This window comes from Pseudomonas sp. S11P7 (assembly GCF_023195435.1).
In the GTDB taxonomy this organism is placed as follows: Bacteria; Pseudomonadota; Gammaproteobacteria; order Pseudomonadales; family Pseudomonadaceae; genus Aquipseudomonas; species Aquipseudomonas fluorescens_G.
This window is the reverse complement of the sequence record NZ_JALPKS020000002.1, coordinates 1,239,074-1,345,000: the sequence shown is the minus strand read 5'-3', so window position 1 is coordinate 1,345,000 and position 105,927 is coordinate 1,239,074. Positions and strand designations below refer to the sequence as shown.

Annotated in this window: 94 protein-coding genes and 2 pseudogenes (2 of these 96 only partly in view); 56 read left to right on the top strand and 40 right to left on the bottom strand. The window is 61.1% G+C overall.

Translation table 11 applies throughout. The features are described 5' to 3' along the window. Window positions 1–150, top strand: the 3' portion of a protein-coding gene (locus M0746_RS06235; protein ID WP_208940378.1) for a hypothetical protein. It extends 132 nt beyond the left edge of the window; the window shows 150 of its 282 coding nt (coding positions 133–282); its start codon lies beyond the left edge, outside the window; its stop codon occupies window positions 148–150. Window position 151: 1 nt separating this feature from the next. Here the strand turns inward: M0746_RS06235 and M0746_RS06230 are convergent, their stop codons facing one another. Continuing rightward, window positions 152–715 carry a TetR/AcrR family transcriptional regulator gene (locus M0746_RS06230; RefSeq protein ID WP_258448519.1) on the bottom strand — a complete coding sequence of 188 codons (564 nt, stop codon included), beginning with the start codon at window positions 713–715 and terminating at the stop codon, window positions 152–154. A 91-nt stretch (window positions 716–806) separates the two neighbouring features. Here M0746_RS06230 and M0746_RS06225 point away from each other — a divergent pair, with 91 nt between their 5' ends. Together M0746_RS06225 and M0746_RS06220 are read left to right on the top strand one after the other, a co-directional pair. Continuing rightward, window positions 807–1,535, top strand: a complete 729-nt coding sequence (locus M0746_RS06225; RefSeq protein ID WP_258448518.1) for an SDR family oxidoreductase — start codon at window positions 807–809, stop codon at window positions 1,533–1,535. A 35-nt stretch (window positions 1,536–1,570) separates the two neighbouring features. Next, window positions 1,571–2,167, top strand: a complete 597-nt coding sequence (locus M0746_RS06220; protein WP_258448517.1) for a 2-hydroxychromene-2-carboxylate isomerase — start codon at window positions 1,571–1,573, stop codon at window positions 2,165–2,167. A gap of 49 nt (window positions 2,168–2,216) precedes the next feature. On the opposite strand, the gene M0746_RS06215 is transcribed toward M0746_RS06220, so the two are convergent. The 5 genes from M0746_RS06215 to M0746_RS06195 form a co-directional block, all read right to left on the bottom strand. Next, a complete protein-coding gene (locus M0746_RS06215; RefSeq protein WP_258448516.1) occupies window positions 2,217–4,025 on the bottom strand; it encodes an aminopeptidase P family protein in 1,809 nt (602 codons plus the stop codon). Window positions 4,026–4,081: 56 nt separating this feature from the next. Next, a complete protein-coding gene (locus M0746_RS06210) occupies window positions 4,082–5,248 on the bottom strand; it encodes an aminotransferase class V-fold PLP-dependent enzyme (protein ID WP_258448515.1) in 1,167 nt (388 codons plus the stop codon). 205 nt (window positions 5,249–5,453) lie between these two features. After that, a complete protein-coding gene (locus M0746_RS06205) occupies window positions 5,454–6,068 on the bottom strand; it encodes a LysE family translocator (protein ID WP_208940372.1) in 615 nt (204 codons plus the stop codon). Window positions 6,069–6,169: 101 nt separating this feature from the next. Continuing rightward, window positions 6,170–6,439: a hypothetical protein gene (locus M0746_RS06200; RefSeq protein ID WP_090284800.1), complete on the bottom strand. Its 270-nt coding sequence runs from the start codon at window positions 6,437–6,439 to the stop codon at window positions 6,170–6,172. Window positions 6,440–6,569: 130 nt separating this feature from the next. After that, a complete protein-coding gene (locus tag M0746_RS06195) occupies window positions 6,570–6,935 on the bottom strand; it encodes an antibiotic biosynthesis monooxygenase (protein WP_258448514.1) in 366 nt (121 codons plus the stop codon). 90 nt (window positions 6,936–7,025) lie between these two features. Here M0746_RS06195 and soxR point away from each other — a divergent pair, with 90 nt between their 5' ends. From soxR to M0746_RS06175, 4 genes are all read left to right on the top strand, one after another. Beyond that, the gene (soxR, locus tag M0746_RS06190; protein ID WP_258448513.1) at window positions 7,026–7,478 is read left to right on the top strand and encodes a redox-sensitive transcriptional activator SoxR; all 453 of its coding nucleotides are present in this window, start codon (window positions 7,026–7,028) and stop codon (window positions 7,476–7,478) included. Between the two features lie 103 nt (window positions 7,479–7,581). Continuing rightward, window positions 7,582–8,040 carry a VOC family protein gene (locus M0746_RS06185; protein WP_258448512.1) on the top strand — a complete coding sequence of 153 codons (459 nt, stop codon included), beginning with the start codon at window positions 7,582–7,584 and terminating at the stop codon, window positions 8,038–8,040. Window positions 8,041–8,263: 223 nt separating this feature from the next. After that, window positions 8,264–9,139 carry an alpha/beta fold hydrolase gene (locus M0746_RS06180; RefSeq protein WP_258448511.1) on the top strand — a complete coding sequence of 292 codons (876 nt, stop codon included), beginning with the start codon at window positions 8,264–8,266 and terminating at the stop codon, window positions 9,137–9,139. 24 nt (window positions 9,140–9,163) lie between these two features. Then, entirely contained in the window at window positions 9,164–10,114 is a 951-nt protein-coding gene (locus M0746_RS06175; protein WP_258448510.1) for a LysR substrate-binding domain-containing protein, read from the top strand. Between the two features lie 126 nt (window positions 10,115–10,240). Here the strand turns inward: M0746_RS06175 and leuD are convergent, their stop codons facing one another. Both leuD and leuC read right to left on the bottom strand, forming a co-directional pair. After that, on the bottom strand, window positions 10,241–10,855 hold the full coding sequence (leuD, locus tag M0746_RS06170) for a 3-isopropylmalate dehydratase small subunit (protein ID WP_258448509.1): 615 nt from the start codon (window positions 10,853–10,855) through the stop codon (window positions 10,241–10,243). Further along, on the bottom strand, window positions 10,852–12,270 hold the full coding sequence (gene leuC / locus M0746_RS06165) for a 3-isopropylmalate dehydratase large subunit (protein WP_258448508.1): 1,419 nt from the start codon (window positions 12,268–12,270) through the stop codon (window positions 10,852–10,854). The genes leuD and leuC overlap by 4 nt, the downstream gene beginning before the upstream one ends. Before the next feature lie 411 nt (window positions 12,271–12,681). Here leuC and M0746_RS06160 point away from each other — a divergent pair, with 411 nt between their 5' ends. From M0746_RS06160 to M0746_RS06125, 8 genes are read left to right on the top strand one after another with little or no spacing between them, the layout of a single operon-like run. After that, entirely contained in the window at window positions 12,682–13,881 is a 1,200-nt protein-coding gene (locus tag M0746_RS06160) for a PepSY-associated TM helix domain-containing protein (RefSeq protein WP_258448507.1), read from the top strand. Beyond that, window positions 13,878–14,420, top strand: coding sequence for a thiamine pyrophosphate-binding protein (locus tag M0746_RS06155; RefSeq protein ID WP_258448506.1), 543 nt, complete (start codon window positions 13,878–13,880; stop codon window positions 14,418–14,420). Before M0746_RS06160 ends, M0746_RS06155 begins: the two co-directional genes overlap by 4 nt. After that, complete coding sequence (locus M0746_RS06150; protein WP_208940363.1) at window positions 14,417–14,758, top strand: hypothetical protein; 342 nt, start codon at window positions 14,417–14,419, stop codon at window positions 14,756–14,758. Before M0746_RS06155 ends, M0746_RS06150 begins: the two co-directional genes overlap by 4 nt. Then, window positions 14,755–15,330, top strand: coding sequence for a DUF6162 family protein (locus M0746_RS06145; RefSeq protein ID WP_258448505.1), 576 nt, complete (start codon window positions 14,755–14,757; stop codon window positions 15,328–15,330). The genes M0746_RS06150 and M0746_RS06145 overlap by 4 nt, the downstream gene beginning before the upstream one ends. Continuing rightward, on the top strand, window positions 15,330–16,295 hold the full coding sequence (locus tag M0746_RS06140; RefSeq protein WP_408003537.1) for a metal ABC transporter substrate-binding protein: 966 nt from the start codon (window positions 15,330–15,332) through the stop codon (window positions 16,293–16,295). The genes M0746_RS06145 and M0746_RS06140 overlap by 1 nt, the downstream gene beginning before the upstream one ends. After that, window positions 16,292–17,140 (top strand): metal ABC transporter ATP-binding protein, encoded by an 849-nt coding sequence (locus M0746_RS06135; RefSeq protein ID WP_258448504.1) that lies wholly within the window; start codon window positions 16,292–16,294, stop codon window positions 17,138–17,140. Before M0746_RS06140 ends, M0746_RS06135 begins: the two co-directional genes overlap by 4 nt. Beyond that, entirely contained in the window at window positions 17,140–18,039 is a 900-nt protein-coding gene (locus M0746_RS06130; RefSeq protein ID WP_258448503.1) for a metal ABC transporter permease, read from the top strand. The genes M0746_RS06135 and M0746_RS06130 overlap by 1 nt, the downstream gene beginning before the upstream one ends. Beyond that, on the top strand, window positions 18,040–18,945 hold the full coding sequence (locus M0746_RS06125; protein WP_258448502.1) for a metal ABC transporter substrate-binding protein: 906 nt from the start codon (window positions 18,040–18,042) through the stop codon (window positions 18,943–18,945). Between the two features lie 178 nt (window positions 18,946–19,123). Here M0746_RS06125 and M0746_RS06120 read toward each other — a convergent pair whose 3' ends face one another. From M0746_RS06120 to M0746_RS06100, 5 genes are all read right to left on the bottom strand, one after another. Beyond that, on the bottom strand, window positions 19,124–19,348 hold the full coding sequence (locus M0746_RS06120) for an MbtH family protein (protein WP_258448501.1): 225 nt from the start codon (window positions 19,346–19,348) through the stop codon (window positions 19,124–19,126). An 83-nt stretch (window positions 19,349–19,431) separates the two neighbouring features. Next, window positions 19,432–20,844, bottom strand: a complete 1,413-nt coding sequence (locus tag M0746_RS06115; protein WP_258448500.1) for an aspartate aminotransferase family protein — start codon at window positions 20,842–20,844, stop codon at window positions 19,432–19,434. 107 nt (window positions 20,845–20,951) lie between these two features. Continuing rightward, on the bottom strand, window positions 20,952–21,473 hold the full coding sequence (locus tag M0746_RS06110) for a GNAT family N-acetyltransferase (RefSeq protein WP_258448499.1): 522 nt from the start codon (window positions 21,471–21,473) through the stop codon (window positions 20,952–20,954). A 202-nt stretch (window positions 21,474–21,675) separates the two neighbouring features. Then, window positions 21,676–22,998, bottom strand: a complete 1,323-nt coding sequence (locus M0746_RS06105) for an ATP-binding protein (RefSeq protein ID WP_258448498.1) — start codon at window positions 22,996–22,998, stop codon at window positions 21,676–21,678. Further along, a complete protein-coding gene (locus tag M0746_RS06100; RefSeq protein ID WP_203418838.1) occupies window positions 22,998–23,678 on the bottom strand; it encodes a response regulator in 681 nt (226 codons plus the stop codon). The genes M0746_RS06105 and M0746_RS06100 overlap by 1 nt, the downstream gene beginning before the upstream one ends. Window positions 23,679–23,904: 226 nt before the next feature. On the opposite strand from M0746_RS06100, the gene M0746_RS06095 reads away from it, so the two are divergent. The 4 genes from M0746_RS06095 (at window position 23,905) to dsbG (ending at window position 28,056) form a co-directional block, all read left to right on the top strand. After that, window positions 23,905–24,597, top strand: a complete 693-nt coding sequence (locus M0746_RS06095) for a hypothetical protein (RefSeq protein WP_208940355.1) — start codon at window positions 23,905–23,907, stop codon at window positions 24,595–24,597. 98 nt (window positions 24,598–24,695) lie between these two features. Beyond that, a complete protein-coding gene (dsbD, locus tag M0746_RS06090; RefSeq protein WP_258448497.1) occupies window positions 24,696–26,429 on the top strand; it encodes a protein-disulfide reductase DsbD in 1,734 nt (577 codons plus the stop codon). Then, complete coding sequence (locus tag M0746_RS06085) at window positions 26,429–27,310, top strand: TlpA disulfide reductase family protein (protein WP_258448496.1); 882 nt, start codon at window positions 26,429–26,431, stop codon at window positions 27,308–27,310. Before dsbD ends, M0746_RS06085 begins: the two co-directional genes overlap by 1 nt. Further along, entirely contained in the window at window positions 27,286–28,056 is a 771-nt protein-coding gene (gene dsbG, locus M0746_RS06080; protein ID WP_258448495.1) for a thiol:disulfide interchange protein DsbG, read from the top strand. Before M0746_RS06085 ends, dsbG begins: the two co-directional genes overlap by 25 nt. A 136-nt stretch (window positions 28,057–28,192) precedes the next feature. Here the strand turns inward: dsbG and M0746_RS06075 are convergent, their stop codons facing one another. Continuing rightward, the gene (locus M0746_RS06075; protein WP_258448494.1) at window positions 28,193–29,008 is read right to left on the bottom strand and encodes an alpha/beta fold hydrolase; all 816 of its coding nucleotides are present in this window, start codon (window positions 29,006–29,008) and stop codon (window positions 28,193–28,195) included. Window positions 29,009–29,238: 230 nt separating this feature from the next. Beyond that, window positions 29,239–42,243, bottom strand: coding sequence for a non-ribosomal peptide synthetase (locus tag M0746_RS06070; RefSeq protein WP_258448493.1), 13,005 nt, complete (start codon window positions 42,241–42,243; stop codon window positions 29,239–29,241). A gap of 371 nt (window positions 42,244–42,614) precedes the next feature. On the opposite strand from M0746_RS06070, the gene M0746_RS06065 reads away from it, so the two are divergent. Then, window positions 42,615–43,169: an RNA polymerase factor sigma-70 gene (locus tag M0746_RS06065; protein ID WP_208940347.1), complete on the top strand. Its 555-nt coding sequence runs from the start codon at window positions 42,615–42,617 to the stop codon at window positions 43,167–43,169. A 133-nt stretch (window positions 43,170–43,302) separates the two neighbouring features. Here the strand turns inward: M0746_RS06065 and M0746_RS06060 are convergent, their stop codons facing one another. The 3 genes from M0746_RS06060 to M0746_RS06050 form a co-directional block, all read right to left on the bottom strand. After that, window positions 43,303–44,316 (bottom strand): GNAT family N-acetyltransferase, encoded by a 1,014-nt coding sequence (locus tag M0746_RS06060; RefSeq protein ID WP_258448492.1) that lies wholly within the window; start codon window positions 44,314–44,316, stop codon window positions 43,303–43,305. Between the two features lie 85 nt (window positions 44,317–44,401). Continuing rightward, window positions 44,402–45,199, bottom strand: coding sequence for a substrate-binding periplasmic protein (locus M0746_RS06055; protein WP_258448491.1), 798 nt, complete (start codon window positions 45,197–45,199; stop codon window positions 44,402–44,404). A gap of 92 nt (window positions 45,200–45,291) precedes the next feature. Then, complete coding sequence (locus M0746_RS06050) at window positions 45,292–45,915, bottom strand: TetR/AcrR family transcriptional regulator (protein ID WP_258448490.1); 624 nt, start codon at window positions 45,913–45,915, stop codon at window positions 45,292–45,294. A 184-nt stretch (window positions 45,916–46,099) separates the two neighbouring features. On the opposite strand from M0746_RS06050, the gene M0746_RS06045 reads away from it, so the two are divergent. The 8 genes from M0746_RS06045 to ppnP all read left to right on the top strand — a co-directional run bounded on the left by M0746_RS06045 (window position 46,100) and on the right by ppnP (window position 55,415). Continuing rightward, window positions 46,100–47,884: an acyclic terpene utilization AtuA family protein gene (locus M0746_RS06045; protein ID WP_258448489.1), complete on the top strand. Its 1,785-nt coding sequence runs from the start codon at window positions 46,100–46,102 to the stop codon at window positions 47,882–47,884. A 12-nt stretch (window positions 47,885–47,896) separates the two neighbouring features. Continuing rightward, window positions 47,897–48,766 carry an SDR family oxidoreductase gene (locus M0746_RS06040; protein WP_258448488.1) on the top strand — a complete coding sequence of 290 codons (870 nt, stop codon included), beginning with the start codon at window positions 47,897–47,899 and terminating at the stop codon, window positions 48,764–48,766. 3 nt (window positions 48,767–48,769) lie between these two features. Continuing rightward, window positions 48,770–50,386, top strand: a complete 1,617-nt coding sequence (gene atuC, locus M0746_RS06035) for a geranyl-CoA carboxylase subunit beta (protein ID WP_258448487.1) — start codon at window positions 48,770–48,772, stop codon at window positions 50,384–50,386. Window positions 50,387–50,416: 30 nt separating this feature from the next. Further along, the gene (atuD, locus tag M0746_RS06030) at window positions 50,417–51,574 is read left to right on the top strand and encodes a citronellyl-CoA dehydrogenase (protein ID WP_258448486.1); all 1,158 of its coding nucleotides are present in this window, start codon (window positions 50,417–50,419) and stop codon (window positions 51,572–51,574) included. Continuing rightward, entirely contained in the window at window positions 51,571–52,368 is a 798-nt protein-coding gene (locus tag M0746_RS06025; RefSeq protein ID WP_258448485.1) for an enoyl-CoA hydratase/isomerase family protein, read from the top strand. The genes atuD and M0746_RS06025 overlap by 4 nt, the downstream gene beginning before the upstream one ends. Window positions 52,369–52,485: 117 nt before the next feature. After that, window positions 52,486–54,447 (top strand): acetyl/propionyl/methylcrotonyl-CoA carboxylase subunit alpha, encoded by a 1,962-nt coding sequence (locus M0746_RS06020; protein ID WP_258448484.1) that lies wholly within the window; start codon window positions 52,486–52,488, stop codon window positions 54,445–54,447. A gap of 70 nt (window positions 54,448–54,517) precedes the next feature. Continuing rightward, on the top strand, window positions 54,518–55,060 hold the full coding sequence (locus tag M0746_RS06015; RefSeq protein ID WP_208940337.1) for an exonuclease domain-containing protein: 543 nt from the start codon (window positions 54,518–54,520) through the stop codon (window positions 55,058–55,060). A gap of 70 nt (window positions 55,061–55,130) precedes the next feature. Beyond that, entirely contained in the window at window positions 55,131–55,415 is a 285-nt protein-coding gene (gene ppnP / locus M0746_RS06010) for a pyrimidine/purine nucleoside phosphorylase (RefSeq protein WP_007940055.1), read from the top strand. Window positions 55,416–55,485: 70 nt separating this feature from the next. Here ppnP and M0746_RS06005 read toward each other — a convergent pair whose 3' ends face one another. Next, on the bottom strand, window positions 55,486–56,292 hold the full coding sequence (locus M0746_RS06005) for an MOSC domain-containing protein (RefSeq protein WP_258448483.1): 807 nt from the start codon (window positions 56,290–56,292) through the stop codon (window positions 55,486–55,488). Window positions 56,293–56,398: 106 nt separating this feature from the next. Continuing rightward, entirely contained in the window at window positions 56,399–57,334 is a 936-nt protein-coding gene (locus M0746_RS06000) for a chemotaxis protein CheV (protein WP_090284879.1), read from the bottom strand. 455 nt (window positions 57,335–57,789) lie between these two features. Between M0746_RS06000 and M0746_RS05995 the strand changes: the two genes are divergently transcribed. The 3 genes from M0746_RS05995 to M0746_RS05985 all read left to right on the top strand — a co-directional run bounded on the left by M0746_RS05995 (window position 57,790) and on the right by M0746_RS05985 (window position 60,296). Further along, complete coding sequence (locus tag M0746_RS05995) at window positions 57,790–58,257, top strand: hypothetical protein (RefSeq protein ID WP_258448482.1); 468 nt, start codon at window positions 57,790–57,792, stop codon at window positions 58,255–58,257. A 489-nt stretch (window positions 58,258–58,746) separates the two neighbouring features. Further along, the gene (locus M0746_RS05990; protein WP_258451443.1) at window positions 58,747–59,640 is read left to right on the top strand and encodes a sensor histidine kinase; all 894 of its coding nucleotides are present in this window, start codon (window positions 58,747–58,749) and stop codon (window positions 59,638–59,640) included. Continuing rightward, on the top strand, window positions 59,637–60,296 hold the full coding sequence (locus tag M0746_RS05985; RefSeq protein WP_208940334.1) for a response regulator: 660 nt from the start codon (window positions 59,637–59,639) through the stop codon (window positions 60,294–60,296). The genes M0746_RS05990 and M0746_RS05985 overlap by 4 nt, the downstream gene beginning before the upstream one ends. Here the strand turns inward: M0746_RS05985 and yegS are convergent. Continuing rightward, window positions 60,280–61,197: a lipid kinase YegS gene (gene yegS / locus M0746_RS05980; protein WP_208940333.1), complete on the bottom strand. Its 918-nt coding sequence runs from the start codon at window positions 61,195–61,197 to the stop codon at window positions 60,280–60,282. The two genes, M0746_RS05985 and yegS, sit on opposite strands and share 17 nt — an antisense overlap. A 316-nt stretch (window positions 61,198–61,513) precedes the next feature. On the opposite strand from yegS, the gene M0746_RS05975 reads away from it, so the two are divergent. Further along, on the top strand, window positions 61,514–61,822 hold the full coding sequence (locus tag M0746_RS05975; RefSeq protein ID WP_208941066.1) for a hypothetical protein: 309 nt from the start codon (window positions 61,514–61,516) through the stop codon (window positions 61,820–61,822). Window positions 61,823–61,883: 61 nt separating this feature from the next. Here M0746_RS05975 and M0746_RS05970 read toward each other — a convergent pair whose 3' ends face one another. Then, entirely contained in the window at window positions 61,884–63,110 is a 1,227-nt protein-coding gene (locus tag M0746_RS05970) for a molybdopterin molybdotransferase MoeA (protein ID WP_258448481.1), read from the bottom strand. After that, window positions 63,094–63,633 carry a molybdenum cofactor biosynthesis protein B gene (gene moaB, locus M0746_RS05965; RefSeq protein ID WP_090284891.1) on the bottom strand — a complete coding sequence of 180 codons (540 nt, stop codon included), beginning with the start codon at window positions 63,631–63,633 and terminating at the stop codon, window positions 63,094–63,096. The genes M0746_RS05970 and moaB overlap by 17 nt, the downstream gene beginning before the upstream one ends. Before the next feature lie 81 nt (window positions 63,634–63,714). Here moaB and mobA point away from each other — a divergent pair, with 81 nt between their 5' ends. Both mobA and M0746_RS05955 read left to right on the top strand, forming a co-directional pair. Further along, window positions 63,715–64,317, top strand: a complete 603-nt coding sequence (gene mobA, locus M0746_RS05960) for a molybdenum cofactor guanylyltransferase MobA (protein ID WP_208940330.1) — start codon at window positions 63,715–63,717, stop codon at window positions 64,315–64,317. A gap of 78 nt (window positions 64,318–64,395) precedes the next feature. Further along, on the top strand, window positions 64,396–64,617 hold the full coding sequence (locus M0746_RS05955; protein ID WP_016770600.1) for a YgdI/YgdR family lipoprotein: 222 nt from the start codon (window positions 64,396–64,398) through the stop codon (window positions 64,615–64,617). A gap of 75 nt (window positions 64,618–64,692) precedes the next feature. On the opposite strand, the gene M0746_RS05950 is transcribed toward M0746_RS05955, so the two are convergent. The 3 genes from M0746_RS05950 to M0746_RS05940 form a co-directional block, all read right to left on the bottom strand. Next, window positions 64,693–65,583 carry a pseudouridine synthase gene (locus M0746_RS05950; protein ID WP_258448480.1) on the bottom strand — a complete coding sequence of 297 codons (891 nt, stop codon included), beginning with the start codon at window positions 65,581–65,583 and terminating at the stop codon, window positions 64,693–64,695. Between the two features lie 71 nt (window positions 65,584–65,654). Beyond that, on the bottom strand, window positions 65,655–65,972 hold the full coding sequence (locus M0746_RS05945; RefSeq protein ID WP_003226726.1) for a transcriptional regulator: 318 nt from the start codon (window positions 65,970–65,972) through the stop codon (window positions 65,655–65,657). Between the two features lie 111 nt (window positions 65,973–66,083). Beyond that, window positions 66,084–66,320, bottom strand: coding sequence for a glutaredoxin family protein (locus tag M0746_RS05940; protein ID WP_208940328.1), 237 nt, complete (start codon window positions 66,318–66,320; stop codon window positions 66,084–66,086). Between the two features lie 210 nt (window positions 66,321–66,530). Here M0746_RS05940 and M0746_RS05935 point away from each other — a divergent pair, with 210 nt between their 5' ends. Further along, window positions 66,531–68,243, top strand: a complete 1,713-nt coding sequence (locus M0746_RS05935; RefSeq protein ID WP_258448479.1) for a cation:proton antiporter — start codon at window positions 66,531–66,533, stop codon at window positions 68,241–68,243. On the opposite strand, the gene M0746_RS05930 is transcribed toward M0746_RS05935, so the two are convergent. Further along, window positions 68,240–69,448 carry an ammonium transporter gene (locus tag M0746_RS05930; protein ID WP_208940326.1) on the bottom strand — a complete coding sequence of 403 codons (1,209 nt, stop codon included), beginning with the start codon at window positions 69,446–69,448 and terminating at the stop codon, window positions 68,240–68,242. The two genes, M0746_RS05935 and M0746_RS05930, sit on opposite strands and share 4 nt — an antisense overlap. A 305-nt stretch (window positions 69,449–69,753) precedes the next feature. On the opposite strand from M0746_RS05930, the gene M0746_RS05925 reads away from it, so the two are divergent. The 8 genes from M0746_RS05925 (at window position 69,754) to M0746_RS05890 (ending at window position 81,556) form a co-directional block, all read left to right on the top strand. Continuing rightward, a complete protein-coding gene (locus tag M0746_RS05925; protein WP_090284903.1) occupies window positions 69,754–70,068 on the top strand; it encodes a DUF883 family protein in 315 nt (104 codons plus the stop codon). Between the two features lie 2 nt (window positions 70,069–70,070). Then, window positions 70,071–70,457 carry a phage holin family protein gene (locus M0746_RS05920; protein ID WP_016985474.1) on the top strand — a complete coding sequence of 129 codons (387 nt, stop codon included), beginning with the start codon at window positions 70,071–70,073 and terminating at the stop codon, window positions 70,455–70,457. After that, window positions 70,454–70,792: a hypothetical protein gene (locus M0746_RS05915; protein WP_090284907.1), complete on the top strand. Its 339-nt coding sequence runs from the start codon at window positions 70,454–70,456 to the stop codon at window positions 70,790–70,792. The genes M0746_RS05920 and M0746_RS05915 overlap by 4 nt, the downstream gene beginning before the upstream one ends. 119 nt (window positions 70,793–70,911) lie before the next feature. Next, window positions 70,912–72,075: an EAL domain-containing protein gene (locus tag M0746_RS05910; protein WP_208940324.1), complete on the top strand. Its 1,164-nt coding sequence runs from the start codon at window positions 70,912–70,914 to the stop codon at window positions 72,073–72,075. A 76-nt stretch (window positions 72,076–72,151) separates the two neighbouring features. Beyond that, window positions 72,152–73,480: a deoxyguanosinetriphosphate triphosphohydrolase gene (locus tag M0746_RS05905; protein ID WP_208940323.1), complete on the top strand. Its 1,329-nt coding sequence runs from the start codon at window positions 72,152–72,154 to the stop codon at window positions 73,478–73,480. Window positions 73,481–74,284: 804 nt separating this feature from the next. Continuing rightward, entirely contained in the window at window positions 74,285–74,911 is a 627-nt protein-coding gene (locus M0746_RS05900; protein WP_208941065.1) for a response regulator transcription factor, read from the top strand. Between the two features lie 7 nt (window positions 74,912–74,918). Further along, on the top strand, window positions 74,919–78,563 hold the full coding sequence (locus tag M0746_RS05895) for a transporter substrate-binding domain-containing protein (protein WP_258448478.1): 3,645 nt from the start codon (window positions 74,919–74,921) through the stop codon (window positions 78,561–78,563). Between the two features lie 47 nt (window positions 78,564–78,610). Continuing rightward, window positions 78,611–81,556, top strand: a complete 2,946-nt coding sequence (locus M0746_RS05890) for an HD domain-containing phosphohydrolase (RefSeq protein ID WP_258448477.1) — start codon at window positions 78,611–78,613, stop codon at window positions 81,554–81,556. On the opposite strand, the gene M0746_RS05885 is transcribed toward M0746_RS05890, so the two are convergent. Continuing rightward, window positions 81,557–82,039 (bottom strand): GAF domain-containing protein, encoded by a 483-nt coding sequence (locus tag M0746_RS05885; protein WP_208940319.1) that lies wholly within the window; start codon window positions 82,037–82,039, stop codon window positions 81,557–81,559. It abuts the gene before it with no gap. Next, the gene (locus M0746_RS05880; RefSeq protein ID WP_208940318.1) at window positions 82,036–82,926 is read right to left on the bottom strand and encodes an ATP-binding protein; all 891 of its coding nucleotides are present in this window, start codon (window positions 82,924–82,926) and stop codon (window positions 82,036–82,038) included. Before M0746_RS05880 ends, M0746_RS05885 begins: the two co-directional genes overlap by 4 nt. Window positions 82,927–83,092: 166 nt before the next feature. On the opposite strand from M0746_RS05880, the pseudogene M0746_RS05875 reads away from it, so the two are divergent. Next, a pseudogene (locus tag M0746_RS05875) lies at window positions 83,093–85,415 on the top strand (response regulator). Here M0746_RS05875 and M0746_RS05870 read toward each other — a convergent pair. From M0746_RS05870 to msrB, 3 genes are all read right to left on the bottom strand, one after another. Beyond that, on the bottom strand, window positions 85,399–85,860 hold the full coding sequence (locus M0746_RS05870) for a MarR family winged helix-turn-helix transcriptional regulator (RefSeq protein WP_258448476.1): 462 nt from the start codon (window positions 85,858–85,860) through the stop codon (window positions 85,399–85,401). The pseudogene M0746_RS05875 and the gene M0746_RS05870 sit on opposite strands and share 17 nt — an antisense overlap. Continuing rightward, window positions 85,857–86,342 carry a glutathione peroxidase gene (locus tag M0746_RS05865; protein ID WP_093099714.1) on the bottom strand — a complete coding sequence of 162 codons (486 nt, stop codon included), beginning with the start codon at window positions 86,340–86,342 and terminating at the stop codon, window positions 85,857–85,859. The genes M0746_RS05870 and M0746_RS05865 overlap by 4 nt, the downstream gene beginning before the upstream one ends. A 109-nt stretch (window positions 86,343–86,451) precedes the next feature. Beyond that, window positions 86,452–86,847, bottom strand: a complete 396-nt coding sequence (gene msrB / locus M0746_RS05860; RefSeq protein ID WP_258448475.1) for a peptide-methionine (R)-S-oxide reductase MsrB — start codon at window positions 86,845–86,847, stop codon at window positions 86,452–86,454. A gap of 224 nt (window positions 86,848–87,071) precedes the next feature. Between msrB and M0746_RS05855 the strand changes: the two genes are divergently transcribed. Together M0746_RS05855 and htpX are read left to right on the top strand one after the other, a co-directional pair. Next, complete coding sequence (locus tag M0746_RS05855; RefSeq protein WP_090284931.1) at window positions 87,072–88,283, top strand: pyridoxal phosphate-dependent aminotransferase; 1,212 nt, start codon at window positions 87,072–87,074, stop codon at window positions 88,281–88,283. Window positions 88,284–88,586: 303 nt separating this feature from the next. Beyond that, window positions 88,587–89,474, top strand: coding sequence for a protease HtpX (gene htpX / locus M0746_RS05850; RefSeq protein WP_007908619.1), 888 nt, complete (start codon window positions 88,587–88,589; stop codon window positions 89,472–89,474). A 196-nt stretch (window positions 89,475–89,670) separates the two neighbouring features. On the opposite strand, the gene M0746_RS05845 is transcribed toward htpX, so the two are convergent. After that, on the bottom strand, window positions 89,671–90,327 hold the full coding sequence (locus tag M0746_RS05845; protein WP_258448474.1) for a thiopurine S-methyltransferase: 657 nt from the start codon (window positions 90,325–90,327) through the stop codon (window positions 89,671–89,673). Between the two features lie 102 nt (window positions 90,328–90,429). On the opposite strand from M0746_RS05845, the gene M0746_RS05840 reads away from it, so the two are divergent. Next, entirely contained in the window at window positions 90,430–91,197 is a 768-nt protein-coding gene (locus M0746_RS05840; protein ID WP_258448473.1) for a DODA-type extradiol aromatic ring-opening family dioxygenase, read from the top strand. A 116-nt stretch (window positions 91,198–91,313) separates the two neighbouring features. Here the strand turns inward: M0746_RS05840 and M0746_RS05835 are convergent, their stop codons facing one another. After that, entirely contained in the window at window positions 91,314–92,987 is a 1,674-nt protein-coding gene (locus M0746_RS05835; protein WP_090284939.1) for a DEAD/DEAH box helicase, read from the bottom strand. Between the two features lie 420 nt (window positions 92,988–93,407). On the opposite strand from M0746_RS05835, the pseudogene M0746_RS05830 reads away from it, so the two are divergent. Then, a pseudogene (locus tag M0746_RS05830) lies at window positions 93,408–94,197 on the top strand (crotonase/enoyl-CoA hydratase family protein). Window positions 94,198–94,302: 105 nt separating this feature from the next. Here M0746_RS05830 and M0746_RS05825 read toward each other — a convergent pair. Continuing rightward, the gene (locus tag M0746_RS05825) at window positions 94,303–95,058 is read right to left on the bottom strand and encodes a spermidine synthase (RefSeq protein WP_258448472.1); all 756 of its coding nucleotides are present in this window, start codon (window positions 95,056–95,058) and stop codon (window positions 94,303–94,305) included. Window positions 95,059–95,210: 152 nt separating this feature from the next. On the opposite strand from M0746_RS05825, the gene M0746_RS05820 reads away from it, so the two are divergent. Beyond that, window positions 95,211–96,557, top strand: a complete 1,347-nt coding sequence (locus M0746_RS05820; protein WP_258448471.1) for a class II 3-deoxy-7-phosphoheptulonate synthase — start codon at window positions 95,211–95,213, stop codon at window positions 96,555–96,557. A 96-nt stretch (window positions 96,558–96,653) separates the two neighbouring features. On the opposite strand, the gene M0746_RS05815 is transcribed toward M0746_RS05820, so the two are convergent. Next, on the bottom strand, window positions 96,654–97,880 hold the full coding sequence (locus tag M0746_RS05815; RefSeq protein WP_258448470.1) for a winged helix-turn-helix domain-containing protein: 1,227 nt from the start codon (window positions 97,878–97,880) through the stop codon (window positions 96,654–96,656). 64 nt (window positions 97,881–97,944) lie between these two features. Then, window positions 97,945–98,166 carry a DUF1127 domain-containing protein gene (locus M0746_RS05810; RefSeq protein ID WP_258448469.1) on the bottom strand — a complete coding sequence of 74 codons (222 nt, stop codon included), beginning with the start codon at window positions 98,164–98,166 and terminating at the stop codon, window positions 97,945–97,947. Window positions 98,167–98,263: 97 nt separating this feature from the next. On the opposite strand from M0746_RS05810, the gene M0746_RS05805 reads away from it, so the two are divergent. Then, complete coding sequence (locus tag M0746_RS05805; protein WP_208941064.1) at window positions 98,264–99,118, top strand: LysR substrate-binding domain-containing protein; 855 nt, start codon at window positions 98,264–98,266, stop codon at window positions 99,116–99,118. On the opposite strand, the gene M0746_RS05800 is transcribed toward M0746_RS05805, so the two are convergent. Then, the gene (locus tag M0746_RS05800) at window positions 99,108–99,857 is read right to left on the bottom strand and encodes a sulfite exporter TauE/SafE family protein (RefSeq protein WP_208940308.1); all 750 of its coding nucleotides are present in this window, start codon (window positions 99,855–99,857) and stop codon (window positions 99,108–99,110) included. The two genes, M0746_RS05805 and M0746_RS05800, sit on opposite strands and share 11 nt — an antisense overlap. A gap of 107 nt (window positions 99,858–99,964) precedes the next feature. On the opposite strand from M0746_RS05800, the gene M0746_RS05795 reads away from it, so the two are divergent. The 4 genes from M0746_RS05795 to M0746_RS05780 all read left to right on the top strand — a co-directional run bounded on the left by M0746_RS05795 (window position 99,965) and on the right by M0746_RS05780 (window position 103,250). Continuing rightward, window positions 99,965–100,921 carry a LysR family transcriptional regulator gene (locus M0746_RS05795; protein WP_258448468.1) on the top strand — a complete coding sequence of 319 codons (957 nt, stop codon included), beginning with the start codon at window positions 99,965–99,967 and terminating at the stop codon, window positions 100,919–100,921. Window positions 100,922–101,002: 81 nt separating this feature from the next. Beyond that, on the top strand, window positions 101,003–101,458 hold the full coding sequence (locus M0746_RS05790; RefSeq protein ID WP_208940306.1) for a MarR family winged helix-turn-helix transcriptional regulator: 456 nt from the start codon (window positions 101,003–101,005) through the stop codon (window positions 101,456–101,458). A 327-nt stretch (window positions 101,459–101,785) separates the two neighbouring features. Continuing rightward, window positions 101,786–102,205, top strand: a complete 420-nt coding sequence (locus tag M0746_RS05785; protein WP_027613448.1) for an organic hydroperoxide resistance protein — start codon at window positions 101,786–101,788, stop codon at window positions 102,203–102,205. A gap of 34 nt (window positions 102,206–102,239) precedes the next feature. Then, the gene (locus M0746_RS05780) at window positions 102,240–103,250 is read left to right on the top strand and encodes an alpha/beta hydrolase (protein ID WP_258448467.1); all 1,011 of its coding nucleotides are present in this window, start codon (window positions 102,240–102,242) and stop codon (window positions 103,248–103,250) included. 177 nt (window positions 103,251–103,427) lie between these two features. Here M0746_RS05780 and M0746_RS05775 read toward each other — a convergent pair whose 3' ends face one another. Further along, window positions 103,428–103,997 carry an elongation factor P gene (locus tag M0746_RS05775; protein ID WP_208940303.1) on the bottom strand — a complete coding sequence of 190 codons (570 nt, stop codon included), beginning with the start codon at window positions 103,995–103,997 and terminating at the stop codon, window positions 103,428–103,430. Between the two features lie 48 nt (window positions 103,998–104,045). Continuing rightward, window positions 104,046–105,188 carry an elongation factor P maturation arginine rhamnosyltransferase EarP gene (gene earP, locus M0746_RS05770; protein WP_258448466.1) on the bottom strand — a complete coding sequence of 381 codons (1,143 nt, stop codon included), beginning with the start codon at window positions 105,186–105,188 and terminating at the stop codon, window positions 104,046–104,048. Between the two features lie 124 nt (window positions 105,189–105,312). On the opposite strand from earP, the gene M0746_RS05765 reads away from it, so the two are divergent. Then, entirely contained in the window at window positions 105,313–105,729 is a 417-nt protein-coding gene (locus tag M0746_RS05765; protein WP_258448465.1) for a hypothetical protein, read from the top strand. A 2-nt stretch (window positions 105,730–105,731) separates the two neighbouring features. After that, on the top strand, window positions 105,732–105,927 hold the start of the coding sequence (locus tag M0746_RS05760; protein ID WP_258448464.1) for a GreA/GreB family elongation factor. The gene runs 287 nt beyond the window's last position; 196 of the gene's 483 nt are visible here — the first part of the coding sequence; the start codon lies at window positions 105,732–105,734; the stop codon falls past the right edge of the window.

The window sequence follows — 105,927 nt, the reverse complement described above, 5'->3', positions numbered from 1 at the left end:
TGCTACACCAGCGCCGCCAATGCCTGCTTGCCGAAAGGCTACAAGGTGATTGCCAAATCCGGTGACGCCGTCGAAGAGCCCGGCGATTATCCGTTCGGTCTCAATCCTGCTGGCTACACCAGCCGCAGCATGATCGTCATCTGCAAATAGCTCAGCGTGGCTCGGCCATCTGACGGCCGATCTCGTCATGGCTGGACTTCAGCACCGCTTGCTGAATGTCCGGCGTGACCAGCATGCGCGCCACCACCAGTGCGCCGACGCATTGCGACAGAACCGACCATGCCAGGCTGTCGCTTTCCAATACCTGAGCCCAGCGTTCATGCAACCGACAGATCCACAATTGCGCTTGCTCGCGCACTTGTACATCCGAGCGGGCAATTTCCGCGCCCAGCGCCGGCAACGCGCAGCCAACTTCAGGCTGCTCGACGTGAGACATGCTCAGATAGTGTTTGAGGCAGCGCTGCAATCGTTCGCGATCCTGCTTACCCTCCCCGCCCAAGCGCTCAAGGCTTTGACTCAGCTCGCGCTCGACAATCGTCGTAAATAACTGATCCTTAGACGAAAAATGGCTGTAGAACGCCGCCCCACTCAAGCCGATCGCTTTCATCAACGCATCGACGCCGACGGTGGAAAACCCGGAGCGTTTTGCCGACAGCGCACTGCTCTGCAGTAACTTTTCTCGGGTTTCCAGCTTGTGACTGGCGGAATAGCGCATGGGATTACCCTCGAATCGACGACCTTGACGTTGCCGTGATCCTAGCATAACGTTCGTTCACTTAACGATCGTTTAATAAAGGGATTCGCCCATGAATAACAAGAAGGTCGTATTGGTGGTTGGCGCTGGAGACTCAACGGGCGGAGCGATTGCCAAGCGCTTCGCCCGTGAGGGATTCGTCGCTTGCGTTACCCGGCGTAGCGCCGACAAACTGCAACCGCTGGTTGACGCAATCAACGCTGAAGGCGGCGAAGCCCACGGTTTCGCCTGCGACGCGCGTAAAGAAGATGACGTAATCGCGCTGATAGAAGACATCGAAACCCGCCTCGGTCCGATCGAAGCCTTCGTCTTCAATATTGGCGCCAACGTGCCCTGCAGCATTCTTGAAGAAACCGCGCGCAAATATTTCAAGATTTGGGAAATGGCCTGCTTCTCGGGCTTCCTCAATGCCCGCGAAGTGGCAAAACGCATGGTCACCCGCCAGCGCGGCACGATCCTGTTCACCGGTGCGACCGCCGGGCTGCGTGGCGCTGCCGGTTTCGCTGCGTTCGCAGGCGCCAAACACGGTATTCGCGCACTTGCGCAAAGCATGGCACGGGAATTGGGGCCGATGAACATCCACGTCGCCCATATCGTGGTCGACGGTGCCATCGACACCGATTTCATCCGCACCAGCTTCCCGGATAAATACGCGACGAAAGATCAGGACGGCATTCTCGATCCCGAGCACATAGCGGAGAACTATTGGTACCTGCACAGTCAGCCAAGGGACGCATGGACCTTCGAACTGGATCTGCGCCCATGGAATGAACGCTGGTAAACCTTCGCCATAACAATAAGCAGAGAGACGCGATAATGAGTAAAACCGTGGAGTTCTATTTCGACCTCGGCAGCCCGGCTACCTATCTGGCCTACACCCAGTTACCGAAGATCTGCGCCGAAACCGGCAGTGAATTACGCTACATTCCGATGCTGCTTGGCGGCGTGTTCAAGGCGACCGGCAATGCCTCACCGGCGATGATTCCGGCGAAGGGTCGCTATATGTTTCAGGATCTGGACCGCTATGCGAAACGCTACGCAGTGCCGCTGAAATTCAATCCGCACTTTCCGATCAATACGCTGATGCTGATGCGCGCGGTGACGGGCATTCAGCTACATCAACCCGAACGCTTTCAGGCGTTTATAGATTGTCTATTCAAAGCACTTTGGGTTGAAGGACGCAGCTTGAATGAGCCAGAAACCGTAGCGGCCGTATTGAGTGAACACGGTTTCGACCCGCAGACAGTGATGGCGTTGGTCAACGACGAAACAGTCAAAGCAGCCCTCAAGGACAATACCGAAACCGCGGTTAAACGCGGTGTTTTCGGCGCACCGAGCATGTTTGTAGGCAACCAGTTGTTCTTCGGACAGGATCGATTGGATTTTGTCGAAGCGGCGTTGCGCCAGCTCTAAAGCAAAGCAAACACTCGGGCGCTGGCAGCAGCGCCCGGGTGTCAATCGCTTAAATGGCTGCGGTCCGCGTGTTCAGCCATTCCAATGCAGCGCCTTCCAGCAATGGGCTTAAACGTTCACGTACCTCGGCGTGATAGCCGTTGAACCACTGTTTCTCATCTTGTGTAAGCAGAGCAGGCAACAAGCAACGCGTGTCGATCGGGCACAGCGTCAGGGTTTCGAACTCGAGGAACTCACCGAACTCGCTGCTGCCCGCCTCGCGGTTCATCGCCAGGTTTTCAATGCGCACACCCCAACGCCCCGGACGATAAGTGCCCGGTTCGATCGAAGTGATCATCCCCGGCTGCATGGCCGTTTGCGGCGTAGCCGCGGCCTGATAGGCAATGACTTGTGGACCTTCATGGACATTGAGGAAATAACCAACACCATGGCCGGTACCATGACCGTAATCGACATTGTCCGCCCAGATCGGCGCACGCGCGATGGCGTCCAGCAGCGGTGAGAGAATGCCTTTCGGAAAGCGTGCCCGCGACAGGGCAATCACGCCTTTCAACACCCGTGTGCAATCGCGCTTCTGTTCTTCGGTCGGCGTACCGACGGGCACCATCCGCGTGATATCGGTGGTGCCGCCCAGGTATTGCCCGCCGGAGTCGATCAGCAGCAAGCCATCGCCTTCAATGACCGCATGCTCCTCTTCGGTGGCGTGATAGTGGGGCATGGCGCCGTTGGCATTGAACGCGGCGATGGTGTTGAAACTCAGCGTGACGTAATCCGGACGCCGCTCGCGTGCGGCGGTGAGCTTCTCGTCGATGGTCAATTCGGTAATGCGTTCGCGTCCCCACGCCGATTCCAGCCAGGCAAAAAACTCGCACAGCGCCGCACCGTCCTGCTCCATTGCCCGTCGAATGTGCTGCGCATCCGCTTCACTTTTCTGTGATTTGGCGAGCGTGGTCGGGTTCAAGCCTTCGACCAGTGTTACCTCGCTGTCGAGGTTGTCCAGCAGACCGGTGGTCACTCGCGCCGGATCAACCAGCAGGCTTGCGCCCGCCGGAATGTCACGCAGCGCGGCCGCCACTTCGCTGTAGTCGCGCAGCGTCACGCCCTCCTGTTCCAGCACTGCGCGCAAATCCGCGTCGACTTTGCTCAGCGCGACGAACAGCGTCGCTTGCTGTTGATTGATCAAGGCAAACGAAACAAACACCGGGTTGAACGACACGTCGCCGCCACGCAGGTTGAACAGCCAGGCGATGTCATCAAGGGTGGCGATGAAATACCAGTCCGCCCCACGCTCCTGCAAGGTTTCGCGCAGTCTGGCGAGTTTTTCGCCACGGCTGACCGTCGCCTGTGGTGGCAGATGCTGATAGATCGGGGCATTCGGCAGGCTCGGGCGGTCGCTCCAGACTTGCTGCAGCAGGTCGATATCCGTGCGCAGACGCGCGCCCCGCGCTTCGAGCTTGCTGCTCAAGGTACGCGCCGATGCCACGGCCATTACCGCACCGTCAACCGCGACCACACCACCTTGCGGTGTCTGCTCGGCCAGCCAGTCCAGCGGGCTCGGCTGCCCCGGTTGCAACTTGACCAGTTCGATGCCGCTGCCCTTGAGTTCCTTGGTTGCCTGTTCCCAGTAACGGCTGTCGGCCCAGACCCCGGCGAAATCAGCGGTGACGATCAGCGTGCCGACCGAACCATGGAAACCCGACAACCATTGCCGACCCTGCCAGTAGCCCGGCAGGTATTCCGACAGATGCGGGTCGGCGGACGGCACCAGCAACGCATGGATACCTTCGCGGCGCATCAGTTCGCGGGTCTGCGCCAGGCGCTGGGGCACCAATCCTTCGGTCGAGGTCTGGGTACTCATCATGTCTCCTGCTAATCACTTGTTCGTTATTGTTCGTAGCCGTTTATCCGGCTCGTTTAAAGTCCTGTCGCCCAGAATGCCGGGGCACTGGCGCAAGCGCTCTTGATCAGTTCAACGGCCTTGTCGACATCCTCGGCGGTGGTGAAACGACCAAGGCTCAAGCGAATCGTGCGGCCGGCCAGATGCGCGTCATGCCCCAACGCCAGCAGCACGTGAGACGGCGCATTACTTGCCGAATTGCAGGCCGACGTCGCGGAAAAGGCGATCGAGTGGCTCAACGCCGCGCTGTTGAATTCACCTTCGCTGAAGGTCAGGCTCAAAGTGTGCGGAATGCGCTGGGTGGTGCAACCGTTCAGGCGCACGCCCGGCAGGCTCAGCAGTTGATTGAGCAAGCGCTCGCGCAGCGCGACAATGGTTGTTTTCTCGGCATCGAAGGCTTCAGCGGCCAAGGCAAACGCGGCGCCCATTCCGGCAATCTGATGGGTCGCCAGTGTCCCGGAGCGCAGACCGCCTTCATGACCGCCGCCGTGAATCTGCGCCTGCAAACGCTGCTGCGCCCGCGGGCCGACGTACAACGCGCCGATGCCTTTGGGGCCGTAGAGCTTGTGTGCGGAAAACGACATCAGATCCACCGGCCATTGCCGCAGATCAATGGCGACTTTGCCGGCACCCTGCGCGGCATCCACATGAAACAAAGCGCCGCGGGCCCGCACGACTTCGCCAATCGCTTGAACATCATTGACGGTGCCCAATTCGTTGTTGACCAGCATCAGCGACACCAGAAAAGTGTCGTCGCGCAGCGCTTCGCTGACCGCTTGCGCGGTGATCAAACCATTGGCGTCGGGGACCAGATACGTCACGGCGACGCCGCTGTCCTGCAACTGGCGGGCGGTATCGAGGATGGCTTTGTGTTCGATCTGGCTGGTGATGATGTGACCGCCAGGCACACCGCGCGCCTGCGCCACGCCCTTGAGGGCAAGGTTGTTGGATTCGGTGGCGCCGGAGGTCCAGACAATCTGCCCGGCCTCGGCGCCGACCAGTCCGGCGACTTGCCGGCGCGCCTGCTCGACCGTGTGCCGGGCCTGCTGGCCGAAGGCATGGGAGCTGGAGGCCGGGTTACCGAAATTGCCGTGAAAACCCAGACACTCGATCATCACCTGGATGACCCGCTCGTCCACCGGGGTGGTGGCGGCGTAATCGAAATACAACGGACGTGTGTTCATAAAAGACTCGCAGAGCGTGTTCCGGGATCAGGAGGCTCGTGTCTGCAAACGGCACAGCGCAGCCTTGTGAGCTGCGCGTCGGTTCGAGAGCGTCATCAATACCTGATCGGATGCCGTTAAAGAAGGACAACTTCATTTAAAAGTGCGTAGGAACGCTCCTGAAGCCGAGCTTAACAGGCATCCGGCCTGCGGTTGAAGCAATGCGTCAGCTAAAGCTTTCGAGAAGTAACGGGTACAGGGAAATCACCAGCAGCGCGGCCATGCCCCAGTTGAACACGCGCAACCAGCGCGGCTCCTTCAGTACATTGCGCAGCAACGTTCCGCAGGCGGCCCAGACACCGACGCTGGGCAGGTTGATGATGGCGAATACCGCAGCGATCACCACGACGTTGGTGAAATAGCCCTGCATCGGCGTATAGGTGCTGATCGCGCCAATGGCCATGATCCACGCTTTCGGGTTGACCCATTGAAACGCCGCAGCGCCAAGATAGCTGATCGGCCTGGCCTCGCCTTCGACACTGTCGCCGACCGGCCCCGAGTGGGCGATTTTCCACGCCAGATACAACAGATACGCCGCGCCGACATAGCGCAGGATCGTGTAAAGGATCGGATAGTTCTGGAACACCGCGCCCAGACCAAAGCCCACCGCCACCACCAGAACGAAGAAGCCGCAGGTGATGCCGAGCATGTGCGGAATGGTGCGGTTGAAGCCGAAGTTCACCCCCGATGCCAACAACATGGTGTTGTTCGGCCCCGGCGTTATCGAGGTGACAAGGGCAAACAGGGCAAAGCCCAACAACAGATCAAGCGAGAGGGTCATGGCGGGCAGTCCATCAGGGTCATTCAGATGTAGACCCTATCCCACTGCGCCCGCCCGGCCCACGGACAGTTGCAGAAAACTTGCAGCAGTACAGTTGCTTTTCAGCTTGGGCGACCGTGCAGCTGTACGGCACGCTCAGCGCTCATCTCGCCTTGCTGATCAAAACCGTAGGATTTCTGTGGCTGACCCAGCAGCGCAGCTTTTTTCGCGTGGTATTCGTCGAAGGACAGGCCGCTGCGGTTCAGCGCTTCGAGCGCCAGTTCGCGGGATTCTTCGGCGGTGTAAGGGCGCAATTCCGGCGCAACGTGGCCGGCACATCCGGCGAGTACGGAAACAGCGAGCAGCAGCGAAACAGTCAGTAAACGATTCATGGGAGCGTCCTGGCGAGCAGTGTTGGTCGATGTAGAAAGGCTACGCCGCGGCACGCTCGCGCAGAAATCAACGCTCTCAATAGTGGCTATCAGTAATTCGCCACGACCGGTGATCCATCGCCCAGTCAGCCTAACCGAGCAACCGGCAATGCAGCGCGTCGTCGCGGCTGCGGGCGATGCTGCTGAGCACCTGGAATGAATTGAAGGTGATGGTTTTGGCCCGATGACGGCGGATCAGTTGCCAGAAATCCTGCTCACCGGTCTCGAAACTGCGAAACGCCGCCTCCCCCGCCTCGCGGGTCTGCCATTGCAGAAACCCCAGCACGCGTCGGCCATCGTCGCTGGCTTGCACGCTGGCGCTGACGAACCCGGCATAACGCTGGGCCAGGCGTTCGGTTTGTAGCGCCAGCTCCGCCACCAGGGCTGGCTGCTGCACCGGTTCGATTTCGAATTCGATCAACTGCGTGAAGCTGCGGTTTTGCGCGAATGCTTGCATGGTGTCCCCACTTATCGTCAGGCGAATCTTGCGACTCGAAGGCCAGCAGGGTAAAACCTCCAGTTAAGTCAAGGTCAAGAGCTGTTTTCCATGATCACTAAAGAACAGGTGCGTAAACCGTTGACCGTCGGTGAAGTGGCGGCGCGCAGCGGTGTCGCGGTCACCGCGCTGCACTTTTACGAAACCAAAGGCTTGATCAAGAGCCAGCGCAACGCGGGCAATCAGCGCCGCTATGGGCGAGAGGTGTTGCGTCGGGTGGCGCTGATCAAAGTGGCGCAGCGCCTGGGCATCCCACTGGCGCAGATTGGCGACGCACTGCAAATGCTCCCGGACGATCGCGCGCCCACGGCAGCCGACTGGAAGATTCTCTCCGAGCGCTGGCGCAAGGAGCTGGATGAGCGTATCGAACAATTGCTGTTACTGCGCGACCGCCTCGACGGTTGTATCGGTTGCGGTTGTTTGTCGATGGAAGCCTGCCCGCTGCGCAACCATGCCGACGTGCTCGGCGAACAGGGGCCGGGGCCGCATTTCCCCCAGGATTGACGGCTCGTCGGGCCAACCTCTGCACCGCGCCGAGCGTTCTATAGTGGTTTCTCCACCCATCCGGTGGGAGCCATTTCGTAGAACAAAAAGCAGGGAGAACGTCATGAACGTCAAACCCATTCCCGAGGGGTATCACAGCATTACCCCGTACCTGGGTATTCACAAAGCGGCCGAGGCCATCGATTTCTATATAAAGGCCTTCGACGCCACCGAGGTCATGCGCCTGGCCATGCCCGACGGCTCCATCGGGCACGCCGAGCTGCGCATTGGCGACAGCGCGATCATGCTCGGTTCGCCGTGTGATCAGGGGCCGTTGAGCAATCCGGATCATGCGGTTTCGGTCGGGTTGCATTTGTACGTGGTCGATGTCGATCAATCGTTTCAACGCGCGCTGGATGCCGGGGCGACGGTGGTGTCGGAGGTCAAGGATCAGTTTTACGGCGATCGCAGCGGGACGCTGAAGGATCCCTATGGGCATCTGTGGTTTCTGGCTACGCGCAAGGAGGATTTGACTGAAGAGCAGATCAAGCAGCGGGCGATGGAGATGTTTCAGCAGAGTTGAGCGTTCGGTGTCTGCACCGGCGCTATCGCGAGCAGGCTCACTCCTACACTTGGAATGCATTCCAACTGTGGGAGCGAGCCTGCTCGCGATAGCGCCGGCAAAGGCAACTCAAAACTCCCTGAACACAGTTCATGAATCTGCTCACCACGCTTTAGCCCTTGCCACACACTCTGGACGATTTCAGGATGCATCCAACAAGAACCCTGAAAGAAGGACCAGCCCGATGTTTGCCGGATTTTGCAAAGACCAGCGTCACGTCAACGGCGTCGACATTGCTTACCGCATCGGTGGCAGCGGCCCGGGATTGTTGCTGTTGCATGGCCACCCGCAGACCCATGTGATCTGGTACAAGATCGCCGAATCCCTGGCCGAGCATTTCACCGTGGTCGCCGCCGACTTGCGCGGGTACGGCGACAGCGGCCGTCCGCCTGCGGATGACGCGCACAGCAATTATTCGAAACGGCAAATGGCTCGCGACAATGTCGAGTTGATGCAGTCGCTGGGTTTTGCGCAGTTCTCGATCCTCGCTCACGACCGTGGCGCACGGGTCGCGCATCGTCTGGCGCTCGACCACGCCGAGGCCGTGCAACGCATGATGCTGGTGGACATCGCGCCGACTCTGTCGATGTATGCGCAAACCAACGAAGCCTTCGCCCGCGCGTATTGGCACTGGTTCTTCCTGATCCGCCCGGCACCGCTGCCGGAAACCCTGATCGACGCCGATCCTGAAGGCTATCTGCGCAGTGTCATGGGCAGTCGCAGCGCCGGGTTCAAGCCGTTCACCGATGAGGCGTTTGGCGAATACCTGCGCTGCCTGCGACAACCGGGCAGTGCGCGCGGCCTCTGCGAGGATTACCGCGCCAGCGCCAGCATCGATCTGGAGCATGATCGCGCCGACATTGCCGCCGGGCATCGGCTGAATCTGCCATTGCGCGTGCTGTGGGGCGCGGAAGGCACCGTCGGGAATTGCTTCGATCCGCTCAAGGAATGGCAAGAAGTAGCCGCCAATGTCAGCGGTAAAGCCTTGCCCGCCGGCCATTACATCGCCGAAGAAGTCCCCGAATTGCTGCTGGCCGAAGCGCTGGCGTTTCTGCGCTGAGCCGCGCCTGCACAGCACGGTGCTATGCTGGCGGCTCGTCCCGCCAGTGCCCGTTCAGACATGTCCCGGAATAACGACGCCTTGCCCCTTCCCGAAGACCTGCGTGTGTTGCTCACGGTGATTCGCAAGAACGGCTTCGCTGCCGCGGCGGATGAATTGGGGCTGTCGCCGGCCTATGTCAGCAAACGCATCCAGATTCTCGAAAGCACTCTCGGCACGCGTCTGCTGCACCGCACCAGCCGTCGCGTGTCCCTGACCGAGGACGGCGAGCGCGTGCAACGTTGGGCGCTGCGCATTCTCGATGACTTTCAGCAATTGCACGACGAATTGTCCGACGCCCACGCCAGTCCGCGTGGGCGTCTGCATATCTGCAGCAGCTTCGGCTTCGGCCGCAATCACGTGGCGCCAGCGGTGTCGCTCTTGGCGGAACGCTATTCGCAGCTGGAGATTCGTCTCGACCTGTTTGACCGGGTGGTGGATATCATCGACGAAGGCTTCGATCTGGAGATTCGGGTGGGCGATGACCTTCCCGGCCAGCACATCGGCCGCAGTCTGGTCAGTAATCGCCGCGTGCTGTGCGCCGCCCCCGCGTACCTGCAACGCCGCGGAACACCGCAGACCCTCGAAGACCTGCAAGCCCATGACTGCCTGGTGATCAAGGAACGCGACAACGCTTTCGGCATCTGGAATCTGGAGGGCGACAATGGTGTGAAAGACGTGCGGGTCAGCGGACCGTTGTCCTCGAACAACGGCGAGATCGTCCTGCAATGGGCGCTGGACGGCCGCGGGATCCTGCTGCGCTCACTGTGGGACGTGAAACCGCTGCTGGAGCAAGGCCGCCTGGTGCAGGTGCTCGATGCTTACAGCCAGAGCGCCAACGTCTGGGCGTTGTACCCGACACGGCTGGCGCACTCGGGGAAATTGCGCGCGTGTGTAGAGTTCTTGCAAGAGCATTTCAAAAGCTTGTCGCTGTAGGTCGAATCAACACAACCCCGTGTAGGCGTGAGCCTGCTCGCGATAGCGGTGTGTCAGACACAGCAACGCTGACTGATCAACCGCTATCGCGAGCAGGCTCACTCCTACACGGGGATTAGTGGTGGGTCAGGAAAGCCACGGGTTGTTGGCCAGATGTTCGCGTTCGAACGCCTTGATCTGCTCGCGCCGCTGCAAGGTGCTGCCGATCGCATCGAGGCCCAGCAGCAACGCACTTTTGCGCAGGGTGTCGATCTGAAAATCCAGCACCGAGTCATCGGCCAGGCGGATCTGCTGCGCCTCAAGGTCAATGCTGATCCGCGCCGTTTCCGGCTGCCCGACGAGCCGGCCTATCCGCTGCACCTGCGCCTCTTCCAGGGTGATCAGCAACACGCCATTGCGCTGACAATTGTCATAGAAGATCCCGGCAAAACTGCTGCCGATCAGTGCGCGGATGCCCATTTGCTGCAACCCCCACACCGCATGTTCACGGCTGGAGCCGCAGCCAAAATTCGGCCCGACCACAAGAAAACTCGCGCCCTGCCACGCCGGTTGGTTGAGCACAAAATCGGGGTCGGGACGGCCGTCGCGCAGAAAGCGCAGATCGAAAAACAACCCGCGATCCAGGCCCTGGCGATCGATGCCCTTTAGAAATTGCTTGGGCATGATCACGTCGGTGTCGACATTGGCCGCCAGCAACGGCGCGGCCTGGCCGCTGACTTGCGTGAAGGCTTGCAGGCTCATGGGCGTTCTCCAAAATCGCGGACATCGGTGAGTCGGCCGCTGATCGCGGCGGCGGCGACCATCGCCGGGCTCATCAGGTGGGTGCGCGCGCCGGCGCCCTGACGACCTTCGAAATTGCGGTTGGTGCTGGAGGCGCAGCGGTCGCCGGGCGCGAGCACATCGTCGTTCATTGCCAGGCACATCGAGCAACCGGACTGGCGCCACTCGAAACCGGCGTCGATAAAGATCTGCGCCAGCCCCTCCGCCTCCGCCTGGGCGCGGACTTCACTGGAGCCGGGCACGATCATCGCCCGCACGTGCCCGGCCACTTGCCGGCCGTCGACGATTCGGGCGGCGTCACGCAAATCTTCGATGCGCGCATTGGTGCACGAGCCGATAAAGGCGTGGCTGATGGCGATCTCGCTGAGCGCCATGCCCGGTTCGAGGCCCATGTAGTTCAGGGCGCGACGCATGTCCTGACGCAGGATCGGATCGCTGATCGCTTGCGGGTCCGGTACATGCGCACCAATGGCTGCCGCCTGATCCGGGCTGGTGCCCCAGGTGACCATCGGCTCGAGGACGCTGGCATCGAGATGAATTTCGCGATCAAACACCGCGCCCGGATCACTGCGCAATTCGCGCCACGTCTCCACGCCCTGCTCCCACAACGCCCCCTTAGGTGCACGCGGCTTGCACTTGAGGTAGGCGAACACCTTTTCATCCGGCGCCATGAACGCTCCGCGCGCGCCGGCCTCGACCGCCATGTTGCAGATAGTCATGCGCGCCTCGACGCTCAAGGCATCGATGGTCGAGCCGCAGAATTCGATCGCGTAACCGCTGGCCCCGGAAGCGCCGATCCGGCCAATGAGCGCCATGATCACGTCTTTGGAGGTCAGCCCCGGCGGCAGTGCGCCATCGATGGTCACGCGCAGGGTTTTCAGGCGTTTGTAGATCAAGGTCTGCGACGCCAACAGGTGTTCGATCTCGGAGGTGCCAATGCCAAAACCAAACGCACCGAGCGCGCCGTAGGTGGTGGTATGGCTGTCGCCAGCGGCAATCACCATGCCCGGCAGAATGAAGCCCTGCTCCGGGGCGATCACATGTTCGATGCCCTGGCGCTTGTCGAGGATGTCGAGCAATTCGATGCCGAAGTCCCGGCAGTTTTCCGCCAGATACGACACTTGCCGGGCGCCCCCGGCGTCGGGCATGGCGGCAACGCGCAGCGGTGCGGTCGGATTGACGTGATCGACCACTGCCAGCGCCGTGCCCGGCCGCCACACCTTGCGCCCGGCAGCGCGCAAACCACTGAAGGCCTGCGGGCTGGTGTATTCGTTGATCACCTGGCGATCGATATACAGCAGGACATGGCCCTGATCGTCGAGGTCGCACACCGTGTGCGAATCGATGTGTTTGGCGTAGAGGGTTCTGGCGGTCATCACGGGGCGCTCATTGAGGAATCCGGTGATGCCCATCATAGGGAGCAAGCTCGGGCCATCAATCGGCAGAGGGTGATGGCGTCGTTCATAAATCGTGTTCGATCCCGGCACACATAATCCCCCTGTAGGAGTGAGCCTGCTCGCGAAAGCGGTGGGTCAGGCACAAATGCATTGTCTGATCCGGCGCCTTCGCGAGCAGGCTCGCTCCCACAAAGGATTTTTCATGCATCAGGCGAAACGCGAAACGCGAAACATTTTCTTTCATATCGTTTATCGGGATTTGCCGCGCTCATCCGTCTTATATAGATGCGGGCCGGCCGCGTAGGCAAAAGCCACGGCCGGACCTTCCAGGGAAACAGCGCTGCGAAGCCCGTAGTCATGTCCCTTTCACCGAAAACAAGACGCACAACCATGTCGAAGAAATCCCGTTCCAAACTGTGGTTCCTGGTGCATAGCTGGCTGGCCTTGCCGATCTGGTTCTTTGTCCTGATCGTCTGCGTCACCGGCACGCTGGCGGTGGTCAGCCAGGAAATCGTCTGGCTGGCCAACCCGCAGATGCGCGCCAGCCAGCCGGCGGACGATGCGCCACGGCTCAGCTACGATCAGGTCCTCGCCGCGATCAAGCAAGCCGAACCGCAAACCGTGGTGCAGCGCATCAGTCGGCCCGACGAGTCGCATTTTGCCCTCGACGTCGATGTCAGCTACCCCGACGGGCGTTCGCAGACCGTTTACGTCAACCCCTACACCGGAGTCATTCAGGGCAGCGCGCCGGACTTCAACTTCAAGGCTTTCACCCGTGCGCTGCATGGCTGGTGGCTGGTGCCGTTCACCAACGGCTACAGCTGGGGCTGGTATCTGGTGTCGTTCCTCGGTCTGCCGCTGCTGGCTTCGCTGATCACCGGGCTGGTGGTCTATAAACGCTTCTGGAAAGGCTTCTTCAGCCCGACCCTGCGTATTCGCCACGGTGCGCGAATCTTCTGGGGCGACTTCCACCGCCTCAGCGGCATCTGGTCGATCTGGTTCATCGCGGTGATCTCGATCACCGGCATCTGGTTCCTGATCGAAGCGCTGCTGTTCGACAACCATATTTCCATTTCCAGCGAGCCGATCATTCCGGCGATGGCCCGCGAAGCGGTGCCGCTCTCTGCCGATGGCACACCGCCGCCGCGCATCAGCCTGGACCGCGCGATTGAAGTCGCGCAGCAGAAAATCCCCGGCCTGGAAGTCAGCTTCGTCAGCCTGCCGGGCAATGCCTACAGCCACATGAACCTCGGTGGCCGTGGCTGGTATCCGCTGATGTTCCAGTCCGCCACGCTGAACCCTTTCAACGGTGATCTGGCCGCTTCGCGACTGTTGTCCGATCGCACTGCGCTGGAGTTCGTCACCGAATCCATGCGCCCTCTGCACACCGGCGACTTCGGCGGTTTGTGGATCAAGCTGATCTGGTTCTTCTTCGGTCTGGTGCTGAGCATGATGGTGCTCAGCGGCCTGTTGATCTGGACCAAACGCACCGCACTGGCCACCGCCAACGCACTGAAGCGTGAATCGAAGAAAACCCGCGTGACGGCGCAACCGGCCATCGCTCGTGAACCTGCGGAGGTCAACCCGTGAGCAAGTCCATTGCGGCACCGCAACCTTCGCGCCTGAGCCGGCTCTGGCATAAATGGCGCTTCCACATCAACGTTCTGCTGTTGCTGATTCCGCTGGGTTTCATGCCCAAATACTTTGCCGACGCCGCGCTGTTTCGCGGCGATATCGGTCTGGGTGAGCGCGAAGTCGGCGAAATCGCCGTCGGCCCGTGGAGTCTGCGCCTGGCCGAACTGCGCAACGAAGCGCCACGCCTGGAAGGCCCGGCCGGCTACATGAAAGGTTTCAACGCTGCGCTCTGCGATGCCTGCATCGACCAGGTCAAGGCGACCTACCTGCGGATCGGCAAACCGCGCAGCCTGCGCGCAGCCGGCGCGCTGTTTTTCGGCACGCCGTACCGTATGGGCGCGCAATTGCCGGTGCCGGAAAAAACCAAAGCCGATGCAGAACTGTGGATCACCATGGAAGGCTGGGACGGCAGCATGCACCAGGCCTCTATTCCCCTGAGCCAGGCCTCGCCCGCCACCCTCGCCTGGCTGAACAAACAAGGAGCCCGACCATGACTCGTATTCAACGTGCTTCGCGCCTGCACTTCAGCGCCGCGGTGCTGGTACTGAGCGCCGCTTTCAGCAGCAGTGCGCTGGCGCATAACCCGATGTGCGAATGCAAAGCCATCGACGCCGAACAGATCAAATGCACGGGCGGTTTTTCCGACGGCAGCGGCGCCCCGGGGGTGACCCTCGATGTGGTCGGTTACGACGAAACGATCCTGGTGCCGGGCAAGCTCGGCGCCGACTCGACCCTGACCTTCAAAAAGCCCGGCGCCGAATTCTACGTACTGTTCGACGCCGGTCCCGGCCATGTGGTCGAAATCGATCAAGCGGATATCGAGGCCCCATGAGTACGCCAACCACGCAAGTCGTACGCCCGGCCGGCGCCGGCCACGAAACCTTCAATGTCCTGCTGCTGTGCCTGTTGATTCTGGCGGTCGCCGCTTCCGTGGTGGCCTGGCGTGGGGTGTCCCATGAGCCGGAGCCGGTGGCCAGCAATCAGTTGGACGCGCGCCGCGACCTCACCGCGTCCGAACAAGGCATCTATGCCGATCTGCGCGTGACCCTCGATGAAATCCGTCTGCTGCGTGAAGAACAGCAAGCGCTGCCGACGCCGCAACATCTGGCCGACGAAGGGTTTGCGCCGTTTGCCCGCGATGCCAGTTCGATCAGCCGTGGCGGGCATGCCTGGCAACTGCTCGGCGACACCGCCTACTTCGGTCACAGCCAGTCGAGCAGCGTCGCCGGTTCATTCCTGATGCGCCTGAGCAGCGATGACCAGGCGGCGCCAGACATCTGGCTCAACCGTGGCGCTGCGCTGCAAACGCCGACCGAATTGTCCGACGCGGCCCTCGCCGCTGCTGGCTGGAAACAGATTGTCGCGCAATACGATGCCGGGGTAACCCGCGAACATCGCCATTGATGCCTCGCCCATTTTCGAGAGAAGACTGCTTGCCCATGTCCATTTCATTACCTCGCCGTCCGTTGCTGCGCTCGTTTCTGCTCGGCCTCTGCGCCTGCCTGCTCAGCCCGCTGGTCAGTGCCGATCAGGCCAAGCGTCTGCGCATCGGCATCACCCTGCACCCGTATTACAGCTATGTGGCGAACATCGTCGGCGACAAGGCCGAAGTGGTGCCGCTGATTCCCGCCGGTTTCAACCCGCACGCCTACGAGCCGCGCGCCGAGGACATCAAGCGCATCAGCGGGCTGGACGTGATCGTGCTCAACGGCGTCGGCCATGACGATTTTGCCGACCGCATGATCGCCGCCAGCGAAACGCCGAACATCAAGACCATTGAAGCCAACGAAAACGTACCGCTGCTGGCGGCCACCGGGGTGGCCGCGCGCGGCGCCGGCAAAGTGGTCAATCCGCACACGTTCCTGTCGATCAGCGCGTCCATCGCCCAGGTCAACAACATCGCCCGCGAACTGGGCAAACTCGACCCGGACAACGCCAAGACCTACACGCAGAACGCCCGCGCCTATGGCAAGCGCCTGCGGCAGATGCGCGCCGACGCCCTGGCGAAACTGACCCAGGCGCCCAACGCCGAACTGCGCGTCGCCACGGTGCACGCGGCGTATGACTACCTGCTGCGCGAATTCGGCCTGGAAGTGACCGCAGTGGTCGAACCGGCCCACGGCATCGAGCCAAGCCCGAGTCAGCTGAAAAAGACCATCGACCAACTGCGCGAGCTGGACGTGAAGGTGATCTTCTCGGAGATGGATTTCCCGTCCACTTACGTCGACACCATTCAGCGTGAGTCCGGGGTGAAGCTGTATCCGCTGTCACACATTTCCTACGGCGAATACACCGCCGACAAATACGAAAAGGAAATGACCGGCAACCTCAACACCGTGGTGCGGGCGATTCAGGAGTCTGGCGCATGACTTCAAGGGAAACCCTCTCTTCAGAAAACACCAAATCCCCTGTAGGAGTGAGCCTGCTCGCGATGGCGCCGGATCAGCCGACACCCTTGTTGAATGACAAACCGCTATCGCGAGCAGGCTCGCTCCTACAGGTTACGGGTCCGACTCTGGATTTTGTCGAGGTGAGTCTGACGCTGGGCCGCACAACCATTCTCGACAAGGTCACCTTTCAGGTGCAGCCCGGCAGCGTGCATGCACTGGTCGGTCCGAACGGCGGCGGCAAGAGTTCGCTGATCAAGACCTTGCTCGGGCAGATGCCCCATCAGGGTCAGCTCAGTCTGCAGTGGCCCGGCGCGCCCGGCACCATCGGTTACGTGCCGCAGGCGCTAGAGTTCGATCGCGGTTTGCCAATGACGGTCGATGATTTCATGGCGGCGATGTGTCAGCGCCGCCCGGCATTTCTCGGTTTGAGCAAGCGCTACGCCGCCGCCATCGGTGAGGCGCTGGAGCGAGTCGGCATGCAGGACAAGCGCAAGCGGCGCATGGGCGCATTGTCCGGTGGCGAACGCCAGCGTGTGCTGCTCGCGCAGGGGCTGATTCCGGCGCCGCAATTGCTGGTGCTGGATGAGCCGATGTCGGCCCTCGATGAGGCCGGGATCCAGGTGTTCGAACGCCTGCTCGGCGACTGGCGCGCGGCGGGAATCACGGTGCTGTGGATCGAGCACGATCTGGAAGCGGTTGGCCGCTTGGCTGATCGGGTTACCGGGCTCAACCGCCGCGTGCTGTTCGACGCCACGCCGCAACAGGCACTGACCCCGGAACGACTGCTCAGTCTGTTTTCCACCCATCCGCGGAGTGCTGCCTGATGAGTTACGAAGCCTTTCGTTTGATGGTGCAGGGCTGGGCCTCTTCCGGTTACCTGCCGGAAGCGCTGGCCTACGGATTCGTGGTCAATGCGCTGCTCGCCGGCTTGCTGATCGGCCCAGTCCTCGGCGGCCTCGGCACGCTGGTGGTGGTCAAGCGCTTCGCGTTTTTCTCCGAAGCCGTCGGCCACGCGGCGCTGACCGGTGTGGCCATCGGCATTCTGCTCGGTGAACCGTACACCGGCCCCTATGGCGCGCTGTTCGGCTACTGCCTGCTGTTCGGCATCCTGCTCAACTATTTGCGCAACCGCACCGGTCTGGCGCCGGACACGTTGATCGGCGTGTTCCTTTCGGTGTCGCTGGCATTGGGGGCGAGTTTGCTGCTGATACTCGCTGGCAAAATCAACGTGCACATTCTCGAGAACGTGCTGTTCGGTTCGGTACTGACGGTCAACGGCAACGACATTGCGGTGCTGGCGATCGTCGGCTCGCTGGTCATGGCCCTGGCCTTGCCGTTGTACAACCGCATCATGCTCGCCAGTTTCAACCCGCAACTGGCGGCGGTGCGCGGCGTCGCGGTGAAGACTCTCGACTATCTGTTCGTGATTCTGGTGACCCTGATCACCGTGGCGGCGGTGAAAGTCATCGGCGCGATTCTGGTCGGTGCCTTGCTGGTGATTCCGGCCGCTGCCGCCCGCTTGCTCAGCCAGTCGCTCAAGGGCTTTTTCTGGTGTTCGGTGCTGATCGCCACGGTCAGCACGCTGTGCGGGATTCTCGCGCCGATCGTGTTCGATCTGCCGATTCCGTCCGGCGCCGCGATCATTCTGGTCGCCGGCATCGCCTTCGCCCTCGCCGCCATTGCCCGCGGCGTTGTCCCCAGTCTGAAAGGGAATCTTGGATAAATGATCTTTTCGTTGCGAAAAATGACCTTGGCCCTGGCCCTGTGCGGCTTGGTCAGCACCCCATTGATGGCGGCCGAAAACGCCAAGCCGCTGCGGGTCCTGGCCTCGTTGCCGATTACCTATGGTCTGGGCGAGATTCTGCTCAACGGCACGGATGTCAGCCTTGAACGCGCGGCACCGGCGAACCTGCCGGGCAGCCGGCAGAGCGCCTACTTCACCGGGCGTGGCGCGCCGGCGCTGAGCAAGCTGGCCAGCGATGCCGATGCGGTGATCGGCGTGCGCTCGCTGTGGCCGGATGATCAGCTGTATCCGATCGCCCGGCGCAGCAATATCCGCATCGTCGAAGTCGACGCGGCGCGCCCGGTCGATGGCGCCCTGCCCGGCATCGCTGTGCAGCCGGAGCTCAAAGTCGACGGCCTCAACAGTCAGCCTTGGCTGGCCAGCAACAACATGGGGCGCATGGCCGATGTGATGGCGGCGGATCTGGTGCGCTTGGCACCTGAGGCCAAAGCGAAAATCGAAGCGAATCTGGCGGCGCTGAAGCAGCGTTTGCTCAAGCTCAGCGCCGACAGCGAGGCGCGCCTGGCCCGTGCCGACAACCTCAGCGTGATGAGTTTGAGCGATCACTTCGGTTATCTGATCGGCAGCCTCAATCTGGAGCTGATCGGTCAGGATGCGCGGCCTGACGCCGAATGGACGGCTGAGGATCTGAAGAAACTCACGGCGACCCTCAAGGACAACGACGTGGCCGTGGTACTGCACCATCGTCAGCCTTCAGAAGCGCTGGCAGCGGCGATTGCCGAGTCGGGCAGCCGCTTGCTGGTATTAAGCGCCGATGCGGTGGATCCGGTGGCGGAGCTGGAAGGCAATGTGGATGCGCTGATCAAAGGTCTGAGCGGAGCGTAACCCGGACCGCGTTATCGTTCATCGCCAGCAGGCTGGCTCCCACAGGGTTTGTGTTCACCGCTAATCCCCTGTGGGAGCTAGCCTGCTAGCGACGAGGCCAGGCCTGATTGCACAAAATCCAGCCATGAAAAAACCCGCTGCCCCTCAAAGGTTCAGCGGGTTTCTTTTGCCCGGAGGCTTATTGGGCAGTGGCTTGCGCATCCATCTTCTGGCGCAGGCTCAGCGGGCGCATGTCGGTCCAGACTTCCTCGATGTAGGCCAGGCATTCCTTCTTCAGGCCGCTCTTGCCCACGGTGCGCCAGCCTTCCGGCACGGCTTTGTAATCCGGCCAGATCGAGTATTGCTCTTCGTGGTTGACCACGACTTGAAAGAGGATGTCCTCGCGGTCGAATACTGACGTCATGCTGCTTCTCCATCGCTGTAAAGGTGGGCCGCACGCGCGGTGCAGCCGGGTATGTAGAAAGAACGTTCGGCGCGGCAAAAAATTTACAGCGCCGTCGTCGCCGCAGCCAAAGCCCGACCGAAGATCTCGGCGACACGGTCGATCTCAGCGGCAGTGATCACCAGTGGCGGCAGGAAGCGCACCACCGCGCCATGGCGGCCACCGAGTTCCAGAATCAGCCCACGCTTGAGGCATTCGCGCTGCACCAACGGCGCCAGACGGGCAAATGCCGGCGGATGGCCAAGGGCATCCACAGCGCCGTTCGGGTCGACCAGTTCGACGCCGAGCATCAGGCCACGCCCGCGGATATCGCCCAGTTGCGGGAAGTCGCGTTGCAGGATGTGCAGGTGCTCGCTGAGCCTTGCGCCCATGGCGGCGGCGTGCTCGCAGACTTTGTGTTCGAGCAGATAGCGCATCACCGCCGAACCGGCTGCCATCGCCATCTGATTGCCGCGAAAGGTGCCGGCGTGAGCGCCCGGCTGCCAGGTGTCGAGCCAGTCGCGATAGACCACCACCGCCAGCGGCAGGCTGCCGCCAATGGCTTTGGACAGCACCACCACATCCGGAATGATGCCGGCGTGCTCGAAGGCAAACATTTTGCCGGTGCGGGCGAAACCACTCTGGATCTCGTCAACGATCAACGCCACCCCAGCCTGCTCGGTGATCCGCCGCAGCCCGCGCAGCCATTCGACATCCGCCGGAATCACCCCGCCCTCGCCCTGCACCGCTTCAACGATGACTGCGGCGGGCAGTTGCACGCCGGCTTCGGGGTCGTTGAGCAGGTTTTCCAGATAACTCAGGTTGGCTTTGACTCCCGCCGCACCGCCGAGGCCAAACGGGCAACGGTAGTCATACGGGAATGGCATGAACTGCACGCCGGCACTGAGCAAGGCGCCCAGCGGTTTCTTCGGGCCCAGGCTGCCCATCAGGCTCAGCGCGCCCTGGCTCATGCCGTGATAACCGCCGGAAAATGACAGCACCGTGCTGCGTCCCGTGGCTGTTCGCACCAGTTTCAGCGCGGCTTCCACCGCGTCGGTGCCGGTCGGGCCGCAGAACTGGATTTTCGCTTCGGCGGCGAGAGTGGGCGGCAGCAGACCGAACAGGTCCTGCACGAATTGATCCTTGACTGGCGTGGTCAGGTCGAGGGTGTGCAATGGCAATTCATCAGCCAGCACCTGCTGGATCGCCTCGATCACCACCGGGTGATTGTGCCCCAGCGCCAGCGTACCGGCGCCGGCCAGACAGTCGATGAAGCGGCGCCCCTCGACGTCTTCGACATACAGGCCCTTGGCGCGCTTTAGCGCCAGCGGAATGCGCCGTGGATAACTGCGCGCATTCGACTCCTGTTGCGCCTGGCGCGCGAGCAGTGGCGATTCGTCGAACTGATACAACGTTTCGGCAGGCGCCGGGGCAACCCGCGCCGACGACTCTTCGATAAGGCTGGTGGCGACTGACATTTCTCGACCCCTTGATTGGCAATGCATAGCGACCCGAAACAGCACACCGGACAGGTGCGCATTCCGGTCACGGGGCGCACTGGCAGGTTTTCCTGTTCTGGAAACGCTTAAGGGCGTCGGGGATTTAGCCCTTGTTCAAGTCGCCAGACCGACGACACCAACGGTTTGCACATCGGCTGCACCTGCAAGCCGTGGCATTCGCGAGGTGCGGTGGCCACGCGATAGCCCAGATGACGATAGAACGCCTGACCTGTGCGCGTACTGTTGAGCTGGGCATGAAACACACCGTGAACTCGCAGCCAGCCTTCCAGATCCATCATCAACGCCCGTCCGACACCACGGCGAAAGGACTCCGGCTGGACGTGACACAGCACAATCTCGCCGCCACTGCCCGCCATGCCGACGCCAACCGGCTTGTCGCACAGCAATGCAATGCACAGGTAAAACTGCGGGTCGGCGAGTCGGGCACTGATGAAGTCGGTGGATTGCAGGCCGACCCAGCGGCTGACCAGTGACGCGTCGTTGCGGTGATCGAGCGCACAGCCATAGCGGATCGAACGTTCGATGATGCGGCTGATAATGCCGGCGTCGGCCAGTCTGGCCGGGCTGATGCAGATGGGCGCTTCCATGGCGCGGTTCCCTCAATCCATTGAGTCAAAGCTGCGATGACCTTACGCCCAGCCCGAGCGGATAGCGAACGCCGAGAAGTTACATTTGATGTGTCCCTGTGGGAGCGAGCCTGCTCGCGAAGACGGCACAACAGACAGCATCGATGTGGCTGTAAAACCGCTTTCGCGAGCAGGCTCGCGCCTACAGGGATTTGTGCAGGGTTCAGACGCGTTGCAACGGCATGGTCAGCTCAACGCGCAAACCATCGGCGCGGCTGTCGAAATGCAGCGCACAATCGCAGCGCTGGACAATCGCCTGCACGATCGCCAGACCGAGGCCGCAGCCGGTGCTCTGGCCGTTGCGCCAGAAGCGTTGGGTCAGGTGTTGCAGATCATCCGGGGCAATGCCCGGACCATGGTCGCGCACGACAAATCGCACACGGTTGCCGAGGGTCATCAGGCTCAGCTCGACCCTGCAGTCCTCAGCGGTATGGCGCAGAGCGTTGTCGAGCAGATTACGCAGCGCGGCAATTGCCAGCACGGCGGGCATCGACAGCGGTGCTGTCGACAGATCCTGCGGCAGTTGCAGCTCAATACGCGCGCGCTCACCGCCGGTGGCGTCCTGAATCGCCAGACGTGCGACTTGTTCGGCACTGCACTGCGAGCCATCGTCGAACGACAGGCTGCCCTCGACCCGCGCCAGCAACAACAATTGCTCAAGGGTGCGATGCAGACGATCGGCGCCCTCCTCGGCCCGCGCCAATGACTGATCGCGGGCGTTGCCGTCGGTCATCCGCGCCACTTGCAGGTGGGTCTTGATCGCGGTCAACGGGCTGCGCAGTTCATGGGCGGCGTCGCCGGTCAGGCGTCTTTCACGTTCAATGGTCTTGCCGATGCGCTGGAACAACTGGTTCTGGGTTTCCAGCAACGGTTTCAATTCGCTGGGAAACGTCTGGATCTGCAACGGCTCCAGCGAATCGGCGTTGCGCCGCATCAGCGCTTCACGCAGACGATTGAGCGGCGCCAGGCCCTGGCCGATACCCAGCCACAACAGGCACAGACAACCGAGCAGCGCCACGCCCACCGGCACCGACGCCGCCAGCAGGATCGACATGTTCAGCGCCTCGCGCTCGATCTGCCGATCCGCTGTGGTAATCCGCACATCGCCTCGTGCCAGGGTAAAGCTGCGCCACGGCGCGCCGTCGATCATCTGATCGTGAAAGCCCATTTTCTCGGCTTCCAGCGCCTGTTCGGGATTGTTATGACTGCGGGCGAGAATTTCCCGCGCGAGGGAACTGACCTGACAGGCCATGCCGCCGGGGATATTCAGCTGCTCGGCGCTGAAATGCGTGCCCTCGCCTTTGCTCGGCAGCGTCGGCAATTGCTCGAGCAGGCCGGCGACCATGCGCGCCGAAGCGACCAGACGCTGGTCGAGGGAAAACATCATCTGATTGCGCAGATCACTGAGCATCCACGCCGCCGCCAGCGCCCAGATCAACGCAAACGCAGCGCCCAGGGTCAGGCTCAGGCGCAATCGCAGACTCATCACTTGCCTTGCTCTCCACCGTCGGCCGGGCCGAGGCGATAGCCCAGACCGCGCACGGTTTCGACGATGCCCTTGCCCAGTTTGCTGCGCAAATGGTGGATGTGCACGTTCAGCGCATTGCTTTCCAGTTCATCGTTGAAACCGTAAACGCTGTCCTTCAATTGCTCGGTGGACAGCACCCGGCCACGATTGTGCAACAAGGCCTGTAACAGTGACTGCTCGCGCCGCGACAAGTCGACCGGCTGCCCGGCCAGGGTGGTTTCACGGCTGCTTGGGTCGTAGGTCAGCGCACCGTGTTCGATGAGATTGACGCTGCGCCCGGCAACCCGACGCAACAGGGTTTGCAAGCGCGCGAACAACTCACGCAGATCAAAGGGTTTGAGCAGGTAATCGTCGGCCCCGGCCTGCAGGCCGTCGACGCGGTCGGTCACCGAATCGCGCGCGGTCAGAATCAGCACCGGAATCTCCAGCCCGCCCTGACGCAATTGCTGGAGCAACTTGAGACCATCTTCGTCGGGCAGGCCGAGGTCGAGCACCATTACGTCGAACTCGGCGACCTTGAGCATCGCCCGCGCTTTCGATGCGGTGTTGACGTGCTCGACCGTCAAACCCTGAGCCGTGAGGCCGGCAACGATGCCGCTGGCAATCAGCTCATCGTCTTCGCATACCAGTACGTGCATGGGCGCTCCGAAAATAAAAAGGCGAGTGAAGCAGGCGAGGATTAAGCGGCAATTATGGCCGTCAGCAGCATTGACGGGAAGCCGAACCTGGGGAAAGGCAAATCGGGCCGGAAACTTTCTTAAATATGTACACCGATACGGAAACACTTTGCGCCTGTTTCGCCAAACAGCGCTGTTTTAGCCTTGCGTTGAAGTTACAACCCACTGTTAAAAGGACTTATTACACATGCCTCAACTTAAAAACTTCGTCGCCATCGACTGGCGCGCCGGCCCGGATCGCATTTATTTCTTTTTCAAAGACAGCGAGACCTATTCTCGCTTCGATCTGGGAAACAACAAGGTCCCCGATAATTACCCCACCTCTGCGGCTGGTAACTGGGATAAATTCGACCCGTTCATCAAAGACCTGCGCTTCGGTTTTACCACCACGTCAATCGGCTTCAACGCGCCGGGCGACGAAGACATCGCCTGGTTATTCCATTATCAGGGCTCGACGCCCATGGTCTGCAAATACGACCAGGATAACGATGCGGTTGCCAGTTTTCAGAAAGTCGCCGATTCGATCTGGAAACCGATCCTGCCGTACTTCGACCAGATCATTGCCGGCACCTGGTTCCAACTGACCGGGCAAGCGTTTCTGTTTCGCTTCATTCTCAATGACGGACATTATCTGTCGTTCAATTACCGAGCAAAAACCCTGACGCGCAAGCCGTTCGGCGAGTATCAACTCGGCGTGTTGAAACCCTACAAAGACCGAATCATCACCGCTGCGCAAAACGACCGGACGTTTGCCGACAGCTACTGGTACATCTTTCTGACCAATAACCAGTATCTGGTCTACAACATTCAGACTGATCGACTGGTGTCCGGCCCACACACGATCAACGACGGCAACTGGCCCGGACTGCTGCGCGGTTGATTGGCCGAGCAAGAGAGAGCCTTGTACGATACGGGTTAATTATCGGTTAATCGCCGCCGCCCATTCTGCGCTCACTTGCACAGGGACAAGGCTCCTCCATGCGTCATTTTTTTCTGTTGTTCGCTCTCTTGATCTCGGGCCTGGCCCAGGCAGGAAACAATCCATTCGATACGAAACCCGAGTTTCTGCCGGTCGACAAAGCCTTTGTGCTGACATCCGAACGTCTTGAGTCCGGGGAAACCCAGCTGTTCTGGCAAATCAGCGACGGCTATTACCTGTATCAGAAACGGTTGAAGTTCGATGGTCTCACCGCCGATCAGCAGCCGAAGCTGCCTGAAGGGGAATCGCACAGCGACGAGTTCTTCGGCGAGCAACCGGTCTACCGTCAGGGTCTGGAAGTGAAAATTCCGGCAGCGGCCAACGGCCAGATCAAGGTCAGCTATCAAGGCTGTGCCGATGCCGGTCTGTGTTATCCACCGCAAACCCGCGTGATTGATCTGGGCGGCAAGGCGGCCGTTGCGCCGGACGCGCAAGCACCGGATCAGGCCTTGGCCAGCAGCCTGCAACAACGGGCGTTGGGCTGGAGTCTATTGGTGTTCTTCGGCCTCGGTCTGCTGCTGGCCTTCACGCCGTGCACGTTGCCAATGTTGCCGATTCTGGCTGGCATGGTGGTCGGCAGCGGCGCCACGCCGCGTCGAGGCTTTGCTCTGGCCGGCAGTTATGTGATTTGCATGGCGCTGGTCTATGCCGCAATGGGTGTGATTGCCGCGCTGCTCGGTGCGAACCTGCAGGCGTGGTTGCAGAACCCTTGGTTGCTCGGCACGTTTGCGGCGATTTTCGTGATATTGGCCCTGCCGATGTTCGGCTTTTTCGAACTGCAACTGCCGGTGGCCCTGCGTGATCGCCTCGAACACGCCTCGCGCAGTCGCAGCGGTGGCAGCCTGATCGGCGCCGGGGTCCTTGGTGCGTTGTCCGGTCTGCTGGTCGGCCCATGCATGACCGCACCGCTGGCCGGCGCCCTGCTGTATATCGCGCAGACCGGCAATGCCTTGCACGGCGGCTTGATTCTGTTCTCGCTGGGCATCGGTATCGGTGTGCCTTTGTTGTTGCTGGTGACCGTGGGCAACCGTTTCCTGCCCAAACCCGGCGCGTGGATGAACCTGCTCAAAGGCGTGTTCGGCTTCCTTTTTCTGGCCACCGCGTTGCTGATGCTGCGCCCGGTCCTCAACGCCTCGTTGTGGCTGGGCCTGTGCGGTGCATTGCTGTTGATCGCCGCGTTCTGCGCCTGGAAACAGTCCGAAGGTTTCGGCCGCGTCGCGCAGGTGTTTGGTGCCACTTCGCTGCTGCTCGGGTTGTGGGGCAGCCTGCTGGTGATTGGCGCGGCCGGCGGCAGCGACGACCCGTATCAACCGTTGCAGGTCTACAGCGCTGGCCGTGCCGGTTCAGTAGCGCCAGCCGGGCATGAGGCGTTCACCACGATAAAGGACCCGGCGGCGCTGCAACGTGAACTCGACGCGGCCAAAGCGCAGGGCCAGTGGGTGTTGCTCGACTACTACGCCGACTGGTGCGTGTCGTGCAAGGTCATGGAGAAGCAGGTGTTCGGCAAGGCCAATGTCATGCAGGCGTTGGATGACGTGCGCCTGCTGCGCCTGGATGTCACCGCTGACAATGCCGCCAGCCGTGAATTGCTCAGCCGTTACAAAGTGCCGGGGCCACCGAGTTTCGTCTGGATCGGCAGCGACGGTGAAGAACGTCGCAGCCAGCGGATTACCGGCGAAGTCGATGCCGACACCTTCCTGCAACGCTGGAACGCCACCCGAGACGCCAATTAATGCTGACCTTCACCCTCGGCACCTTTGCCATCGCGCTCAACCATTTGCTGCTGATCAGTGCCCTGGCGCTGGCGACTTTTGTCGGCTGGCGGGTGGCCAAGCGCGGTGGCGATAATCCCGAGTCGGCATTGTTCAGCCTGTTTCTGCTGGGCATGCTCGCCGCGCGGGTGGCCTTTGTCGCGCTGTACTGGTCGCACTATCGCGCGGACCCGTGGCAGATCATCGACCTGCGTGACGGCGGTTTTCTCGCCTGGCCGGGGGTGATCGTGCTGTTGCTGGCGGCGCTGTATCGCGGCTGGCGCCGTCCCGGACTGCGGCGTCCGCTGGGTTTCGGCGTGGCCAGTGGTGTGGCGTTCTGGCTGCTGGCCACGCTGTCGCTGAATATCTACGAACAAGGCACTCGTCTGCCGGACATCACCCTGCGCAACGCGGCCGGGGAAACCATCCAGCTCAGCGATTATCAGGGCGGGCCGCTGGTGATCAATCTCTGGGCGACCTGGTGCCCACCGTGCAGGCGCGAGATGCCGGTGCTGGAAAACGCCCAGCAACAACGCCCGGACCTGACCTTCCTGTTCGTCAACCAGGCCGAAAGCATGCAAAGCGTGGCGACCTTCCTCGAAACCCAGGGCCTGAGTCTGAACAACGTATTGTTCGACCGCAGCGGTCGCCTCGGCCAGGCCGTGGGTTCGATGGCATTGCCGACTACGCTGTTCTATAGCCCCGACGGTCGCCTGCTGAGCAGCCACCTCGGTGAGTTGTCGAACGCCAGCCTGGCCCGTGCGCTGGAAAACTTCGACACGCCGATCCCCCATTCGAACCCGGCCACCGCACCGGCCACCTCTGCAAGGAAACTGCCATGCCCCGCCTCCGCCACCTGCTGACGCTGACCCTGAGCGGCGCCCTGCTGCACTTGCCGTCGGTGCAGGCTGCTGAAGAACTGCCCGCCGCGATCAAGCAGATCGAAGCCAAGGGCGCGAAGATCGTCGGCCAGTTCGAGGCTCCCGACGGCCTGCGCGGTTATGCGGCGCAGTACCAGAATCGCGGCATGGCGCTGTACCTGACGCCGGATGGCAAGCACGTGCTGCTGGGTAATCTGTACGACGCCGACGGCAAGGACTTGAGCAGCGAGCCCCTGCAGAAACTGGTCTACGCGCCGATGGCCAAGGAAGTCTGGGCCAGGTTCGAGGCCAGCAACTGGATTCAGGACGGCAACAAGGATGCACCGCGCACGGTGTACTTGTTCAGCGATCCGAACTGCCCGTACTGCAACATGTTCTGGGAGCAGGCGCGGCCGTGGGTGAAAGCCGGCAAGGTGCAATTGCGCCACATCATGGTCGGTATCATCCGCGAAGACAGCCCGGGCAAATCGGCGGCGCTGCTGGCGGCAAAAGACCCGGCCAAGGCACTGGAAGATCACGAAAAGGCTGGCAAGGGCAGCTCGCTCAAAGCCTTGAAGGAAATTCCGGTGGCGGTGCAGACCAAACTGGCGGCGAACATGCAGTTGATGGAAGACCTTGAGCTGCAGGCGACACCGGCGATCTTCTACATGGACGACAAGGGTGAGCTGCAACAGCAACAAGGGGCGCCGACGGCGGAGAAGCTGGTGAAGATTCTGGGGCCTAAATAACCTCAGATTCTTTGTCGTCTGAAACGGCCTCTTCGCGGGCAAGCCCGCTCCCACAATGACCGAGGTGATCACAAATTTCGTGTACGCCACCAAATTCTGTGGGAGCGGGCTTGCCCGCGATAAACGATGACTCGGTCTAAAGGTTGCGCTCGCTCAGGAAGCTCAACAACGCATCCGTCACAAACTGCGGATTCTCCAGATTGGAGATATGCCCCGCCTCCGGCACCAGCACGCATGGGCAGCCGATCAACTCAGCCATTTCCCGGGCTTCCGCCGGCGGCCGTGGCTTGTCCTGATCGCCGCACAGCACCAGCGTCGCTACGGCATCCAGCTCGCCCAGGCGTGGCAACAAGTCATTGCGACCAAAAGTGATGCGCCCCATCGGCACGATGCTGTCGCGCAGTCGATCGGCGGAATACGCCGCCAGTTTCGCGCGGAAATCCTGATACAGCGCCGACTGCGGATCGATGCCCGGTCGGAAGAAGATCGGCACGACGATATCCAGCAGTTGTCCGGAGATTTCGCCGCTGTCTTCGATCTGCTTGAACAGCGAGAAATAGTACTGGCGGGTCGGCTCGGGCTCGACACCGACATACGTGTCCATCAGCACCAGACCATTGAGTCGCTGCGGCGCCGAAAGCGCCAGGCGCACGCCCCACATGCCGCCGACCGACAGGCCCACCAGCGTGACGCGGTCGATCTGCAGATGGTCAAGCAAGGCTTGCGCCTGACGGGCGATGTCATCCAGTGACGAGGTACCTTGCGGCAACCGCCCCGACTCGCCATGGCCCCACAGGTCCAGCGCAATCACCCGATAATGCGGCGCCAGCGCAGCGATCTGCGGCGCCCACATGGCGTGATCCCACAAGTAACTGCCGGCCAGCAGCACCGCCGGGCCAGCGCCTTGATCGGTGTAATGCAGCGCTTGTCCGTCAATCGTGAAAAAAGGCATCGACCATCCCCCGCGAGAAAAAACAGAACCGGCAGACTGAGCTGCCGGTTGCTGATCGTCAAGGATCGAAATGTACAGTCACTTACCGGTTGATTTGTGTTGAATTGACCGACGCCATCGCTGGCAAGCCAGCTCCCACAGGGTTCAACGTCGTTCACAAGATTTGTGCACACCGCAAAAACTGTGGGAGCTGGCTTGCCAGCGAAGAGGCCGGCCCAGGCGCCGAAAAACTACAGCCCCTCCAGCTCCGCCATCAGATCATTCAACCGATCAACCTTCTCCTCAGTGATGTCACTCGCCGCCAGTCCATCGATGTAATCGGCCAGTTCCTCCACCGTGCTGCACTCGAACATCGCCCGCAACGGCACGTCGCGTTGCAGGGTTTTCTGCACCCGCGAGGCAATCTGCGTGGCCAGCAACGAATGCCCGCCCAGCTCGAAAAAGTTGTCGCGTACACCGACCGTGTCGACCTTCAGCACCTCGGCCCAGATATCCGCCAGGGTCTGCTCCAGCTCATTGCGTGGCGCCAGATAGTCGTGGCTGTGCAACTGGCCGATCTCCAGCGCCGGCAAGGCTTTGCGATCAAGCTTGCCGTTGGCGTTGAGCGGCAGTTGATCGAGCCACAACCAATGCAGCGGCACCATGTATTCCGGCAGTTCGGCGCGCAGGCGCTGTTTGATTCGCTCCAGGCGCTCTTGCGGATTCAGTGTGGAATCCGCTGCAACCAGATAACCCACCAGATGTTTGCCGTTAGCCCCCTCCTGCACACCGACCGCACCGTCGCGCACTTCCGGCTGTTCATGCAGGCGGGCTTCGATCTCGCCCAGTTCGATGCGGTAACCGCGAATTTTCACCTGATGATCAACGCGGCCGACGTATTCCAGCACGCCATCGGCGCGCCGCCGCGCCAGATCTCCGGTGCGATACAGGCGCTCGCCCGGCGCACCGAACGGATTCGGCACAAACACCGGCGCGGTGCGCAGCGGATCACTGACGTAACCGCGTCCGACGCCCGTCCCGGCGACGCACAATTCGCCCACCGCGCCCAGCGGCACCAACTCCAGCGCACCATCAAGCAGGTACAGCAGATTGTTGTCGGTCGGCGTACCGATCGGTAAATAACTGCCGCGCGTCGATGCCATGTCGACACGGAAGAACGCCACATCGTCCGAACACTCGGCCGGACCATAGGCGTTGACCAGACCGATGTCCGGGTAACGCAGCAGCCACTGGTGGGCCAGCTCCGGCGGCATTGCTTCACCGGTTGGCAGCATCCAGCGCAGGCCATCCAGGCTCAGCCGCTCGGAAGCAAGCATGCCCTGAATCAGCGACGGCACGCTTTCCAGCACAGTGATGCCCTGGGCTTGCACATGCATCAGCAAACCCTGCGGATCATGGGCGATGGCGTTCGGCACGATATCGACCCGCGCGCCGAACAACGGCGCAGCGAGGAACTGCCAGACCGAAATGTCGAAGCTTTGCGAAGCGGTCTGCGCGATCACATCGGCTTCGCTCAGTTGCAGATACGGCACCTTGCTCAACTGGTTGTTGAGCATGCCGCGCTGCTCGACCATTACTCCTTTCGGCTGCCCGGTGGAACCCGAGGTGTAAATCACGTAAGCGAGATTGTCCGGGGCGCTGTACAGGCCGGGATTGTCCGCCGAGGTCGCCGCCGCCTGGAGTTCTTCCCAGACCAGCAGCCGTGGGCGATGGGCGCAACCGCACTCATCGAGCAACGCTTGCGCCTGTTCGCGACAGGCCTGACTGCAGACCAGCACCGGCGTGCGGCTCAGCTCGACGATGCGCTGCAGGCGCTGGCCCGGCAGGCCCGGGTCCAGCGGCAGATAGCCGGCGCCGGCCTTGAAGCTGCCGATGATCATGCCGAGCAGATCGGGATTGCGTTCGCTCAGCAGCGCCACCGGTTGATCGAACGTCACCCCGGCGGCGATCAGTGCGTGACCGAGGCGGTTGGCGCGCTGGTTCAGTTCGGCATAGCTCAGCTGTTGATCCAGACAGCTGGCGGCGATGCGTTGTGGATGCGCGGCGACCTGCGCTTCGAACAGCGCGACGTAGCTCTGCTCCAGCGGATAATCCCGCGCACTCTGGTTGCAACCGTGCAGGAGGAAATCCCGCTCTTGCGCACCGAGCAGCGGCAGCTCGGCCATGTCGCCATGGAAACCCACGACCAGCGCCAGCAGCAAACGCTTGAACTCAGCGAGCATGCGTTCAACCGTTGACTCGTCGAAATAACGCTGGTCATACGACAGGTGCAGACCGAGGTCATCGCCCGGATAGCACACCGCCGTCAGCGGGAAATTGGTGTGGGTGCGGCCGGAATCCGAGGACGCGTTGAGGCTCTGCGCCCGATCCAGCACCGAGACTTCCACCGGGGCGTTTTCGAAGACGAACAGGCTGTCGAACAGCGGCTGGCCCTTGGGCAATTCGCTTTGTTCCTGGATGTTCACCAGCGGCAAATATTCGTACTCGCGCAACTGCATGTTGCGGTCGAGCAGCGCGCTCAGCCATTGCCGCACGCTGCAGCGCTCACCGTCCGCTGGCATCTGCACGCGCAGCGCGATGCTGTTGATGAACAGGCCCACCGTGCGTTGCATCTCTGGCATGTCCACCGGGCGCCCTGCCACGGTGACGCCAAACAGCACGTCGCGATCACCGCTGAGGCGACGCAAGACCAGCGCCCACGCCGCTTGCGCAAACGTGTTGATGGTCAGCTGATGCGCCTGCGCCAGTTCACGCAGCCGCGCACCGTCCTCGATATCGAGGCGGGTGTAGCAGTCGCCAACGATCATCCCACCGCTTTCGCCGGCATGTTCACGCAGGAACGGACGGTCACTCGGGATCGGTGTGGTGCGCTCGAACCCTTGCAGGTTCTGCTGCCACCACTGCCGCGCCTCGGCCAGGCTCTGGCGTTGCAGCCAGCCGATGTAATCGCGATAACGCGGCGGCGTGCTCAACTGCGCTTCGCGGCCTTCGCCGAGGGCGCTGTAGATCTCGAAGAAATCGTTCATCAGCAATGAGCGGCACCAGGCATCGATGAGGATGTGGTGGTTGCTCATCATGAACCAGTAACGCGCCGCGCCGACCTTGATCAGACGCAGATGAAACGGCGCTTGAGCAAGCAGATCGAAACCGGCCTCACGCTCGCGCTTCAGCAGCGCTTGCAGCTGCGGTTCCTGCTCGGCTTCGGCGATGGCGCTCCAGTCCAGGTAGTCGATCGGCGTGCGACCCGGCGTGTGGATCACTTGCAGCATGTCTGCGCCGACGTTCCAGCAGAACGAGGCACGCAACGCTTCATGGCGGGCGACCACCGCTTGCCACGCCTGGGCGAAACGCTCGGGGTCGAGTTCACTGTTGATGCGGTAGCGATCCTGCATGTAGTACAGACCAGTGCCCGGTTCGAGCAAGGTGTGCAGCAGCATGCCTTCCTGCATCGGCGTCAGCGGATAGACATCTTCGATGTGCGCGGCCGGCACCGGCAGCGCATCGAGTTGTGCCTGGGTCAGTTGCGCCAGCGGGAAGTCCGACGGCGTCAGGCCACCGGCCTCGTCTTGCAGGCAATGGGCAATCAGACTCTGCAGCTCAGCCAGGTAGGCATCGGCCAGATCAGCGATGGACTCTGCGTCATAACGCTCGGCGCTGAAGGTCCAGCGCAGCTGCAGTTCGCCGCCGTAGACCTGACTGTCGACACTCAACTCGTTCGGCAACGGCGCCTGCGGATCGTGGGCGGCACTGAGCGGCTCGTCGAGCGGACGGAACAGCGCATCGCTGGCGAAGCTCTGGTCGAACTGGCCGAGGTAGTTGAAGGTGATCGGCGCGATCGGCAGCGCGATCATGCTCGCACGGCTGGCGTCGTCGGCCAGATAACGCAGCACACCGTAGCCCAGACCTTTGTGCGGCACTGCACGCAATTGCTCTTTGATCGCTTTGATCGACGTGCCTTGCCCGGCGCTTTCTTCACTGGCGCACGGCGCCAGGCGCAGCGGGTAAGCGCTGGTGAACCAGCCGACCGTACGGGTCAGGTCGATCTCGTCGAACAGGGTTTCGCGGCCGTGGCCTTCCAGTTGAATCAGCGCCGACGCCTCGCCCGTCCAACGGCACAGCACACGGGCCAGCGCGGTCAGCAGCAAGTCGTTGACCTGCGTGCGGTAAGCGCTCGGCGCCTGTTGCAGCAGTTGCCGGGTCCGCTCGGCATCGAGGCGTACGCTGACGGTTTGCGCGTGACGATGCTGTCGCCCGCCCTGTGGATTCGCACAAGGCAGATCGGCGCTCGGCCCGGCCAGTTGGGCCTGCCACCAACCGAGTTCTTCGCGCAGGGATTCGCTGCCGGCGTAGGCCTGCAAACGCGCAGCCCAATCCTTGAACGCGCTGGTTTTCGCCGGCAGTTGCAGCGGCTGCTCGGCGTCGAGTTGGCGATAGACCGTTTGCACATCGTCGAGCAACACGCGCCACGAGACACCGTCGACCACCAAGTGATGAATCGCCATGAACAGACGTTGCTGGCCTTGCGGGCCATCGACCAGCACCGCCCGTACCAGCGGGCCTTGCGCCAGATCGAGGCTGCGCTGGGCCTCGGCGAACAGCGCTTCGCAAGCCTCCATCGACTCGACGCGGCGATGCCAGAAAAAATTCGCAGCGGACAGCGGTTCATGGGTCGCTTGCCACTGACCATTGACCTCGGCGAAACGCAGACGCAATGCATCGTGGTGCTCGATCACCGCCAGCAGCGCTTGCCCGAGAATCTGCGCTTGCAGCGCCACACTTGGCTCCAGCAACAACGCCTGGTTCCAGTGCTGTCGCTGGGGAATGTCGCTGTCGAAGAACCAGTGCTGAATCGGCGTCAGACGCGATTCACCGGTCACCAGCCCCTGCTCGGCCGTCACCCGCTCGGTGCGGCTGGCGACGGCGCCGAGGCTGTGCACGGTCTGATGCTGGAACAGATCCCGCGGGCTGAAATGAATACCCTGTTGACGCGCGCGGCTGACCACCTGAATCGACAGAATCGAGTCACCGCCGAGTTCGAAGAAGTTGTCGTTAAGGCCGACTCGTTTAACGTTGAGCACATCACACCAGATCTGCGCCAGGCTCTGCTCCAGTTCATTGCTCGGCGCCACATAGTCTTGACGGTTGAGTTCAGGGTCCGGCGCGGGCAAGGCGCGGCGGTCAAGTTTGCCGTTGGCGGTCAGCGGCATGCTCGCCAATAGAATCAGGTGGGTCGGCACCATGTAATCCGGCAGTTGTGTCTTGAGATGGGCCTTCAACGCTTCGCGCAGTTCGATCTGGCTGGCTTCGCTTTGCCCGGCGACTTCAGTGACCAGATAGCCGACCAGTTGCTTGCCGCTCGGCGCATCGAGTGCGAGCACTACCGCTTCGCGAATCGACTCGTGATCGAGCAGGCGGGTTTCGATTTCACCGAGTTCGATGCGGAAACCGCGAATCTTCACTTGATGATCGATACGTCCCAGATATTCCACCAGACCATCGGCACGCTGGCGCACCAGATCGCCGGTGCGGTACATGCGCCCGCCATCAGCGGCAAATGGATCAACGACAAAACGCTCGGCGCTGATCCCCGGACGATCGTGATAGGCCTGCGCCAGCCCGGCGCCACCGATGAACAGTTCACCGGTCGCACCTTGCGGCACCAACGCCAGATCGGCGTCGAGAATGTACGCCACACGCGCGCCGATCACGCTGCCGATCGGCACGCTGCCAGCGCCCTCCTCCAGCACCTCTGGCGCCAGACTGGCCAGCGGCATGACCACGGTTTCGGTCGGGCCATAGGCATTGAAGAACAGCGCCGGTTTGAACGCCGCCCGAATCCGTTGCAGGTGCTCACCGGTCAGCGCTTCGCCGCCGGTGATGATCATCCGCACCGGCAGGATTTGGTTTTGCGTGGCGAGGAACCGCGCCAACTGGCTGCCATAACTCGGGGTGAAACCGAGCACGTTGATTTGATGTGTGCGGATCAAACCGCAGATTTCTTCCGCGTCCCACTGACCTTGCGCACGCAGTACAACCTGCGCGCCGCTGAGCAACGGCACCAGCAGACGTTCGGTGGCGGCGTCGAAGTTGATCGAATAGAAGTGCAGTTCGCAGTCGTCGGGGCGCATGCCGAAACGCTCGATCACCGCTTGGCAGTGCATGGCGATTTCGCCATGGGAAACCACCACGCCTTTCGGTTTGCCGGTCGAACCCGAGGTGTAGATCAGGTACGCCTGATGCTGCGGCAGACTGATCAACGGCAGCTCGGTCACCGGGTAATCGGCCAGCGCCGCGCTGTCGTCTTCCAGGCACCAGCGTACGACGCCTTGAGGCAGCTCACCGAGCGCGGCGAACATTGCCCGATCGCTGAGCAGCAGACCAATGCGGCTGTCTTCGATCATGTAGTGCAGACGGTCGAGCGGGTATTCCGGGTCGAGCGGCACATACGCGCCGCCGGCCTTGAGAATCGCCAGCAGGCCGATGACCATTTCCAGCGAACGCTCCAGCGCCAGACCGACCCGCACTTGCGGGCCGACGCCGCGCTCGCGCAGGGCCCAGGCCAGACGATTGGCGCGGGCATCGAGTTCGGCGTAGCTCAGGGTTTGCCCGGCAAAGGTCAGCGCCGGCGCGTCCTGGCGCGCCAGTGCCTGTTCGGCGAACAGGTGATGGATGCACTGGTCGAGACGGTGCGTGCCCGGCTCGATGCCGAGGCTGTCGAGCACGTGTTGTTGCTCGGCTGGATCAAGTAACGGCAGTTCGCCGAGGCGTTGCTGCGGGTCGGCGATCAGTGCCTCAAGCAGGTTGCGCCAGTGCCTGGCCATGCGCGCAATGGTCGGTTCGTCGAACAGATCGGTGCTGTAGGTCAGGCAGCAACCGAGGCGCTGATCGAGGTCGGTGACCTCCAGGTTGAGATCGAATTTGGTCGCGCGGGCATCGTTGGCCAGGTACTCGACGGTCATCCCGGCCAGGCTGCGGCTTTGCTGAAATTCCCAGCGCTGCACGTTGCACATCACCTGGAACAACGGGTTATAGGCAGCGCTGCGCGGCGGCTGCAACGCCTCGACCAGATGATCGAACGGCAGGTCCTGATGCGACTGACCTTCGATCACCGTGTGGCGTACCTGTTCGAAGAGTTCGCCGACCGACATCATGCCGTCGAGCTGGCAACGCAACACCTGGGTGTTGAGGAACGCACCGATCAACCCTTCGCTTTCCGGGCGGATGCGGTTGGCCACCGGCGCGCCGATGCGCAGATCGGTCTGACCGCTGTAGCGGTACAGCAAGGTGGCGAGCGCCGCCGTCATGGTCATGAACAGGGTCAGGCCGTGTTGCGCATTGAATGCCCGCACCCGCGCGGCGAGGTCGTCGCTCAGGTCGAAACGAAACAGTTCGCCCTGATGACTTTGTACTGGCGGACGGGGGCGGTCGCCCGGCAGTTCCAGCAATGGATGTTCGCGGCCCAGTTGCGCGGTCCAGTAGTCGAGCTGACGCTGACGCTCGCCGGATTCCAGCCAGTGGCGCTGCCAGACGCTGTAGTCCAGATACTGCACCGGCAGCGGCTCCAGCGGCGATTCACGCTCATCGACAAAGGCTTCGTACAACGCGCTGAGTTCGCGGGCGAAAATGTCCATCGCCCAGCCTTCGGTGACGATGTGGTGCAAGGTCAGGACAAAGTAATGCTCGTGCTCGGCGGTTTTCACCAGACAGGCGCGCAGCAGCGGGCCGGTTTCCAGATCGAACGGCCGATGCGCTTCTTCGTCAGCCAGTTGCTGGACCTTTTGCTCGCGCAGGTCAGCAGCAGAGCCGGTGAAATCCTTCCAGCCCATGCGCACACCCGTTTCGCCATGCACCTGCTGGCGGGCGACGCCGTCGATGCTGGGGAATGTGGTACGCAAGGTTTCGTGACGCAGGATCAGTGCTTGCAGGGCCGCTTCAAAATGTTCGACATGCAACACGCCGCGCAGCCGCGCCATGCCGCCGACGTTGTACGCCGGGCTGTCCGGTTCCATCTGCCAGAGGAACCACATGCGCTGTTGCGAATAGGACAACGGCACCGCTTGGCTGCGATCGACTTTGGCGATCGGCGGCTGTTCGTTGGTGTGCCCGCTGAGCTGAATCTGCCGAACCTGCTCGGCGAAATCAGCGAGTTCGCTATGCTCGAACAAGGCACGCAGCGGCAACTCGACGTCACAGGCCTGACGGGTGCGCGAGATGATTTGCGTGGCCAGCAGCGAGTGCCCGCCAAGGGCGAAGAAGTCGTCGCGCAGGCCGACCCGGGTCAGGCCCAGCACTTCGCACCAGATCGCGGCGATCTGCTGTTGCAGCTCGGTCACCGGTTCGACGTGCTCGCGCAGCTGCCATTGCGGCTCGGGCAAGGCACGGCGGTCGAGTTTGCCGCTGGGGCTCAACGGCATGGCGTCGAGGCGCAGCAGTTGCGCCGGGACCATGTACTCCGGCAGCTCGGCGGCCAGTGCGGTTTTCAGACGGGTAATTTGCTCGTCCTGGTTTTCGCGAGGATCGGTTGCGGTGAAGTAGCCAATCAGTTGCGCGCCGGCAGCGGTTTCACGCACCAGCACCACGGCTTGAGCGACGCCTTCCTGCGCAAGCAGACGCGCTTCGATTTCTTCCGGCTCGACGCGGAAGCCGCGCAGTTTGACCTGTTGATCGAGACGGCCGAGGTATTCGATCACGCCATCGGCGGTCCAGCGCGCACGGTCACCGGTGCGATACAAACGTGCGCCCGGCTCGCCCAGCGGATCGACGACAAAGCGTTCGGCAGTCAACGACGGACGCCCCAGGTAACCGCGAGCCAGACCGATGCCGCTGATGCACAACTCACCCGGCACACCGGCCGGCAGCGGATTCAGATCGGCATCGAGCACACGGCAGATCACGTTGCCCAGTGGACGACCAATCGGCGAGCGCGCGCCATCGGCACTGGTGCAATGCCAGTGGGTGACGTTGATCGCGGTTTCGGTCGGGCCATAACGGTTGTGCAGTTGCACCGCCGGCAGTTGCGCCAGCACGCGGTTACGCAGTTCGGCAGGCAATGCTTCACCGCCAGAAAAGACCCGGCGCAGGCTGGTGCATTCGATGCTCAGCGGTTCGTCGATGAACAGCGCCAGCAGCGGCGGCACGAAGTGCAGCGTGGTCACGCCAAACTGCTGCACGAGCCGGGCGATGCGATGCGGATCGCGATGTTCACCGGGACCGGCGAGCAACAACCGTGCGCCAGTGATCAATGGCCAGAAACACTCCCACACCGAGACGTCGAAACTGATCGGCGCTTTTTGCAACAGCACATCGGTTTCATCGAGACGGTAAGTGTTCTGCATCCATTGCAGACGTTCGGCCAGTGCCGCGTGGGTATTGCCGACGCCTTTTGGCTCGCCGGTGGAGCCCGAGGTGTAAATCACGTAAGCGAGGTTGTCGCCATGCAGGTGCAGACCCGGTGCCTGGCTCGGCCAGTTTTCCAGATGCAACGCGTCCATGGCGATCATGCTGACGCCGTCGCTGGCCGGCAAGCGCTCGAGCAATCGGGTCTGGGTCAGAAACAATTCGACGCCGCTGTCACGCAGCATGTAGGCCAGCCGCTCGGCTGGATAATCCGGGTCCAGCGGCACGTAGGCGCCGCCAGCCTTGATGATGGCCAACAGACCGATCAGCAGTTGCGGCGAACGCTCGGCGGCGATCCCAACGCAAACATCCGGACCGACGCCCTTGTCGCGCAGATAATGCGCGAGGCGGTTGGCCTGCGCATGCAGTTCGGCGAAATCGAGACGGCCGCCGTCCCACACCAGCGCGGTGCGCTGCGGGGTCAGGCCTGCCTGTTGATTGAGCAGTTCCGGCAGCCATTGTTGCGCCGGGGCGCAGGCTTCGCTGGCCCAGGCATTTCGCTGATCGTGCTCGGTGATGGTCAGCAATTGCAGATCGCCGATCACCTGCTGCGGCTGCTCGCAGACGTCGCGCAACAGGTTGCAGAAATGCTCGGCCAGTCGCTCGATGGTGGCCGCGTCAAACAGTTCGCTGGCGTAATCGAATGACAGAGTCAGACGCCCGTTGCGGTCTTCTTCGCTGTGCAGTTGCAGGTCGAACTTGGCTTCGCGGCTGTGCCACGGCAGCTCCTCGGCGAGCAGCCCCGGCAAGCGCTTGAGCGCACTGAGGTCGCGCTGCTGATGGTTGAACATGACCTGGAACAGCCCGTGTTCGCGGGCCTGCGGAAAGGCTTCGAGCAGCTGTTCGAACGGCAGATCCTGATGCGCTTGTGCGCCAAGTGCGGCCAGGCGTGTCTCGGCCAGCAGGTCGGCAAACGACTGGCGCGAATCGATCTGCGCACGCAGCACCTGGGTGTTGATGAAGAAACCGATCAGCCCTTGAGTTTCCAGGCGCGGACGGTTGGCATTGGGCACGCCAATGCGAATGTCGCGCTGCCCGCTGTAGCGATACAACAGGCTTTGCAATGCTGCGAGCAACAGCATGAAGGTGGTCGCTTCGTGCGCCTGCGCGGTGTTGCGGATGGCTGCGCTGAGGCTCGCCTCCAACCGCAGGCTATGCCGCGCTGCGCTGTGCTTTTGCTGAGCGGAGCGTGGGTGATCGGTGGCGAGTTCCAGTGCCGGGTGCTCGTCGCCCAGTTGCGCTTGCCAGTACGCCAGTTGCCGCTCGCCCTCGCCTTGTGCCAGCCATTGGCGCTGCCAGTCGCCGTAGTCGGCATACTGCGTGGGCAGCGCTGGCAGTTCAGCCGTCGCGCCTTGGCTGGCGGCGGCATACAGGCGCGAGAACTCGTCGAGCAGAATATTCAGCGACCAACCGTCGGCGATGATGTGGTGCATCGTCACCAGCAATTGGTGATCTTCGTCATCGAGACGAATCAGGCTCACCCTGAGCAGCGGGCCTTTTTCCAGATCGAATCGCGTATGCGCCTGGTCATCGCGGATTTGCTGCGCGCGAGCTTCACGCTCGGTAGTCGGCACGTCGCTGAGGTCGATCACTTGCAGGTTGAATTCGCCGGCGGCCACGACTTGTTGCAACGCAACGCCGTCGCGCTCGAAGAAGCGTGTGCGCAGGGATTCGTGGCGCTCGATCAGTTGCTGGAAGCTGCTGCGCAGCGCGACCTCGTCGAGTTCGCCGCGCAAGCGCAGGGCGCCGGGAATGTTGTAGGCGCTGCTGTGCGGATCGAGTTGCCAGGTGATCCACAAGCGGTTCTGTGCCAGCGATTGCGGCATCGGCTCGCTGCGCGACAACGCGGTGATTGCCCCTTGTGCGCTGCCACCGGCCTGTTGCTGTTGCGCCACCGCAGCGGTGAATGCAGACAGGGTTGGCGCTTCGAACAGCAGACGCAGGTTCAGCTCCAGCGCGAGTTCTTCGCGCACCCGGGCGATCACCTGCGTGGCCGCGATCGAGTTGCCGCCGAGCAGGAAAAAATGATCGTCGCCAGCGACCTGTTTGACGTTCAGTTGTTCGGCCCAGATCTGCCCGATCCGCGCTTGCAGATCCGAGCCGCTGGCTGGCGCGGCCTGGGACTCGGTCGTCGTCGACGTCGACGGGAACAGCGCGTAGCTGTCGAGGCTGCCATCGGCCAGACCCGTGCGGCACGCCGAGCGCTGCAATTTGCCGCTGGATGTTTTCGGCAAGGCGCCCGGATTGAGCAGGATCACCACGCTTGGCGCCTGTTGATACGCCTCGGCCACCGCTTGGCGAATGGCCTTGATCAAGGCTTGCGGCGCAAGGACTTTCTGCACGCTGCGGCTGATTTCCGCAGCAATACCGATGCCCTCCTCGCCCTCATGATTGACGGCGAACGCAGCGACGCGGCCCTTGCGCACCACTTCCACTTCGTTCTCGACGGTCTTCTCGATGTCCTGCGGATAGAGGTTATGACCACGCACGATCAGCATGTCTTTCAAGCGCCCGGTGATGAACAGTTCACCGTTGCGCAGAAACCCCAGATCCCCGGTACGCAGCCAGGTACGGCCGGCGTGCTGGACGAAGGTTTTGGCGCTGGCCTCGGGGTTGCGCCAGTAGCCGTGAGCGATGCTCGGCCCGGTGGCCCACACTTCGCCGACGGCGTTATCCGCCAGTTCTTCCAGCGAATTCGGTTCGACGATCAGCACCGCGTGCTCCGGCTGGCTGATGCCGCAGCTCATGATCGCGCTGCCATCACCCGGCTCGGCGCGGTTCTGCGCCAAGGCTTGATCGTCGACACGCAACGCTGGAATGCCGGTGCCGCGCGGCGTGCCGGCAACGAACAGTGTGGCTTCGGCCAAGCCGTACGAGGCCATGAAACTGTCAGCGCTGAAACCGCATTCGGAAAACTTTTCGGCGAAGCGTTCGAGGCTGTCGAGGCGGATCGGTTCGGAGCCGGAATACGCCACGCGCCAGCGACTCAAATCGAGGCGCGCCAAGGCGGATTCGCTGACCCGTTCGCTGCATAAGCGATAGGCAAAATCCGGTCCGCCACTGATGGTGCCGCCGTATTCGCTGATCGCTTCGAGCCAGCGCAACGGTCGACCGAGGAAATACGCTGGCGACATGAGGATGCACGGCACGCCGCTGAAGATCGGCTGTAGCAAACCGCCGATCAGGCCCATGTCGTGGTACAGCGGCAGCCAGCTGACGATCACGTCGTCCGGATTGACGTCGATGCCGAAACCGTGGCGGATCAACTGTTCGTTGGCGACCAGATTGCCGTGGCTGACCTGCACGCCTTTGGGCAATGCGGTAGAGCCGGAGGTGTATTGCAGGAAGGCGATGTGATCTGCCGTCAGCGTCGGCTCGCGCCAGTTTTGCGCCAGCGCCTCGCCGAGGTTATCAACGCACAGCAGCGGCGGCGCGCCTTCGATCTGCTGCAAGGCCTCGCGCAGGTCGGCGCTGGTCAGCAACAGGCGCGGTTCGGCATCGGCAATGATCGACAGCAAACGTTCCTGATGATGACGCCGTGCCGATTCCGGCGGGTAAGCCGGCACTGCGATCACGCCGGCGTACAGGCAACCAAAAAACGCCGCGACGTAATCCGGGCCGCTGGGAAACAGCAGCACTGCGCGGTCGCCCGATTGCGCCTCAGCCTGCAACGCGGCGGCGATGGTCCGCGCCCGCTGATCGAGTTCGCGATAACTGAGTACCACAGCCTGCTCCTGGTTTTCGGCAAGAAAACGCAAGGCCAGTCGATCCGGCGTCAGGGCCGCGCGGCGCTGAAGGGCATGGACCAGGGTGCTGGGGAGTTCGAACGCGTCGGTCATGAGGTTTCCTGCCTGAATTCGGCTTGCTGGTGGAATCGGGTTGCGGCGTCACGCCTTGCGAAAAGGCGTGCAGGGGCGCGGTCTGTGCCGACCGCGCAAGGCATCGAATGCTGTCTGGCCGGGAGCAATACCCGCAGCCATTCACAGATGAGAACGGATGACGTCTGCAAATAATTAGTCGACAGACGCGCCCCTCAACGGGGCTGGGGTGCGGCGGCGTGTCGCAGTTCGCAAAACACACTTGCTTGCAGCATTAGTTCTCTTTCTCAATTGACAATCATTATCATTCAACATAATTTGTCGCTCGATGTGTAGGACAGCCCTGCCCCCAGGGGCGTCCCACTAACCAATTTGGCAGCAAGGTGATTTCCATGACGGAACAAGTATCCACAAGCAGGTGCGATTCACCGCTACTTCAGGCATTCGTCGACAATCGGCTGATTCTGGTCAAGATCGCCGCGCGCATTACCGGTTGTCGCTCGCGCGCCGAGGACGTGGTGCAGGATGCGTTTTTCCGCCTGCAATCGGCGCCACCGATCACCTCGTCGATCAAGGCGCAACTGAGTTATCTGTTCCAGATCGTGCGCAACCTCGCCATCGATCACTACCGCAAACAGGCGCTCGAGCAGAAATACTCCGGCCCTGAAGAGGAAGGGCTGAATGTGGTCATCCAGGGTGCTTCGCCGGAAACCTCGCACATCAATTTCTCGACCCTGGAAAACATCGCCGACGCCCTGACCGAACTGCCCAGCCGTACGCGCTATGCGTTCGAAATGTATCGCCTGCACGGCGTGCCGCAAAAGGACATCGCCAAGGAACTCGGCGTCTCGCCGACTCTGGTCAACTTCATGATTCGTGATGCGCTGGTGCACTGCCGCAAGGTTTCGGGCAGTCGGCGGGATGCGGTGGTTGTGGGTCGTCGTTAAGATTCAGATTTTGCGTCAAGCCATTCGCGAGCAGGCTCGCTCCCACATTGGATCTGTGTACGCAGAATCCATGTGGGAGCGAGCCTGCTCGCGAAGGCGGCCTCAAGATCACAGAAATCCTGAAGCCAGATCATCACGCCAACCTGCACCGATCAAAAAACCGCTCACGCCCCAGAATCATCAGCGCCGCGCGCTTGTGCGGAAAATCGAATTCCTTCTCGCAGTGAAAACACTGGTTGTGCATGTGGCCGATCATCTTCGCGTTGTCGGCGCGCGGCTCGGCGACCACCCGTTGCGTGCGCGGATCATCGAGAAACAGGTAATGCACCAGCGCCGATAACCAGCTCGCCACTTTGTGCGGGCCGCGGTGGTCCTCCTCGCCGACCAGCATGTGGATGCCGCGATCGTAATCATCGGCGTCGTAGAACGGTGCGATGCGATCCTCCTTGGCCCAATAGGCTTCGAAATAGGCAAACGGCTGATCGTCGAAGCAGCCGATCAAGGTCAGCGTGTGCGGGTCAGCCTCGAGTTTGCTCAGGTACTCGCGGTGCTTGTCGAGGCTGCCCTCCTCCTGCCAGAAGCTGGCCACCCGCGGGCTGTTCTGCCAGCGGTTGAAACGCGGCAAATCCTCTTCGATTTCCACGGTTCGCAAGGAAATCCAGGCGCCGAGCCGTGCGTCGAAACGCCGATAGACCTCACCGCGCGGTTTGACCGGGCGCCGTGGATGGCGCTTGCCTTGGCTGATGATCATTTGTTGCGGATAACTGCCGGTCAGCGATGTTCCGAGCCAGGGCTGCGGCAGTTGCCAGAACAGCGCGCGTTCGCAGCGATATTCGCCGGCCACCTCGGTACCGATCAACAAACCGCTGAGCAAGGCTTCGGTCGGTGGCTGATCCAGTTGCCAGGTCAGTTGCTGGCACGCCGGATCACGCGCAAACAGCCAGTAACAGGCCGCCCACAGCGCTTGCCCGGGCGGCAACGCAAAGCGCTCATCGATCTGGATCGGGCCCTTCGCGTCGCGATCAAGGCGCAGGCGAATCAGCGGCTGGCCGTCAAGGCTCAGGCTCAAACGGCTTTCGCTGGCATCAGCGATCAGGCGGCTGCCCGAGGGCAAAGCCAGGGCAGTCAGGTCATTCAGATTGGACATGGGGCGGGCTCACGATAATCGTCGACAGTTAGACGATGTGACGTGAGCGGCAGGCGGAAATTTAGCCTTTCAGCGCAAATGGCGCTCAGCGATTGAGCACCGGCACCACGGCGATTTTGTACGGATCGAAAATCTTCAGCATTTCGCCGTTGTCGCGAAGCGCCTGCAACAGCTTGCCGAAGGCCACGCCGCTGATCGGCGCCGTCGGGCGCAGAATCGCATAGTGGTGGTAGATCTGATCGACGCGCTGCGAGACCAGCAGTTCATCACGGACCTTCTCGTTACGCAGCAGGTAATCGCTCAGGTACGAGCGGGTCACCAGGGCGATATCGGCGCGCGAGCGCAGCACCATCAGCAGGTTGCTGTCGTGGGAGTAGGTCAGTGTGGCGTTGAAGTGCTGGGCCAGGTATTTGGGGTCGGCGTTGAAGGCGGCAAACTCGTAGTGATAGCCGCTGAACAGCGCCAGGCGCTTGCCTTTGAGGTCGGCGAAGTAGTTCTGCTGACGGCCGTCTGCACGTTGCGCGACGAAAATCTCGGCATCTTCAAGGCCCATGTCGACGTCGCTGTGGGGTATGTCTTTCCAGCCCCATTCAGGGTTCTCGAAGATCGCCATGTCGATCCGGCCCTGCTTGAAATCACCGAAACGCCGAGGAATCGAAGTGGGCACCAGGACGAACTGATAGTCGCTTTGCAGGCGATTCAGCGCCTCGACCAGTTGCGGCAGCAGACCGGTGTCGGCGCCGTTTTCCGGGCGAATGGTGTAGGGCGGAAAATGCGCCGCGCCGACCCGGACCAATTGCGCGGCCTGAGCGGGCAATACCCATAATGCAGCCAGCGCTGCGAGCATCAACCCCGCGACGGTCCGAATTGGCAAAGACTTCAAAACACCCCACTCCCCGAAAAAATACCGATCAATGCATTCAAGCTAGGCGGTTTCGCCCAGTTAGCCAGTTTCCCGGCCGGATAGAAAGTGGCTCAACGCTCTTCGAGGACCAGAATCAACGCTTCGTCGGCCAACTGATCGAGGCTCAAACTGCCGCCAGCACGGAACCAGGTGGTGGTCCAGGACAGTGCGCCGGTCAGGAAACGTCGGGTAATAAAAACATCGCCACGGATGAAGCCGGCGTCCTTGGCTTCACCCAGTACTTGCAACCAGATTTCTTCGTAGATATCGCGCAGCGCCAGCACTTTGGCCTGGCCTTCTTCGGACAGCGAGCGCCACTCATAGACCAGCACCGCCATGGCCTCGCCGCTGCCGCCCATGATCGACTGCAATTCACAGCGGATCAGCGCCAGCACACGCTCGCGGACATTGGCGGCATCGGCCAGTGCCGCGCGCATCAAAGCGGTGTTGTAGCGAATGGTTTCTTCCATCACCGCGCGCAGGATTTCGTCCTTGCTTTTGAAGTGATGAAAAATGCTCCCCGACTGGATGCCGACCGCGCCGGCCAGATCACGCACGGTGGTGCGTTCGTAGCCTTTGTTGCGGAACAGGTGAGCCGCCACTTGCAGCAATTTGCCGCGGGCGCTGTCGGGATCGGTCAACTGGCCGCTGTCGACCAAATCACGCATGACCCTCAGGGCTTTTTGCTCGTCCACCCGTTCTCTCCTACAGTCGATCAGTGTGTTGCCCCCTGAAACCGCAGGGTTGCGCGCAATTTAAGCCGCCAGCGGCAACCAAGCAAGCGCTTGGGCAGAAGATAGTTTCAAGTGTTTACAAACCAAGCGCTTGCTTGGTAGCCTCCAGACACTTCTGTCGCAGATCGCTGAGTCGGAGATAAAAATGCCAAGTACCGTGCGGATCGGATGCGCCAGCGCCTTCTGGGGCGATACGTCAACTGCCGCCGCGCAATTGGTGGCCGGCGGACGCCTGGATTATCTGGTGTTTGATTATCTGGCCGAGATCACGATGTCGATCATGGCCGGCGCGCGCATGAAAGACCCGCAGGCCGGGTACGCCAGCGATTTCATCGAAGTGCTGACACCGCTGCTGGCGCAATTGGCCGAGCAAAATATCCGCGTCATCAGCAACGCCGGCGGGGTCAATCCGCAGGCCTGCGCGGCCGCCCTGCAAGCCGCGTGTGAGCGCGCCGGCGTCGCGCTGAAGATCGCTGTGCTGCTTGGCGATGACCTGCAGCCTCAACTGCGCCAGCTCAGCGGTATCACTGAAATGTTCACTGGCGCCCCACTGCCGCCGCTGTGCGTGTCGACCAATGCCTACCTCGGCGCGCCGGGCATCGTCGAAGCGCTGAAGCTCGGCGCCGATATCGTCATCACTGGCCGGGTGGTCGACAGCGCCGTGGTCAGCGCGGCGCTGGTGCATGAGTTCGGCTGGTCGTGGCACGACTACGACAAACTGGCCCAAGCCGCACTGGCCGGGCACATCATCGAATGCGGCGCGCAATGCAGCGGCGGCAACTTCACCGACTGGCGCGACGTGCCGGATTACGAACACATCGGTTTTCCGATCGTCGAAGTCAGCGCCGACAGCCAGTTCATCGTCAGCAAACCCGAAGGCAGCGGCGGCCTGATCACACCGCTGACCGTCGGCGAGCAGATGCTGTATGAAATCGGCGATCCACAGGCTTATTTATTGCCCGATGTGATCTGCGATTTCACTCAAGTCAGGCTTCAGCAACACGGCAAAAACGCCGTTCATGTCCATGGCGCCAAAGGCTTGCCGCCCAGCGATCAATACAAGGTCAGCGCCACCTGTCCGGACGGTTTTCGCTGCACCGCCAGTTGCCTGATCGCCGGCATCGATGCGGTCGCCAAGGCGCGGCGCGTCAGTCAGGCGATCATCGACAAAACCGCAGAAATGTTCAGCCAGCGCGGCTGGGCGCCCTACAGCGAAACCCATGTTGAACTGCTTGGCAGCGAGGCCACTTACGGCCCGCACGGTCAGCGTCAGGACAGCCGCGAAGTGGTGATCAAAATTGCCGTACGTCACCCGGATAAACGAGCGCTGGTGCTGTTCTCCAAGGAGATCGCTCAGGCCGCGACCGGCATGGCGCCGGGGTTGACCGGTATCGTCGGCGGCCGTCCGACGGTGTATCCGCTGATCCGCCTGTTCTCGTTTCTGATCGATAAAAATGCCTGCACGTTGCAAGTCGAGATGGCTGGCGAACGCCATCCGTGCAGCCTGCCCACGCCCGCCGTAGCACAAACCCCGATCTCAGCCCTGCCCCATCAACCACCCGAACCGCAGGGCCGCGCCGATACCGATGTGCCGCTGGTAAAACTCGCCGTGGCGCGTTCCGGCGACAAAGGCAACCACAGCAACATCGGCGTCATGCCACGCAAGCCCGAATACCTGCCGTGGATCGCCGCAGCGCTGACGCCAGCGGTGGTCGCAGACTGGATGGGCCATGTGCTCGATCCGCATGACGGGCGGGTCGAGCGCTGGTACCTGCCCGGCACCCACAGCCTTAACTTCCTGCTGGAAAACGCCCTCGGCGGCGGCGGTGTCGCCAGTCTGCGCATCGACCCGCAAGGCAAGGCCTTCGCCCAGCAACTGCTGGAAATCCGCATACCGGTGCCGCAGAGCATCGCCGAACAACTCGACTAGAGGTTGAGCTTCATGGCCTACGCATCGATTTTCCAGGCCGGGCTGTTCAGCGGCCAGAGCATTATCGTCACCGGTGGCGGCAGCGGCATCGGCCGCTGCACCGCGCATGAACTGGCCGCGCTCGGCGCTAACGTGCTGCTGGTCGGGCGCAAGCCTGAAAAGCTCGAACGCGTCGCCGCCGAAATCGCCGAGGACGGTGGCCGTGCGCACTGGCAGGCCTGCGATATCCGCGATGAAGAAGCGGTAAAACTGCTGGTCAGTGAGCTGATCGCCGAACACGGGCCGATCCACGGTCTGGTCAACAATGCCGGTGGCCAGTATCCGTCGCCGCTGGCTTCGATCAATCAGAAAGGTTTCGAAACCGTGCTGCGGACCAATCTGGTCGGTGGATTTCTGATGGCCCGGGAAGTGTTCAATCAGTCGATGAGCAAACACGGCGGCAACATCGTCAACATGCTCGCCGACATGTGGGGTGGCATGCCCGGCATGGGCCATTCCGGCGCAGCGCGCTCGGGCATGGACAATTTCACCAAGACTGCGGCCTTCGAGTGGGGTTACGCCGGGGTGCGGGTCAACGCAGTGGCGCCAGGCTGGATCGCTTCCAGCGGCATGGACACTTACCAGGGCGCGTTCAAAGCGGTGATTCCGACCCTGCGCGAGCATGTGCCGCTCAAGCGCATCGGCACCGAATCGGAAGTCAGCGCAGCGATCGTGTTTCTGCTCAGCCCGGCGGCGGCGTTCATCAGTGGCAGCACCTTGAAAATCGACGGCGCGGCCAGCCTCGGCAGTCGCGCATGGCCGCTGCATAAAGCCACGCACAGCGAGTCGTTCAACGGATTTCATCGGGCGTACTTGCCTGACGTCCTCAAGGACAAGGAATAAGTCATGGCGCAGATCCAGTCGCAACTCGACCCGCACAGCGAACCCTTCGCGCGCAACCGTGCGGCGATGCTCGCTGCCATCGAACACGTGCAACAGCTGGAACAGAACCTGCTGAACAAGGCCGCCGAAGCCAAGGCGAAGTTCGATCAGCGCGGGCAATTGTTGCCACGCGAACGCCTGAACCTGCTGCTCGACCCCGGCGCGCCGTTTCTGGAGCTGGCGAGTCTGGCCGGCTACAAACTGCACGATGACAAGGATGGCAGCGCGGCCGGTGGCGGCTTGATCGCCGGCATCGGTTACGTCTGCGGCATTCGCGCGATGGTGGTGGCGAACAACAGCGCGATCAAAGGCGGGACGATCTCGCCCAGCGGCCTGAAAAAATCCCTGCGCCTGCAACAGATCGCCCTGGAAAACAAACTGCCGATGATCACCCTCGCCGAAAGCGGCGGTGCCAACCTCAATTACGCCGCGGAGATTTTCGTCGAGGGCGCGCGCAGTTTTGCCAATCAGGCGCGGCTGTCGGCGCTGGGTTTGCCGCAGATCACTGTGGTGCATGGCTCGGCAACCGCTGGCGGCGCTTATCAACCCGGTTTGTCGGACTATGTGGTGGTGGTGCGCGGCAAGGCCAAGCTGTTTCTCGCCGGGCCGCCGCTGCTCAAGGCCGCCACCGGTGAAGTCGCCTCCGACGAAGAACTCGGCGGCGCCGAGATGCACGCGCAGGTCGCCGGGACCGCCGAGTACCTGGCCGAAAACGATGCCGATGGCGTGCGCCAGGTGCGTGACATCCTGCGCATGCTGCCGTGGAACGAACAACTGCCGTGGCGGCCGGAACCGCAATACAAAGAGCCGCTCTACCCCATCGACGAATTGCTCGGGCTGATCCCGGACGATCCGAAAAAGCCCTACGACGTGCGCGAAATCATTGCGCGCATCGCTGACGAATCGGACTTCGTCGAGTTCAAGGGCGAATACGATCAGCAGACGTTGTGCGGCCATTTGAAGATTCAGGGCCGCGCCTGCGGCTTCATCGGCAATAACGGCCCGATCACCCCGAACGGTGCGAGCAAAGCGGCGCAGTTCATCCAGCTATGCGACCAGAGCCAGATCCCGCTGCTGTTTTTCCACAACACCACCGGCTTCATGGTCGGCACCGAATCGGAACAACAAGGCGTGATCAAACACGGCTCGAAACTGATTCAAGCGGTGGCCAATGCACGGGTGCCGAAACTGACGTTGGTGGTCGGTGGCTCCTACGGTGCCGGCAATTATGCGATGTGCGGACGCGGTCTCGATCCACGCTTCATTTTTGCCTGGCCGAACAGCCGCACCGCAGTGATGGGCGGCGCGCAGGCCGGCAAGGTGTTGCGCATCGTCACCGAAGCCAAGCAGCTGAAAGACGGCCTGGTACCGGACCCGAAAATGCTCGACATGCTCGAACAGGTCACCGCGCAGAAACTCGACAGCCAGTCCACGGCGCTCTACGGCAGCGCCAACCTGTGGGACGACGGGCTGATCGATCCGCGCGACACGCGCACCCTGCTCGGCTATCTGCTGGACATTTGCCACGAAGCCGACATTCGTACGCTGCAACCCAACAGCTTCGGCGTCAGCCGCTTCTGACCGCCACGGATCTTACGGAGAACAAGAACAATGATCTTCACCCCGGAACACGAAGCGCTGCGCCGTACCGTCCGCCAGTTCGTCGACAATCAGATCAACCCGCACGTCGACGAATGGGAAAAGGCCGGACGCTTTCCGATCCACGAGATCTTCCGGCAGGCCGGCGAACTGGGTTTGCTGGGGATTTCCAAACCGGAAAAATTTGGCGGCATGGGCCTCGATTACAGCTATTCGATCGTCGCCGCCGAGGAGTTCGGCACCATTCATTGCGGCGGCATTCCGATGTCGATTGGCGTGCAGACCGACATGTGTACCCCGGCGTTGGCCCGCTTCGGCTCCGATGAATTGCGCGAAGAATTTCTGCGGCCGGCGATCAGCGGTGAGCAGGTCGGCTGCATCGGCGTCTCCGAAGTCGGCGCCGGCTCCGACGTCGCCGGGCTGAAGACCACGGCGCGCAAGGACGGCGACGACTACGTGATCAACGGCAGCAAGATGTGGATCACCAACTCGCCGAGCGCCGACTTCATCTGCCTGCTGGCCAACACGTCGGATGACAAGCCGCACATCAACAAGTCGCTGATCATGGTGCCGATGAACACGCCCGGCATCAGTCTCAGTTCGCATCTGGACAAGCTCGGCATGCGTAGTTCGGAAACCGCTCAGGTGTTTTTCGACAACGTGCGCGTGCCACAGCGCAACCGCATCGGCCACGAAGGCGCCGGTTTCATGATGCAGATGCTGCAGTTTCAGGAGGAACGCCTGTTCGGCGCGGCCAATATGATCAAGGGCCTGGAGTATTGCGTTGACAGCACCATCGAGTATTGCAAGGAGCGCAAGACCTTCGGCAATGCGCTGATCGACAATCAGGTGATTCACTTTCGCCTCGCCGAGTTGCAAACCGAAATCGAGTGCCTGCGCGCGCTGGTCTATCAGGCCACCGAGCAATACATCAAAGGTCAGGACGTTACGCGGCTGGCGTCGATGGCCAAGCTCAAGGCCGGTCGGCTCGGCCGTGAGGTCAGCGACAGCTGCCTGCAATATTGGGGCGGCATGGGCTTCATGTGGGACAACCCGGTGGCCCGCGCCTATCGCGATGTGCGGCTGGTATCGATCGGCGGCGGTGCCGATGAAATCATGCTGGGAATCATCTGCAAGCTGATGGGCATCCTGCCGGGGAAAAAGAAATGAACCGCCTGCCTGAGTGCCAGACGCTGCTGCTGGAACTGCATGGCGGTGTACTGCACGTCACTCTGAATCGGCCGGACAACCGCAATGCGATGAGCCTGCAAATGGTCAGCGAATTGCGCGCGGTATTCGCCGCCGTCCGCGATGAGCGCGATGTTCGCGCGCTGGTGCTCAGCGGCGCCGGCGGGCATTTCTGTGCCGGTGGCGATATCAAGGACATGGCCAGCGCCCGTGCTCAGGGTGGCGAGGCTTATCGCGAGTTGAACCGGGCCTTTGGCGCCTTGCTCGAAGAGGCGCAGCACGCGCCGCAGGTGTTGATTACGGTGCTGCAAGGCGCGGTGCTCGGCGGTGGTTTCGGGCTGGCCTGCGTCAGCGATGTCGCGATAGCCGACCATCAGGCGCAATTCGGCTTGCCGGAGACCAGTCTCGGCGTTATCCCGGCGCAAATCGCGCCGTTTGTGGTGCAGCGCATCGGCCTTAGCGAAACCCGGCGCCTGGCCCTGACCGCAGCGCGTTTCGATGGCGATCAGGCTCAGCAACTGGGGCTGGTGCATTTTGTCGAGCGCGATGCGCAGGCGTTGGCCGAACGACTGGATGAGGTGCTGCAGCAAGTGCTGCGTTGCGCGCCGCAGGCGAATGCCGTGACCAAAAAGTTGCTGCTGGCCAGTGCCGGGCAGCCGTCGAGTGAATTGCTTGATCAGGCCGCGCAGTGGTTCAGCGAGGCGGTGACGGGCGAAGAAGGGATCGAGGGCACCCTGGCTTTCATGCAAAAGCGTAAACCGCGGTGGGCTATCTAAAAGCATCGCTGGCAAGCCAGCTCCCACAGGGAATTTGCGTCGTTAACAAAACCTGTGGGAGCTGGCTTGCCAGCGATGAGGCCAGCACATGCAACGCAACTTCCGAGGAAACAGCCCATGCCAACCCTCCAGAAAATCCTCATCGCCAACCGCGGTGAAATCGCCTGCCGCATCCAGCGCACCGCCCAGGCCCTCGGCTACCGCACCGTTGCGGTCTACAGCGATGCCGACGCCGATGCGCTGCACGTGAAGATGGCCGATCAGGCCGTGCGCATCGGCCCGCCCCCGGTGCAGCAGTCCTACCTGAACATCCCGGCAATCCTCGACGCCGCCCGCCGCAGCGGCGCCGACGCGATCCATCCCGGCTATGGCTTTCTCTCGGAAAACGCCGAATTCGCCCGCGCCTGCCAACGGGCCGGGCTGACCTTCATCGGCCCCAGCGTCGAAGCCATCGAACTGATGGGCAGCAAACGCCTGTCGAAGCTCGCCATGCTCGACGCCGGCGTGCCGTGCATCGCCGGCTATCAGGGCGCTGCGCAAGGCGACGCGACCTTGTTGCGCGAAGCCGAGCGCATCGGCTACCCGTTGATGATCAAGGCCAGTGCCGGCGGTGGCGGGCGCGGCATGCGCCTGGTGCACAACGCGGCTGAACTGCCGGCGCAACTGCGCACCGCACGTTCGGAAGCGTTGAACGGTTTTGGTAGCGACGAATTGATTCTCGAACAGGCCGTGGTCGAACCCCGGCATGTCGAAGTGCAGCTGTTCGGCGACCATCACGGCAACCTGATCTACCTTGGCGAACGCGACTGTTCGATCCAGCGGCGCCATCAGAAAGTCATCGAAGAAGCGCCCTGCCCGGTCATGACCGCCGAGTTGCGCCAAGCCATGGGTGAAGCAGCGTTGAAGGCCGGCCGCGCGGTGAATTATGTCGGCGCCGGCACCGTGGAGTTTCTGCTCGACGCGCGAGGGCAGTTTTATTTTCTGGAAATGAACACACGACTTCAGGTCGAGCATCCGGTCACCGAACTGATCACCGGTGTCGATCTGGTGGCGTGGCAATTACAGATTGCCGAAGGCCAGCCACTGCCGCTGACTCAGGATCAGGTGCAACTCAATGGCCATGCCATGGAAGTGCGGCTGTACGCCGAAGATCCGACGCAGGATTTTCTTCCGCAGACCGGGCGTATCGAGGCTTGGGAGCCAGCGCTCGGCCACGGTGCGCGGATAGATCACGGCTTGCTCGAAGGGCAAGCGGTCAGCCCATTCTATGACCCCATGCTGGGCAAACTGATCGCCCATGGCGCCACCCGGGAAGAGGCGCGGCGCAAGCTGTTGCGCGCGGTCCAGGACACTGTGCTGTTAGGCGTGCACAGTAATCAGCGTCTGCTCGCCAGCCTGTTGCAGCATGAACAATTCGTCAGCGGTGAATTCAGTACCGCCTTCATTGCCCGGCATTTCAGCGATCACCCCGACCTGCATCGTTACGTGCCCAGCGCCGAGGAACTGGCGATTGCGGCGCTGCTGTTCTATCAGACCAGCGCACGCCAGCACCGAGCGCCGCTGAGCGGCTGGCGCAACAACGCCAGCGTACCGCTGACTTACCGCCTCGGCTTCGATGAGCAGAACTGGACGCTGCAACTGCACGCTCAAGGGCCAGACATTTTTCAGGTCAGCGTCGGTGAACGCACGCTCGATCTGCAACTCATCGACCTCGACGCGCATTCGCTGACGCTGGCCGTCAATGGCGTGCGCCAGCGCCACGCCTGTCAACTGGCGGGCGCACAGCTCTGGCTGTTCAGCCATCCGGGCAGTCTGCGGCTGGAGGATCGAACTCATGCGGTGATCGACAGTCAGACCAGCGTCAGCTCCGGCACCTTGAAAGCGCCGATGGACGGCGCCATCGTCGACGTCCTGGTCAGCGAAGGCAGCGCGGTCAGCAAAGGTCAGTTGCTGGTGGTACTGGAGGCAATGAAAATGGAGCACCCGCTCAAGGCCGGCATCGACGGCGTGCTCAAGCGGGTGCAGGTCAAGGTTGGCGATCAGGTAAAAAATCGTCAGGTTCTGTTGCAGGTCGAGTAGTCGCCCACACACCGATGCGGGTTTTGACTACGCTCTGAGATATCAGAACGCGAAAATCAGGAACCCTGCGATGCCCCACTGGCTGGTCATTGATCTGGAAGCCACCACCGATGAGGGTGGCTGGCCGGTCACCGAAATGGAAATTATCGAGATCGGTGCGACCCTCGTCGATCGCGCCGGACGCGAGCAGGATCATTTCCAGCGCTTCGTCAAACCGACGCGGCGGCCGTTGCTCACCCCGTTCTGTCGCGAACTGACGCACATCACCCAGGCCAATATCGATGCCGCGCAACCGCTGCACGACGTCTGGCCGGCGTTCGAGCGCTGGCTGGCCCAGCATCAATCGCGCCTCGAAGGCTGGGTCAGCTGGGGCGATTACGATCGCAAGCAATTGCTGCAGGAATGGCAGCGACTGCACATCGACAGTGGCCTCAGCCGGGTGCCGCACATGAACCTCAAGCAGCGCTTCGCCAAGGCCCGGCGCCTGGAGCGGCCGCTGGGCCTCAACGGTGCGCTGCAGCTGGCCGGTCTGCAATTCAGCGGTCAGCAGCATCGGGCGCTGGAGGACGCGCGCAACACGGCGCGGTTATTGCCACTGGTGTTACCGATTTAGAGACGTGACGAGGCTGAACGCCTTGGGCATACTGGCCGGCCCCTTTTCAGCCCTTTTCGAGGAATCGCCCATGTTTAAAGTCAACGAGTACTTCGACGGCACCGTCAAGTCGATCGCCTTTGGCACCGCTGAAGGTCCGGCGACCATCGGCGTCATGGCCCCGGGCGAATACGAATTCGGCACCAGCCAGCGTGAAATCATGCATGTCGTGTCGGGCGCCCTGACCGTCAAGCTGCCGGACAGCAGCGACTGGGAAACCTTCGCCGCCGGCAGCCAGTTCAACGTGCCAGCCAACAGCAAGTTCCAGCTCAAGGTCGCGGTCGACACTGCTTACCTGTGCGAATATCGCGGCTGATACGGCGGTTCAATCCAGCGCAAAAAAATGCCCGCGTTTAAAACGCGGGCATTTTTATTTGCGTGCAGATTTATTCGAGAATTTCCACCGGCATCCCGACTTCGAGGCAACCGTTACTGTCATTGACCAGGTTCTGCCCGAACATCGCACCATCGGCCGTGGCCCGATGCTTTTGCAGGGTGGCGAACGGCTCGCGATCGGCACTGCGCTCGCCGGTTTGCGGGTCGACGGTGGTCATGATGCAGCGCGAGCACGGCTTGACCACGCGAAACTCGATATCGCCGACGCGAATACGCTTCCAGCCATCTTCAGCGTAAGCCGCGCTGCCTTCGATCACCAGATTCGGGCGAAAGCGCAGCATCTCCAGCGAGCGCCCGACCTTGCCGGAAAGGTCCTGTAGCGAAGCGTCGCCAATCAATAGCAACGGATAGCCGTCGGCGAAGGCGACTTGATCGTCGTCTTTGCCGAAACCCGATTGTGTCGCGCGCGCGCGATCCAGCGGCATGTACACCAGACGTGTCGGCTTGCCAAGAAAATCGCTGACGAAGCGCGCTGCTTCCTCGCCGGCGTCCGGCACACGCAAGGTGTCGCGCCAGATCGTTACGCCGCGCAATTCGGCCTCTTCAGCAGGCAAGGCGACTTCGATCATCCCCTGTTCCGGGGCAGCAAGGTTCAAGCCACCCGCTGCATTCCCCAACGCCGAGAGCTGGCTCATCCGCGCTTCGGCACGCTGGGTCAGGAATCGCCCGCTGGCCTCGTCCACCAGCATCCAGCGTCGGTCGCCCGCCAATCCCAGCTTGTCCAGTTCGGCGCTTTGCAGCACTTCGCCCTTGCCGGATTTCAACGGGTAACGATAAAGCGCGCTCAGACGCAGCATGGCCAGCTCCTTGTGGTGGAAGCCGCCACCCTATACGAGCTTGAATACGGAATCAAAGGGCAACCACTGCAGGAGCGAGCGGGCTCGCTCCCCAGCGCAATGACGGTCAGGCCGGGACTTCGTCGAGCATCAAACGCTGACGCACCACGTCGACCAGTTTGTCCGGCTGGAATTTGGACAGGAAGTTGTCGCAGCCGACCTTCTTCACCATCGAATCGTTGAAGCTGCCGGACAGCGAGGTGTGCAGCACCACGTACAGGCCACGCAGACGCGGGTCGTTGCGAATTTCGGTGGTCAGACGGTAGCCGTCCATTTCCGGCATTTCCGCGTCGGTGAAGATCATCAGCAGTTTGTCGGTCATGTGCACGCCGGTATCGGCCCAGGCCTTGAGCATGTTCAGTGCCTTGAGGCCGTCGCTGGCAATGTGCATTTTCACCCCGAGCTGGCCGAGGGTGTCGCGCAGCTGCGACAGCGCCACGTTGGAGTCGTCGACCAGCAGCACTTCTCGGCCACGGGCGCGTTCCAGCACCGGATCGTCAAGCTTGTCGCGCGAGACCTTGGCGTTGTACGGGACGATTTCGGCGAGGACTTTTTCCACGTCGATGATTTCCACCAACTGATCGTCGACCTTGCTGATGGCTGTCAGATAGTGCTGGCGACCGGCGCTGGTCGGTGGCGGCAGAATGGCTTCCCAGTTCATGTTGACGATGCGATCGACACCGCCCACCAGGAAGGCCTGCACCGAACGGTTATATTCGGTGACGATGATCGTGCTGTTCGGCCCTGGCACCAAGGGGCGCATGCCGATCGCCTGGGACAGGTCGATCACCGGCAGGGTCTGGCCGCGCAGGTTGACCACACCGCAGACAAACGGGTGACGCTGCGGCATCAGCGTCAGCTTCGGCAGTTGCAGCACTTCCTGAACCTTGAACACGTTGATCGCAAACAACTGCCGCCCGGCCAGTCGAAACATGAGAATTTCCAGGCGATTCTCACCCACCAGTTGCGTGCGTTGGTCTACCGTGTCGAGAATGCCGGCCATCAATGACTCCTGGGCTTGTTCTGATGAATTCACTTATGTGAGGTTATCGGCTGCACATGGCGCTTCTTGATTGCCATAAAGAGCCCGTTAAAAATGCCATGAACAGCCATTGATGTCACATTAACATCATGCTTTACTGGCGCAGTGATTTTCATCTGCTACTTTTATCTGCGGCGCGACCTCGGTTTGCGTCATAGGTTCCCGCACCTAAGGGATTCCCCTAGGGACAATCAGGCCCAACCTGATATTCGCAGTATCCAATAGCCATTAATGTGACGCCATTCTCATTGCATGAACGGAGTCAGGCTATTGTGTGCGATCGCAGTTCAGTGGCAACAAACCCTCTGGAAACTCCCAGTCTGTGCACTTGCACGGCCGGGCGCGATCTGCCGACGGTTCATGATCGTCGCCACACACGGCATTCCTTCATCAGACATGACGTTGTGGAGATAAGCATGCCAATCGACCGCAAAGACTGGGTACAACGCTTTCCCGAATTTCTTGTCGAGGCTGAGACACTCTTGGCGAAGTCCGAGGAATGCCTGAGCCATCTGCAATTGATCAGCAATGACAAGGACGCCATCGAGTGCATGCTCAGTACCTTGCTCAAGCTTGCGCGCAGGGCGGAAGCTCTGGCGTTGGAGTCGATCTCAGAATTTTCCCTGCACATCCACAGCCTGCTTGACCTCAATCATGCTCGTGTCGACCTCAATGATCAGGCTCTGCAAGCCTTGCAGGACTGTTTCACCCTGATGGCCTGGCAGCTTGAGCTGGTTGATCAGAAGACCGGACAATTGAGTCTGGATGAAAGCGAGCAGGCTTCGCTGATCGAAGCGCTGGCGTTTCAGGTCGGTCAAAGCCCGATTCAGTCGCCGCTGACAAGCAAACGTTTGCCGCAAATGCCTTACTCGGGCCAGGCCTGACTCATCGCCGTGGCGCAGTGAGCGTTACCGGACACACGAGTCTATTGTCGTAATTGAATAGTCCATACCTGTCAGCGACAAAACGATATAAATAATCAGCATTGATCGCCCGCCCTTTTTCCTGTCGGCCTCAGGGTTTGCCTGTGTCTCGGGAAGCACAACTTCGGGCACCGCCGGCCTTCTTTCAAATCCAGTCAAAACCGACTTTTGTTGCTTTGGAACTGACGTGCAAACTATGTATTTCCTGACTGAATGGACATATATAGCAAGCGCGACCAACGGTATCTTAAGTGGTATTATGTCGCCCGTTAGTTGTTCTCGAATTAATGGCACGGTGCTTTCAGTCGATGGTTATCCGCTGAAGCTCATAAACAACAGGGGCTCCAGGCCATGTTGAAAGCGTTGCCATATTTGACAGTATTTTCAGACAGAGACCCGCCAGGCTCCGGCCGGTCTGCCCGCAGCGAACATTCATTGGCTCCATCCGTTATGTACGCCAGTCTCAAGTCAATTACCCAATGGCCACCCTCGCGGGAGAACGCGCGTCGGTTCACGCTGGTCCTGTCTGTTGCGGCGACACTGGGCAGTGTATTGACCTATGTTTTTTCAGCCTCTTTCAGTGTAGGTCTGCTGCTCTTGCAAATTGCCGCTACGGCCTGTGTCTGGGTGCAATATCGGTTGTCGCGCAAATCGATCAAGTTTCAGCCGCAGGAACTCGCCGACCGTCTGCTGCAAGTCCAGGAAAACGAGCGCCACCGCCTCAGCCGCGAACTGCACGACGATATCGGCCAGTTGCTGACCGCGGCGAAACTGCAGAGCGAGTGGCTCAAACGCCGCCTGCCGCCCGACTCGCAGGAACAATGTACGGTGTTGTGCGACACCCTCGAAGAAACCCTGAACAAAGTGCGCGACGTATCGGCCATTCTCAATCCGCGCCAGTTGATCAGTCTGGGACTCGAGGCCAGCTTGCGTGCACATCTGCTCAAGACCCTGGCCAACACCAGCGTGCAATGGAGCCTCGATTGCCAGCAACGGCTCAATGGCATCCCGGAAGAAATGGCAGTCGCCGCCTTTCGCATTACCCAGGAAGCGGTTACCAATATTCTTCGTCACGCCCAGGCGAAAAATCTGGTGGTACGCTTGCAGCGCCTGCCTGAAGGCCTGACATTGTTGATCAGTGATGATGGCGCGGGATTTTTCCCGGCAGCCAATCCGGGTCGTGAAGGACAGCGCGGCATGGCCGGGATGGCCGAACGAATCGAGCAACTGGGTGGCACCCTGAGCGTCGTCAGCGAGCCGGGCAAAGGCACCCAGATCGAAGCACTTTTCCCGTGGGCGCCGCGCGCACTCGAACGGGCCAGTACGAATAAGGTTATGCGTTGACTTGCAACTTACTTCTGGTGGATGACCACTCGCTGATCAGGGCCGGCGTGCGCGCTCTGGTACTGGATATTCCTGGTTATGCGGTGATTGGCGAAGCCAATGATGGTTCGCAATTGCTCGAGATGGTCGAGCAACTGAACCCCGACATCGTGTTGCTGGATATCTCCATGAAAGAAACCGGCGGCCTGGAAGCGCTGCAACGCCTCAAGCGCGTACGACCGCAGAGCAAGGTGCTGATCCTGTCGATGCACACCGATCCGGCGCTGATCATGCAGGCGCTGGAGTCTGGCGCCCACGGTTACCTGCTCAAGGACACCACCGCTACCGAGCTCGAACATGCCCTGGAAGCCTTGCGCAACAACGAGCGCTACTTGAGCCCGGCCATCGCCCATACCGTGATCAATCAGGCGCTGACCCGTAATCAGAACCAGCAGCCGGACATTGCCGACTCACACAACCTGACGGCGCGCCAGCTGGAAATCCTGCGATTGATCGTGCGCGGCAAGTCCACGCGTGAAATCGCCAATGGCCTGGGCTTGAGCATCAAAACGGTCGAAACCCACCGCTCACAGATCATGAAGCGTCTGCAGATCTTCGACGTGGCGGGCCTCGTGCTGTTCGCCGTGCGCGAACAGATCATCAGCCTTGACGACTGATCGCTTCAGTACTGCTCAACAAGGGTGAATGCTCCGGCAAATGCACGCGCAATGCCGCCGGACGCACTTCAAAGCGCAGGCTGTTGCACTCCAGCGGTTCGCCGTCGAGATTCATGCAAAGCCCCTCGGCCACTTTGATTTCAACCCACGGCAAACGGGTTCGCACAAACAGATTGTCGAGACCGAAACCCTCGCTCAGCAGCGATTTCAATGTGCCTACCAACTCCTGTGGGGCCGGCAGAATGCTGATATCGAGCAGTCCATCGTCGGCCAACGCCTGCGGGCACAGCACGTGTCCGCCGCCAGCCTGACGACCATTGCCGATACCCAGCGCCAACAGTTCGCCGCTCCAGTGAAAGTCCGGCCCCTGCAGTTCGCCATAGGCGGCATGCAACTCGCTGAAGCGCGATAGCCCGGTGAACAGATAAGCCGCGCCGCCAAGGACTTTCTTCAAATCTTCAGACGTGTTGGCCGTAACCTGACTGCCGAAACCGCCGGTGGCCATGTTGAGAAAGATCTGCCCGCCAACCTCGCCGACGTCGATGTCGTGCGGCGGCACATCGAGCAGTTCCAGTGCTTCGGCAGGCTCCAGCGGCACCCCGGCGGCGCGGGAAAAATCGTTGGCCGTGCCCAAGGGCAAAAGCACCAGGCTGGCTTTGCCCGGCTGCGCCGCGAGCGCTTCGGCAATGTCGCGCAGGGTGCCATCGCCTCCGCCGGCGATGATCGTCGGGTAGCCCTGCGCCAACGCCTCATTCACCCAGCGCTGAGCGTCCCCGGCTTCCCAGGTCAGGCGCACGGCCAGCTCCCAGCCTTGCTTGCGCTTGTCCTCGACGGCGGTGCGAACCGCCTCGTTGAGGGCCTGCTTGCCATGCAGAATCAACAGCGCCCGGCGCTCACTCATCACGTCACTCCCCATAATCGAATCGATTGAAACATCTTGACCACTGCGGCAGGCAAAAAAGCCCCGCCACCCTCAATAAATTCTGCGTTGCGCGCCAGCCGTCCTACAAGGCAGTACTTTTTCTTACAAAACATGCGGAATCGGCTTAATTGACCCCCTTCGAGCATTCGGTCACCGTGTGCAGGCGGTATCAATCTTCAATTTCAAATACACAAGGATGTGCATGTAATGAGTGGATACACCCTCAGTGCTTCTGTCAGTCGGGGAGCCGGAAAACCTTGCAAGCGAATATTTGAAACAGCCGGTGGATGCTTCCATGCCAAGCCATGAAGCGCGAATGCCATTGAGTCCAGTAGGCCCTCTCGGTGAAAGTCGTACAAATCAAAAGTCGGACTTTAAAAACAGCGCCAGAACGGCTGGAGAAGTTGAAATGGAACCTCGTGTTACCGAGCTTGAAACCCATCTCAAATACCTTCGTCGGGACATGGACGAAGTCCGCAGTGATGTCAGGACGATCAAACACCGGCTCGCCTATTCGGCCGGTGCGATGGCGGTGGTGCTGGGGCTTTTGGGCTGGGTGGCCAACAGCCGGTTCGACCAGCTCGTTACCCTGATGAGCCATTGATGGCTTGAGTCATTGCAGGCGCCGCCTGAGTCAGCCGACGCCTGCCTTCGCAAGACCGCGATCAGCCCAGCAGTTCACTCAGCGGGATGAACGCCACCTCCTCACCTTCGTTCAATGTGCGGCCTTCAGGTATTTCCACCAGACCATCCGCCCACACCGCGCTACGCAGGACCCCAGAGCTCTGGTTGCGGTATACAGTCGCCCGTCCCTTCTCGAGTCTTCCGCGCAGATACTCACGTCGATTGCCTGCCACAGGCCAGGCAAAACCGGCTGGCACAGTGATTTTCAACGGTTCGACGTCACGCACACCCTGGCGTCGTAACAGATAGGGGCGGGTCAGCAGCGCAAAGGTCACCAGGGTTGAGGCGGGATTTCCCGGCAAACCGATGACCGGTACATTGCGAAAGTGACCACAGGTCAGTGGTTTGCCTGGCTTGATCGCCAGCTTCCACAGCGCCAGTTCGCCCTCCTCGCGCAGGGCGATGCCAAGAAAATCCGCTTCACCCACCGACACCCCGCCAGTGGAAAGAATCAGATCGACACTCTGCAACTCACCAAGCCGGGCGCGAGTGGTGGCGAGATCGTCGGGAAGAATGCCGGCATCAATCACTTCGCAGCCAAGCCGTTGCAGCCAGCTGCACAGCAAGACGCGGTTGCTGTTATAGATTTGCCCCGGTCCCAGCGCCTGACCCGGTTCAACCAGTTCGTCGCCCGTAGAAATCACCGCCACGCGAACCTTGCGCACCACCTTCAGCCCGGCACAGCCCAGCGATGCAGCAAGCCCCTGCTCGATTGGACCGAGCCTCGTTCCGGCCGGCAGAACCAGCTCACCGATAGTGGTTTCCTGCCCTTGCGGCCGAATGTTCTGCCCTGCCTTCATCGGCTCAAGGAAGCGCACTTTACCGTCGGCCTCGACGTCAGCGTTCTCTTGCATCTCCACGCAGTCCGCGCCCGCCGGCACGGGCGCACCGGTGAAAATGCGTGCACAGGTACCCGGCACCAAGGGTTCGGGAGACTGCCCGGCAAACACCTTTTGACTGACCGGCAGCGGTTGGCCATTCCAATCGCCGAGGTTGAGTGCATAACCGTCCATGGCAGAGTTCGGCCAGGGCGGCAGATCCAGCGTGGAAAACAGGTCCTCTCTCAACACTCGCCCTTGAACCTGCGCCAACGGCAGGCTCTCATACTCAACAATCGGTGAGGCCTCAGCCATTTCCAGCAGTCGAGCCAGTGCCACCTCGACCGGCATCAAGGCCCCGGTCTTGCCCGGCTTAGCCACGGGTTTCACACGGCGCCGCCTGCTTCAAATGCGTGACGAAATTGCACGGACGATGGCGGGCGTCCAACTGCTCACCGAGAATGCCGTCCCAACCGGTACGCACTGCATTGGTCGAACCCGGCAGGCAGCACACCAGCGTGCCATTGGCCAGACCGGCCAGCGCGCGCGATTGCACGGTCGAAGTGCCGATATCGGCTACCGAGATCTGCCGGAACAATTCGCCAAAGCCGTCGACCTGTTTGTCGAGCAGGCAGGCCACCGCTTCCGGGGTGCTGTCGCGACCGGTGAAACCAGTACCGCCGGTGATCAGCACCACCTGCACGACATCGTCGGCAATCCAGTTGGCGACTTGCGCGCGAATTTTGTAAAGATCATCTTTGAGCAGAACGCGTTGCGCCAGGTTATGACCCGCCGCCGTCAAGCGGTCGACGAAGACCTGGCCGGAAGTATCGGTTTCCAATGTTCGGGTATCACTGACAGTCAGCACCGCAATATTAAGCGGCACGAAAGGTACATCAGCCTTGGCTTTCATAGGCTCATCCAGTTGTAGGAGAAACAGCCCGGTGTTATATCACAGCGCCCCGTTTTTTCGCCGCCCCTGTGGAGGGATGCAATGACTATCAACACGCCACCGCCGCCCTGCTCGATCCTGCTGCTGGCAGGCGGACGCGGCCAGCGCATGGGTGGGCAGGACAAAGGATTGGTGCAATGGCTCGGCGAGCCGATGATCGCGCATCTGCAGCGCAAGGTCCGTGCGCTGACCGACGACCTGATTATTTCCTGCAACCGCAATCGCGAGCGCTACGCGGCTTTTGCCGATCAACTGGTCGCTGACGATGAAGGCGATTTCCCCGGGCCACTGGCCGGGATTCGCGCCGGCCTGAAAGCCGCGCGCCATACACACTTGCTGGTATTGCCCTGCGATGTTCCGCGCATTGACGCCGCATTGCTGCAGAGCATGCGCGAGACGGCGCAGCTGAATTCTGAAAAACCTTTAATGTTGCGCCATGGCGAACACTGGGAACCGTTGCTCTGCATGATCCCGCTGAGCCTTTCGGCGGCCTTCGAAGACGCCTGGAACGCCGGTGAACGCAGTCCCGGCCGGGTGATGCGCAGTCTCGGCGCGACGGCGTTGCAATGCCCGGACAACGACCCGCGTCTGGCCAACCTCAATACCCCCGAACTGTTAAACGCTTACAACACTGTGTCAGACTGACACCATTCAAGGAACTCTCACGCCTTGTATACGTCTCAAGCTCAGTAACCAAAAGAATTCCCATTCGGAGACACACTCATGACTCAACGGACCCTCGCCACTTTCATGCTCGCACTGGGCCTGGCCACCCTCGCCGGTTGCTCCTCGCCTACAGTGATCACCTTGAATGACGGTCGCGAAATCCAGGCCGTCGACACCCCGAAATACGATGACGATTCGGGCTTCTACGAGTTCCAGCAACTGGACGGCAAAGAGACCCGCATCAACAAGGATCAGGTGCGTACCGTTAAAGAACTGTAAGTTCTGGTCGACCGGATACAGAAAAGCCCGCATTGATTGCGGGCTTTTTTATGGGCGCTCGAAAGTGCCTGGGAGTCACCACTGCAGCGTGATCTGGCTTTCGAACTCACGCGCCTCTCCCGTCACAGGGTCAATGAATTTCAGCCCCTGCGCCAGCAGCTTCAGCGGGTTGGCGTAGTCATCCTCGACATCTTTCAATACCTGCGGATAAAACGGGTCATTGCAGATGCTCGCGCCCAATGCAGTCATGTGGACGCGCAGTTGATGTTTCTTGCCGGTGACCGGAAACAGCCCATAGCGCCACAAGTCGCCGTTCTTTTCTCGCACTTGCACCGCCGTTTCGGTATTGCTGACGCCCGGCCCTTCCTGCATGCGGAAGAACGGCTCGCCGTCGACCAGACGACTCTTGTGCACCAAGGGAAATTCCACATCCGGCAGCGCTGGGGCAATCGCTTCATAGCGCTTGTCGATCTGGCGCGTAGGGAACAACGACTGATAGGCCGAACGGGTCCGCGGATTGGCCGAGAAAATCACCAGCCCTGCGGTATGTCGATCAATACGGTGCAGCGGCACCAGATGAGGGTTGTCCAGGCGCCGGATCAGGCGGCGCAGTAACGTTTGTTCAACGTACTCCCCGGCCGGCGTCACCGGCAGAAAGTGCGGTTTGTCCGCCACGACCAGGTGTTCATCGGCATACAGTATCGTCTCGACCACCGGAATCGGCTTCTCGTCCGGCACTTCGCGAAAGTAATGGATGCGCAAACCTTCCCTGTACGCCAGGTTCACGTCGATCGGCTGACCGTTGCCATCCAGAACACGCCCTCGGGCAATCCGGTCCAGCCATTGCTCGCGGCCAATGGCACTGAAATGCTCACACAGACAATCGAGTACGGTCAGCCAATGACCTGGCGGCAGATAGAGTGTGCTCGCCTGGGTGTGGGCGGCAGAGAATGTTGGAGTGGACATATGGAAGTTCGGACCCTCAATGCGAAGTCGCATTATCCAGCACTGAGGGAAACCTAACTAGCGCAGAATACTTACGCCGGGATCGACTTGAGCGCTGCAGCCTCGGTGAACTCCTTGAGCCAGCGCAGCACGTCGACCGCCTCCCAGCGACCCGGATCGTACAAGGCATAAAGCAAGCCCTGATAGCCGACCACATCCAGCTGTTTGTGGTAACCGGCACGCTGAAACAGTGCCTCGATTTCGGCGAAACAGGTGTTGAAATGCAGTTTGTTGAAAGGCGTCTTGCCCTCCGTGACCAGCCCGTCCAGGCGCAATTCAAGAACCGCCTCGCGTACTACGTCAACCGACATCCGGTTCACGCTGTTCTTCAACTGTTCGACATTGACCACGGTTCATCCCTCTGACGCATTTACTGTATAGGCATACAGTAACCGAACAAACCGCAAAAAGCCAAGGGATGGAACCTGGTGGCGACCGGCGGAAAAGCCAGGGAATCCGGATCAACGCAGAAACGCGACAACCTCGTCCGCGCTGAACGGCCAGTCGAGTTCCTTCCCGGTATCGACCCGGCGCAGCACTGGGATTCTCAAACTGTAGGCCTCGTACCAGGTTTCATCTTCAGCAATATCGATCAGTTCAACCAGCAGCCCATGCTCGACGAAAGGCATGAGTTCGGCTTCAGCGACTTCACAGAGATGACACCCGAGAGTGCCGAACAGCTGACATTCAGGAGGCATGTGCGCTCAACCGCAAAATGAGTGGGGCTTTATTCTAGGCCGGTGCGCAAAAGCCGTCGAGCCAGCGCCGCCCAAAGGCTCCAGTGCCGTAACAGCGCAACGCTGGAAAAACCCTGACGCACATCAGTTCGCAGAAAAGCGCATTGCGCGATGCTTGCGGGCTTTTTGCTTCTACGCTTGAAAAGCCTGAAGCCGCCGCCGGAGTGTCCAGTGTTCGCCAATCTGCTGATCATCCTCGCCTCGTCACTCGTGGTGATTGCCCTGTTTCGACGTCTGCGATTGCCGCCGGTGCTGGGCTATTTGTGCGTCGGACTGCTGGTCGGGCCAAGCGCATTTGATTGGGTCAACGAGAGCGAGCACTTGCCGGACGTTGCCGAGTTGGGCGTGGTGTTTCTGTTGTTTTCGCTGGGTCTGGAGTTTTCCCTGTCGAAGATGATTGCCCTGCGTCAGGTGGTGTTTCGCCTTGGCAGCCAGCAGGTGCTGATCAGCACCGCGCTGCTCGGGCTGCTGTTGATGCTGCTGGGCATGCCGCTGACACCTGCGCTGCTGCTCGGCGCCGGGCTTTCGCTTTCATCGACAGCGATCGTCACCAAGGAGCTGGGTAGCCTGGGCGAAGTGTTCAGCAGCCATGGGCAGAACGCGGTGGGGGTGTTGCTGTTTCAGGATGTTGTTGCGGTATTGCTGCTGACGCTGGTCCCGGTGTTCGCCGGCAGCAGCGAGCAGGCCTGGTATTGGGCGCTGCCGTTGACGCTAGGCAAAACCGTGGTGCTGTTCGTCGGTCTGCTGCTGGCCAGTCGCTGGTTGCTGCCGCGACTGTTTCATGAAGTGGCGGCTTCGCGCTCGGCCGAGTTGTTTGTGCTGCTGGCGCTGGTGATCGTGCTATTGACTGCCTGGCTGACCCACCTGCTGGGCCTGTCCCCTGCCCTCGGCGCGTTTCTGGCCGGCATGTTGCTCGGTGAAAGCCACTACCGGCACCAGATCGAGGCCGATATCCGGCCCTTTCGCGACATCCTGCTCGGGGTGTTTTTCGTCAGCATCGGCATGCTGATTGATCTGCAATTGTTTCTCAGCCACAGCCTGGCGATCCTCGGCCTCACCGTCGGCTTGATGCTGATCAAGGGCGTCGTTGTGGCATTGCTGGTGAAATGGCGCGGCAGCGACAGCGAAACGGCATGGCGCAGCGGACTGGCGCTGGCCCAGGGCGGCGAGTTCTGCTTCGCATTGATGGCGCAGATGCAACAGAGCCGCATGCTGCCCGAGGGCTTGGGCGAACTGCTGCTGGCGGCAACGTTCTGCTCAATGCTGCTGACCCCGCTGTTGCTGCGTGCAGCGCCACGCATCGCCGCAGTTCTGCATCGCAAACCCAATCAGGAAGCGCAGATCGAGGAGATCAGCGCGCTCAATGCCGACCTCAACCAACACGTAGTGATTTGCGGCTACGGCCGTGTCGGCCAATCGATCGGGCGGTTCATGAGTAACGCCAAGCAACCTTACATCGCTCTGGACAATGACCCGGTGCGCGTACAGGAGGCCACTAATGGCGAAAGTGACGTCCATTACGGCGACTCGTCGCGCGGCGACCTGCTGACCGCCGTCGGCCTGCTGCGCGCACGACTCTTGGTGATTGCCGTGGATCAGAGCGAAGTCGCCCTGCGCATTCTCAAGGAGGCGCGAAGGCTGAACGGCCATGTGCCGATTCTGGTGCGCACCCGCGACGACAGCCAATGGGCCGATTTGAAAGCCGCCGGCGCCACCGAAGTGGTGCCGGAGCTTCTGGAGTCAAGCCTGATGCTCGCCTCTCACGCGTTGATCATGCTCGGATTGCCCGCGCATAAAGTGCAGGAACAGGTCGATCAGGTGCGCATCGACCGCTATCGCCTGCTGCATGGTTTTTATCCCGGTACCGACGATGCCGAGACTTAATCCTGGCTCACCGCGCCGATCTTGTGCAGCGACAGGTCGGCACCGTAATACTCTTGTTCCTGGCTCAGGCGCAGACCATGCAATGCCTTGATCACGCCGTACACGACGAAGCCGCCGAGCAGCGCCACCACGACGCCGAGCCCGGTGCCGATCAACTGGCTGAGCAGGCTGACACCGCCGATACCGCCGAGCGCGGTCTGGCCGAAAATCCCGCAGGCAATCCCGCCCCACACGCCGCACAAGCCGTGCAGTGGCCACACACCCAGCACATCGTCGATGCGCCACTTCACCTGAGCGGCGGTAAAACACCAGACAAACAGTGCGCCGGCGATCGCCCCGGTCAGCAGCGCGCCGACCGGATGCATCAGATCAGAACCGGCACAGATCGCCACCAACCCGGCCAGAGGGCCGTTGTGCAAAAATCCTGGGTCATTGCGTCCGACGATCAGCGCTGCCATCGTGCCGCCGACCATGGCCATCAGCGAGTTGACCGCCACCAGGCCACTGACGCCTTGCAGCGTCTGCGCGCTCATCACGTTGAAGCCAAACCAGCCGACAATCAGAATCCACGAGCCCAATGCCAGAAACGGGATGCTCGACGGTGCGAACGCCACCAGACGCCCATCGCGGTAGCGGCCATTGCGCGGCCCGAGCAGCAACACGGCCGCCAGCGCCAGCCAGCCACCCATGGCATGCACCACCACCGAGCCGGCGAAATCATGGAACGCGGCGCCGAACTGCACCGTCAGCCAGGCTTGCAGACCGTAATTACCGTTCCAGATCATGCCTTCGAAGAACGGATAAATGAATGCGACGATCAATGCCGTGGCGCACAATTGCGGCACGAAGCGCGCACGCTCGGCGATGCCGCCGGAAATGATCGCCGGGATCGCCGCGGCAAAGGTCAGCAGAAAGAAAAATTTCACCAGCCCGTAACCGTGATCAGCACTCAACACCGCTGCCGGCTGCATGAACGTCACACCGTAAGAGATCCAATAGCCTATAAAGAAATAGGCCAGCGTCGAGACGGCGAAATCACTGAGGATCTTCGCCAGTGCGTTGACCTGGTTTTTCTGCCGGACCGTTCCGACCTCCAGAAAGGCGAAACCGGCATGCATCGCCAGTACCATCACGGCACCGATCAGAATGAACAAGGTATTGGAACTGTGAACGAGCGTGTCCACAGCGCTTTGCAGATTTTCCATAAGCAGGCAGACCTAACGGCAGAAAAGGCACCAAAGCGGCTCATGCGCACATTTCATGCACCAAGTTGCAGCCAGGCAGGCACTGAACGGCATATTCAGCGAACTGCTTTGGCGCACCCGGTCGACGTGCTGACACGAACCGCGATCATTCGGGACAAGGTTTCCCGTGGCGTGCGCCCGGCAACAGCGCACAATGGCCGGGCGACGCACCACAACACAGCAATTGTCGTACCAGTCATTTCCACTGAACCTTCGCGCAAGGCTCATACTCGAACGCTTCAGACGTCACTACGGAGATCCACCCAATGGCCAGCATCAAGGCAAAGACTGCTCAAGACATCCTGATGAACGACTTCCAGACCCTGGTCGCCGACACCGAGCGCTTGCTCGAGCACACCGCCACCCTGGCCGGTGATCAGGCCGATGAGCTGCGTGCGCAGATCCACGACAGCCTGTTGCGTGCCCGCGAAACCCTGAAACTGACCGAAGACAGCCTGCGCGAACGCGGTCAGGCTGCGGTGACCGCCACCGAGGAATACGTGTCGGCCAACCCATGGCAGTCGGTCGGTATTGCGGCCGGCGTCGGCTTTCTGATTGGCCTGCTGGCCACTCGGCGCTGATCATGTCGATCGGTGAATCCGGCCCGACTGCGGGCACCGCCTCTTCCACGCGACGCCTGGGCGCCGCCGTTCTCGGTCTGCTGCACAGTCATGTCGAATTGTTCGGCATCGAATTGCAGGAACAGAAATCGCGCACCGTCAGCCTGCTGCTGTTCGCAGGGCTGGCCCTGGTCTTTGCCCTGTTGTTGCTGGTGGGGTTATCGACACTGGTGATGATCGTGTTCTGGGACACGTATCGTCTGGCCGCGATCATTGGTCTGTGCGTTTTTTATACCCTGGCCTCGATCTTCTGCGGACTGCGCCTCAAGGCGGCTATCTTCGATGAGTCCTCACCTTTCCACGGCACGCTCGAAGAGCTCGCCAACGACCGGGAGCGCCTGCTGCCATGAGCCATCCGCAATTGCCGCATAACAGCTCACGCCGGGAAATGCGCAAGGCGCTGATTCGTTTGCGCATGGAAATGCATCGCCAGGAAATCCGCCATGAGGCCGGGCAAGTGCTGCAACCGTTGCAACGCGTGCGTGGCATGACGCAGGGTCTGCACAGCGGTTTCGGCATCAAGCACGCGCCGTTATGGGGCGTGGCCGCCGTTACGCTGCTGGGTTTTCTCACCGGCAAAGGTGCGAAGAGCGGCGGCGCCGGTGGCGTCAGCCGCTTGATCCGGCTCGGCACTACGCTGGGGCCACTGATCAAACTGGTCATGCAGAGTTCGGCAAAACGCTGAAGTGATCCATCTGGCTACATTCTTGCACTGACGGCGGGATGAACCTGTTATCCGCAGGTTCAATCCCGCACGCCTATCCGGCCGGCGGGGTTCATCAAAACAAGAACCAAGGAGGCCCCGTGATCGACGGGCAACCGCTCGCCTGCTTTCAACCCTTCATCGATACCGCAACCGGACTGATTGCAGGCGTCGAAGCGCTGGGCCGCCTGCGCCAGGCCGACGGCCAACTGGCTTCGGTCGGGCCGTTGTTCGCCGATCCGCGGACGCCGGCGATTGCCCTGCGCCGCCTGGACCGACAGATCCGTGATAACGCTTTGAGTCGCCTGCACGAAGCTCCGCCGGACTGGTTTCTCAGCCTGAACATGTCACCGCGCTGGATCAGCCGCCTGCGTGCCGGGCAGGCATTGCCCAGCCTCCGGCAACTGGCGCGTCACGGTGTCGATCCGCAACGCATCGTCTTCGAAATTACCGAGTTGGGCGGCAATGACCAACGCCTGGCCGAGGTGGTCGCGCGTTATCGCGAGGCCGGTGCCAGAATCGCCATCGATGACTTCGGTGCCGGGTACTCACAGCTTGATCGGGTGCTGGCATTGCAACCGGACATTCTCAAACTCGACATGCGCCTGTTTCAGGCTGCGGCGCTGGGCGGGCCGAGCAGCGACGTGGTCAAGGCACTGGCGCAGATGGCCGAGAAGACCGGCTGCTGGATCATTGCCGAAGGCGTCGAGACCGAGGCGCAGCTCAATTTTGCCCTCGAGTGCGGCTCGCGTTATGTCCAGGGTTTTCTGTTTGCCCGAGCGCAAGAGGCGTTCTTCCCCACCGATGCATTTGTGCAGCGTTTCGCCGAACTGCGTCAGCGCTATGTGCGGCAGAAACTCGCCGAGCGCGGACGACTGATGCAGATGCGCCAGCAACTGACCGAACTGATGTCGATCCTGCAAGCCTGGGCGCAAGCCCACGCACCGTTGAGCGCGCTGCCAAAACTGGACGCCTTTCCTTGGCTGCTGCGGTTTTATCAATGCGATCGCCACGGTACGCAACTGACGCCCAATCTGGAATGGCGCCAGCAAGGTTGGGTCGCCGACAACCGTTATCTGGGCCACAACTGGTCGTGGCGGCCGTACTTCTATCACCTGCTCGCCGAGGGCTGGGAAGAACGCCGCTTGACCCTCTCCAGCACTTACCGCGATGCCACCAGCAATCAGTATTGCCTCACCGCCGGGCAGTTTTTCGACAACGGCGAGCGCTTGCTGCTGATCGACATCGACGCTGCCGGCCTGTAGTTCCGCTTGCAGGCGCGTGCACGAACCGGGAAGCTAGCGGCCAACATTCGAGTTTTCCTGACGGAGAGAAACAGCCTTGGATTGGCCCACCCTGCTCAACCGCGAACGTCTCGGCAAGCCGCTGCACAGCCCGCAAGAACTCGGCCGCAGCCCTTTTCACAAAGACCATGACCGAATTATCTTCTCCGGCGCCTTCCGCCGGCTCGGGCGCAAGACCCAAGTGCATCCGGTCACCAGCAACGACCACATTCACACGCGTCTGACCCACTCGCTGGAAGTCAGCTGCGTCGGCCGCTCGCTGGGCATGCGCGTCGGTGAAACCCTGCGCAGCGCGCTGCCCGAATGGTGCGACCCGGCTGACCTCGGCATGGTCGTGCAATCGGCGTGTCTGGCCCACGACATCGGCAACCCGCCGTTCGGCCATTCCGGTGAAGATGCCATCCGCCACTGGTTCCAGCAGGCGGCTGGGCGCGGCTGGCTCGACGGCATGAGCGACGCCGAACGCGGCGACTTCCTCAATTTCGAAGGCAATGCCCAGGGTTTTCGCGTTCTTACGCAACTGGAATACCACCAGTTCGACGGCGGCACCCGCTTGACCTACGCCACCCTCGGCACCTACCTCAAATACCCGTGGACCGCACGTCACGCCGACTCGCTGGGCTACAAGAAACACAAATTCGGCTGCTACCAGAGCGAACTGCCCCTGCTTGAGCAGATCGCCCACAAACTCGGCCTGCCGCAAATCGAAGATCAGCGCTGGGCACGCCACCCACTGGTGTACCTGATGGAAGCTGCCGACGACATCTGTTATGCGCTGATCGATCTTGAAGACGGCCTCGAAATGGAGCTGCTGGAATACGCCGAAGTCGAAGCGCTGCTGCTCGGCCTGGTCGGCGATGACCTGCCGGAAACCTATCGCCTGCTCGGCCCACAAGACTCGCGCCGACGCAAACTGGCGATCCTGCGCGGCAAAGCCATCGAGCACCTGACCAACGCCGCCGCACGCGCCTTCGTCGAACAACAGGACGCCCTCCTCGCCGGCACCCTGCACGGCGACCTGGTCGAACACATGCACGGCCCGGCCAAACGCTGCGTACTCAACGCCAAAGACATCGCGCGCAAGAAAATCTTCCAGGACAAACGCAAGACCTTGCACGAAATCGGCGCCTACACCACCCTGGAAATCCTCCTCAACTCGTTCTGCGGCGCCGCGCTGGAACAACACAACGGACGCACCCCGTCGTTCAAAAGCCGACGCATCCTCGACCTGCTCGGCAGCAACGCCCCCGACCCGCAAGGCTCGCTGCACACCTCGTTCCTGCGCATGATCGACTTCATCGCCGGCATGACCGACAGCTACGCCAGCGACATGGCACTGGAAATGACCGGACGGTCCAGTCACTGAGCCCCCGCGCATCGCGAAGATCAACAGCCCCTCACCCTAGCCCTCTCCCGGAGGGAGAGGGGACTGTCCGCGATGAATGTGGGAGATATGCCGACGTTCGATACCGAGTCGAACTCAAGTTCTGAATCCCCCACAGATCGGCTCCCTCTCCCTCGGGAGAGGGCTGGGGTGAGGGGCGAATCCACCACAAACTTCAAGTCGAACAACCGCTTTTCACCACTCAACAATGAGCGTCAGCTCGCGTGCTCTTGATCTTGCCTAACCAGCGACATCGGAAGGCTGAGCGCAGGGATTGATCCGGGCGTGGGAGCGCAGCGACCGTACGACGAAGTCGTACACAGCGCAAAGAGGTGCAGCGAAGCAAACCGTAGCCGCTGCGCCCGGATCGGCCCCGGAGCGAAGGAACCCGAGCCTGCGAGGGCCGAACGCAGGAGCAAAGCCTTTGGTTCCTTTTTGCTGGGCCGGCACTCCGGCGTTTGAAAAAGGGACTCGCCGTAAGGGCGAAACCGCCAGCAGCAACACCCGCAGCAACGGATATTCACCCAAATAAGAACCCAACACACCCGCAACTTTAAACAATAAAAAAACGCGTTCCCCGCCAACACTTACAACTCGAGAGAGCGAAACTAAAAGCCCATCCCGATCCTGCACTTCCTTACGCCAAACCCAGTTCAACCGTAGTCCGCTTCCTCATTGCTTGTAGGACTTATCCGATACAACGACTAAGACCTCGTCACTCCCTGCGAGTGCTCATACAACTGAGCTAAGGTGCGCGCTTTATTCGCGCTCGCATGGGATTTTATTATGAACTCCGTTTTTATCGTCGACGATCACCCGGTCATCCGTCTCGCCGTTCGAATGCTGCTCGAACATGAAGGTTACAAGGTCGTCGGCGAGACCGACAACGGAGTCGATGCCATGCAGATGGTCCGCGAATGCATGCCCGACCTGGTCATCCTCGACGTGAGCATTCCCAAACTGGACGGCCTGGAAGTCCTGGCCCGCTTCAATGCCATGGGATCGCCGCTGAAAATCCTGATCCTGACCGCCCAGTGCCCGACGCTCTTCGGCATTCGCTGCATGCAATCCGGCGCCTCAGGCTATGTTTGCAAACAGGAAGACCTGAGCGAGCTGGTCAGTGCGATCAAAGCGGTACTTTCCGGTTACAACTATTTCCCAAGCCAGGCATTGAATCCGGTTCGTAGTGACGACGTCCGTTATGCCGAACTTGAACTGTTCAAATCCGTCAATGATCGCGAATTGATGGTGTTGCAACTTTTTGCCCAAGGCCGCACCAACAAGGAAATCGCCAAAGGCATGTTTCTGAGTAATAAAACCGTCAGCACTTACAAAAAACGCCTGATGCAAAAACTCAAAGCCAAATCCCTTGTAGAACTTATCGAAATGGCCAAACGCAACGCACTCGTGTGAGAGCCTCATGCCCAGTCGTTTGAAGAACTATCTATTGGCGTTGAGCGCAAGTCTGCTCCTGAGCGGCAACGTCTTCGCCCAGCCCGACACCTCGCCGGACTACGCCTTGCTCAGCCGGTCAGCGAGCGAAGCGGTATCGGTTACGCTCGACCCGTCCCAGCGCCAGTGGCTGCGTGAACGCAAACAACTGGTATTGGGCACCTCCGCGCCCGACTACCCGCCGTTCGACATGACAGTCAGTGGCAAGGATTACGAAGGCCTCACCGCCGACTACGCCGGGCTGCTCAGCCAGGCCATTGGTCTGCCGATCCGGGTGCAGCGTTTCCCTTCACGCGATGCGGCAATCCGCGCCCTGCTCGACGGCCAGGTCGACCTGCTCGGGACCGCCAACGGATTCGAAGCCAGCAACGCCAACCTCGCTCTTTCCACCCCATATGCCTTCGACCAGCCCGTGCTGGTCACCCGCGAGGATGAAACCCGCTCGCTCAGCGAAGGCCTCGCCGGGCTGCGGCTGAGCATGGTCTACCACTACCTGCCGCTGCCCGAGATCAGGGCGCTGTATCCGAAAGCACTGATCACCTGTTACCCCTCCTACCAGAACGCGATCAACGCGGTGGCATTCGATCAGGCCGATGTGTTTCTCGGCGATACCCTTTCCACTCATTACATGATCAACAAGGGCTACCTGAACAACGTGCGCATGGCCAATTTCGGCAAGCAGGAAGCCCAGGGTTTCAGCTTCGCCGTGCGCCGCAGCAATCCGCAACTGTTGAGCATCATCGACCACGTGATCAAAGCCGTTCCGGCGACCGAACGCGACAGCATTGCCAAACGCTGGAGCGCCGGCAGCGATCTGCTGCTCAGCGAGCAGAAACCGCAACTGACCGAGCGCGAAGAAGCCTGGCTCAAACAGCATCCGGTCGTCAGCGTGGTGGTGAACGAGGCCTTCGCCCCTCTGACGTTCTTTGACAACGACGGCAACTTTCGCGGTATCAGCGCCGACCTGCTCGAACTGATCCGCCTGCGCACCGGCCTGCGCTTCGAGATCCGGCGCAGCCGTAACGACGCGGAGATGATCCAGCAAATCGATCGCCATCAAGCAGACCTGATCGCCGCGCTGCTGCCGTCGCAAGAACGTGAGAAACACCTGAGTTTCAGTCGGCCCTATCTGGAAAACTCCTACGTTTTGCTGACGCGCAAGAGCGCCGACGGCCCGACCAATCTCGGTCAGTTGCGCGGCAAGCACTTGGCCATCGCCCAGGGCAATCCGATCATCGACTACCTGCGTGAGGAGTTTCCCCGCATCCATCTGATTGAAACGGCGGATACCTTCAGCGCCGTGTCGCTGCTTGCCGAAGGCCAGGTCGACGGCGCGGTGAATTCGCTGGTCATCGCCAATTACTTCATATCCTCGCGGATCTTCAACCAGCCACTGCAGATCACCACCACCATCGGTACAGGCCAGGCCGCGTTCTCACTGGCGACGGCGCGTGACAACACCGAACTGACCTCGATCATCAACAAGGCGCTACTGAGCATCGCGCCTGATGAACTGGGCGTGATCAACGGTCGCTGGCGCGGTTACTCCACCGCCTCGCAGAACATTTGGCACAATTACCAGCGCCTGTTCTATCAGGTCATTCTGGTCGCCTGTCTGCTGTTGTTGCTGCTACTGGCCTGGAACGCGTACATGCGTCACCAGATCAAGCAACGCCAGGCTGCCGAACGTGCGCTGAGCGATCAGCTGGAGTTCATGCGTTCACTGGTGGACGGCACCCCGCATCCGATTTACGTACGCGACCGCCAGGGCTTGCTGCAAAGCTGCAATGAAAGCTACCTCGAAGTCTTCGCTGCCAAGCGTGAGGATGTGATTGGCAAAAGCGTCGTCGAAGGCACCCTGAGCAATGCTTGCGAGGCGCAGGCCTTTCACGCCGACTACCAGCGAGTCGTTGCCGAAGGCACGCCGATGGTGGTCGACCGGCCTTTGCACATCGGCAACCGGCGCCTGACGATCTATCACTGGATACTGCCGTATCGCGATTCCAGCGGCGCTGTGCAGGGCATCATCGGCGGCTGGATCGACATCAGCGAGCGCCGTCAATTGTTCGATGAGCTGCGCACGGCCAAGGAGCAGGCGGACGAGGCCAGCCGGGCTAAAAGTACCTTTCTGGCGACCATGAGCCATGAGATCCGCACGCCGATGAACGCCGTGATCGGCATGCTCGAGCTGACCCTCAGACGCATGGATCAACAGCACCCCGATCGCTCGTCGATCGACATTGCGTACCATTCGGCCAAGGATCTGCTCGGTCTGATTGGCGATATTCTCGACATCGCCCGTATCGAATCCGGGCGCCTGAGCCTGTGTCCGGAGCGGGTCAATCTGGTCGATACGGTGGCATCGGTCACGCGCATCTTCGACGGCCTCGCCCGGCAGAAAAACCTCGTCCTGCAAACCCTGCTCAATCCACCGGAGCTCGCGGTCGACGTGTATCTCGACCCGCTGCGCTTCAAGCAGGTGCTGTCGAATCTGGTCAGCAACGCGATCAAATTCACCGAGCAGGGCCATGTCAGAATTACGCTCGACCTGATGAACACCGAGCTGCCCGGCCGTGCGCTGATGCAACTGACCGTGCAGGACAGCGGCATCGGTATCAGCGCCGAAGACCAGCAACGCCTGTTCGCGCCATTCGCTCAGGCGCAGAACGGTAATCGACATGGCCGCAGCGGCGCCGGTCTGGGCCTGGTGATCAGTCGCAACCTGTGCGAAATGATGGGTGGGCAACTGCAATTGAGCAGCCAACCGGGAATCGGCACACAAGTGTGTCTTTCGTTGGCTGTGGACACGCTGCCGGCACAGCTGAGCGGGGGCCAGAACGAAGCCGAGATCAAGCCAGCGCGAACGCCACTGAGCGTACTGGTGGTGGATGATCATCCGGCCAACCGCTTGTTGATGTGTCAACAGCTGGAGTTTCTTGGCCATCGCTTCAGCGTTGCCGAAAATGGCTGTATCGGCCTGGAACGGTGGAAGGCTGGCCACTTCGATCTGGTGATTGTCGACTGCAACATGCCGTTGATGAACGGCTACGAGCTGACCCGCGCCATTCGCCAGCATGAACTGCAGACGCGCAGTCCACCCTGCGTTGTGTTGGGATTTACTGCCAACGCTCAACCGGAGGAAGTCCTGCGTTGCAAACAGGCCGGCATGGACGATTGCCTGTTCAAGCCGCTGAGTCTGAGCCTGCTCAGTGAATGGGTCGATGGCATCACGCCGGCGTCGTCAGGCTCGGCGTTCGATCTGCAAAACCTCGACATGCTGACTGGCGGCAACCCGGCACAGACCCGCCGCTTGCTTGCCGAGCTGCTCAAGAGCAGCCACCTCGACCGCCAGGAGCTGCTGGCGTTAGCCCCGGCCAATGACCGCGCGGCGCTGGCGGCGGTCGCGCACAAGATCAAGGGCGCGGCGCGCATTGCGCAGGCGGCCAAGGTCATCGAATGTTGCGAAGCCCTTGAACAGGCGTGCATCAATGCCGCGCCAGCAGATGAGCTTGCCCGCCATTGCGAAGCGAGCAGCCAGGCGATGCTCGATCTGGAGCAGGCCTTGCAACAACAATTGGCGCTGTCGGAGCAAAGCACAATGAGCTTGCCTTAACTATGCTGGGTGCTGAGCAGTGAGTTAACCATCATGGAGAGCCAGAAATGCCCAGCCCACTGCGCCCGGAACAACGCCGGTTTCCGCTGCACGTGCACATTAGCGTCATGTTCACCTGCCTGCTGCTGCTCACAGGGATCGTGCTGGGGTTGTTCCATTACCGCCAGACCACCCAGATCATCCTGTCGAGCAGCGAAAAACTGTTCAACCGGATCGAACAGGACGTGCGCCTGGACATGGCCGCCACCTATCAACCGATCCGTCATCTGTTGAGCCTGCTGGCGGGCGATCCTGCCGCGCAGGCGGATAATCTGGAGCAACGCCTGGCCTTGCTCAGGCCGTTCAGCCAGTCACTGACCGATAACCCCAGTCTGGCGTCGTTGTATCTGGGTTATGCCAACGGCGACTTTTTCATGGTGCGGCCATTACGCAGCGCCGCGCTTAAAACCTTGCTCAAAGCGCCCGAGGCCGCAGCGTTTCAGGTCTGGAGCATCGAACATGACGCGCAGGGCAGCCTGCATTCGCAGTCACTGTTCTTCGACCCGGCCCTGCTGCCGGTCGGTCGTCAGGACAACCTCGCCGACCGCTACGATCCGCGCAGTCGCGCCTGGTTCACCCAGGCGCGCGAACAAAGCGAACAGATCACCACCGAACCCTATGTGTTTTTCTCCACGCACAACGTCGGCACCACCCTGGCCCGGCGCAGTGGTGACAACGCAGTGATCGGCGCCGACCTGACGCTGGTCGCCCTGTCGGCAACCTTGAGTAAACATGTCGTCACGCCATCCACTGAAATCGCCCTGTTCGATGCCGATGGCAATGCCGTGGCCTACCCTGACAGCCAACGCCTGATCGTCGAAGGCAGCGCGGCGAGCCTGGCCAAGGCGGCGGATCTGAGCCCCGCCCTGCACGCACTGATGACGGGCGCACCCAGCGGCAATCGCCTGAGTGCCGATGGCCGCCATTGGATCGTCGCGCGCAGCACTGTCGAGGAAGGTGGCCCGAAGGGCTTGCAGTTGGCACTGCTGGTGCCGGAGGACGAATTGCTGGTCGATGCCTACCGTTTGCGCTGGCAGGGTGCGCTGATCACTCTGGCAATCCTGCTGTTGTGCCTGCCGTTGGGCTGGGTAATCTCGCGGATTCTGGTCAAGCCGCTGCACGCGCTGGTCAAGGAAGCCGACGCGATCCGCAGTTTCAATTTCGACTTTCCCTCGGCACGTCGCTCACCGGTACTTGAAGTCGATCAGTTGAGCGTGTCGATGGCACGCATGAAAGACACTTTGGCGAGTTTCTTCCGCATCACCGACACCCTTGGGGCCGAAACGCGCTTCGCCTCTCTGCTGCAACGGGTGCTGTTTGAAACGGTGCAGATTGCCCAGGCGCAGGCCGGGCTGATCTACCTGCGCGAAAGCGACAGCACACTCATGGAGCCTTATGGACTGATCATCGACGGCGCGCCTCAGGCACTGGAAACTTTCGAGATACAGGGCCACGACCTGCAGCACAGCAGCGGCCCCGAGTGGTTCGAGCGACTGATCAGCGCCAACAATGTCGTCAGCCATCTCGGTTTCGATCAGGCCGGGGATCTGCAAAGAGTGCTGCTGTCTATGCAAGCGCCACGCATTCATTTGATCGGCATCCGCCTGCACAATCGCCATGACGAAACCATCGGCTTGTTGATTTTGCTGGTCAACGACAGCGGCACCATCGCTGACCTGGAAAAACTGCGGCCCGACCGCATCGCTTTCCTGCAGGCTGTTTCCGGCGCGGCAGCGGTGAGCATCGAGAGTCAGCGACTGCAAGCGCGGCAGAAACAACTACTGGATGCTTTCATTCAGTTGCTGGCCGGTGCCATCGATGCAAAAAGTCCGTACACCGGCGGGCATTGCCAGCGGGTGCCGGAGCTGACACTGATGCTCGCTCAGGCCGCTGCGGCCAGCAATGCGCCGGCCTTCCGTGCCTATCAGCCCAGCGAAGATGAGTGGGAAGCCCTGCACATCGCTGCCTGGCTACATGACTGCGGCAAGGTGACGACGCCGGAATATGTGGTCGACAAGGCCACCAAACTGGAAACCATCAACGACCGCATTCATGAAATCCGCACCCGTTTCGAAGTGCTCAAACGCGATGCCTGGGTTGGCTATTGGCAGGCGCTTGCCCTGGGCGGCGATGAGTCAGCCCTGGCGGGGCTGCGCGACACGACGCTGGCGGCGCTGGATGATGACTTTGCGTTTGTTGCACGTTGCAACCTGGGCAGCGAGGCCATGGCTGACGCCGATCTGCAACGCCTGAACACACTGGCGCAGCGCACCTGGATGCGCACGCTGGATGACCGTCTGGGCGTGTCGTGGGAAGAGAACCGGCGTCAGGCGCGCACACCCGCGCCGAGCTTGCCGGTGCGGGAAAAACTGTTGGCGGACAAGCCCGAACATTTGCTCGAACGTGACCCCAACGAGTTGATTCCCGAAGACAATCCGTGGGGGTTCAAGCTCGATGTGCCGCGCTACAAATACAATCGCGGCGAGCTGTACAACCTGAGCATCAGCCGCGGCACGCTGACTCGCGAGGAGCGCTATGTGATCAACCATCACATGGTGCAGACCATCATGATGCTCAGCCACCTGCCCTTCCCCGGTCACCTCGAGAGCATTGCCGAAATTGCCGGTGGCCATCACGAAAAAATGGACGGCACCGGATACCCGAAACGCTTGAAGCGTGAGGAAATGAGCCTGCCGGCGCGGATGATGGCGATTGCCGATATCTTCGAAGCGTTGACCGCAGCCGATCGTCCTTACAAGAAAGCCAAGACCCTGAGCGAAGCCTTGGCGATCATGGCCACCATGTGTCGCGAAGCACACATCGATGCGCAGCTGTTTGGCCTGTTCATCAACGAAGGCGTGTACCGGCAGTACGCCGAGCGCTTTCTCGATCCGGCACAGATCGACAGCGTCGACCCGGCCAGCCTGTTGCTCAAGGCTGGCCTCGATCCGTGATCAGCAGTCGGTCAGACGCAGGAAAATCGCCGCCAGCTGCTCGATGCCGGCCTGATCCTGCGCAGCGAAACGCGACAGTTTCGGGCTGTCGAGATCAAGCACACCGATCAGGCGGCCGTCCTTGACCAGCGGCACGACCAGTTCACTGTTCGACGCACTGTCACAGGCGATATGACCGGGAAAGGCATGTACGTCTTCGACGCGCTGGGTTTGCCGGGTGGCCGCTGCCGCACCGCACACACCGCGACCGAACGGAATGCGCACGCAAGCGATCTGGCCCTGAAACGGGCCGAGCACCAGTTCTTCGTTGCGATTGAGGTAAAAACCAGCCCAGTTCAGGTCATCGAGCTGGTTGAACAGAAAGGCCGAGAACTGCGCGGCGTTGGCGATAAAATCGCGCTCGTCCGCCAGCAGCGACTCCAGTTGTGCCGCCAACAGACCATAGCCTTCAAGGCCCTGGCCACTTTGTTGCAAATCGATCATGCCTTGTGCTCCAGCAATTTCAGGCCCACCCAATAGCGGGCAAATTGATACGCGCAACGTCCGTTGCGATTGCCGCGTCCGGTGGCCCAACGCACGGCGAGAATGTCCAGCGCTTCGTCACGCTGCCAGCTCAGGCCGGCCCTGGCCGCCAACTGGCCGATCCAGTGTTCGACAACGTTGAGGAAATGTTCCTGGGTAAACGGGTAGAACGACAGCCACAGGCCGAAACGGTCCGACAGCGCGATCTTGTCTTCAACAGCTTCGCTGGGGTGCAGTTCGCCATCGACGCGCTTCCAGTTTTCGTTGTCGCTTTCCTTTTCCGGCACCAGATGGCGGCGGTTCGAGGTGGCGTACAGCAAGACGTTGTCCGGCGCCTGCTCAAGCGAGCCGTCGAGCACGCTTTTCAATACGCGATAATCGCCTTCGCCGGATTCGAACGACAGGTCATCGCAAAACAGCACGAAGCGTTGCGGCAGCTTGGCGATCTGCTCGACCACCCGCGGCAGATCCGCCAGATGGTCACGCTCGATCTCGATCAGGCGCAGACCGGCCGCAGCGTGTTCAGCCAGCAGCGCGCGCACCAGCGACGATTTGCCGGTACCGCGCGAGCCCCAGAGCAACGCATGGTTGGCTGGCATGCCATCGAGAAATTGTTGGGTGTTGCGGCCCAGTTGTTCCAACTGACGATCGACACCGATAAGGTCCGACAAGCGCATGTCGAGGCTGACTTCCAGCGGCAGCAGATAACCGCTGCGCCCGTCACGCTGCCAGCGCGCGGCCAGACAAGTGCCCCAGTCGATCACCGGCCGTGGCGCCGGCAACAACGGTTCGATGCGCGCCAGAACCGACTCGGCGCGTTCAAGAAAAGCATTCAATCGGGAATCCACGTCTTCTCCTCGGGCACGTTCACAGTGATGATGACGATCCAGCGACGACACACAGACCCCAATCACCCGAGCAAGCCTTGTTACAAGGCGATTCGGGAACCTCGGTATCCATACATGATCGACTATGCTTGAGCAGCGAAGGGAAACGGAAGTGGTTCAACACCCCATGGATATCAAATTCACCCACCGGCTGTCGTACAAGCAAGCCAGGCTTACCGTGCTGGTCGGGTTCATTCTGGGCACGCTGCTCAGCCTGCTGCAAATCGGTATCGATTATGCCAGCGAAGACGCTTCCATCAACCGTGAAATCCTGTCTTTGCTGGAAATCAGCCACAATCCGGCCTCGCGTATCGCCTACAACATCGATGCCGAACTGGCGCAGGAGTTGACCCTGGGCCTGCTGCGCTCGCCAGCGATCATCTCGGCGACGCTCACCGACAACAACGGCACGGTGCTGGCCAACGTCAAACGCCCGGAGCTGCAAAGCGGTTATCGGGTGATCAGCGATTTCCTGTTCGGTGCCAAGCGCCAGTTCGAGGATCGCCTGTATCTGGATCATCTGCCCAACGAATCGCTCGGGGTGTTGAATCTGGAAGTCGACACTTACGCCTTCGGCAGCCGCTTTCTGCGCCGGGCCGAGGTCACCCTGCTCAACGGTTTCGCCCGCAGCCTGTTGCTGACCGGCATCTTGCTCGCGCTGTTCTATGTGATGCTGACCAAACCATTGGTGCGGGTCATCCGCGAACTCAGCGGCCGTGATCCGCGCAGCGCCGAGCCGACTACGCTGGAATGCCCCGCTGGTCATGCCAACGACGAAATCGGCGTACTGGTCAAAGTCGCCAATCAGCAATTCGAGAACATTGCCACCGAGATCCAGCAGCGGCGCAACGCGGAAAACCGCCTGACCGACTACCTCGGTCAACTGGAAAACATCGTCTCGGCGCGCACGGCCGAACTCAAGGCCATCAATGCGCGGCTCAGCCAGTCCAACCAGGAACTGGAAATCGCGCGCAGCACCGCGCTGGACATGGCCGAAGCACGCTCGGCGTTTCTCGCCAACATGAGCCATGAGATCCGCACGCCGCTCAACGGCCTGCTGGGGATGATCGCGCTGTCGCTGGACGGCCCGCTGAACGCCGAACAGCAGCAACAACTGTCGATCGCCCATGACTCGGGCAAGGTTCTGGTCGAATTGCTCAACGACATTCTCGACCTGTCGAAATTCGATGCCGGGCAACTGGAACTCGAACACATTCCGTTCGACCTCGGTTCGCTGATCGAAGACACCGCCAACCTGCTCTCGCAGAACGCCGCGCCAAGCGTCGAGCTGACCTGCCTGATCGATCCGCACTTTCCGGCGCTGGTACTCGGCGACCCGACCCGCGTGCGGCAGATCGTCAGCAACCTGCTGTCCAACGCGCTGAAGTTCACCCGCTTCGGCCGGGTCGACGTGCGTCTTTCAACTTACAAGGAAGGCGTGCGCATCGAAGTCTGCGACACCGGCATCGGCATCGCTCAGGAAGCGCAGTTGAAAATCTTTCAGCCGTTCACCCAGGCGGGGGCCGGTATCACTCGTCAATACGGCGGCACCGGGCTGGGGCTGGCGCTGACCTACAACCTCTGCGAAGCGATGCAGGGTCGGCTGACGATCAGTTCCGAGATCGGCTTCGGCAGTCAGTTCTGCGCCGAGCTGCCGCTGCCCTGTCACACCCGCGCCCTGGCACCGGCGCCGCTGCAAGGGAAGATTCTGGCGATTACCGCTGCCAGCAGTGGTCTGGCGGAGCTGTTGCAAAACCTGCTGCCAGTCTGGGGGCTGGAATACACGCAACGCACCATCGAGGACTCGCTGCTGGGTCTCAAACCTGATGTGCTGATCACCGATTGCCCCGAGTGCCTGTTCGGGCTGCGACCGGCCATTACCGCACCGATTCTGCTGGTGACGGCTTACGGCAGCTTTTTGCCGAGCGAAGAAGCCGCCGCCCTCGCCCCCCCTGCAACAACAGGCGCGCCCATTGGCGCGTAACGCCTTGTACCAGAACCTGCGGCGCACCCTGCAGCCGGAGGTGGTCGCGATCAACGATGCGCAACAGGACACGGCAGCCTCGATCAGTCGCGGGCGCGTGTTGCTGGTCGAGGACAACCCGGTCAATCAACTGGTGGCCAAAGGCATGCTCGGCAAGCTGGGCTGCGACGTAGTGGTCGCCGCCCATGGCGCCGAAGCGCTGGATCAACTTGAATTCAATGATTTCGATCTGGTGTTGATGGATTGCAACATGCCGGTCATGGACGGTTACGAAGCGAGCCGGCAGATCCGCCAGAGCGGACGCTGGCCGCAGCTGCCGATCGTCGCTCTGACCGCCAACGCCATGTCTGAGGAACGTGAACGCTGCCGCGCAGCGGGCATGAGCGATTATCTGGCCAAGCCGTTCCGCCGCGAGGAACTGGCGGCCCTGCTCGATCAGTGGGTACCGACTACGCCAGCGCCTTGATCTGCCCCAACAGATGGTCGAGGCCATTGCGCAACTCATTGAGCCGGTCCAGATCCACGCCGCTGTCGCATAACAGGCGGGCCTTCAGCGGCCCGACCTGTTCACGCAGCGCCTGTCCCGCAGGCGCCAGGCTCAGATGTACTTCACGCTCGTCACGGGCCGAACGTTGGCGCTGCACCAACTGCAATTGCTCCAGACGTTTGAGCAGCGGCGTCAATGTGCCCGAGTCCAGCGCCAGACGCTCGCCCAGCGCTTTGACGGTCGGATGCTGCGGCGCGGCGTCCTGCCATTCCCACAACACCAGCATCGCCAGGTATTGCGGGTACGTCAGGCCAAGCTGATCGAGCATCGGCTTGTAGGCGCGAATCACCGCTCGCGAAGCGGCGTACAGCTTGAAGCACAACTGGCTGTCGAGCTGCAGCGAATCGCCCGGCAGGCTGCTCATTTGAGCAAGGCTTCGATCTCGCGGCTCAGGTCCTGCGGCTTGGTCGCCGGGGCGAAACGCTTGACCAACTGGCCGTCCTTGCCGATCAGAAACTTGGTGAAATTCCATTTGATGCCTTGCGAGCCGAGCACACCGGGCGCGCGTTTCTTCAACTGCACGAACAACGGATGAGCGCCGGCACCGTTGACCTCGACCTTTTTGAACAGTGGAAAGCTGACACCAAAGTTCAACTCACAGAACTCGCTGATCGCGCCTTCGTTACCCGGTTCCTGTTTGCCGAACTGGTTGCAGGGAAAGCCCAATACCACCAGGCCCTGGTCCTTGTAGGTCTGCCACAGTTCTTCGAGACCCTTGTACTGCGGGGTGAAACCGCACTTGCTCGCGGTGTTGACCACCAGAACCGCTTTGCCGGCGAAATCGGCCAGGGTCTTTTGCTCACCCTTGATGGTAGTGCACGGAATGTTCAGCAGGTTGTCGCTCATGAGACAGGCTCCACGAAGGGTCGGCAAAGGCCAAACATAACGAGCAATTCAATTGTGTTCAATTTAATTACTCGATAAAAAGGCGACCCGGCGGTCGCCCTGTTTACGCTTACTCGCGTGGCTCGAGATTCAGGCACACCGAGTTGATGCAGTAGCGCAGACTGGTCGGTGGCGGGCCGTCAGGAAATACATGGCCCAGATGCGCATCGCAGCGCGCGCATTTCACTTCGGTACGGATCATGCCGTGGCTGGTGTCGCGGATTTCGGTCATCGCGCTTGCGCCGATCGGCTCATAAAAACTTGGCCAGCCGCAGCCGGAATCAAACTTGGTCTTCGAATCGAACAGCGGCTCGTTGCAGCAGACACAGTGATAGACACCATCGGTCCTGGTGTCGTTGTATTTGCCGGAGAACGGGCGCTCGGTGGCACTGAGGCGGCACACGTTGTACTGCTCCGGATCGAGCATGGCTTTCCATTCTTCCAGGGTTTTCTGCATCTTTTCCATCATCACACCTCAGCGGCTGAAAAAGCCCGATCTGTACCTTTTCCACGGATCGAGCGGCACGTATGATTGCGCCTCGTCACGCACCAGTCTGGCAGCCAGACCGGGCGCATTCAAACGGATTATCCGAGCCGCGGCTCGATCGGTCCGCCTGTGTGAAGACGCAGGATTCCCAGTACGGTTGTCCATTCGCCGCCTGGATCGTTCATTTTCAGGATCACATCGCCATGCAGTTCAGCAAATCGAACAAGCTCGCCAACGTCTGCTACGACATTCGCGGCCCGGTGCTCAAGCACGCCAAACGTCTGGAGGAGGAAGGCCAGCGCATCCTCAAGCTGAACATCGGCAACCCGGCACCGTTCGGTTTCGAAGCGCCGGACGAAATTCTTCAGGATGTGATCCGCAACCTGCCGACCGCGCAAGGCTACAGCGACTCCAAAGGCCTGTTCAGTGCGCGCAAGGCCGTGATGCAGTACTACCAGCAGAAAAACGTCGAAGGCGTCGGCATCGAAGACATCTACCTGGGCAACGGCGTGTCCGAGCTGATCGTGATGTCGCTGCAGGCGCTGCTCAACAACGGCGACGAAGTGCTGGTGCCGGCCCCGGATTACCCGCTGTGGACCGCCGCCGTCAGCCTCGCCGGCGGTAACGCCGTGCATTACCTGTGTGACGAGGGCGCCGGCTGGTTCCCCGATCTGGCCGACATCAAGGCCAAGATCACCCCGAACACCAAAGCCATGGTGATCATCAACCCGAACAACCCGACCGGCGCGGTGTATTCGAAGGAAGTGCTGCTCGGCATGCTGGAAATCGCCCGGGCGCACAATCTGGTGGTGTTCTCCGACGAGATCTACGACAAGATCCTCTATGACGATGCCGTGCACGTCTGCACCGCCTCGCTGGCGCCGGACCTGCTGTGCCTGACCTTCAACGGCCTGTCGAAATCCTACCGCGTGGCCGGTTTCCGCTCGGGCTGGATCGCCATTTCCGGGCCGAAGCACAACGCGCAGAGCTACATCGAAGGCATCGACATGCTGGCCAACATGCGCCTGTGTGCCAACGTGCCGAGCCAGCACGCGATCCAGACTGCGCTGGGCGGTTACCAGAGCATCAACGATCTGGTGCTGCCGCAGGGTCGCCTGCTGGAACAGCGCAACCGCACCTGGGAGTTGCTCAACGACATTCCCGGCGTCAGCTGCGTCAAACCGATGGGCGCGCTGTATGCGTTCCCCAAAATCGATCCGAAAGTCTGCCCGATCCATAACGACGAGAAATTCGTTCTCGATCTGCTGCTGTCGGAAAAACTGCTGGTTGTCCAAGGCACGGCGTTCAACTGGCCTTGGCCGGACCACTTCCGCGTGGTCACCCTGCCCCGCGTCGACGATCTGGAAATGGCCATCGGCCGCATCGGCAACTTCCTCAAGTCCTATCGCCAGTAACTGGCCAGCAGTGCGCAACAGCCCGATGTTGCGCACTGTCTGATTCAGCAACACTTCTGCGCTGCGCCTGCGCTCATGCCTTCTACACTTGTGTTTCGTGCCCGCTGACAGCGTCCGGGGTAATGGCGACGGGTCGTGGCTGCCCGTCATCCTTGTCCTGATCTGACGTGGGAAATGTGCTGGATAGCAAGGAATTCGCTGTAGGACACAGTTTGAAATAGTCACTCAGTTGAATAGCCCGGTGCGGCACCTTATATACCCCGCAGTACGCTACATCTTTAGCTTGAGGAGATTTCTACAACCATGATGCGCATCCTGCTGTTTTTGGCCACTAACCTGGCGGTCGTGCTGATAGCCAGCATCACCCTGAGCCTGTTCGGCTTCAACGGGTTCATGGCGGCCAACGGGGTCGACCTCGACCTCAGTCAGCTGCTGGTTTTCTGTGCCGTCTTTGGTTTCGCCGGCTCGCTGTTCTCGCTGTTCATCTCCAAGTGGATGGCGAAGATGAGCACGGGCACCCAGATCATCAGCCAGCCGCGGACCCGGCATGAGCAATGGCTGCTGCAAACCGTCGAGCAACTGTCCCGCGAAGCCGGGATCAAGATGCCCGAAGTGGGTATTTTCCCGGCCTACGAAGCGAACGCCTTCGCCACCGGCTGGAACAAGAACGACGCGCTGGTCGCGGTCAGCCAGGGCCTGCTCGAGCGGTTTTCGCCCGATGAAGTCAAAGCCGTGCTGGCCCACGAAATCGGCCACGTCGCCAACGGCGACATGGTCACGCTGGCGTTGATCCAGGGCGTGGTGAACACCTTCGTGATGTTCTTTGCGCGGATCATCGGCAACTTCGTCGACAAGGTGATCTTCAAGAACGAAGAAGGCCAGGGCATTGCCTACTACGTGGCGACCATCTTCGCTGAGCTGGTGCTGGGCATTCTCGCCAGCGCGATCGTCATGTGGTTCTCGCGCAAACGCGAATTCCGCGCTGACGAAGCCGGCGCCCGTCTGGCCGGCACCAGCGCAATGATCGGCGCTCTGCAACGCCTGCGTGCCGAACAGGGCCTGCCGGTGCACATGCCGGACACCCTGAACGCGTTCGGCATCAACGGTGGCATCAAACAGGGCTTCGCCCGCATGTTCATGAGCCACCCGCCGCTGGAAGAGCGTATTGACGCCTTGCGTCGTCGCGGCTGATCCCGAAAGCAATAAAAACAAGGCCCGCAGTGATGCGGGCCTTTTTTATACCTGTGGATTATGCGTCGCGAGTGCCGGCCTCATCGCGAGCAAGCTCGCTCCCACAGGTATTGATGATGTACACAAAATCTGTGTTCCACAACTAGCCCTGTGGGAGCGAGCTTGCTCGCGATGAGGCCAGTAAGTGCGACAAAAGCTATCGACTGGAAATCCGGTAAACCCGCTCCACCAACGACGTCACCCCCGCCTGAGAAAACCTCGGGCTCTCGGCCAACACATCCTGCTCTTCCAGCCTCTGCACCTGCCAGCCCTCACCGAACAACCGCTGCACCTCGGCATCATCAACCGCAAACGGCGGGCCGGGCATTTGCGCCTGCGGGTAATCGAGAGTGATCAACAACCCCCGCACACCCGGCGCGAGGATCTGCTGCAAATGCTCGGCATAACGCTCACGCATCGCCGCCGGCAAGGCGATCAGCGCGGCGCGGTCGTACAACGCCGTGCAACCGGCGACGTCCTGCACCGTCAGCGCAAAGAAGTCGCCGCACCACAGCTCGATGGCATCACCGCGGTAAACCTTGAAAGCGCCCTTCTGGCTGATCTGCGGTTCAACCTGATGCTCACTGAAAAAGTCCTCGATCGCCTTCTCCGAAAGCTCAATCCCGAGCACCTGATGACCGCGCTCGGCAAGCCACAGCACATCCAGACTTTTCCCGCACAGCGGCACCAGCACGCGCGCCGAGGGCTCAATCGGAAGGTCGGGCCAATAGCGTCGCAAATACGGGTTGGCCTCGGGCTGATGAAAGCCGATCTGGTTCGAATCCCATTTCTTGTACCAAAACTCAGGCTGCATGCATCACTCCCGAAAAATCGATGAAAAACCGCGAAAACTTATATTAGATTCAAATCAGTCAACTGACCGAAGATGGGCCATCTTAACCCTCAGGAATCAACCATGTTGCCCAGCCTGTTCATTTCCCATGGCTCACCGATGCTGGCCCTGGAACCCGGTGCCAGCGGCCCGGCATTGGCGCGGCTGGCGGCCGAACTGCCTGAACCCAAAGCCATTGTCATGTTTTCCGCGCACTGGGAGAGCCAAGAGTTACTGGTCAGCAGTCACCCGCAACCGGAAACCTGGCACGACTTCGGCGGTTTTCCTCGCGCATTGTTCGAAGTGCAGTATCCGGCGCCGGGCAATCCGCAACTGGCCGCTGAGGTCGCTGCCCTATTGACCGCCAACCACTTGCCGGCGCGCCTCGACCCGCAACGTCCGTTTGATCATGGCATCTGGGTGCCGCTGTCGCTGATGTATCCGCAAGCGGACATTCCGGTGGTGCAGGTGTCGCTGCCAAGTCGTGGCGGACCTGCGCTGCAAACGCGGGTCGGCCGAGCACTGGCGAGCCTGCGTAATCAGGGCATTCTGTTGATCGGCTCCGGCAGCATCACCCACAACCTGCGCGAACTCGACTGGCATGCCGGCCCGGAAAGCGTCGAGCCGTGGGCACGGGAATTCCGTGACTGGATGATCGACAGGCTGGCGGCCGACGATGAGGCGGCGCTGCATGATTACCGCCAGCAGGCGCCGCATGCGGTGCGCAGTCACCCGAGTGATGAGCATTTGCTGCCGTTGTACTTTGCTCGCGGCGCCGGCGGGGTTTTCAGCGTGGCGCATCAGGGTTTCACGATGGGGGCGCTGGGCATGGATATTTATCGTTTCGGCTGACGTTATCGCTGGCAAGCCAGCTCCCACAGGGTGTTGTGTCGCCCGATAAGCAGGCAAAAAAAATCCCCGAACCAGTCGGGGATTTTTTATGTTCGATCAATCAGCCTGAGGGCGGATTAATCTTCGCGGTAGCGACGCAGTTTCAGCTGCTTGCCGGCGACGCGAGTGTCCTTCAGTTTGGTCAGGAGTTTGTCCAGACCATCTTCCGGCAGCTCGACGAGGCTGAAGCTGTCACGCACCTGGATGCGACCGATCGCTTCGCGGGCCAGGCCACCTTCGTTGAGGATCGCGCCCAGCAGGTTTTTCGCGGCGATACCGTCACGCGCGCCCAGCGCGGTACGGCAACGAGCACGGCCTTCGCCCAGCGGCATTGGCGCGCGACGCTCGCGGTCACCACGATCAGGACGATCACCGGAACGCTCAGGACGGTCGCCACGCGGTGCGTTGTTCGGCACCAGTGGACGTTCCTTCTCGATCGCCGCCAGGTTCAGCGCTTGGCCGTTGGTGGCTTTGCGCAGCAAGGCTGCAGCCAGTGCACGCGGGGTGCAACCGATGTCAGCAGTCAGGCGATCGAGCAGATCACCGTGAGTCGACTCGGCATCGCCAACCAGCGGCGACAGGCTGTTGGTCAGTTTCTTGATGCGTGCATCGAGAACGGCCTGAGCGTCCGGCAGGCGGACTTCAGCAACCTTCTGACCGGTGACGCGCTCGATCACTTGCAGCATGCGGCGCTCACGCGGAGTCACCAGCAGCAGTGCGCGACCTTCGCGACCGGCACGGCCAGTACGGCCGATACGGTGCACGTAGGATTCCGGGTCGTACGGCATGTCCACGTTGAATACGTGAGTGATACGCGGAACGTCCAAACCACGGGCAGCTACGTCGGTCGCAACAACGATGTCCAGACGGCCATCTTTCAGCGAGTCGATCACGCGCTCACGCTGGTTCTGGGCGATGTCACCGTTCAGCGCCGCGGCTTTGTAGCCTTTGGCGTCGAGGGCGCTGGCCAGATCCAGAGTCGCTTGCTTGGTGCGCACGAACATGATCAGTGCGTCGAAGTCTTCGACTTCCAGCAGGCTGAGCACGGCCGAGGTCTTCTGGTCAGCGTGAACCAACAGGTGAGCCTGTTCGATCGCGGTAACGGTCTGGGTCTTGGTCTGGATCTTGACGTGTTGCGGATCGCGCAGATGGCGTTCGGCAATGGCGCGGATCGATTGCGGCAGGGTCGCCGAGAACAGAACGGTCTGACGGGTCGCTGGCAGAGCCTTGAAGATGACTTCCAGGTCATCCATGAAGCCCAGTTTCAGCATTTCGTCAGCTTCGTCGAGAACCAGATGGTTCACGGTCGACAGGACTTTCTCGTCGCGACGCAGGTGGTCACACAGACGACCCGGGGTGGCGACAACGATCTGTGCGCCATTACGGATAGCCTTGAGTTGCGGGCCCATCGGCGCGCCGCCATAAACGGCCACGACAGTAACGCCTGGCATTTGCTTGGCGTAGGTTTCAAAAGCGGTTGCTACTTGCAGCGCCAACTCTCGGGTCGGCGCCAGGATCAGGGCTTGCGGTTCGCGCTTGGCAGGATCGATGCGGTGCAGGATAGGCAGTGCGAACGCGGCGGTTTTACCGGTACCGGTTTGCGCCTGGCCAATCATGTCCTGGCCGGCCATGATGATCGGGATCGATTGCTGCTGAATCGCCGAAGGCTCTTCGTAGCCAGTCGCTGCGACGGCTGCAAGAATATTCGGGTTGAGATTAAAAGCGGCGAATCCGCCGGTTTCCTGGGTCATGGGTCTGCCTCTAAGTGCATCCGCAAAGACCCATGCTCCAAAGCTGCGCATGCCGTGTTGAGACTCAAGAGTCGCCCTGGCAGCTTTGTCGGCGGGGATTTGCGAAAACGAATGAATGAAGATGAATCGTCAAGGGAGAGCCCGCAGTGCGGACGTGCAGCCGAAGCTGACTTCGGGGAATTGCGCTACCTAAACGCGGCCCGGTTAAAGGCCGGCGCGCACTATACCGGATTTTGCCCGAAAAGGGAGCTTTTTTTATCGGTCGGATCGCTGTGTCAGCGCTGTGTCACGGGGTTTTGCAGATAATCGCGCCAGGGTCTATTTTGCAAAGGCCCGCCCCGGCGTGCGATGCCACTTAAACGATTCATCGAGCTGCGACATACCGTCGCGGCGCCGCTCTTCCCGCCCGAGGATTCAGCCATGAATCAGCCCTGCCCCGGCCACGTCAGCCGCGAACGTCGCGGTCACGTTCACCTGATCGGCCTCGATCGGGCTGCCAAACGCAACGCCTTTGATCTGGACCTGCTCAATGATTTGAGTCTGGCCTATGGCGAATTCGAGGCAGACAGCGACGCGCGGGTGGCGGTGGTGTTCGGCCATGGCGAACATTTCACCGCCGGCCTGGATCTGCTCAACGCCAGCGCAGCCTCGCCGAGGGCTGGCAAGTGCCGACTGGCGGTTGCGATCCGTGGGGTGTGTTCGTCGGGCCACGAGTGAGCAAACCGGTGATCGTCGCCGCGCAGGGTTACTGCCTGACCATCGGTATCGAGTTGATGCTGGCTGCAGACATCAACCTTTGCGCCAGCAATACCCGCTTCGCGCAAATGGAAGTGCAGCGTGGGATCTTTCCGTTTGGCGGCGCGACTTTACGCTTTCAGCAGATCGCCGGTTGGGGTAACGCGATGCGCTGGCTGCTGACCGGAGACGAATTCGATGCCCATGACGCGTTGCATCTGGGCCTGGTGCAGGAAGTGATGGCCAGTGAGGATCTGCTGCCACGGGCGATCGAGCTGGCCGAACGGATTGCGCGGCAGGCGCCGCTGGGTGTGCAGGCAACTTTGCTGTCGGCGCGGCAGGCGCGTTATGAGGGGGAATGGCGGCGGCGCAGGGTTTGCCTGCACTGGTAAAAAAGCTATTGAACAGTGAGGATGCCAAGGAAGGGGTGCGGTCGATGGTGGAGCGGCGGCCCGGGGTTTTCAAAGGAGTCTGAAATTTTCGCAGGCTATCAGACCCTCTTCGCGAGCAGGCTCGCTCCCACATAAATGCATTCCAATGTGGGAGCGAGCCTGCTCGCGAAGGGGCCGGCGCTGACAACTCAAGTAGCCGGGCGAATACTGTTGATCAACGACTGCAGCGAATACCCCAACTGCGGCGCCAGCGCTTCAGCCCTCGCCGTCAGCGCTGGTATGTCCAACACCTGATCAAGGTCTGCCGGAACAATCAGAATCACATTGCCCTCCTTCACCGGCAGCTCCCAGTAATGCCGGTGGTAGAGCCCGCGCAGCAACGCCGCGCCCAGCGGTTTGCCGTCATCCGTCGCCCATTGATTGATCACCAGCCAGCCGCCCGGATTCAGGCGCTTCTGGCAGTCACCGAGAAAACTCCAGGCCAGATGCCCGACGCCCGGACCGACGTCAGTATAGAGGTCGACAAAAATCAGGTCCGCTGGCTCTGCGCTCGGCAGCAATTCAAGGGCATCGCCGACCCGAATGTACAAGCGCGGATCATCATCCAGCCCCAGGTATTCGATTGCCAGGCGCGGCACATCCGGCCGCAGCTCAATGGCTTCGACGTCTTCCAGCGGCAGGAATTTCAGGCAGGCCTGGGTCAGCGTGCCAGCACCGAGGCCGAGGAACAGTGCACTTTCCGGCTGTTCATGACACAGCGCGCCAATCAGCATGGCGCGGGTATAGTCGTATTCGAGCCAGCTCGGATCAGCGGTGAACACGCAGCTTTGTTCGATGGCATCGCCGAATTCGAGAAAGCGGTAATCAGCCACTTCCAGCACGCGAATCACGCCGAACTCATCCTGTACTTCGGCGAGCAGATGCTCGACGCGCTCCTCAGTCATTTCGTCTCCTGATGGTCACCGGGCGCGGTGACGCGATGGCACCGCTGTGGTGCCGTGGCAAAGCGGCGATTGTCGGTGATGGGGCGGGAACAGGTCACGCACTAATTGCTGCTACCATGGCGTTCCCCTGCGTATGAAACTTCGAGACCGTGATGAGCCAACCGTGGAGCCCTGACAGCTGGCGCGCCTTGCCGATCCAGCAACAACCGCAATACCCCGACGCCGCGCACCTGCGCCAGGTCGAGCAAACGCTGGCCAGCTACCCGCCACTGGTGTTCGCCGGCGAAGCGCGCGAGCTGCGCCGGCAGTTTGCCGAAGTCACCCAGGGCCGGGCCTTCCTGTTGCAGGGCGGCGATTGTGCGGAAAGCTTCGCCGAATTCTCCGCTGCAAAGATTCGCGACACCTTTAAAGTGTTGCTGCAAATGGCGATCGTCATGACCTTCGCCGCCGGTTGCCCAGTGGTCAAAGTCGGGCGGATGGCCGGTCAGTTCGCCAAACCGCGCTCGGCCAACGATGAGACGATCGAAGGCGTGACGCTGCCGGCGTATCGCGGCGATATCGTCAACGGCATCGGTTTCGACGAAAAGAGCCGCGTGCCCGATCCAGAGCGCCTGCTGCAGTCCTATCACCAGTCCACCGCAACCCTGAACCTGCTGCGCGCCTTCGCTCAGGGCGGGTTTGCCGACCTGCACCAAGTGCACAAGTGGAATCTGGACTTCATCGCCAACTCGGCGCTGGCCGAGAAGTACAGCCACCTCGCCGACCGCATCGATGAAACCCTGGCGTTCATGCGCGCCTGCGGCATGGACAGCTCGCCGCAATTGCGCGAAACCAGTTTCTTCACCGCCCACGAGGCACTGCTGCTGAACTACGAAGAAGCTTTCGTGCGCCGCGACAGCCTGACCAACGATTACTACGATTGCTCGGCGCACATGCTGTGGATCGGCGACCGCACCCGTCAGCTCGACGGCGCGCATGTGGAATTCCTGCGCGGGGTGAACAACCCGATTGGAGTCAAGGTCGGCCCGAGCATGAACCCTGATGACCTGATCCGCCTGATCGATGTGCTCAACCCGAACAACGATCCCGGCCGTCTGAACCTGATCGCGCGGATGGGCGCGAACAAGGTCGGCGATCATTTGCCAGCGCTGATCCGCGCGGTGCAGCGTGAAGGCAAGCAAGTGCTGTGGAGCTCCGACCCGATGCACGGCAACACCATCAAGGCCAGCAGCGGCTACAAGACCCGCGACTTTGCGCAGATTCTTGGTGAAGTGAAGCAGTTCTTCCAGGTGCACGAAGCGGAAGGCAGTTACGCCGGCGGCATTCATATCGAGATGACCGGGCAGAACGTCACCGAATGCATCGGTGGTGCACGGCCGATCACCGAGGATGGCTTGTCGGACCGTTATCACACTCATTGTGATCCGCGGATGAATGCTGACCAGTCGCTGGAACTGGCGTTTTTGATTGCCGAGACTTTGAAGCAGGTTCGGCGCTAGACCGCATAGCCCCGATTCGCGAGCAGGCTCGCTCCCACAGGGTTCGCGACACGACGCTGAACCTGTGGGAGCGAGCCTGCTCGCGAAGGCGTCAGTTCAGCCAGTATCAATCTGCGCCAATGCCACCCGCAACCGGCCAGCACTCTCGCGCTGACAGTTGAGCTGCACCCGCGCCAGTCCCAGCCAACTTGCCATCCGTTGCAAATTCACCGCCAGCGCCAGCATCCCCTCCTCATCCAGCCCGGTCTCTTCCTCGTGCACCGCATGCACCGCCAACTGCCCCGCTGCTCGCTCGGCACGCAGATCGACCCGCGCGGCGATCCGCTCGTTGTGCAAAAACGGCAACACGTAATAGCCATAGACCCGCTTGGGTTGCGGCGTGTAAATCTCCAGCCGATAGCGGAAATCGAACAGGCGCTCGGTGCGGCTGCGTTCCCAGATCAGCGAATCGAATGGCGATAACAGCGCACTGGCGATAACCTTGCGCGGCACCTTGGGCTCCGGCAGGCAATAGGCGATCTGCCGCCAGTCGGCGACTTCGCACCTCTGCAATTGTCCCGCCTCGACCAGTTCGGCCAGGCGCGGCCGCGCGTCCGTCGGGCTCAAGCGGAAATAATCACGCAAGTCTTTCTCGGTACCGACGCCCACCGATCGCGCCGCATGCAGCAACAGCCCGCGTTGCGCCTCGGCCTCATCAGGCATCGGCCGTTGCAGGATCGCCGCGGGGATCACCCGTTCGGGCAAATCGTATAAACGCTCAAAACCGCGTCGCCCGGCCACGGTCACCTCACCAGCGGCAAACAACCATTCCAGCGCAAGCTTTTCCGAGCTCCAGTCCCACCACGGGCCGGCCTTGTCTTCGCGAGTCGACAAACTGCCAGCGCCCAAGGCGCCCTGCTCTTCTACCGATGCCAGCACGCGGCGAATGGTCTCTTGCTGTTCGCGACCGAACTTCGCCAATTGCTGATAGATGTCCTCGCCGCGTCTGGCGCGCTGCATGCGCCAGCCCAGCAACGAGTACATCGACTGCGGCAGCAGCGACGCTTCATGGCCCCAGTATTCGAACAATGTGCGCCGACGCCCCGAACTCCAGGCAGCCCGGTCGAGCAACTCAGAGGAATAAGAACCGAGACGGGAAAACAGCGGCAGGTAGTGCGAGCGCACCACGGCGTTGACGGAGTCGATTTGCAGCAGACCGAGGCGTTCGATCAGCCGGTTGAGATGGTTCGCGTTGACGGTCGGCGGCTGGCGCCCGTTGAACCCTTGGGCAGCCAGCGCCAGACGTCGCGCCTGTTTGAGGGAAAAGGACATCGTCGCGGGCATTTATTCCTCCATGTCTGCTCGCAACCTACCTCACCTGAAAGGGGTTTGTGTAGCGATGGCCTCATCATTTATGCATCGGATCGTCCCAGAACGGCCGCACCGCTTCGTGCTCAACATCGGCACGACTGACCCCGATGTCCTTCAACGCTTCGTCACTCAGACTGGCGAGCAACTCGCGTTCACGGTGCAGTTCGTACCAGCGGCTAAACTTGTGCAGCAGATCGGAAACGATATGGCCGTGGCCGGACAGCTGTTCTTCGTTTACATACTCTCTTTGACCTTTCATCGTCTTGCCTCCTTTTGTGGATGGCTCAAGTCTCGTCCCGGCGCTAAGATCAATCCAACGAATGTTTCTGATGGCATGCATCACGGAGATTCATCAATTGTCCGCGTACCCCAGTATCGATACCGATGTCTTGCGCACCTTTGTGGCGATTGCCGATCAGGGCGGTTTCACCCGCGCCGGCGAAATGGTCAACCGCACGCAATCGGCGGTGAGCATGCAGATGAAGCGCCTGGAAGAGGACGTGTTGCAGCGCCAGTTGTTCGAGCGCGATGGCCGTCAGGTGCGTCTCACCGCCGAAGGCCAGGTGTTGCTCGGCTACGCGCGACGCATCCTCAAGTTGCACAGCGAGGTGTTCAACACCTTGCGCGAGCCACACATGGTCGGCACCGTGCGCATCGGCACGCCGGATGATTACGTGATGCGTTTTCTGCCGGGGATTCTCTCGCGGTTTGCGCAGTTCTATCCGCTGATCCAGATCGAGGTGCATTGCGAGTCGAGCAAACAGCTGCTGCAGCGCACCGATCTGGATTTGTCGATCGTCACCCGCGAGCCGGGTAACGAGATTGGTCAACTGCTGCGCAAGGAGCGTTTCGTCTGGGCCGAGGCGCAAAACTTCAGCGCCCATGAGCAGACGCCGTTGCCGCTGGCGATGTTCAACAGTGATTGTTTCTGCCGCTTATGGGCGTGCAATGCGCTGGACGCGATGGGCCGTGATTACCGCATCGCCTACAACAGCAGCAGCCTGTCGGCACTGATGGCTGTGGTCAGCGCGGGCCTGGCGATCACCGCGCAGTTGGAAAGTCTCATCACCCCGGACCTGCGCATTCTTGGCGCCGCCGAAGATTTACCGGTGCTTCCCGAGGCCAGCATCATGCTGATCCGCAACCTGAACAACCCGTCGCCGATCACTGAATGCCTGGCCGAGCACATCGTCGAAGGCTTCAAACTTTAAACGCGAGCATCACCGCACATAGCACCAGAAAACCGCAGAACAGCCCGCGCAGAAGTTTTTCCGGCATCGCGTGGGCGACTTTCACGCCCCAACTGATGCTGGCCAGACCACCGAGCGCCAGTGGCAAGCCGATCATCCAGTCGACTTCGTGGTGTACCGCGTAGGTCACCAAGGTTACGCCGGTGCTGGGCAGAGCCAGTGCCAGGGACAAGCCCTGAGCGACCACCTGAGTGGTGCCGAACAAACTGGTCAGCACGGGCGTCGCCACCACTGCCCCGCCCACCCCAAACAAACCGCCCATGGTTCCCGAAGCGGCGCCGAGCACACCGAGCCACGGCCACGAGTAGCGCATTTGCGAGGTCGCCGCGGGTGCCGGGCCGAACATCTTCAACAGGTTGTACGCCGACAACGCCACCAGAAAAGCCACGAAACCGATGCGCATGGTTTGCGCGTCGATGCCCACCGCCCAGATCGAACCGAGCCAGGCGAAGCAAAAGCCCATCAGCGCCAACGGTAGCGCATGGCGCACCTCGATGCGATTGCGCTGGTGATAACGCCACAGCGCCAGCATCACGTTCGGTACCACCATTACCAGCGCCGTGCCTTGGGCGATCTGCTGATCGAGCCCGAACCACACACCGAGCAACGGAATGGCGATCAAGCCGCCGCCGATACCGAAAATACCGCCGAGTGTGCCGAGCGCCGCGCCGAACAACAGGTACAACAAGAATTCCATCACCGCACATTCCTCTTCGTCAGGGCCGCCATGCTACGCAGTCGTGGCTGGCGGGGAAACGCATAGCAACGCACAATGGCTGTGCCGATTCCGCATAAGCGCTCAACACCATGAACCCCAATCAATTGACCGATCAGCTCGGACTGTTTCTCGATGTACTGGAAAGCGGCAGTTTTTCCGCCGCCGCGCGCCGCCATCCGTTAACGCCCTCGGCGGTCGCCCGACGCATCGACAATCTCGAAAGCGCGGTGGGCAGCCAGTTGTTCGTGCGCAGCACCCATGCGGTGCGCGCAACGCCGGCCGGTCTGGCTTTTGCTGAGCGCGCACGGCGAATTGTTGCCGAGCTGCAATTGGCCCGCGCCGAAGCGGTGTCGCTGAGCAGTGCCCCCGAAGGCCTGATCCGTATCGACGCGCCCGCCGCGTTCGGACGCCGCCATCTGGCGCCGATGATCGCTGACTTTCTGCTGTTATACCCGGGCCTGGATGTGCAGTTGCATTTGATTGACAGCTTTATCGACATGGACGGGGCTAACCTGGGCAAAGTCGATCTGGTCCTGCGCGCCGGGCAACTGGCCGACACGCGTCTGGTCGCCACGCCGCTGGCAAGCATCGTGCGCATCGCCTGTGCCAGCCCCGATTACCTGAAACGCCGTGGCGTGCCGAGCCATCCCGCGCAATTGAATGAACACGACGGGCTTGACTGGGACGGCCTCGCCCCGCCCTTCGCCTGGCGCTTTCAACTCGACGGGCACCTGCAGTTGCACCGTCCGGCCCGCATCCGCCTGAGCGCCAACAATGCCGAGGCGCTGGTCTGTGGCGCTTTGGCCGGACTGGGTATCGCTCATCTGCCGACGTGGCTGGCCAGCGAATACCTGCTGCGCGGCGAACTGCTGCCGCTGTTCTGCGACAACGGCTTGCCCGAAGCAGAGTCCGCGGGCATTTACGCTTTGCGTATGGGCCAACAAACCCATTCGCGCAGCCGCTTGCTCTTGGAATACCTGAAAACCCGCTTCAACCCTGTCCCTCCGTGGGATCTGGCGTTGCAACGGGATCTTGGCCGGCACTAGGTTCAAGACTCGGGGAAAATTATCTGGCGCATTAAAGGTTCGAGCGCTAGATTCATTGCATCATTGAACAAGGCTTGCACCATGACTTCCGAACGTGACACCTGCGACGACCTGCTACTGGCTAACCAGGCCTGCTTCGCCCTGCATTCCACTTCGCTGATGATGACCAAGGTCTACAAGCCGCTGCTGCAGGCGCTGAACCTGACCTATCCGCAGTACCTGGCGATGATGGTGTTGTGGGAACAGGATGGGTTGACGGTCGGAGAAATCAGCACACGCCTGCTCACCGATCCGGGCTCGCTGACGCCACTGCTCAAGCGTCTGGAAGCGGAAGGCCTGCTCAGCCGCACGCGCAGTCGCGAGGATGAACGGGTGGTCATCGTTGAATTGACCGAACAAGGCCGCGCCCTGCGCGATAAGGCGCAAAGCATCCCCCAGTGCATTCTTGGGGCCAGCGGCTTTACCCTGGAGCGCCTGCAAAAGCTGCAAGCGGAATTGCAAGCACTGCGCGGGCATTTGCAAGACAGCCTGAATTAAACCCCGCTACGTCCCCCTGTAGGAGTGAGCCTGCTCGCGATAGCGCTGGGTCAGGCAGCACATGTATTTCTGACTGACCGCTATCGCGAGCAGGCTCACTCCTACACTTGATCTCCTTCGCCTGAAAAATATTTTCAACTATCAAGTCCCCGCTAACCCCTCTATTTCAATGCTCTCCAGCTGATTGATCGTTCGAAGAGCACGATCGGCATAACTTTTTTGAAGATTTATCTTGCGCACTAAACATTAGCGCTATACATTCTCTTCACACCTACTTAGCGCGCAAACAATTAGCGCACAACATCACAACCCAACGAGGCTCACACCATGCAAACTCTCTACACCGCAATCGCAACTTCCACCGGCGGCCGTGACGGTCGTGCGATCTCCAGCGACAACATCCTCGACGTCAAACTCGCCACGCCGAAAGAACTCGGCGGTGCTGGCGGTGCAGCGACCAACCCTGAGCAACTGTTCGCTGCCGGCTACTCGGCCTGCTTCATCGGCGCGCTGAAATTCGTTGCCAGCCAGACCAAACGCAAGATCCCCGATGACGCTTCGATCACCGCTCACGTCGGCATCGGTCAGATCCCCGGTGGCTTCGGTCTGGACATCGACCTGCACATCAGCCTGCCAGGTCTGGAACAAGCCGATGCGCAAACGCTGGTCGACGCTGCTCACCAGGTCTGCCCGTACTCCAACGCCACCCGCGGCAACGTCGACGTCCGCCTGCACGTCACCGTGTAATCACTGAGCCCCGGCCCGAACAAGGAAATTGACCATGAACACTTTCAGCAAAGTCTTGACCGGTACCCTTCTCGCCCTGTCCGTGCACAGCGCCTTCGCCGGTGATGTCGAACACAACACCCAGGCGTTTCTCGATGTGCTGAATGCCGGCAGCGGCAAGCCGATCGAGCAGCTGTCGCCCAAGGATGCCCGCGCCGTGCTGGTCGGCGCGCAGTCCGGGGTCAAACTGACACTGCCAAAAGCCGATGTCAGCGAGAAGACCATCCAGGTCGATGGCCAACCGTTGAGCCTGACCATCGTCCGGCCGGCCGGGGTCAAGGGCGAGCTGCCGGTGTTCATGTTCTTCCACGGTGGCGGCTGGGTGCTGGGGGATTTCCCGACTCATGAACGTCTGGTCCGTGATCTGGTGGCCGGTTCAGGTGCGGCGGCGGTGTTCGTCAATTACACCCCTTCGCCGGAAGCGCATTACCCGGTGGCGATCAACCAGGCCTACGCCGCCACTAAATGGGTGGCGGAACACGGCAAGGAGATCAACGTCGATGGCAAACGCCTGGCGGTGGCCGGCAACAGCGTCGGCGGCAACATGGCCGCGGTGGTTGCACTGATGGCCAAAGACAAGGGCACCCCGGCGATCAGATTCCAGGCGTTGCTGTGGCCGGTGACCGATGCCAACTTCGATACCGGTTCCTACAACCAGTATGCCGAGGGGCACTTCCTCACCCGCAACATGATGAAGTGGTTCTGGGACAACTACACCACCGACGCCAAACAGCGTAACGAGATCTACGCCTCACCGCTGCGCGCTACCACCGCGCAACTGAAAGGTTTGCCACCCGCACTGGTGCAAACCGCCAGCGCCGATGTACTGCGCGATGAAGGCGAAGCCTACGCACGCAAACTCGACGAAGCCGGTGTGCCGGTAACGTCGGTGCGTTACAACGGCATGATTCACGATTACGGTTTGCTCAACGTGGTCAGCCAGGTGCCGGCGGTGCGTTCGGCGATGTTGCAGGCTTCGCAAGAGCTGAAAGAGCATCTGAAATAAACCCATCCCACATGCAGGAATGAGCCTGCTCGCGAAGGCGGCGTGTCAGTCGATGAAGTGTTGGCTGACAGGTCGCTTTCGCGAGCAGGCTCGCCCCACAGGGGCTCGGGTGATCACATGAGGCACAAAAAAACCCGACTCAATGGTCGGGTTTTTTCTTTCCGTAAAAAGCAGTGCTTATTTCGCACGGCCTTTGTAGGAACCGCCTTCGCGGGTGTCGATTTCGATCTTGTCACCGATTTCGATGAAGTCAGCAACTTGCAGCTCAGTACCGTTGGCCAGCTTGGCTGGCTTCATGACTTTACCGGAAGTGTCGCCACGCGCCGAACCTTCGGTGTAGTCAACTACGCGCACGATGGTGGTCGGCAGTTCTACGGAAACCAGACGGCCTTCGAAGAATACGGCTTCGCAGACGTCTTCCATGCCTTCTTCAACGAACGGCAGAACGGCTTCGATGTCGTCAGCGTTCAGCTCGTACATGGTGTAGTCAGTGGTGTCCATGAACGTGTAAGTGTCACCGCTGATGAACGACAGGGTGGCTTCTTTACGATCCAGGATCACGTCGTCCAGCTTGTCGTCCGCACCGTAAACGGTTTCGGTCTTGTAACCGGTCAGCAGGTTCTTCAGCTTGGTCTTCATGATCGCGCTGTTACGGCCCGACTTGGTGAATTCAGCTTTCTGAACCAGCCAAGGATCGTTGTCGATACGGATCACGGTACCGGGTTTGAGTTCTTTACCAGTTTTCATTGCGAATATCCGAATTTGGATGGGATTTACAAAAATCTAGGCCGCGTATCATATCCAATTTAGGTAAAACTGTACCAGCGCCGTGGCGAGATCCGCCTGCAAGCCCTGTTCCAGACACCACGCCTCGGCATTTTCCTGCAGTTCTGGCCAGTGTTTGCGGGCCGCGAGCCAGTGCTCACCGATCGGCTGACCAGCGCTCCACGCGCGCCACAGACCGTTCATCGCCTCGGCAGCCGCCGGCGACAGTGCTTTGGTGTACAGCGCGAGGAACGCGTCGAGCTTGTCCAGATGGATGTCTTCGTCCTGCTGATAGATGTGCCAGAGCATCGGCCGCCCCGCCCATTGCGCACGCACGAATGAGTCCTCACCGCGCACCGCGTTGAAATCGCAGCACCAGAGCAAATGGTCGTATTGATCCTGACGGACGAACGGCAACACCTGCACGGTGAGCGCCCGGCGCTGATGAATGGCGCCGACGGTCAGCGTCTCCACTTCGAGCCAACGCGCCACATCGCCGAGAATCCGGCCTTCCGGCACCAGCAGATGAGTTGGCGCCTCGGCGGCTGCCAGCACGTCGAGCCAACTGGCCAGCCCGGCATTCTCGTAGGCAAACAGCGAAATCAATTGCGCATCAGGTGCGCGCTCGATGCCTAGCCCTTGCAGGAATTGTCGCTGCGCTGCGGCATCGTTTTGAAACTGCCGACGCTGCTCAAGCAAGCCGCGCTCACGCAACAGTCCGCCGGTGCCTGGCTGGAAACCGGGGAAAAAGAAGATCTTCTGCACCGTTTTATATTTGACCGAGGGCAATCCGTGACAGCCGACGACCCAGTCTTCGGCGCTGAGATAGTCGAGGTTCAGCCACAGCGGCGGGCGTTCACGCGCGGCCATGGCATCCATGTAATCGCTGGGCAGATTGCAGGCGAACGCGGCGATCACCACGTCAGCCGCGTCAGTGTGTACCCACTCAGCGGGCCAGTGCCGCACCTCGACGCCCTGCTGATATTGCTGCGCGGCGTCGATATCGATCTGTGGGCAGAGACGTTCGAAGGCGCGCAGATCATCGACCCACAAGCGCACCGTCAGTGAATGCTCGGCGACCAGTTGCCGGGCCAGGCGCCAGGTCACGCCGATGTCGCCGAAGTTGTCGACGACGGTGCAGAAAATATCCCAGCGGGTGTTCGTTCCAGTCATTCAAGGCTCCCGTTGGCAAAAGCGTCGATTGTCCGCATAAATGCCCTCGCGCAGAAGAGCCGACGCCGATTAATCTTCGTGCGACAATCGCCACTTGCCCGCATTTAACCGCCAGGAGGCAGCCATGCCCTACCGTCCCCGTTCGCGTCGCCCCTTGCCTGTTCAGCTTAGCGCTCTCCATCTGATCGGCAGCATCGCCCTGGGCATGTGGCTGGGCTTTCTCGCCATCGCTCTGACCTGCTGGCTGCTGTCGCGGTTCATCTTCGCCGAGCAGCTTGCGCCGGTCGCGCAGGCCGTGCAGCAGATCACCAATCCGCCTGCGCCTGTTCCGGTGCAAGCCCGGCCGGACATCCCGCCGCAGAGTCCGCTGTTCGAGCAGTACGAAGAAAACCTGCGCAAGAACGAACAGCAGGCTCGACTGGATCAGGCGCGCGCCAATTCGCGCAACGCGTCCAACCCCAAATGCCAATTCTGGCTGCAGCAGGACCAGACCGCGCCCAGCGAAAAGAGCCGCGCCAACGTTTTGCAATTTTGCGATTGATCATGAATAAAAACACAGTCCACCAGCTGATTCTCGACAAATTGCGCATCGATCTCGACATCGCCGAGCGCGCTGCGCAAACCGCTTACGAAACCGCGACTCACGAAGAGAACATTGCCGAAAACAAGTACGACACGCTGGGTCTCGAGGCGTCGTATCTGGCGGCCGGTCAGGCGAAACGGGTCGAAGAGATTCGTC

What these genes read in the sequence shown, in the direction of transcription:
- M0746_RS06075 (WP_258448494.1), bottom strand. Translation starts at nt 29,008, where the DNA reads ATGCCTTTTTTCACGATTGACGGACAAGCGCTGCATTACACCGATCAA.
- M0746_RS06180 (WP_258448511.1), top strand. Translation starts at nt 8,264, where the DNA reads ATGTTTGCCGGATTTTGCAAAGACCAGCGTCACGTCAACGGCGTCGAC.
- M0746_RS06095 (WP_208940355.1), top strand. Translation starts at nt 23,905, where the DNA reads ATGCCTCAACTTAAAAACTTCGTCGCCATCGACTGGCGCGCCGGCCCG.
- M0746_RS05820 (WP_258448471.1), top strand. Translation starts at nt 95,211, where the DNA reads ATGAGCCAACCGTGGAGCCCTGACAGCTGGCGCGCCTTGCCGATCCAG.
- htpX (WP_007908619.1), top strand. Translation starts at nt 88,587, where the DNA reads ATGATGCGCATCCTGCTGTTTTTGGCCACTAACCTGGCGGTCGTGCTG.
- M0746_RS05915 (WP_090284907.1), top strand. Translation starts at nt 70,454, where the DNA reads ATGAGCCATCCGCAATTGCCGCATAACAGCTCACGCCGGGAAATGCGC.
- M0746_RS06135 (WP_258448504.1), top strand. Translation starts at nt 16,292, where the DNA reads ATGACTTCAAGGGAAACCCTCTCTTCAGAAAACACCAAATCCCCTGTA.
- M0746_RS06205 (WP_208940372.1), bottom strand. Translation starts at nt 6,068, where the DNA reads ATGACCCTCTCGCTTGATCTGTTGTTGGGCTTTGCCCTGTTTGCCCTT.
- M0746_RS05815 (WP_258448470.1), bottom strand. Translation starts at nt 97,880, where the DNA reads ATGCCCGCGACGATGTCCTTTTCCCTCAAACAGGCGCGACGTCTGGCG.
- M0746_RS05950 (WP_258448480.1), bottom strand. Translation starts at nt 65,583, where the DNA reads ATGTCCACTCCAACATTCTCTGCCGCCCACACCCAGGCGAGCACACTC.
- M0746_RS05845 (WP_258448474.1), bottom strand. Translation starts at nt 90,327, where the DNA reads ATGCAGCCTGAGTTTTGGTACAAGAAATGGGATTCGAACCAGATCGGC.
- earP (WP_258448466.1), bottom strand. Translation starts at nt 105,188, where the DNA reads ATGACTGGAACGAACACCCGCTGGGATATTTTCTGCACCGTCGTCGAC.
- M0746_RS06060 (WP_258448492.1), bottom strand. Translation starts at nt 44,316, where the DNA reads ATGTCCAATCTGAATGACCTGACTGCCCTGGCTTTGCCCTCGGGCAGC.
- M0746_RS06045 (WP_258448489.1), top strand. Translation starts at nt 46,100, where the DNA reads ATGCCAAGTACCGTGCGGATCGGATGCGCCAGCGCCTTCTGGGGCGAT.
- moaB (WP_090284891.1), bottom strand. Translation starts at nt 63,633, where the DNA reads ATGAAAGCCAAGGCTGATGTACCTTTCGTGCCGCTTAATATTGCGGTG.
- leuC (WP_258448508.1), bottom strand. Translation starts at nt 12,270, where the DNA reads ATGACCGCCAGAACCCTCTACGCCAAACACATCGATTCGCACACGGTG.
- M0746_RS06150 (WP_208940363.1), top strand. Translation starts at nt 14,417, where the DNA reads ATGACTCGTATTCAACGTGCTTCGCGCCTGCACTTCAGCGCCGCGGTG.
- M0746_RS05795 (WP_258448468.1), top strand. Translation starts at nt 99,965, where the DNA reads ATGAACCCCAATCAATTGACCGATCAGCTCGGACTGTTTCTCGATGTA.
- M0746_RS06215 (WP_258448516.1), bottom strand. Translation starts at nt 4,025, where the DNA reads ATGAGTACCCAGACCTCGACCGAAGGATTGGTGCCCCAGCGCCTGGCG.
- M0746_RS06065 (WP_208940347.1), top strand. Translation starts at nt 42,615, where the DNA reads ATGACGGAACAAGTATCCACAAGCAGGTGCGATTCACCGCTACTTCAG.
- soxR (WP_258448513.1), top strand. Translation starts at nt 7,026, where the DNA reads ATGATCACTAAAGAACAGGTGCGTAAACCGTTGACCGTCGGTGAAGTG.
- leuD (WP_258448509.1), bottom strand. Translation starts at nt 10,855, where the DNA reads ATGAGCCTGCAAGCCTTCACGCAAGTCAGCGGCCAGGCCGCGCCGTTG.
- M0746_RS05855 (WP_090284931.1), top strand. Translation starts at nt 87,072, where the DNA reads ATGCAGTTCAGCAAATCGAACAAGCTCGCCAACGTCTGCTACGACATT.
- M0746_RS05990 (WP_258451443.1), top strand. Translation starts at nt 58,747, where the DNA reads ATGTACGCCAGTCTCAAGTCAATTACCCAATGGCCACCCTCGCGGGAG.
- M0746_RS06000 (WP_090284879.1), bottom strand. Translation starts at nt 57,334, where the DNA reads ATGGCCGGCATTCTCGACACGGTAGACCAACGCACGCAACTGGTGGGT.
- M0746_RS06110 (WP_258448499.1), bottom strand. Translation starts at nt 21,473, where the DNA reads ATGGAAGCGCCCATCTGCATCAGCCCGGCCAGACTGGCCGACGCCGGC.
- M0746_RS05870 (WP_258448476.1), bottom strand. Translation starts at nt 85,860, where the DNA reads ATGAGCAGCCTGCCGGGCGATTCGCTGCAGCTCGACAGCCAGTTGTGC.
- M0746_RS05865 (WP_093099714.1), bottom strand. Translation starts at nt 86,342, where the DNA reads ATGAGCGACAACCTGCTGAACATTCCGTGCACTACCATCAAGGGTGAG.
- M0746_RS06175 (WP_258448510.1), top strand. Translation starts at nt 9,164, where the DNA reads ATGCTGGCGGCTCGTCCCGCCAGTGCCCGTTCAGACATGTCCCGGAAT.
- msrB (WP_258448475.1), bottom strand. Translation starts at nt 86,847, where the DNA reads ATGGAAAAGATGCAGAAAACCCTGGAAGAATGGAAAGCCATGCTCGAT.
- M0746_RS06025 (WP_258448485.1), top strand. Translation starts at nt 51,571, where the DNA reads ATGAACCGCCTGCCTGAGTGCCAGACGCTGCTGCTGGAACTGCATGGC.
- M0746_RS06005 (WP_258448483.1), bottom strand. Translation starts at nt 56,292, where the DNA reads ATGCTGCGTCTGAGCGCGCTTTATCGTTACCCGTTGAAATCCGGCAAG.
- M0746_RS06105 (WP_258448498.1), bottom strand. Translation starts at nt 22,998, where the DNA reads ATGAGTCTGCGATTGCGCCTGAGCCTGACCCTGGGCGCTGCGTTTGCG.
- M0746_RS05930 (WP_208940326.1), bottom strand. Translation starts at nt 69,448, where the DNA reads ATGGAAAATCTGCAAAGCGCTGTGGACACGCTCGTTCACAGTTCCAAT.
- M0746_RS06200 (WP_090284800.1), bottom strand. Translation starts at nt 6,439, where the DNA reads ATGAATCGTTTACTGACTGTTTCGCTGCTGCTCGCTGTTTCCGTACTC.
- M0746_RS06040 (WP_258448488.1), top strand. Translation starts at nt 47,897, where the DNA reads ATGGCCTACGCATCGATTTTCCAGGCCGGGCTGTTCAGCGGCCAGAGC.
- M0746_RS06020 (WP_258448484.1), top strand. Translation starts at nt 52,486, where the DNA reads ATGCCAACCCTCCAGAAAATCCTCATCGCCAACCGCGGTGAAATCGCC.
- dsbD (WP_258448497.1), top strand. Translation starts at nt 24,696, where the DNA reads ATGCGTCATTTTTTTCTGTTGTTCGCTCTCTTGATCTCGGGCCTGGCC.
- M0746_RS06230 (WP_258448519.1), bottom strand. Translation starts at nt 715, where the DNA reads ATGCGCTATTCCGCCAGTCACAAGCTGGAAACCCGAGAAAAGTTACTG.
- M0746_RS05810 (WP_258448469.1), bottom strand. Translation starts at nt 98,166, where the DNA reads ATGAAAGGTCAAAGAGAGTATGTAAACGAAGAACAGCTGTCCGGCCAC.
- M0746_RS06160 (WP_258448507.1), top strand. Translation starts at nt 12,682, where the DNA reads ATGTCGAAGAAATCCCGTTCCAAACTGTGGTTCCTGGTGCATAGCTGG.
- M0746_RS05790 (WP_208940306.1), top strand. Translation starts at nt 101,003, where the DNA reads ATGACTTCCGAACGTGACACCTGCGACGACCTGCTACTGGCTAACCAG.
- M0746_RS06015 (WP_208940337.1), top strand. Translation starts at nt 54,518, where the DNA reads ATGCCCCACTGGCTGGTCATTGATCTGGAAGCCACCACCGATGAGGGT.
- M0746_RS05825 (WP_258448472.1), bottom strand. Translation starts at nt 95,058, where the DNA reads ATGACTGAGGAGCGCGTCGAGCATCTGCTCGCCGAAGTACAGGATGAG.
- M0746_RS05840 (WP_258448473.1), top strand. Translation starts at nt 90,430, where the DNA reads ATGTTGCCCAGCCTGTTCATTTCCCATGGCTCACCGATGCTGGCCCTG.
- M0746_RS06070 (WP_258448493.1), bottom strand. Translation starts at nt 42,243, where the DNA reads ATGACCGACGCGTTCGAACTCCCCAGCACCCTGGTCCATGCCCTTCAG.
- M0746_RS05890 (WP_258448477.1), top strand. Translation starts at nt 78,611, where the DNA reads ATGCCCAGCCCACTGCGCCCGGAACAACGCCGGTTTCCGCTGCACGTG.
- M0746_RS05940 (WP_208940328.1), bottom strand. Translation starts at nt 66,320, where the DNA reads ATGCCTCCTGAATGTCAGCTGTTCGGCACTCTCGGGTGTCATCTCTGT.
- M0746_RS05995 (WP_258448482.1), top strand. Translation starts at nt 57,790, where the DNA reads ATGCCAATCGACCGCAAAGACTGGGTACAACGCTTTCCCGAATTTCTT.
- M0746_RS05900 (WP_208941065.1), top strand. Translation starts at nt 74,285, where the DNA reads ATGAACTCCGTTTTTATCGTCGACGATCACCCGGTCATCCGTCTCGCC.
- M0746_RS06220 (WP_258448517.1), top strand. Translation starts at nt 1,571, where the DNA reads ATGAGTAAAACCGTGGAGTTCTATTTCGACCTCGGCAGCCCGGCTACC.
- M0746_RS06115 (WP_258448500.1), bottom strand. Translation starts at nt 20,844, where the DNA reads ATGTCAGTCGCCACCAGCCTTATCGAAGAGTCGTCGGCGCGGGTTGCC.
- M0746_RS06140 (WP_408003537.1), top strand. Translation starts at nt 15,330, where the DNA reads ATGCCTCGCCCATTTTCGAGAGAAGACTGCTTGCCCATGTCCATTTCA.
- M0746_RS05920 (WP_016985474.1), top strand. Translation starts at nt 70,071, where the DNA reads ATGTCGATCGGTGAATCCGGCCCGACTGCGGGCACCGCCTCTTCCACG.
- M0746_RS06195 (WP_258448514.1), bottom strand. Translation starts at nt 6,935, where the DNA reads ATGCAAGCATTCGCGCAAAACCGCAGCTTCACGCAGTTGATCGAATTC.
- mobA (WP_208940330.1), top strand. Translation starts at nt 63,715, where the DNA reads ATGACTATCAACACGCCACCGCCGCCCTGCTCGATCCTGCTGCTGGCA.
- M0746_RS05895 (WP_258448478.1), top strand. Translation starts at nt 74,919, where the DNA reads ATGCCCAGTCGTTTGAAGAACTATCTATTGGCGTTGAGCGCAAGTCTG.
- M0746_RS05785 (WP_027613448.1), top strand. Translation starts at nt 101,786, where the DNA reads ATGCAAACTCTCTACACCGCAATCGCAACTTCCACCGGCGGCCGTGAC.
- M0746_RS06210 (WP_258448515.1), bottom strand. Translation starts at nt 5,248, where the DNA reads ATGAACACACGTCCGTTGTATTTCGATTACGCCGCCACCACCCCGGTG.
- M0746_RS05780 (WP_258448467.1), top strand. Translation starts at nt 102,240, where the DNA reads ATGAACACTTTCAGCAAAGTCTTGACCGGTACCCTTCTCGCCCTGTCC.
- M0746_RS06130 (WP_258448503.1), top strand. Translation starts at nt 17,140, where the DNA reads ATGAGTTACGAAGCCTTTCGTTTGATGGTGCAGGGCTGGGCCTCTTCC.
- M0746_RS06145 (WP_258448505.1), top strand. Translation starts at nt 14,755, where the DNA reads ATGAGTACGCCAACCACGCAAGTCGTACGCCCGGCCGGCGCCGGCCAC.
- dsbG (WP_258448495.1), top strand. Translation starts at nt 27,286, where the DNA reads ATGCCCCGCCTCCGCCACCTGCTGACGCTGACCCTGAGCGGCGCCCTG.
- M0746_RS06185 (WP_258448512.1), top strand. Translation starts at nt 7,582, where the DNA reads ATGAACGTCAAACCCATTCCCGAGGGGTATCACAGCATTACCCCGTAC.
- M0746_RS06125 (WP_258448502.1), top strand. Translation starts at nt 18,040, where the DNA reads ATGATCTTTTCGTTGCGAAAAATGACCTTGGCCCTGGCCCTGTGCGGC.
- M0746_RS05975 (WP_208941066.1), top strand. Translation starts at nt 61,514, where the DNA reads ATGCCAAGCCATGAAGCGCGAATGCCATTGAGTCCAGTAGGCCCTCTC.
- yegS (WP_208940333.1), bottom strand. Translation starts at nt 61,197, where the DNA reads ATGAGTGAGCGCCGGGCGCTGTTGATTCTGCATGGCAAGCAGGCCCTC.
- M0746_RS05885 (WP_208940319.1), bottom strand. Translation starts at nt 82,039, where the DNA reads ATGATCGATTTGCAACAAAGTGGCCAGGGCCTTGAAGGCTATGGTCTG.
- M0746_RS06225 (WP_258448518.1), top strand. Translation starts at nt 807, where the DNA reads ATGAATAACAAGAAGGTCGTATTGGTGGTTGGCGCTGGAGACTCAACG.
- atuC (WP_258448487.1), top strand. Translation starts at nt 48,770, where the DNA reads ATGGCGCAGATCCAGTCGCAACTCGACCCGCACAGCGAACCCTTCGCG.
- M0746_RS05765 (WP_258448465.1), top strand. Translation starts at nt 105,313, where the DNA reads ATGCCCTACCGTCCCCGTTCGCGTCGCCCCTTGCCTGTTCAGCTTAGC.
- M0746_RS06120 (WP_258448501.1), bottom strand. Translation starts at nt 19,348, where the DNA reads ATGACGTCAGTATTCGACCGCGAGGACATCCTCTTTCAAGTCGTGGTC.
- atuD (WP_258448486.1), top strand. Translation starts at nt 50,417, where the DNA reads ATGATCTTCACCCCGGAACACGAAGCGCTGCGCCGTACCGTCCGCCAG.
- M0746_RS06100 (WP_203418838.1), bottom strand. Translation starts at nt 23,678, where the DNA reads ATGCACGTACTGGTATGCGAAGACGATGAGCTGATTGCCAGCGGCATC.
- M0746_RS05775 (WP_208940303.1), bottom strand. Translation starts at nt 103,997, where the DNA reads ATGAAAACTGGTAAAGAACTCAAACCCGGTACCGTGATCCGTATCGAC.
- M0746_RS05955 (WP_016770600.1), top strand. Translation starts at nt 64,396, where the DNA reads ATGACTCAACGGACCCTCGCCACTTTCATGCTCGCACTGGGCCTGGCC.
- M0746_RS05835 (WP_090284939.1), bottom strand. Translation starts at nt 92,987, where the DNA reads ATGACCCAGGAAACCGGCGGATTCGCCGCTTTTAATCTCAACCCGAAT.
- M0746_RS05925 (WP_090284903.1), top strand. Translation starts at nt 69,754, where the DNA reads ATGGCCAGCATCAAGGCAAAGACTGCTCAAGACATCCTGATGAACGAC.
- M0746_RS06085 (WP_258448496.1), top strand. Translation starts at nt 26,429, where the DNA reads ATGCTGACCTTCACCCTCGGCACCTTTGCCATCGCGCTCAACCATTTG.
- ppnP (WP_007940055.1), top strand. Translation starts at nt 55,131, where the DNA reads ATGTTTAAAGTCAACGAGTACTTCGACGGCACCGTCAAGTCGATCGCC.